This window comes from Burkholderia sp. Bp8992, from assembly GCF_003853705.1.
Taxonomy (GTDB): domain Bacteria; phylum Pseudomonadota; class Gammaproteobacteria; order Burkholderiales; family Burkholderiaceae; genus Burkholderia.
The window spans coordinates 1-111,853 of sequence record NZ_QTQI01000023.1 but is presented as its reverse complement, the minus strand read 5'-3'; the positions used below and the strand labels follow the sequence as shown (position 1 = coordinate 111,853).

The window sequence follows — 111,853 nt, the reverse complement described above, 5'->3', positions numbered from 1 at the left end:
TACGTGACAGGTAAGGAAATCTCGCGAGCCGCGTCCGCGCCCGCGCCGCCGCAACGAAAACGGGCGCCCGAAGGCGCCCGCATCGTCTCGCCGGCCATGCCCGCGCGTGTCAGGTCACCGGCGCCGGATTGAACAGCGTCAGCGCATTCGCGAGCTTCCATTGCTCGGCCCAGGTGCGGCGCTTGCCGCTCGCGACGTCGAGCATCAGCCGGAACAGCGCCCAGCCGGTGTCCTCGATCGTCGCCGCGCCGGTCGCGATCTGCCCCGCGTCGAGATCCATCAGGTCGTGCCAGCGGCGCGCCAGATCGCTGCGCGTCGCGACCTTGATCACCGGCACCTGCGCAAGGCCGTACGGCGTGCCGCGGCCGGTCGTGAAGATGTGCAGGTTCATCCCCGCCGCAAGCTGCAGCGTGCCGCAGATGAAGTCGCTCGCGGGCGTCGCCGCATACAGCAGCCCCTTCTGCCGCGCGCGGTCGCCGGGGCGCACGACGCCGGCGATCGGCGCACTGCCCGACTTCACGATCGACCCCATCGCCTTCTCGACGATGTTCGACAGGCCGCCCTTCTTGTTGCCGGGTGTCGTGTTCGCGCTGCGGTCGACGCGGCCACGCTGCAGGTAGCGGTCGTACCAGTCCATCTCGCGGATGATCTCGCGCGCGACCTGTTCGTTCGCGGCACGGGACGTGAGCTGTGCGACGCCGTCGCGCACTTCGGTCACTTCCGAGAACATGATCGTCGCGCCGGCACGCACCAGCAGGTCGGCCGCGAAACCCACGGCCGGGTTCGCGGTGAGCCCCGAAAACGCGTCGCTGCCGCCGCACTGCACGCCGACGACGAGATCCGATGCCGGGCACGTCTCGCGACGGCGGCGGTTCAGCCGCTCGAGATGCGCTTCGGCCATCTTCATGATCGAGTCGATCATCGAGTTGAAGCCGACGTGCGCGGCGTCCTGCAGGCACACGACGCCGCCGTTGCCGGCCGCGCCGTCGGCGGTCACCGGAATCGCGCCGGGCGGCAGCAGGCGCTCGGGCTGCAGCTTCTCGCAGCCGAGGCTCACGGTCATCACCTCGCCGCCGAAGTTCGGGTTCAGGCTGATGTTGCGCAGCGTACGGATCGGGATGTCGGCGTCCGGCGCGTCGATCGCAACGCCGCAGCCGTACGTGTGCTCGAGCCCGACCACGTCGTCGACGTTCGGATAGCGCGGCAGCAGTTCGTCCTTGATCCGCTTCACCGCATGCTCGACGACGCCCGACACGCACTGCACGGTCGTCGTGATCGCGAGGATGTTGCGCGTGCCGACCGAGCCGTCGGCGTTGCGGAACCCTTCGAAGGTATAGCCTTCGAGCGGCTCGAGCGGCGGCGCGGCGCGCGTCGCGAGCGGCAGGTCGTCGAGCCCCGGCGGCTCGGGCATGCGCATCGTGCGCTCGTTGACCCAGCTGCCGCGCCGCAGGTCGGTCAGCGCGTAGCCGATCACCACGTTGTAGCGGACGACCGGGTCGCCGGCCGCGAGATCGACGAGCGCGACCTTGTGCCCCTGCGGCACGCCTTCGCACAGCGTCAGCCCGTCGGGGAACGTCGCACCTTCGGGCAGGCCGCCGTCGTTGACGACGATCGCGACGTTGTCGTCCGGGTGCACGCGGATGTAGAGAGGGGAAGCGGTCATTGCAATTCCTGAGGGCTGTCGGCCATATTGTTAGTCATCATACGACATTCAACCTCAACCGGCGATGCTGCGTAAACCCTTATCCGGAAAGACCCTACCCTTGACCCACTAGCAAACCGCTTGCGCCACCTTTTCCCTCGTTGTACGATGACATACAACGACATCGCCAATTCGGCTCGTATGCCGTTCCCGACGAACCCAGCACTCGCGCTAGACGGACGACCCCAACCATGACTTCACCGCAAGAACTCAAACAGATCATCTCCCACGGCCTGCTGTCGTTTCCGCTGACGGATTTCGATGCCGACGGCAGCTTCCGCCCGTCCACCTACGCGGAGCGCCTGGAATGGCTGGCGCCGTACGGCGCGAGCGCGCTGTTCGCGGCCGGCGGCACCGGCGAATTCTTCTCGCTCACGCAGCGTGAGTATTCGGACGTGATCCGCGTCGCGACGGAAACCTGCAAGGGCAAGGTGCCGATCCTGGCCGGCGCGGGCGGCGCCACGCGCGTCGCGATCGAATATGCGCAGGAAGCCGAGCGCCTCGGTGCGAGCGGCGTGCTGCTGATGCCGCACTACCTGACCGAAGCGAGCCAGGAAGGGATCGCCGACCACGTCGAGCAGGTGTGCCGCGCGCTGAAGATCGGCGTGGTGGTGTACAACCGCGCGAATTCGAAGCTGAACGCCGACATGCTCGAGCGCCTCGCCGACCGCTGCCCGAACCTGATCGGCTTCAAGGACGGCGTCGGCGAAATCGAGAGCATGGTCACGATCCGCCGCCGCCTCGGCGACCGGTTCGCGTACCTCGGCGGCCTGCCGACGGCGGAAGTCTATGCGGCCGCGTACAAGGCGCTCGGCGTGCCGGTGTACTCGTCGGCCGTGTTCAACTTCATCCCGAAGACGGCGATGGCATTCTACGAAGCGATCGCGAAGGACGACCACGCGACGGTCGGCCGCCTGATCGACGAATTCTTCCTGCCGTACCTGAAGATCCGCAACCGCCGCGCGGGCTATGCGGTCAGCATCGTCAAGGCGGGCGCGAAGCTCGTCGGCCACGACGCGGGCCCGGTGCGTGCGCCGCTCGTCGACCTGACCGACGAAGAAGCGGCCGAGCTCGACGTGCTGATCAAGAAGATGGGCCCGCAGTAAGCGGGCATGGCCGGCGACGCGGGCCCTCATCGGCGCCGCGGCCGGCAGTCCTGCCTCGCGGCCGGCACGCGCCGGCCGCGATCATCTCTGTGTGTTGCCTTGCCATTCTGTTCGGCAATGACGCACGCATCCGCCGCGATGCATGCCGTCGCCGTCACATCTGCGCGATGATCCCGACGATCCGGTAGCGCACGTTCCCCAGCTTCACCCGCGTCGCCTCGATCTGGCCCTGCGCACCCGAGCGGGCGCGCGTATTCGATTCGCCGTCGAGGATCTGCCCGAGCACGTCGCGGTCGACGACCGCATCGAAGAACCGGCCGACCGTGATCGTCGCCGACTGCTTCGCGGTCGCGAGCTGGCTGTTCGCCTGCATCAGCGCTTCGGTGCGCAGGTTCGGGTCGCGTTCGTCGATGCTGCGCCGGTACTGAAGCGCGAACACCAGCGCTTCCATGTCCTGCCGGAAGCGGCGCACGGCCTGCCCGAACACGAGCGAATGCGCGTCGGCGCCCGTGACGAGGCGCCCCTGGTTGATCGTCACGTCGAATTCGCTGCCGCCGAGGTCGTGCTGGAATTCCTGCAGCGCGTTCGCGAGCACGCGTCCTTCGCTGTATTGGCCGACCTGGGTGCGCACGGATTTCGCGACGTCGCCGATTGCTTTCCACAATCCGGCCGCGAACAGGTGATCGCCACGCTTGTTGATGTTCATTGGAAGGTTCCCTCGTTGTCTTTTGTCGGTCTCTCAGGCTCGCCTGCGGGCCGGGCGGCCCGAGGCATCGCTACTGTAGGAGAAAATCGGGAGACAGGAAAGCCGGCCTCGCCTCGCCTCCGCAGAGCATCAACATAAGCACCGTTTGATGCCATAATTGATGCATCGAATTTCTCGGGGGCCGCACATGCGCACCACCTTGTCCCTCGACGACGCGCTGCTCGCCAAAGCGCAGCAATTGACGGGCGTCACCGAAAAATCGGCGCTCGTGAGAGAAGCGCTGCGCGCATTGATCGCCCGCGAAAGCGCGCGGCGACTTGCTCGCCTCGGCGGTACCGAGCCCGACCTTGAATCGGTTCCGCGCCGCCCGTCGGAGCCCGCATGATTCTTGTCGACACGTCAGTCTGGATCGACCACTTGCGGGCCGGCGACGCAGCGCTCACAACATTGCTGGAAGCTGAGCGAGTGTTGATCCATCCGTTCATCGTCGGTGAACTCGCGCTCGGCAGCATGCGCAATCGCCAGACCGTACTGGATGCGCTGCGCGACCTTCCCGCCGCAACCGCAGCGACCGACGACGAAGTCCAGCGCATGATCGACGTTGTACCGCTTCACGGGCTCGACATCGGTTACGTCGATGCACACCTGCTCGCCTCGGCCAGGCTGACCGACGGCACCAAGCTATGGACGCGCGACCGGCGCCTGCTGGCTGCAGCGGAGCGCTTGCAACTCGTCGCCCACTCTGCTCATTGACCCGGCACAACCAGCACAGAGGCCCGCGCTGAAGAAAACAAGGCGGCGGAGCCAGCAGGCACCGCCGCCTTGTTTCAACGTGCCGGAACGCGTCCCTCGCAGGACGCTGCCGTCAACGACTACGCACCTTATTCCGCCTTCCCGTCCCGCAGACGCGGAATCGCCAGCGGATTGCCTTCCTGCAACCCTTCCGGCAGCAGGTCGTCCGGGAAGTCCTGGTAGCACACGGGCCGCAGGAAACGCTCGATCGCCGTCGCGCCGACCGACGTGACGGCCGGGTTCGACGTCGCGGGGAACGGCCCGCCGTGCACCATCGCATCGCACACCTCGACGCCGGTCGGGTAACCGTTGACGAGCAGGCGCCCGGCCTTGCGTTCGAGGACCGGCAGCAGCCGGCGCGCGAGCGGCTTGTCGTCGGCATCCATCTGCAACGTGGCCGTCAACTGGCCTTCGAGCGCGTCGAGCACGCGCGCGACTTCGTCGAGATCGCGGCAACGCACGATCAGCGACGCCGGCCCGAACACCTCGTGACTGAACGCCGGCTCGGCCAGGAACGCCTGCGCGCCGACTTCGTACAGCGCGCCGCCGGCCTGGCAGTCGGTCTGCGCGGCCTCGCCCGCGCCGATTTCGCGCACGCCCGGCAGTTCGGCCAGCTTGCCGCGGCCGTTGCGGTACGCATCGGCAATGCCGGGCGTGAGCATCACCCCGGCCGGCTTCTTCGCGAGCGCCTGTGCGGCGACGGTTTCGAAGCGATCGAGATCGGGGCCGTCGATCGCGAGCACGAGGCCCGGGTTCGTACAGAACTGGCCGACGCCGAGCGTCAGCGAATCGACGAAGCCCGTCGCGATCGCGTCGCCGCGCGCGGCAAGCGCGGCCGGGAACAGCACGACCGGGTTGATGCTGCTCATTTCCGCATAGACGGGAATCGGCTGCGGGCGCGCGTTCGCGATCTGCACGAGCGCCATGCCGCCCTGGCGCGAACCGGTGAAGCCGACGGCCTGGACCGCCGGATGGCCGACCAGCGGCGCGCCGATCACGCGGCCGGGACCGACCAGCAGCGAGAACACGCCGGCCGGCATGCCGGTTTTCGCGACGGCGGCGCGGATCGCGCGGCCGACCAGTTCGGACGTGCCGAGGTGCGCTTCGTGCGCCTTCACGATCACCGGACAGCCGGCCGCGAGTGCCGACGCCGTATCGCCGCCGGCCACCGAGAACGCGAGCGGGAAGTTGCTCGCGCCGAACACGACGACGGGCCCGAGCGCGACTTTCTGCAAACGCAGGTCCGAACGCGGCAGCGGCGTGCGCGCGGGTTGCGCGGGATCGATCGACGCGGCGAGGAAGCGCCCGTCGCGCACGACGCGCGCGAACAGCCGGAGCTGGCCGACGGTGCGGGCGCGCTCGCCCTGCAGCCGTGCGGCGGGCAGGCCCGTTTCGGCGCGCGCACGCTCGATCAGCGCGTCGCCGAGCGCGACGATTTCATCGGCGATCGCTTCGAGAAACGCCGCGCGGGCCGCGAGCGGCTGCGTGCGGTACGCATCGAACGCGTCGCGTGCGAGTTCGCACGCGCGGTCGACGTCGGCCTGCGTCGCGATGCCGAACGCCGGCGCGTCGATCGGCGCACCCTTCGTCGGGTCGAACGCGTGCAAGGTGCCGGCCGAGCCGGCCACCGCTTCGGCGCCGATCAGCATCTCTCCTGTCAGTTGCATGGGGGTTGCTCCGTGGTTCGGGAATGGATTGCTCATTGTAGCTCAACAGATACGATGTCTGCCGACATCATCGTATCACTCTCGCCGCCTGCGAAGGCGCCGACGATACCTCCGAAAGCGTTGCCCGGCCAGAAAATCGCGACGCTCCCACACTGTGACGATGATTTACAAAGGGAAAACCCGAGGTTCCTGAATTCGAGCATCCTCATAAACTCTCGGCCATGTCATACGACGACGTACATTTAAAGTGAACAATCAGACTTCCCCTCGCGATCTTCCGCTCGATCTCGCGCGCACCGCGCGCCGGACCGCCGTGCGCTACTGGATCCTGGCGATGCTGTTCGTCGTCACGACGCTCAACTATGCGGACCGCGCGACGCTGTCGATCACCGGCACGCCGATCCGCAAGGCGTTCGGCATCGACCCGGTGACGATGGGCTACATCTTCTCGGCGTTCAGCTGGGCGTACGTGCTCGCGCAGCTGCCGAGCGGCTGGCTGCTCGACCGCTTCGGCGCGCGGCGCGTGTATGCGGCGAGCATCTTCCTGTGGTCCGCGTTCACGCTGCTGCAGAGCACGATCGGCCTCGGCGGCAGCGCCGCGTTCGCGGTCGCCGCGCTGTTCGCGATGCGCTTCGCGGTCGGCGTCGCCGAGGCGCCCGCGTTCCCCGCCAATGCGAAAGTCGTCGCAAGCTGGTTCCCGACCGCCGAGCGCGGCACCGCGTCGGCGATCTTCAACGCCGCGCAGTATTTCGCGGCCGTCGTGTTCTCGCCGCTGATGGCGTGGCTCACGCATGCGTACGGCTGGCACCAGGTGTACCTGTGGCTCGGCCTGGCCGGCATCGCGCTCGCGTTCCTGTGGCTGCGCGTCATGAAGGACCCGGCCGACCATCCGGCCGTGAACCGCGCGGAACTCGACCATATCGAACAGGGCGGCGGCCTCGTGCGGTCGACGGGCCGGCCGACCGGGTCACGCGGCGCCGACGGCACGCGCGCGGAAGGCAGCCGCGTGGCCGGCTGGTACTACGTGCGCCAGCTGCTGTCGAACCGGATGCTGATCGGCGTGTACCTCGGCCAGTACTGCGTGAACGTGCTCACGTACTTCTTCCTCACGTGGTTTCCGATCTACCTCGTGCAGGCGCGCGGGATGTCGCTGCTGAAGGCCGGTTTCATGACGTCGCTGCCCGCGATCTGCGGGTTCCTCGGCGGCGTGCTCGGCGGGATGCTGTCGGACGCGCTGATCCGTCGCGGCGTGTCGCTGACGCTCGCACGCAAGATTCCGATCGTCGGCGGGATGGCGCTGTCGATGGCGATCATCGGCTGCAACTACGTCGACAGCGAAGCGCTGGTGATCGTGCTGATGGCCGTGTCGTTCTTCGGCAAGGGAATCGGCTCGCTCGGCTGGGCCGTCGTCGCGGACACCGCGCCGAAGGAAGCGATCGGCCTGTCGGGCAGCCTGTTCAACATGTTCGGCAACACGGCCGGCATCGTCGCGCCGATCGCGATCGGCTACCTCGTCGGCGCGAGCGGCTCGTTCAACGGCGCGCTCGTGTTCGTCGGGCTGAACGCGCTCGTTACCGTGTTCAGCTATCTCGTGATCGTGAAGGACATCAAGCGCGTCGAATTGCGTCATCGCGACGCGTGAGGTTCACGCTAAAAAACGGCGGCCGCATAACAGCGGCCGCCGCTTTTGCATCAGCTCGACGCATGCGCGACGCGCAGCATGTCGTGCACGCCGGACGTCATCAGCGCGAGAAACGCGAGCAGGCCGACGTAGCAGAGCGCGTACGTCGTCTTCGTCTCGATCGACGTCGCGTAATACACGCGGTTCTCCGGCGCGTCGGGATCGTAGCGCCACGCGCGCTTCAACTGCGGCAGCGCGAGGATCGCCATCACGATCAGCAGCGGGCTCGGGCGATACACGAACAGCGCGATCAGCACGGGCACGCCCGCGAACCAGATGCGCGGCGACAGCACCGCGGTGATCCGCCCGCCGTCGAACGGCGACAGCGGAATCATGTTGAACAGATTGAGGAAGAAGCCCGTGTACGACAGCGCGAGCAGCAGGTTGCTGTCGTAGTGGCGTGCAGCCGCGTAGCAGGCCAGTGCGCCGAGCGTGCCGACGAACGGCCCGGCGAGCCCGACGTACGCTTCGGTTTCCGCGTCGTGCGGCATCTCCTTCAGCTGGATCCACGCGCCGACGAACGGGATGAAGGTCGGCAGCCCGACGTCGAGCCCGCGCCGCTGCGCGGCCAGGTAGTGGCCGGCTTCGTGCACCAGCAGCAGCGCGACGAAGCCGGCCGCGAAGCGCCAGCCGTAGAACAGCGCGTAGACCGCGATCGACGCGAGCATGGTGCCCGCCGACACGAGCACCTTGCCGAGCTTCAGGCCGCCGAAGATCAGCAGCAACAGCTTCGTCATTCCTTGCGCTCCGTGGCGGCTGCATCGGACGCCTCCGCGACGACCGGCACCGCGGCCGCCTTCGGCTTGCGCCCGAAGAAGCGTTTCAGCGCCGCGCCGCCGGCCAAGAGCGCGACCGCGCCGATCTTGAAGAACTTCACCGCGAACGCGCCGATCAGCGCGAGCAGGCCGAGCTTCTTCGCGCCGACGCCGACGATCAGCGCCGCGAGGCCGTACTCGGCGACGTGGTCGGTCGACTTGTTGAAATCGGCGTAGCGCTTGCCGTCGTTGAAGCTGATGTTCGACAGCAGGTCGTCGGCCGATGCCTTGTATTTCGGCAGGTCGGCGAGCGTCGACGCCATCGTCAGCGACAGGTAGCCGTCGCGGCCCAGCACGAGCGTCCGGTAGTTCACGCCGTCGTTCCCGGCGTTCGGCGCCGCGCCCTTGTCGCGGATGATCGCGGACCACACGAGCCGGTGCGTGGCCGCGTCGTACGCGGGCGCCTTCGCCCAGCCGACCACCTCGGTTTCCGGCAGGCCGCGCTCCTTGCGCGCCGGGTTGTCTTCCTCGGTGCCGGACTGCAGGCTCTTCAGCAGCTCGTCGGGCTTCCAGTCCTTCGCGTCGTCGTCGCGGATATAGCCGCTCGGCTCGAACGACACGACGGAAATCCAGTCGGCGTCGGGATCGTCGGGCAGCACGAGGCCGACCAGCTTCGATTCGTCGATCGAGTTGCCCATCGAGCGCAGGTAGCGGCCGGCTTCGGCGGCTGGCACGAACGACTCGCCGGCCTTCAGCTTCAGCACGGCTTCGTGTTTCACGTCGATGTCGGTCGGCCCCTTCACGACCGCTTCGTTGGCGGCCGCGGCGGCGGCCCTCATTTCCACCTGCGCAGCTTCGGTCTGCGCGTGGCCGCTGGTCGCGGCGAGTGCGAGCGTCGCCACGCAGGCGAGCCGGACGGCAAGTTTTTTCATTGTTGGATTCCCCTGGAATGCCTTGTTGTGAATGTGCGCGGCAACTGGCCCATGCGTTGTCGTCGCGGGTCCGGCACCGCCTCTCAGGTGGCACGGGGGCTATGGTAACGCAGCGGTCGCCCTGCCCCGGGGCGGCGCGCGGCGCTTACCTCGCAGGTAATGCCGAAGCGGCGCGGGATTGCCTATCATCTGCTCCATGAACCCGACCGCTACGTTCCATTCGCCCTCCCCGTCCGCCGGCCGCGCGTCCGGCATCGGCCCGCTGCTGCGCACGTGGCGGCAACGCCGGCGCCTGAGCCAGATGGCGCTCGCGCTCGATGCGGAAGTGTCCGCGCGCCACCTCAGCTTCGTCGAATCGGGCCGCGCGCAGCCGAGCCGCGAGATGGTGCTGCATCTCGCCGAACGCCTCGACGTGCCGCTGCGCGAACGCAATGCGCTGCTCGTCGCGGCCGGCTTCGCGCCGCTGTTTCGCGAACGGCCGTTTTCGGACCCGCAACTGGATGCCGCGCGCCATGCGGTCGAAGCCGTGCTGCGCGGCCACGAGCCGTACCCGGCGCTCGCGGTGGACCGCCACTGGACGCTGCTCGCCGCGAACCGGATGCTCGGCGCGCTGGTCGCGCAGGCCGATCCCGCGCTGCTGCAGCCGCCCGTCAACGTGCTGCGGCTCAGCCTGCATCCCGACGGCCTCGCGTCGCAGATCGTCAACTGGCATGAATGGTGTGCGCACATCCTGCATCGGCTGCAGCGGCAGATCGATGCGAGCGGCGACCGCACGCTGCATGCGCTGCGCGACGAACTCGCCGCCTATCCGGCGCCGGCCGGCCAGCCCGACGACGCGCCGGCGCGCGCCGACTTCGCGGATATCGCGGTGCCGCTGCGGCTACGCACGGCGACCGGCGAGCTGACGTTCTTCAGTACGACGACGGTATTCGGCACACCGGTCGACGTGACGCTGTCGGAACTCGCGATCGAGGCGTTCTTTCCGGCGAACCCGGAGACGGTGGAGGCGATGCGGGCGCTGGCGGAGGCGTTGCCTGTGGAATGAAGCCCGCAGGCGCGCCGGCGCCGCGGCCGCGATCAGCGGCGCTCCAGCGCCAGCTTCACGCCGAGCCCCAGCAGGACCACCCCGCTGACGCGATGCATGCGCGTCAGGATGCGCGGATTGCGGCGGATCGATGCCGACAGCAGGCCCGCGAACAACGCGACCGGCCCCTTGACGAGAAACGTCAGTCCGGCAAACGTCGCGCCCAGCACGAACAGCGACAGCATCGGATGCGCGGCGCCCGCCGGCACGAATTGCGGCAGGAACGCCAGATAGAAAAGCGCGACCTTCGGATTCGACACGTTCGACAGCGCGCCTTGCGCGAACGTGCGAAGCCGCGACACCTGCGCGCCGCTGCTGCTCGCGAGCGTCAGTTCGCCCGACGAGCGCAACAGCGTGATGCCGAGGTACAGCAGGTAAAGCGCGCCGATCACCTTCAGCGCCGTGAACAGCCATTCGGATGCCTGAAGAAGTGCGCCCAGGCCGAGCGTCGCGAGCAGCGTATGCACGAGCAGCCCGACACTGACGCCCGCGGCGGTCACGAGGCCCGCGCGCGTGCCGCCGGACAGCGTGCGCGACATCACGAGGACCATGTCCTGGCCCGGCGTGACGATGATCAGAAGCGACGTTGCGATGAACGGTAGCCAGGACAGATGCGACATGGGGAAGCTCCTGAAGGGGACGGCCGGCGCACGAGAATCGTCCGGCCGGTCGTCAGATTATCGGCGCCCTTCCGTGGAGATTGGATGCGTATTCGGCTACTTCAGGTACACGATTTGGAGATATTCTCTAGTATTCACGTTTCTGGTAGTCAAAAATGTCAACCAAACTGGACGCGATCGACCTGCGTATTCTGCGTGCGTTGCAACGAAATTCGAATCAGACGAATGCCGAACTCGCGCAACAGGCCGGCCTGTCGCCCACGCCGTGCCTGCGCCGCGTGCATCTGCTCGAGGAACAGGGCGTGATCGACGCCTATGTCGCGCTGTTGAATCCCGCCGCCGTCGACCTGCGCTTCACCGCGTTCGTGCGCGTCACGCTGGAGCGCCAGGACAAGACGACGGTCGAACGCTTCGCGCGCGAGATGGAACAGGCGCCCGAAGTGCTCGAGTGCCACCTGATGGCCGGCAGCTACGACTACCTGCTGCGCGTGATCGCGAAAGATCTCGACGACTACCAGCGCTTCCAGATGGAAACGCTCACGCAGATCGAAGGCGTCCGCAACGTCGAGACCGAGATTCCGCTGAAGCGCATCAAGCAGACGGTGCGCCTGCCGATCTAGGTGTCCAGAAACGTCACGGCCTCTCCTGCCGGCTGTCCACTCAGCGCCTCGTCACACACGACGACCTGCCCGCGCACGACCGTATGCACGGGCCAGCCCGTGACCGCGCATCCGTCGTAAGGCGTCCAGCCGCTCACGCTCGCGATCCATTCGTCGCGGATGACCCGCCGCGCGCGCAGGTCGACGATGCTGAAATCGGCGTCGTAGCCCAGCGCGATGCGCCCCTTCCCTTCGATGCCGAAAATGCGCGCCGGCCCGGCGCTGGTCAGGTCGACCAGCCGCTCCAGGCTCAGGCGGCCCGCATGCACGTGGTCGAGCATCAGCGGCAGCAGCGTCTGCACGCCGGTCATCCCGCTCGGCGATTGCGGATAGGGGCGGCGCTTTTCGTCACGCGTATGCGGCGCATGATCGCTGCCGATCACGTCGACCACGCCATCGCGCACGGCCTGCCACAACGCATCCCGGTGATGCCGGTCGCGCACGGGCGGATTCATCTGCGCGAACGTGCCGAGCCGCTGGTAGCAATCGGGCGCATGCAGGCTCAGGTGATGCGGCGTGACCTCGACCGTCACGCGCCGCCGATGCTGCGCAAGAAACGCCATTTCGGCCGCCGTGGACACATGCAGCACGTGCAGCCGGCGGCCCGTCTCGGCAGCCAGCCCGACGATGCGCCGCGTCGCGATCAGCGCACTTTCCTCGTCGCGCCAGCGCGGATGGTCGCGCACGTCGCCGCTCGCTTCCACGATCGCCTTGCGTGCGCGCAGCCGCGCCTCGTCCTCCGCATGCACGGCCATGCGCCGCCGCCCGTTGCGCAGGATCCGCCGCAACACGGTTTCGTCGTCGGCCAGCAGATCGCCGAACGAACTCCCCATGAACACCTTCACGCCCGCGCAGCCGGGCAGGCGCTCGAGCGCCGGCAGCCGTTCGGCATTCACGGCCGAACCGCCGATGTAGAACGCGTAGTCGCACCACGCACGGCCGTGCGCGAGATCCAGCTTCGCCTGCAGATCCTGCCCGCTCAGCGTCAACGGATGCGTATTGGGCATCTCGAAGATCGTCGTGACGCCGCCGAGCACCGCGCCGCGCGTGCCGGCCTCGATCGTTTCCTTGTGCGTCAGCCCCGGCTCGCGGAAATGCACCTGGCTGTCGACCACGCCCGGCAGCACATGCAACCCGCGTGCATCGAGCACGACGTCGGCGCTCCAGGTGCCGTGCAACGCGCCCAGCGCGACCACGCGGCCCTCCGCGCACGCGACGTCGATCCGTTCGGCGCCGTTGGGCGTCATCACCGTGCCGCCCTGCACGAGCAGGTCGACGTGGCGGCGCTTCGGCACGTCGGTGGCTTCACGTCGCAGCCGCTCGCCCATGACTCAGAACTCGTTCTGGATATGCTTGTAGCCGAGCACCAGCGCATTGTTCGTGCGCGCAACGTCCTCGGAGAAATCGCTCGCGTCGGCCGTGACCTGCGGCAACGCGGCGAGGTCGGTTTCCGGCCCGATGCGCTCGGTCGAACGCACGTAGAAGCCCGGCGGCAGGTGACAGCCGTCGACGACCGCGTTGTACCGCACCACGCAACCGTCGTCGATCGTGCAGTTGAACAGCACGCTGTTGAACCCGACGAACACGCCGTCGCCGACCTTGCACGGTCCGTGGACGATCGCGCGATGCGCGATCGACGTATGCCGGCCGATCGTCACGCTCGCGCCCGACTTCGAATGGATCACCACACCGTCCTGGATGTTCGAATGCGCGCCGATCACGATCGGTGCGATCTGGCCGTCGGCATCCGTTTCGTCGGCGCGGATCACCGCGTAAGGGCCGATGAACACGTTCTCCTCGACGATCACGAACCCGCACAGGATGGCGGTCGGGTCGACGAACGCGTTCGGATGAATCCGCGGCAAGTCACCGCGCGGGTTCTTTCTGATCATGAGGATTCCTGCTTGGCAAGGAGGTGGCCGCGCTTGAGCCGCTCGAACAGGCCCGGATCGCGCCACTGCGCGGCGATGGCCGGCGCGAACACGATCGCATCGAGGTCGATGCGGCCCATGCGCGGATTGAAGGCATCGTCGCGAAAGCACTGCGCGTAGCCGGTCTCGGTCTCGTGCACGATGACCGAATGCAGCCGCACGTCGGCTTCGCCGTTCGACATGCGGGTGCACGACAGCGCCGCGTCGACGAGACGAAAGAACACGCGCGAGAACTGTTCGGCGCTCGGCGATACGGGCAGCAGCACCCAGCGCTCGGAATGGCGGCGCATGCTCTCGACGTAGCGTGGATCGTCGTCCGACCACAGCGTCACCGCATGGTCGAACGCGTCGATCAGGTCGCGCACGTCGCCCTTGAGCAACCCGAAGTCGTAGATCATCTGCCCGCGATCCAGCGCATGCGCTTCGAGCAGCAGCTCGATGCGGTACGAATGGCCGTGGATCGAATGCGAGCAGCGCCGCGTGCTGCAACCACGCACGACGTGCGCATTCTCGAACCGGAACAGCTTGCGGATCAGCATGCGTCCGCACCTTCCGGAACCGGCGCGGCCCAGGCCACCGCATCGTGCGGGTGCAGGCTCTCCAAATGGCGCACGTGAATGCGCGGGCTCGCGTGATGACGTTCCAGCGCGGCCTGCACGCGGCGCGCCGCATCCTCGACGAACATCAGGTTTTCGCCGTTCAGCACCGCGAACGCCTGTTCGTCCGCGCGCTTGACAGCCGTCTGCACCGGCGTGCCGAGCGCGTGCTCGACGCGATCGATCAGGTCGATCAGCCCCAGCGCCGCGCCATCGGCGGGCAGCGCCACGCTGGCGACGGCTTCGCTGCGCTGGCTGTGCGGCGTGGCCGCCGTCGCATGCTGCTTCAACCACGCGGCAACCGCCGCCGCCTCCACGCGATCCGCGCGGCCGAACGCCGTCAGGAATGCCTGTTCGACCCAATGTCGCGACAACGCGGCCGAGCACGGACACGTCGACGAATAGGCAACCGTCACCTGCGCGCGCAGCTCGAACGCTTCGCCCGCCAGCCTCGCATCGACCTGAACCGGATAGGCCTTCCACCCGGCCAGCCCCTCGGTCACGAGCGCCGTGCGACGGGCCAGCAGGTCAAAACGCAGCCGCACGCGCGCGCTGCGCGTGTCGCAGTCGCGGTGGCTGTCGACCATCGCGCGCAGCACGCGCCGCAGGCCGGCCGGCGACAGCGCCTCGCCATCCGCGAGCCAGTCGAGCAGCCCGTACAGCCGCGACATGTGGATGCCTTTCACGTGCGGCGCAGGCAGATCGACCTGCACGTCGGCACGCGCGTGCACGTCGCGCCGGCAGCCGGGTTCGGCCACCGTCACGGGCAGGTCGATGCCCTGCATGCCGACCCATTCGAGCGGGCGGCGGCCCGGCGCGACATCGGTCAGGGAAACATCGGGAAGGGCTGCATTCATGCTCGGCATCCGGTGGAGCGCCTTCTCCATCCGGATCGATGCAGGAAGCGCGCGTTCAGGTCAGGACCAGTCGCTAAACGGGTTGTCCCACGTGGTCCAGTGTTCGGGGCCGGTGGCCATCTCGGCGTCGGTCAGCAGGCACGCGTCGAAGCGCGCGCGCAGCGCGGGCTCGTCCATGTCCATGCCGATCAGCACGAGTTCCTGGCGTGCGTCGCCGACGTGCTCGTCCCAGCGCGCGCGGATCTGCGCGACGGCTTCGGCGTCCTGCGGCCAGCGCTCGGGCGGCACGGCCGCCCACCAGTGGCCGGCCGGCCCGTGCCGCGCGACCGCGCCGGCCTGCGACCACGACCCGGCGACGGTCGGATGCGTGGCCAGCCAGAAGAACCCCTTCGAGCGGACGACGCCCGGCCATTCGCTTTCGACGAGCGCGAAGAAGCGCTGAGGATGGAACGGCCGCCGCGCGCGGTAGACGAAGCTGCGGATCCCGTATTCGTCGGTCTCCGGCGTATGCGTGCCGCGCATCTCCTGCAGCCAGCCCGGCGCGCGCGACGCCGCGTCGAAATCGAACAGCCCGGTGTCGAGCACGCGCTCGAGCGGCACCTTGCCGAACTCGGCGATCTCGATCCGCGCACGCGGGTTCAGCCCGCGCAGCAGCGCGACCAGCCGCTCGCGCGCGCCGGCGTCGACCAGGTCGATCTTGTTGATCACGATCACGTCGCAGAACTCGATCTGGTCGATCAGCAGATCGACGACCGTGCGTGCATCCTCGTCGCCCATCGATTCGCCGCGCGACTGCAGGCTGTCGCGCGACGCGTAGTCGCGCAGGAAATTGAATGCGTCGACCACCGTCACCATCGTGTCGAGCCGCGCGACTTCGCCGAGGCTGCGGCCGTCCTCGCCTTCGAACGTGAACGTCTCGGCCACCGGCAGCGGCTCCGAAATACCGGTCGACTCGATCACGAGCTGGTCGAAGCGCCCTTCGCGCGCGAGCCGGTCGACCTCGATCAGCAAATCCTCGCGCAGCGTGCAGCAGATGCAGCCGTTGCTCATCTCGACCAGTTTCTCGTCGGTGCGCGACAAGCCCGCGCCGCCGTCGCGCACGAGCGCCGCATCGATGTTGACCTCGGACATGTCGTTGACGATGACCGCGACGCGCCGGCCCTCGCGATTGTTGAGGATGTGGTTGAGCAGCGTCGTCTTGCCCGCGCCGAGGAAGCCGGACAGGACGGTCACGGGAAGCCGCGTGGGCGGTTGGAGTGCGGTACGCATCGGGCGATTCCGGAAGAGGACGTCGAAGTGGGAATGATATATTGTATCGCAACGATATAACATATCATTTCAGGCGTCCAGCAGGTCGTATGCAGCGAGTTGCGATTCACGATGCCTCCAGCGCTCCGGTTCGACGCGAGCCGAAGGCGGCGGCAGCACCGCGCATGTCATGCCGAATGAAAGGTGTGCTTGATAAGCTCGCCGGCGAGACCGATGGCTACCCACACCCGACCATGAAAAAGAACAACCTTGCCGTGTTGTCACTCTGCGCGATGCTGCCGGGCATCGCGCTCGCGCAATCGATCGCGGCCCCGGCACTGAAGCCGGGCGATACCTGGACCTACATCAATACCGTCGAAATCGGCCCGAACGGCTGGCGCCAGACGCGCGACCAGATTTCCGTGCAGCGCACCACGTCCGACCACATCTATGTCGAAACGCAGCAAAGCGGCACGACGCAGGCGCCGCGCGAAATGATCGTCGACTCGGACTGGAGCCGTTCGCGCAGCGTCAACGGCACCGAAACCGTCGTGAACCGCCCGCTGGCGTTTCCGCTGACGGCCGGCAAGACCTGGGAGATCAGGTACAGCGAAGCGCACCCGAATCCGCAGCATGCGTCGGAAGCGTACGACACGCATTACAAGGTCGTCGGCCCCGACACCGTCACGGTGACGGGCGGCAAGTTCGATGCGATCAAGATCGAGGCCGAAGGCACGTGGAAGGCGCAGGCCGCGCCGGGACAGTCGATCACGTCGGGCGTGTCCCGCAACGCGGGCGGTTCGACGATCGTGATGCAAAGCCGCAACAACGGGACGGCGGAACAGACCGGCAAGACCTACAAGGCGTTCTGGTACGTGCCGGCCGTGGGCCGCTGGGTCAAGTCGGTCGAGGAGTACTACGACGCGAACGGCGTACGGACGGCGCGCTATTCGGACGAACTGGCGTCGTACAAGCGCGCCGGGACGGACGGTGTCACGCCGCTGGCCAGCAGGCCCGCGGTCGCCACCGGCGCACCGGAAGGCCCGCCTCCCGGCGATCAATCACAGTGACGGCGCGCGCGCTCCCTTACGTATAGAGCGACGCCGGCGGCAGTTCACCGGTCAGCGCGAACCGGCCGACATCGCGCAGCCGATAGTCGAGCGGATCGTGCAGCGTATGCGTGCGCGCATTCCGCCAGAAGCGGTCGAGGCCGAGCGACGCAGCCGTCGCGCGCGCACCGCACGCATCGAACAGCGCCTCGCCGTTGTCGAGCGCCGCGCGCTGCGCGACGATCTTCGCTTCCGATACCGCGAGCGCGACTTCCGCGCGTTCGTCGCCCGTCAGCGCATCCTGCCGCACCCACGCGCGCTGCAATGCATCGGCCGCGCGATCGGCCAAGGCCGCCGCGGCAACCGCACGCACGCGCATGTCGCCGAAGCGCTGCAGCGTGTACGGATCGTCCTCGGCCCGCTCGACGTCCGAGTGGATCCACGGGCGGCCATGCTGCCGCACGTAATCGCGCGCCTCGGCCAGCGCGCCTTCCGCCAGCCCGACGAACAGGTTCGTCAGCACGAGCTGCGACACGAGCGTGCGCAGCGTCGCGCGCGGCGTCGGCGGCGCCTCGGAACGGTGCAGCACTTCGTCCGCCGCGAGCGTCACGCCGTCGAAGCGCACGCTGCCGCTGTCGGTCTGGCGCTGGCCGACCGGATCCCAGTCGTCGTTGACCGTGATTCCCGCGCGATCGGTCGGCACGACGCCGAACACGGTGCGGCCGATTGCCGGATCGTGCGCGGACACCGTCATCCGCTGCGACCCGCGCGTGCCCGAACAGAAGCCTTTCACGCCGTCGAGCCGATAGCCGCCGTCGGGCGTGGCCGTCGCCACGAGCCGCGTATCGAGCGGATTCACCGCATTGCCCCACCACCAGCGCTCGTCGACCGTGCCGCGCAGATAGCGTTCACGCTGCGCGGCGCTGCCCCACACGTCGACGCTCACGACCTGCAGGCACTGGAACCCGACGAGATGCGCGAGCGCGCTGTCGACGCGCGCGACCTGCCGGATCGCGTCGTAGATCGCGGGCCACGCGGCTTCCTGCCCGCCGAACGCGCGCGGCACCGCGAGCGTCAGCAGGCCCGCGTCGGCGAGCCACTGCTTCTCCTGCGCCGCGTGGCCGCCCGCGCGGTCGCGCGCGGCGGCCGTCACGCGCAGCGCGTCGATCGCGCGCGCCAGCGCCTCGCGGTCGACGGCCGGTGCATCGGTATCCGGCGCCAGCGTCGCCGGGCCGCGTGGATCGTTCATGCAATGGCTTCCTGTTCAACGGTTGCACCCGACAGCGGCACCAGCGCGCCGAGCGGACGGCCGGTCAGCCGCGACAGGATCTCGCGCCGCCAGTCGTCGTAGATCGCACGATATTCGGCGATATCCGCGCCGAACACCAGCGCGGTATGCGCGTACTCGTCGTGCAGATAGCCATCGAGCCGCGCCTGCATTTCCTCGTCGGCCGCGATCACGCGATCGATCAGCGCGTCGCGCTCGGCGGCCGGCAGCGCTTTCAGCGTGTCGAACCACCACTGGACGATCTGCACGCGATGCCACTCCTCGTCCGGCCGGATCCGGTTCTCGCCGTGCTCGCGCATCGCGCCGTCGCCGATGCGGCCGGTCTTGCGCTGGATCCACAGCTTCGCGAGGATGTGCAGCTCGTAATGCCATTCGAACGCGAGAAAGCCCGCGACGTCGCGCACCGCGATGTCGCCGATACGGGCCCAATGCGCGGCGACGAGCCGGTCGACCTCCGGCAGCGGATCGCGCCCCGTCAGTTCGGTCACGCGTTCGCGGCCGATCACCGCGTGCGCGCCGTCGTCGCCGAGCTGGCGCGACAGGATCAGCTGGAAATGCGGATCGTCGCGGAACAGCGTGTCGATCGCCTTCGCGACGACCTGCACGATGAACAGGTCGTGCGACGCCATCTTCGTGTAGTAGTCGGCGACGGCGGCCAGTTCGTCGTCATTGCGCGGCTCGCGCGGCGGCGTCGCCACCTTGTCGGGGAAGTCCGGACGATGGCGTCGCGCCACGTCGAGAAACAGCGCTTCCTCGAATTGTCCGTTCCATTCGCGCGGCGCGCCGATGGGCAAGGTCATGTTTTTGGTTCTCTCAGAATCGTGAATGAAGCGAGCGGACGCTTGTGGCGTCGCTCAGGTACGCCGGGTCACACGTCGGACCAGGCGGTCGCCCGTGATTTGCACGGCCGAGACGAGCGCGATCAGGATCACGATCACGGTCGCCATGACGGTAGTGTCGAAACGTTGATAGCCGTAGCGGATCGCGAGATCTCCGAGCCCGCCCGCACCGACGGCGCCCGCCATCGCGGTCGAGCCGATCAGCGCGACGACGGTGATCGTGAAGCCGCCGAGCATGCCGGGCAGCGCCTCCGGCAGCAGCACGTGCCACACGATGTGGCGGCGCTTCGCGCCCATCGCGAGCGCGGCCTCGATCAACCCGCGATCGACTTCCCGCAGGCTCACTTCGGCGATCCGCGCGAAGAACGGGATCGCGGCGATCGACAGCGGCACGACGGCCGCCCACACGCCGATCGTCGTGCCGATCAGCACGCGCGTGAACGGCAGCAGCGCGACGAGCAGGATGATGAACGGCGTCGAACGGAACACGTTGACGAGCGCGCCGAGCACCGCGTTCACGCCGCGCCGCGCATAGATGCCGCCCGGTGCGGTCGTCACGAGGATCACCGCGAGCGGGATGCCGAGCAGTGCGGCGATCGCGGCCGACGCGGCGACCATCGACAGCGTGTCGCGGATCGCGTCGAGCAGTTCGGGCCACCAGAGTTCAAACATAGCCGAGCACCTCCGCGTGATTCGCGTGGCGGCGCGCGCGTTCAAGCAGCGCGGCAACTGCGCCGCCACGTTGCGCCGACGGGTCGGCGTCTTCCGCACGCGGCGTCGCGGCGATCACGAGCCGCCCCTGTGCATGACCTTGAATGCGTTCGATCCCGCCGTGCAGGAACCGCACGGATCCGCCGAGCGCTGCCGCGAGCGCGCCGACATCCGGCTCGCCGCCGCTCTCGCCCGTATAGCGGACGTCGAGCACGACCTGCGCGCCGGCGGGCAGCGCGGCCTGCTCGGGCAGCGGCTGCACGCGCGCGGCCAGTTCGGCCGGCAGGTCGTGCTGCAGCGTGCTGAGCAGCGCGCGCGTCGCGCCGTGGCGCGGATCGCCGAACACACGCCACACGGGGCCCGTTTCGACGACCTCACCCTGTTCGATGACCGCGACGGTGTCGCACACCGCGCGGATCACTTCCATCTCGTGCGTGATCAGCACGATCGTCAGCCCGAGGCGGCGGTTGATGTCGGCGAGCAGCGCGAGGATCGATTGCGTCGTCTCGGGATCGAGCGCCGACGTCGCCTCGTCGCACAGCAGCACCTCGGGATCGTGCACCAGCGCGCGGGCGATGCCGACGCGCTGCTTCTGCCCGCCCGACAGGCTCGCCGGATACGCGTCGCGCTTCGCGGCGAGCCCGACGAGGTCGAGCAGCGCCTCGACCTTGCGCACGCGCTCGGCCTTCGGCACGCCGGCGATCTTCAGCGGCAGCGCGACGTTCTCGAACACCGTCTTCGCGGACAGCAGGTTGAAATGCTGGAACACCATGCCGGTGCGGCGGCGCAGCGCGACGAGGCCGTCCTCGTCGAGCGCGCCGACGTCGACGCCCTGCACGCGCACGCGGCCCGAGCTCGGCCGCTCCAGCCCGTTCACGAGCCGCAGCAGCGTCGACTTCCCCGCGCCGCTGCGGCCGATGATCCCGAACACCTCGCCGCGCCGTACGTCGAGCGTCACGTCGCGCAGCGCGGCAGCCTGGCCGCGCGGCGTCGCGAATACCTTGCCGACCTGCTCCAGCGACACGGCGGCGCCGCCGGCGGCCGACGCACCCGCTTCTTCGTGTGCCGTCGCAGCGGCGCCGGCCCGCACGGCAGACGGCTCGATGAAACCCAGCGTATCGAACAATTGCGTCATCGCTTCGCTCCGTCAGGGTCAGGCATGCGCGGGATGCGCGGGTTCGGATACGGCGGCCGGCCGGTGCTGCGCGCCGGTGTGCCACGCAGGCAGGCGCGGGCCGGCGCCGAACAGCTTCTCGCGCAGCGTCGGCGCGGGATCGTAGTCTTCCTTGTAGACGCCGCGGTTCTGCAGCTCGGGCACGACCCAGTCGACGAAATCCTCGAACGACTCGGGCATCACGGTGCGCGTCAGGTTGAAGCCGTCGATGCCGGTCTCGTCGATCCACGACTGCAGCTCGTCCGCGACCTGCGCCGGCGAGCCGACGATCGGCGCATAGCGGCCGCCGAGCGACATCTGTTCGAGCATCCGGCGCACGGTCCACGTGCCGGTCGTGCTCTTGCGCGAGATCGCGTCGACGGCCGACTGGATCGAATCGGTCTTCACGTACGAGATCGGCTCGTCGAGGCCGTACTGCGCGAAATCGATGCCGGTCGAGCTCGCGAAATGCGCGAGGCCGGCTTCGGGGCTCGCATAGCGCCGGTATTCGTCGAACTTTTCGCGTGCGAGCAGTTCGGTCTCGGCCGTCACGACGCTCACGCCGGCAAAGATCTTGATCGATGCCGGGTCGCGTCCCTGCCGCGCGGCAGCCGCGCGGATGTCGAGCGTCGCCGCACGCGCCGCGGCCTTGCTCTGCCCGTTCACGAACACGCACTCTGCATGACGGCCCGCGAACTCGACGCCGCGCGCCGACGAACCGGCCTGGTACAGCACCGGCGTGCGCTGCAGCGACGGCTCGCTCAGGTGGATCGCGTCGATCGAATAGAACGGCCCGTCGTGCTTCACGCGCCGCACCTTGCCGGGTTGCGCGAACACGCGCGCCTGCGCGTCGCGGATCACCGCGTCGTCGTCCCAGCTCTGTTCCCACAGCTTGTAGACGACGTCCATGTAGTCGTCCGCGCGCTCGTAGCGGTCGTCGTGGCCGATCTGCTGCGCGAGGCCCATGCCGCGCGCGGCGCTGTCGAGGTAGCCGGTCACGATGTTCCAGCCCACGCGCCCTTTCGTCAGATGATCGAGCGTCGACATGCGGCGCGCGAACAGGTAAGGCGGCTCGTAGGTCAGGTTCGCGGTCACGCCGAAGCCGAGATGCCGCGTGACCTGCGCCATCGCGGGCACGAGCAGCAGCGGATCGTTGACGGGCACCTGCACCGATTCGCGCAGCGCCGCGTCGGGGCCGCCGCCGAACACGTCGTACACGCCGACGATATCCGCGAGAAAGATCCCGTCGAACTTGCCGCGTTCGAGCGTCCGCGCGAGATCGGCCCAGTAGTCGAGATCGGTGTAGTGCGCGGAGCGGTCGCGCGGATGCGTCCACAGCCCGTGGTTGATGTGCCCGACGCAGTTCATGTTGAACGCGTTGAGCAGGATCTTCTTGCGGTTCGCCGTCGTCATGCCTGCCTCCGTCACCACGCGATCGCGTACAGCGAGCCGAACGCGTTGTCGAGCGCTTTGCGCACAGCCGGCGAGTGCTGGTAGATCGAGATGAACTTGCGGATGCGCGGATCGTTCGCGCTTTCGGGCCGCACGACCCACTGGATCGCGAAGTTCTTGTTCTCGGTGCCGTCGAACAGCAGCGCGCTGTTCGGATCGGTCGTGCCGGCGAGCTTGATGAAGCTCGGGTAGCCCTGCGCGAGATCGACGTCGTCGAGCGACCGCGCGAGCTGCGACGCTTCGAGCGGGATGATCTTCAGGTGCTTCGGATTGGCGACGATGTCGTGCGTGGTCGCGCGGTAGTCGGCGCCCGGCGTCAGCGTGATCAGCCCCGCGCGTTGCAGCAGCAACAGCCCGCGCCCGCCGTTGACGGGATCGTTCGCGATCGCGACGCGCGCGCCGTCCTTCAGCTCGGCGAAGCTTTTCACCTTCTTCGAATAGAGACCGATCTTCATGATCGTGCCGGGCGCGATCGAGATGAAGTTGTAGCCGCCCTGCTTCTTCGCGTTCTCGAGAAACGGGATGTGCTGGAAGTAGTTGACGTCGATGTCCTTGTTCGCGAGCGCGGCGTTCGGCGTATTCCAGTCGGTGAACTCGACGATCTTCACGTCGAGCCCCTGCTCCTTCGCCTCCTTCGCGGCGATCTTCAGCGCTTCGATCTGCGGGCTGGTCGAGATGCCGACCTTCAGCGGCGCGGTGTCGGCGCGCGCGCCGTTCAGCAGCACGGCGCCGAGCAGCGCGGCCATCAGCACGCGGGCCGCACGGCCGGCGGAAAAGCGGGCGGTAAAAACGGGATGCAGCATGGAACCACTCTCCTGTCCAAAGACGGTATCGATGGATGAGCGGCACCGCGGCGAACGCACGGGCGTTCTCCGGACAGTCGTCGTCGCATCGGAAATAGATCAGGCGATGATAGAGAGCGGCGGGAAGGCGGTCTACGAAGCGATTGTGCGAAGAAAATCGCACGCGGCGATATGGCGGGCGGCCAGGCTCGGTCGCGGGCCCGGCCGACCGCCGAACCGGGTGCCCGGCCGACCCTCTGGCCGAAATCTCGGCCTGGGCGCCGGACGAATTCCGAAATCTCGGCCAGCCTGCCGGCCAACCCTTTCGGCAGACGAAACAAATCCCTTATGAATCAAGGCATTGAAAATATTCCGGCCGGCCGGAATTCTGGCACGGGGGTTGCGTAATAGACGGCACACGATGCCGCGAAGCAATGCAGGCATTCCAAACATCAGGAGACACGTCTTGCAGACCTCTATCCATACCCCGTCCCATCCCGAGCCGATTGCCGAAGCCGGCCCCGCCACGCGCGAGCGCTTCTGGCCGGAAGGCTGGTGGAAGCTGATGGAAATCCGCATCGGCATCATTCCGCTGCCGGTCTACGTGATCCTGTTCGCGCTGATCGTCGGCTTCGCGGTGACGGGCAAGGTGCCCGGCGAGATCTCGATGGCGATCGCCGTGCTCGCGTTCTTCGGCTTCACCTGCGCCGAACTCGGCAAGCGCCTGCCGCTCTTGCGCAACATCGGCGCGGCCGCGATCTTCGCGACCTTCGTGCCGTCGGCGCTCACGTACTACCACGTGCTGCCGAAGCCGGTGCTGAACCTGACGGTCGAATTCACGAAGTCGACCAACTTCCTGTACCTGTTCATCGCGTCGATCATCGTCGGCAGCATCCTGAGCATGGATCGCCGCGTGCTGATCCAGGGCTTCGTGAAAATCTTCATCCCGCTCGCGGCCGGCTCGGTCGCCGCAGCGATCGTCGGTACGGCGGTCGGTACCGCGCTCGGCCTCGGCGCACGCCACACGCTGCTGTACATCGTCGTGCCGATCATGGCCGGCGGCGTCGGCGAAGGCGCGATTCCGCTGTCGATCGGCTATTCGGAACTGATGCACCTGCCGCAGGGCGAGATGTTCGCGATGGTGCTGCCGCCGGTGATGCTCGGCAGCCTGACCGCGATCATCCTGTCGGGCGCGCTCGACATGCTCGGCAAGCGCCTGCCGCACCTGACCGGCAACGGCCGCCTGCAGGTCGGCGAGAGCGGCGACATGACGCCGGAGAACGAAGAGATCCGCGGCCACGTCGACGTCACGCACATCGCGGGCGCCGGCATCACCGCGATCACGCTGTACCTGGTCGGCCTGATGGCGCACAAGCTGTTCGGCCTGCCCGCGCCGGTCGCGATGCTGTTCCTCGCGGTGCTGGTGAAGCTCGCACGCGCCGTGTCGCCGCCGCTGCAGGAAGGCGCATTCGTCGTCTACAAGTTCTTCTCGACCGCCGTCACGTATCCGCTGCTGTTCGCGATCGGCGTCGCGATGACGCCGTGGGACAAGCTGACCGCCGCGTTCACGATCGTCAACGTGGTCACGATCGTGTCGACCGTCGCGACGCTGATGGGCACCGGTTTCGTGGTCGGCCGCCTGCTGAAGATGTACCCTATCGACACCGCAATCGTGAACGCCTGCCACAGCGGGCAAGGCGGCACCGGCGACGTCGCGATCCTGACCGCCGCGAACCGGATGCAGCTGATGCCGTTCGCGCAGATCGCCACGCGCATCGGCGGCGCGATCGTCGTCACGGTGACGCTGATCCTGGTCGCGCACTTCGGATGATGCGCGGCCGCGCGCACCGTCGCGCAGGCTGCTTCGCACGCGCCGCCGCCGGCCTTGCCGGCGCGCGGCGCGCGTCGTTCCGGCTCACGGTTGCGGCGGACCGATAGCAGGCATCGACGAGGGTGAACGTGCAGAAAGGCTTCAAGGGAATCCCGTGGTGGGGCTGGGCATCGGCCGCCGTGCTGTATGTCGGCGTGGCCGGCGCGGCCGTCGATTTCGCATGGGAACGCGCGATCGACGCACTCGAGGAAGCCGGCGCGCACCGGCTCGACCTGTATGCGTCGAGCCTGAAAAGCGAGCTCGGCCGCTTCGAGATCCTGCCCGGCCTGGTCGCGCGGCAGGACGGCGTGCGTGCGATGCTGAAAGCCGCGCCGAACGAAGCGCCCGCGCTCGTGCATGCGGTGAACACCTATCTCGAAGCCGTGAACCGCGACGCGGGCAGCGGCGCGGTCGACGTGATCGATCTGCAAGGCGACGTGATCGCCGCCAGCAACTGGAACGAGACGATCAGCTTCGTCGGCACCAACGTGTCGTACCGGCCGTACTTCAAGGACGCGCTCGCGCGCGGCAGCGGCCGCTTCTTCGGGATCGGCACCAACACGGGCGTGCCGGGCGTCTACTTCGCGAGCGCGGTGCGCGACGACGGCGTGCCGATCGGCGTGGCCGCCGTGAAGATCAGCGTCGATCCGCTCGAATCGGCATGGCGCGCGCCGGGCGTCGCCGCGATGGTCGTCGACAGCAACGGCGTGGTCGTGATCTCGACCGAGCCCGCGTGGAAATTCACCTCGCTGCGCCCGATCACCGCGCAGCAGCAGCGCGACATCCAGGCATCGCGCCAATATGCAGGCCGCACCGTCGATGCATTGCAGTACCGCCGCATCGGCGACCGCAGCTCGGCCGCGTGGTTCGGCACCTTCCCCGATCCGCGCCGCACCGGCCGCACCACGCGCTATCTCGTGATGTCGCGCCCTGCGCCGCAGGCCGGCGATTCGCTGATGGTGCTGCTCGACATCGCGGGTGCGCGGCGCCAGCAGCAGACGGCCTTCGTGTTCGTCACCGGCGCGTTCCTGATCGCCGCGCTGCTGGCCGGCTACGCGATCCAGCGGCGCCGGGCGATCGTCGCGCGGCTCAACGCGCAGGACGCGCTGCGCCGTGCGAACGACCGGCTCGAACTGACCGTCGCGCAGCGCACGGCCGCGCTGACGGCAACCAACGAGCGGATGCAGCGCGAGATCGTCGAGCGCGAGCGCACCGAGCAGCGGCTGCGCGCGTCGCAGCAGGAAGTCGTGCATGCGGGCAAGCTCGCGGTGCTCGGGCAGATGGCCGCCGGCCTCACGCACGAGCTGAACCAGCCGCTCGTCGCGATCCGCACGCTGTGCGACAACGCGCGCACGTTCTTCGAGCGCGGCCAGCCGGCGCCGGCGCTCGCGAACCTCGAACGGATCGGCAAGCTGGTCGACGGCATGGCCGTGCTCACCGGCGAGCTGAAGACCTTCGCGCGCAAGCCCGACGTCGAGCGCGTCGCGGTGTCGCTGAACGAGGCTGTCGCGCATGCGCGGCTGATCTACGATGCGCGGATCCGCGACGAAGGCGTGCGGCTCGACGTGAACATCGCGCCCGGCACGACGGTGTCGGCCGAATCGAGCCAGTTGCAGCAAGTGATCGTGAACCTGCTCGGCAATGCGCTCGACGCGGTGCACGACGCGCCGGTGCGCCGCATCGTCATCGAAGCCAGCGGGCCGGACGATGCCGGCCGCGTGCGCTTCACGGTGGCCGACAGCGGCGCCGGCATTGCGCCCGACGTACTGCCGCACCTGTTCGAGCCGTTCGTCACGACCAAGCCGCGCGGCCAGGGCCTCGGGCTCGGCCTGGCGATCACGTCGCGCATCGTCGAGGCGTTCGGCGCGAAGATCGACGCGACGAACCGCGACGAGGGCGGCGCGCAGTTCAGTATCGAATTCGCGGCGGCGACGCCGCAACAGAGGATAGAGCATGGAAGATGAGATTCGCGTGCTGGTCGTCGAGGACGATGAAAACGTCCGGATCGGCGTCGAGCAGGCCGTCGCGCTCGCCGGGTTCCCGGTCGACGCATTCGCGTCCGCTGCCGACGCGCTCGCGCACGTCGCACCCGGCGCGCCGGTGGTGATCGTGTCGGACGTGCGGATGCCGGGCATCGACGGGCTGCAGCTGCTCGATCGCGTGATGGCCATCGATGCGCAGATCCCGGTCGTGCTGATCAGCGGCCACGCGGACATCTCGACGGCCGTCGGCGCGATGCAGGTCGGCGCATACGACTTCATCGAGAAGCCGTTTTCGTCGGACGTGATCGCCGGCCGCGTCGCGCGCGCGGTCGAGAAGCGCCGCCTGACGCTCGAGGTGCAGGGGCTGCGCGCGGCGCTGAACAACTGGCAGGGCATCGAGGCGTTCGTGCTCGGCAAGTCGCCCGCGATGGCCGACGTGCGCAAGAAGATCCTGCGCCTCGCCGATACGTCGGTGTCGGTGCTGATCACCGGTGAAACGGGCACCGGCAAGGAGCTGATCGCGCGCAGCCTGCACGACTTCGGCGGCCGGCGCGACGCGCATTTCGTCGCGCTGAACTGCGGCGGCCTGCCCGAGCAGATCTTCGAGAGCGAACTGTTCGGTCATGAAGCCGGCGCGTTCACCGGCGCGATCAAGAAGCGCATCGGCAAGATCGAATGGGCGGACGGCGGCACGCTGTTCCTCGACGAGATCGAGACGATGCCGGTTGCGCTGCAGATCAAGATGCTGCGCGTGCTGCAGGAGCGCGTGGTCGAGCGGCTCGGCGCGAACGAGCTGATTCCGGTCGACTGCCGCGTGGTCGCCGCGTCGAAGGCCGATCTCGCCGAACTCGCGGCCGACGGGCGCTTTCGTGCGGATCTGCTGTATCGCCTCAACGTCGCGCAGATCGAGCTGCCGCCGCTGCGCGAGCGGCGCGAGGACGTGCCGCTGCTGTTCGAGCACTTCGTGCTCGCGGCCGCGCGGCGCTTCGGGCAACCGGCGCCGGTCGTCACGGCTGCGCAGGTATCCGAACTGATGACGCATGCATGGCCCGGCAACGTGCGCGAGCTGCAGAACGTGGCCGACCGCTTCGTGCTGGGGCTGACCGGCGACAGCCTGCTGTCATCCGGCGAAGCGCCGACCGTCGGCGACACGCTCGCGGAACAGCTCGCGTACTTCGAACGGATGCTGATCGAGGACATGCTGCAGCGTCACAACGGCAACGTTGCGGACGCAAGCGTCGCGCTCGGCATGCCGAAGAAGACGCTCTATCACAAGCTGCGCAACCTGCGGATCCCCGCGCGCGGCGATGCGGCGGCCGACGGCGGCGAATGACGCGAACGAGGATACGCAGAACAGCATGGATCGCATCGAAGTCACCGAACACGGCCGCATCGCCGGCCACCTGATCCGCGGCGTCACCCGCGCGCAGAAGACCTTCCGCCCCAGCGACTGGCCCGAGCGCCTCGCGGGCGTCATCACGCTGTTCGTCGGCGAACGGCGGCCAGGCTATCCGTGCGCACTGTCGCGGCTCGCGATGCCCGTCGTCGACGGCAACGTCAAATGCCTGTTCGTGTCGGACGAATTGCGCACCGTGTGCGCGGATGCATTCGACTTCGCGATGCAGTTCGCCGCCGACAACGATCTCCCCGTCGAGCTTCAGACCGCACCCGCATTGACGGTGCGCTGACGCGCGCCCCCTTTTCCGCTGCAAAGGCGCGTGCGCGCAGGCCGCCGCACGCCCTTTCAGCGGCGAAATGAATCGTCAGACGATTGAAGGCTTCGACACATGTCCACGCTCCGACAAGGGTTTCCGGCGCAGCCATCAAAAAAATTGATCGTCACGATGAAAATTATGCGTTTTCCTTGCAGGTCGCCGTGATGCATAGTTGCGTCGTGTTGACGCACCTTTGAGTCTTTCAGTCATGAACATGCGAATCGAGCCGTCCGTGCTCGCGAACCCCGACCTGCAATTTGCGACGCTTTCGTCAGGCATCAGCCTGCCGTATGTCGAGCGGGGCAGCGGTGCGCCGATGGTGTTCGTGCACGGCTCGCTGTGCGACTACCGCTACTGGGATCCGCAACTCGCTGCGCTGTCGGCCCACTACCGCTGCATCGCGCCGAGCCTGAGCCATTACTGGCCGGCCGTCGAGGCGGGCATCCAGGACGAGTTCAGCTGGCAGAACCACGTCGACGAGCTCGCCGAATTCATCGATGCGCTCGATCTCGGCGCCGTGCACCTGGTCGGCCATTCGCGCGGCGGCAGCGTCGCGTTCAACGTCGCACGCCAGCATCCGCACCTCGTCGAGTCGCTGACGCTCGCCGATCCGGGCGGCCCGCTGCAACAGCCGGGCGTGCGCGAAGCCGCACTGCCGGCCGCCGCACTCGCACTGCGCACGAAGGCCGTGAACCTGATCGATCAAGGCGACGTCGAAGCCGGCCTCGAGATGTTCGTCGATTCCGTGAGCCTGCCGGGCGCGTGGAAGAAGAGCACGTCGCGCTTCCGCACGATGGCGATCGACAATGCAAGCACGCTGCCGAAGCAGCTGCGCGACCCGCTGCCCGCGTACTCCCAGCACACGGCCGGCGACATCGCATGCCGCACGCTGCTGATCGACGGCCAGCGCAGCCCGAAGATGTTCCGCAACAACGTCGATACGCTGTCGCAGTGGATCGGCAACGCGCAACGGCAGACCGTCGCCGGCGCGTCGCACGGGATGAATGCCGCGAGCCCTGCCGTGTTCAACCGCTACGTGCACGAGTTCATCGCCGCGTAACGTCGCGGGCGGCCTGCGCGCCGCCCGTCTTCCTCGCGGTTTTCATACGACTACCGAAACGAAACGACGCGGGTTGCCCGCGTCGGATCGTTTCGCATCCCTTTGCGTCATGCCACCGGCGCCGCCTTGCGCGTCACCGCATCCGGCAACCCGAACACGCTGTCGAACGCCCAGTTGTACGTGAACGTGAAGATCGGGAAGAACACGATCAGCACCGCGTCGTACAGGAACGCCTGCAGCAGCGACACGTCGAGCCACCACGCGATCAGCGGGATCAGGAACGTCACGAGCGCGACCTGAAACCCGATCGCATGCAAGACGCGCCGCCCGACGGTGCGCGTCGTTTCCGCACGCCGTCGCTCCCATGCCTCGAACCCCAGGTTGTACAGAAAATTGACGGTGACGCCCGTCGTCGAGATCATCACGCCGAGCAGCCCGCTCGTCGCCGCGCTCGCGCCGCTGAGCATGCCGAGCACCGACGACGCGACGAGGATGCCGAGCACCTCGAACATCACGACGTAGACTATGCGCCTCTTCCATCCTTGCATGACCGACCACCTTCGTTTCGAACAAGGTGGCGAGACTACAGCGGGCCTGGCGTCCGCAAAAGTCAGGTCCTTTCAATTTTTCTGACAGGAGGCGGCTGACCATGCTGACCAGCGATCACATCGACATGCTGCTGACCGTCATCGACAAAGGCTCGTTCTCGGCTGCCGCGCGTGCGCTCGGCCGTACGCCGTCGGCGGTCAGCATGGCGATCGCGAACCTCGAGGCCGAACTCGACCTCGTGCTGTTCGACCGCGGCACGCGCGAGCCGACGCCGACCGCCGCAATGGCCGCGCTGCTGCCCGACGCACGCTCGATCGCCGAACGGCTGCATGCGCTGCGTGCGCATGCGCAGCACCTGTCGGAAGGTGTCGAGGACACGCTGCGGCTCGGGCTCGCGGCCGAACTCGACGGCGCGCCGGTCGCCCGCGCGCTCACGGCCGTGGCCGCGAAATATCCGGCGCTCGCGATCAGCATCGTCACGGCGCCGCAGGATGCGATCGTCGATGCGCTGCATCGCGGCGCCGTCGACCTTTGCGTCGCGTTCGGCGGGCTCGATCTGCATCCGCAGGAACAGATTCATGCGTTGTGGACCGAGACGCTCGTCGCGGTCGCCGCGCCGAGCCATCCGGCCATCGCCGAATGCGCGCAACCCGAGGCGATCGAGCGACTGTCGGGCTTCCGGCAGATCGTGATCGCCGATCCCGAACGGCCGTTGACCGACGTGCGGCCGTTGATCGGCAACCGCACGTGGAAAGCGACCGACATGGCGACCGCGATCGCACTCGTGAAGGCCGGGCATGGCTGGGCGAACTTGCCAGAGTCGATGATCGGCCCCTACGTCGCCGACGGCGAACTCGCGCCGCTCGTGTTCGCGAACATCCGCAACGGGCTGTCGTTGCCCGTGTTTTTGCGGCGGCTGAAACATGCCGGGATCGGCAAGGCCGCCGGGGAACTCGTGCGGGCGCTCCGCGCTGAAGGCGGCCGGCATTGAGCGGTGCGGCGATGGAATCGCCGCACCGTCCGTCAACGCGCGACGGCTTGACCGTTAGTTGCGGTCACTGCGCCGCCGCGCTCTGGATGGAATCGACCAGCGCTGCGTTGTCGTAACGTCGTCCGGCGATACCCCATCCGCCGTCGACCGCGTGAACGACGTTGACCCAGACCTGCCTGGGCGCGAGTCGTCCACCCGCGCGGCGCAACACGATCTCGGTCGCCCGTTCGACGAATTGCCGCTGCGTGTCGGGCGCGGCGAGCGCGACTGCCGGCAGCTTCAACTCGACGAATGCTGCCGGCTCCGCACGGCCCTGCACGAAGGTCCGGTCGCGCGGCAGCACGTTGAGCGTGCCGATCACGTTCGGCGCCAGGAATGCGTTCCCGGTCAGGCCTTCGACATCCAGCAGCGCATCGGTCAGTTCGGCAAACACCGGCCCTTCGTCTTCCTGCGTGAAAACTCCTTCGGATACTGTCAGCGTAATCGGCATCGCACTTTCTCCAGGTCAGGTCATCAGAAGTCATCGGAATCGTGACGTGATATAAATACCAGTCACTCTCTATACATTAGACACTGATCGCTCTCTATGCAAGTGATAAAGAGCGATCGCTCTGAAGCGAGCCTGTCATGCGTTATTCCGCCGAGCACAAGAACGAAACCCGCACGCGCATCCTCGAAGCCGCGAGCCGCCTGTTCCGCCAGGAGGGCTATGGCGGCTCCGGCATCGGTCCGCTGACGAAAGCGGCGGGCGTCACCAACGGCGCGTTCTACGGACATTTCAAATCCAAGGGCGAAGCATTCCGCCAGATCGTGCTCGACGGCCTCGACCAGCTCCGGCAAGGCGTCGCGGCATTCAAGGCCGAGCATGGCGCGCGCTGGCGGCGCCCGTTCGTGTCGTTCTACCTGGGGCCGCGGCGCACCTGCGCGCTCGGCGAAAGCTGTGCGCTGCCGAGCCTGTCGCCCGAAGTGATGCGCGCCGACGACGATACGCGCGATGCGTATGAACAGGCGTTGCGGCAGATCGTCGACGAAGTGTCGTCCGGGCTCGGCGACACGCCCGACGACGATCGCGCGATCGCATTCCTCGCGCTGCTGTCGGGCGGCGTCACGCTCGCGCGTGCGGTGCGCGATCCCGAACTCGCGCAGCGCATCGCCGATGCGGTCGGGCGTTACGCAGTGGTGATCGCCGAACGCACCGACGTACGGCCCGAGCAGCAGGCGTGACGGACGGCCAATGGAAAGGGGCTTCGGGGATTTTCGGGGACGTCGCTTTCCGACCCGTTGCAGCCGGTCGAGCAGCCTCTGCTCCAAGGGTAGGTATCGGAGTGGAAGGTCGTTCCGTGCCGTCGCCTTGGGGGTAAGCCATCGGCCTCTGCGGACACTTGGACCCGTGAGTTGGTGAGGCGGCTTGGCTGCCCGCGCGGGCAGCTTTTGCGCTCATGCAGCGGCCTCGCGCATGAGTCGTCCGCGCGTCGTCCGCAGATTGCTTGGAGCGAACAGCGTGTGCAATTCTGCGGGTTCTTCATCAAGCCGCGATAGCGCACCTTCAGATGCCACCGTGCGCGGCGATGAACATGGCGACGGCCGACCGGCAATAGGACTCGATTTCGTTGTCGTCAGTTGCCCTCGCCTCATCGAAGCGTGCGATAAGCAGCAGATCGCATCCTTTGAATAGCGCGCCAAACAAGCGGGCGGACCGGCGAGCATCGGGTACGTTCAGAATCGCTTTCGCGTGCAACTGACGCAACACGGCCTCGATTTGGGCGATGACATGGGCAGGCCCGGCTTCGTAATGGAGCTTGCTCAACGACCTTTGATTCGTCTTGTCGGCCAAAACCATGGCTTCGACACTGCGGACGTCCGGGCTCAAAAGCGTGCGAAGCAGGGATGATCCCACCGCCATGAGCTGATCTTCGGCCGAACCGTCGACGCTTTCAGAAAGGGCCTGGGGTGCAAATTGATGGCAGTGGGCCGCCATGGCCGCGCTGAACAGCGCCTCCTTGTTCTCGAAGTGCCGATAGATGCTGAGCTTGGATATCTTCGCCCGCTGCGCGACCTTGTCCATGGTCGTCGCTTGAAAACCCAATTCCACAAAGAGTTCGCAGGCAGCGTCGACGATCGTTTGGCGAAGCGCTTCGTTGGCGGGCCGGCCGCGCCGGCCCTGGCTATTTTCGGTCACGACAATTCCAGTACTTGACAGTATTCAAATTCACGCATTACGATACCATTCAGTATCGCAATCTGCAAGCCAAGGGCAGGTTTCCCCCGAGCCGTCCGGCGATATCGAGCGGCATTGCCGGGCTGGTCAAGACAGCCATGGGCAACTTTCTTGCCAATGTCGAAGCCGTGCTCGCTGACCGTCTCAAACGCGTATCGCCAGACGACGTTGCACACCACGCCCAGCCCAACCTTCCATCCACAACACGAAGCCCATCACCATGAATGACGTCATCATCATCGGCGGCAGCTTTGCCGGCCTCGCCGCCGCGCTGCAGCTCGGCCGCGCCCGCCGCAAGGTCACCGTTCTCGATACCGGCCGGCCGCGTAACCGCTTTGCCAGGCACTCGCATGGCCTGCTCGGCCACGATCACAAGCCGCCGCTGGACATCCTAGTCGAGGCACGGCAGCAACTGGCGCGCTATCCAACGATCAGCCTCGTCGATGCCCGGGCCGAGAGCGTGTCGGGCGCCATCGACGACTTCTGCGTCGTCACTGACGATCACGAAAGCCTGAGGGCGCGCCGCGTGATCCTGAGCTATGGTGTCGTCGACCAGATGCCTGATGTTCCGGGCTTTGCCGAAAGCTGGGGCACGTCCATCGTGCCCTGCCCCTATTGCGACGGCTTTGAGGTCGCCGGCCAGCATTGGGGCCTCGTCTGGTCCAGCCCGCAGTCGCACCAGTCTGCCAGGCTGTTCCGCGATTGGACTGACAAGTTGACTGTCTTCGCCGATGGTCATGACATTGCGCCCGATATCCAGGCCGATCTGGCGCGCCGCAACATACCTGTCGTCGATGGCCGGATCGTCGAGATCGCCCATCACAACGGCCATATCGCCACCGTCAATCTCGATACCGGCAGCAATGTCGCGGTCGACGTCCTGTTCGCCCAGCCGCGCAACAGGCCGTCCGCAAGCCTGCATGAATCGCTGGGCCTCGCCACGGTCGATACGCCCACCGGCATCGTCCTCAAAGTCGACGAGCGCCGCCAAACCAGCATGCCCGGCATCTACGCCGCTGGCGACCTCGCCACGCCCTTCTTGCCCTCGGTCACCCAGGCTTCATCGCAGGGCGCGATGGCGGGTATCTTCGCCCAGCAGTCGATGGTGGTTTGAGCGCACAGATCCCTGCTCTCGTTGCGTCGTCGCCTTCGAAAAGGTTGGCGTAGATCGCCGCGGCGAAAGGCGGATCGTCGAGTCAAGGAGATGACATGGCAAAGCAGAGTGCTGATCAGGTGGGTGACTGGAATGGTCAAAGCGGGGAGCGCTGGGTCGCCAACCAGGCCCGGCTCGACGCTCTGGTGGCGGTGTTCGGCCAGGCCGCGATCGAAGCCGCCGCGCCCGCGACGGGTGAACGCGTGCTGGACATCGGCTGCGGCGCGGGTGCGTCGAGTCTGGCTCTGGCCGCTCGCGTCGGCGCAGGGGGCCAAGTGCTGGGCGTGGACATATCCGAATCGCTGATCGATCGAGCGCGCGCGCTTGCGCGCCACGATACGCCGGCCCTGTTTCAGGTGGCCGACGCCAGCAGCGCAGAGCTGCCCGAAGGCGCGTTCGACATTCTGTTCTCGCGTTTCGGCGTGATGTTTTTCCCCGATCCGACAGCGGCGTTCGCCCATATGCGACACGCGCTCCGGCCGGGCGGCCGGGTCGCTTTCGTCTGCTGGCGCGGTGCGGCCGAGAACGATTGGATGCGACTGCCGGTGGGCGCGCTCAAGGACATCGTCCCGCCGAGCGCGCTACCCGATCCCGAAGCGCCCGGCCCGTTTTCGTTGGGCGACCGGGAGCACGTGGCGCGCATCCTGACGGCGGCCGGTTTCACCGAAATCGTTATCTCGCCCTTCGACGCGGCCGTCCCATTCGGCGAGGGCGAAACGCGGGACGCCGCGATCGACGACGCAGTGAGGATGACGCTCGAGGTCGGCCCGCTGTCGCGTGCGCTCGCTGGTCAGCCCGACGACATCCGCGCCCGTGCCGCAGCCGCAGTTCGTGCCGCCTTCGCGAGCCTCCCCGGCGAGGGGGCGGTGATGATCAACGGCGCGGCGTGGGTCGTCATGGCACGAAATCCGGCAAGCTGACAGGGATTGACAAGGGAGACGCCTCCGCTTGATAGAGCTGGGCGTCGTTGGCCGCTCGGATTGATGTCCCGGCTGGCCGCTGAACGAGCGCTCGTCTTGCAACAACCAGATGGCCGGTTGCGAAGCAGAGCCGACGCCTGAGCGGCCTGCAGGCGGCGCATGTGACCGGCAGTTTGTGGCCGGATGCCGCCCAATGCGTTCGGCTGTCGCCGCCACCCGGCTCGGTCACTTATCGGCACCTTGCTCGAAAAGTCAGCGGATAAGCTGTCCGGAAACCCGAGTCCACACCGCGCGAAGTCGTCGCGCGCGGTCCTCGAAGAGATATGAGGCCGCAAGCGTCAGGAGACCTGAAATTGCCCCCGTCACGATGTGCTCGACATACGGGATACGGTAGTGACTCGTATGTGAATATGCATCGCCCAACGCTGTCAGGACACCAACGACCAGCGCATTGCCGTATCGATGCGCGTAGAGCTTCCCCACAGGTGTGAAAGTCAAAAGTACGGCCAGGAGTCCGGTCAGCAGACCCGTATGAAATGCGATGGTCCAGTGGGCAAGGCTCGCGATATTTCCCCAACTCCCCGGCATGCACGTCATGCACGCACTGGTCGGCTGCCAGAAACGCTGGACAAACAGTCTGACGCGATGCTTCCACTCGGTTGACATGATGTGTTCCCATCAACGCCGTCGTCGCGGATGGGTCCGCTGTGCCCCGTCGAGTCCGGGCAATAACGACATGGGGAGATACTACTCCACGAATGGGCGGCAGCCATGTAGACAGAGACCGGAATTCAACGCTTGCGTCTATCGGCACGGGCCCGTCCGCGACGCGCGTCGAACGAGTCGCCTGCGCGCGATGTCGACGGCCGGCACCCTGCAGAACCACTCGACTTTCCTCCCAGCGAACGTTCGCGCAACAGTGCAACGCACCACGGCCGAATGAGCCGGCTTAGAATCGAATTTTCCATTTCGCTCGAGTATCCGATGCTCACAGCGCGCCCACTTGTCAGCGAATCCGCTAGCGACCGCGCAAACGTCTTGCGTATCTTCACTGAGGCGCCTTCGTACACGGAACTCGTGGCAGGCCGATTGCCGTCCACGAAAGACGTCGACGACTTCTTCTTCGGCAAGCCAGTGGACACGGAAGCAGCACAAAAATCAGTCTTCGGATTCTTTGTCGAACGGGAGATGATCGGCTGCGCAGACGTGATCCGTTCGTATCCAACGGACGACTGCATATGGATTGGCCTGATGCTTCTCACCGAAGCGAATCAGGGTCGAGGCTATGGAAAGGCAGCTTTAAGGCTGTTGATCGAAATGGCAAGCGAGTGCGGCCATCGCGCCATACAACTCGCGGTCGTTTCAACCAATCCTCGTGCATCTGCATTCTGGCAACGCGAAGGCTTCGAGGAGATTCGACGCGCGAGCAGTCCGGAATTTACCGGGGATCTGATCGTCATGCAGCGCCCAATGGGATAGTGAGTTCGATCATCGGCGTCGGACGTCAGGCACGCATACGGCCTCATGACCGACCCGCTCCGATACCACCGTAAATCGGCAAGCGAATTTGATCCACTCACCTAAATGCGCTGCGGAAGCGCTTTGGCAAAAAACTCCGTCACGCGACGCACTCGCGCCGGCACAAATCGACGTCTCGGCCAGACCAGGCTAACGTCCCTGACCTCGTTGATGAATCGATCGAGGATCGTGATCACTTCCGGATCCCGCAGTTCGCAGGCGAGCGACACCTTGGCGAACAAGCCGATTCCAACACCGGCCAGCACCCCGGCCCGAATCGTTTCGACACTGTTGGACGACAGATTTCCGCGGACCGGCACGATGTATGGGCCGTCGGGGCCGACGAAGGGCCAGTTCGCCAACTCGTTCAGGCCGCCATATACAAGGCAGTTGTGATCGATGAGGTCAGCTGGAGTCTCGGGTATTCCGTGTTGCTTGAAGTAGCTTCGCGAACCGACACACACGAGCGGCGTACTCGCCACGCGCTGGACAACCGCATCGGGATCGCTGACGGGCCCCACCCGAATCGCCAGATCGATCCGGTCCTCCACCATATCTCGTATGAAGTCCGAAAGAACAAGATCGACCTGCAGGCCGGGAACGAGTGACAGCAGTTCGGGGATGAGCGGAAGCACGTGCAGGCGTCCGAACGTAGCAGACGCGGCGATCCGGACCAGACCGGCTGTATCGAGCCTGCTGCTCGACATTTCGCAGTCGGCTTCATGGATTTCGTCGATGAGCGGCTTGGTCCGGTCGTAATATCGCTGCCCCTGGTCCGTCAGCGTGACGCTGCGTGTGCTTCGGTTGAACAGCGCCACGCCGAGGCGCTTTTCCAGCGCACCGATGGCCTTGCTGATGGCTGACTGCGATTCGCCGGTTCTACGTGCCGCAGCAGAAAACCCACCCGCTTCCACGACGGCCATGAAGGCGCTCATCTCATGGAACCGATCCATTGCGTTCCTCCCGCTCGACCCATTCTCGACAAGAATAGATCTTATGGGAAATCCGGGAATTATCGTCGGAAGCGATGACAAGTAACCTGCTCCTGTTCATTCACAAACGGAAGAAGGGTTCCATGTCCACGCTCGAAGGCAAAGTCGCCGTCATCAGCGGCGCAACCACAGGTATCGGTCTGGCGATTGCTCGGCGGTTCGTCGCCGAAGGCGCCCACGTTGTCATCTTTGGCCGCCGGCAGGCGCAGCTCGACGAGGCCGCCAGGCTGATCGGACGCAACGTCACCGCCATCCAGGCCGACGCCTCGAACCTCGACGACCTCGACCGGATCACTGCGGCAGTCCGCAAGGAAAAGGGAGTCGTCGACATCATCGTATCGAACGCAGGTTATACGGAGCAGGCTTCGATCGAGACCATCACGCCCGAACACTTCGACAAGGCGTTCAACCTCATGGCTCGCGGCCCCGTCTTTCTCGTGCAGAAACAACTGCCGATGATGACGCGGGGTGGTTCGATCGTCCTGGTTTCTTCAGCCATGCATGTCATGGGCATTCCCGGCCATACGGCCTATGCGGCAACCAAGGCGGCCCTGCGTTCCTATGCCCGCACCTGGACGGCGGAGTTCAAGGATCGCGGCATACGCGTCAACATGCTGAGCCCCGGTGTAACCGACACGCCGATCCTGGACGCCCAGGCGATGGGACGGGACGAACTGGTGAACATGTATCGGAGCATGGTCCCGCTCGGCCGGCTCGCACGCGCGGAGGAGATCGCCAACGCAGCGTTGTTCCTTGCGTCCGACCAGAGTTCCTATGTGACGGGCGCGGATCTGATGGCCGACGGTGGTATCGGCCAGGTTTGAGATCCGAATGTCGTCGACACGACCCGCATACGACGACCGCGCCAGCCGCATCCCGGAGTGTGTTGCATCGCCCGATTGAATCGCCGCCGATCACCGACGCTCCTCCCGGAAAATGCTCGATAACCCATAAAAAACCCCGGCATGCAGACCTGCGCCTGCATGCCGGGGTTTTTCGCTTCATGGCCGGCGAGCGACGAATCGCCCGCCGTTCACGTATCACCGCGCAGCGACCTCCGCCTTGACGGCCGCCACATCGCCGACGGCCGTCGGCGCCGCGCCCCACCCGCCGCCGAGCGCGCGGATCAGGTTGACGGTCGATACCGCCTGCGCACCCGTCAACTGGTTCGCCTGCAATTGCGACTGCAGCACCGAGCGCTCGCTGTCGATCACGTCGAGATAGGCAACTTCGCCTTCCTGGTACTGCGTGCGCGACAGCGTCGCCGCCCGTCGCGATGCGTTGACGGCCGCATCCTGCGCGCGGATCTGGTCGTCGAGCAGGCGCAGGTCGGAGAGATTGTCCTCGACCTCGCGGAACGCGACGAGCACCTGCTGCCGGTAGTTCGCGACCTGCTCGTCGTACTGCGCGCGCGCCTGCTGCACGCCGGCCGCACGGCGCCCGCCGTCGAACAGCGGCAGCGTCAGCGCGGTGCCGGCGAACGGCCCGAGCAGGAACGTGCGGCTCGACCACAGAAACAGGTTGCCGAGCGTCGACGCCTCATACCCGAACGCGCCCGTGATATCGAGCTTCGGGAAGTACGCGGACTTCGCGAGGCCGATCCGCGCGTTCGCGGCCGCCATCGCACGCTCGGCCGCCGACACGTCCGGACGCCGTTCGAGCAGCGCGGACGGCAGGCCCGGCGGGATCTTCACCGCGACCGGCACGATCGGCGTTTCCTTGAACCCGAAATCCGCCGGCGCCTTGCCGAGCAGGATCGCGAGCGCATGCTCGGACGCCGCGCGCCGGCGCGCGACGCCGACCGCGTCGGCCTGCGCGCTGGCCAGCTCGTTCTTCGCGCGCGACACGTCGAGCTCGCTGATGTCGCCTTCGTTGAAGCGGCGCTGCACGAGCTTCAGTGCCTGCTCGCGCAGCTCCACCGTGCGGCGGTACAGGTCCTGGTCCGAATCGAGCTGGCGCAGTTCGAAGTAGTTCTGCGCGACGTCCGCCTGCAGCGCGAGCTGCACCGAACGGAACAGCGCTTCGCTCTGCGCCTGGTCGGCACGCGACGCCTCGACGTTGCGGCCGACGCGGCCGAACAGGTCGGCTTCATACGACACCGTGCCCTGCGCGCGCCACAGCGTCGCGTTGGTCGGGCCCGTGCCCTGCGGCTGGAACTGCGACGCCGACGACAGCCCTTCGCGCGTCGGCCCGAACCCGGCACCGACCTGCGGGAACCACTGCGAACGCGCCGAACGCGTCGCCGCACGCGCTTCCTCGACCCGCGCAGCCGCGGCCTTCAGGTTCTGGTTCGCGGCGAGCGCCTGCGTCTCGAGCGAATCGAGCACCGGGTCGCCGAACACCTTCCACCATTCGCCGCGATGTTCGCCGTCCGCCGGCTCGGCCGTCTTCCACGTGCCGGCCTGTTCGCCGGCGGCGAGCGTCGGCGCTTCCTTGAACGCGGCGGGCGCCGCGGCGTCCGGGCGCTTGTAGTCGGGGCCCACCGCGCACGCGGCGAGCAGCGTCGCGAGCAGGGTGCTCGCAGCGGCTACCTTCGCGAAGCGCACCAGGCCGTTCGTGTTGTGCAAATTGTTCATTTTGTTGTCCTCAAGCATCGGGAGCCGGCACGCCGTAACCTGCCGAATCCTTGCCGGCGACGTGGATCTTGCCGCCTGCGAGCGTGCGCAGCACGACGTAGAACACCGGCGTCAGCATCAGCCCGAACAGCGTCACGCCCAGCATCCCGAAGAACACCGCGACACCCATCGCATGGCGCATTTCCGAACCGGCTCCCGTCGACGTGACGAGCGGCACGACACCCATGATGAAGGCGATCGACGTCATCAGGATCGGGCGCAGCCGCAGCCGGCTCGCCTCGATCGCGGCCTCGAGCGGCGTCCTGCCGTCGTGTTCGAGCTCGCGCGCGAATTCGACGATCAGGATCGCGTTCTTCGCCGACAGCCCCACCAGCACCATCAAGCCGATCTGCGTGAAGATGTTGTTGTCGCCCTGCGTGAGCCACACGCCCGTCAGCGCCGACAGAATGCTCATCGGCACGATCAGGATCACCGCGAGCGGCAGCGTCAGGCTTTCATACAGCGCCGCGAGCACGAGGAACACGAGCAGCACGCTGATCGGGAACACGTACATCGCCGAATCGCCCGCAAGAATCTGCTGGTACGTGAGGTCGGTCCATTCGAACCGCACGCCGCGCGGCAGCGTTTCATGCGCGATGCGATCGATCGCGGCCTGCGCCTGCCCCGACGAGAAGCCCGGCGCCGGGCCGCCGTTGATGTCGGCCGCCGTGTAGCCGTTGTAGCGCACGACCATTTCCGGGCCGAACGTCGGCGTTACCGTGACGAGCGACGACAGCGGCACCATCTCTCCCTTGTCGTTGCGGGTCTTCAGCTGCAGGATGTCGTCCGCGCGCTGGCGGAACGGCGCATCGGCCTGCACGCGCACCTGGTACACGCGCCCGAAGCGGTTGAAGTCGTTCACGTACAGCGAGCCGAGATACACCTGCATCGTGTTGAACACGTCGGTCACCGGCACGCCGAGCTGCTTCGCCTTCACGCGGTCGAGATCGACGTTCAGCTGCGGCACGTTGATCTGGTAGCTCGTGAACAGCGGGCCGAGTTCGGGCGCCTGCTGCGCGCGCTTGATGAAGTCGTTGGTCGCATCCGACAGCTTCGCGTAACCGACCGCGCCGCGATCCTCGATCTGCATCTTGAACCCGCCGAGCGTACCGAGGCCCAGCACCGGCGGCGGCGGGAACACCGCGACGAACGAATCCTTCATCGCGCCGTACTGCTGGTTCAGCGCACCGGCGATCGCGCCCGCCGACAGTGCCTTGCCATGCCGCTCCGAGAACGGCTTCAGCGTGACGAACACGATGCCCGCGCTCGAGCTGTTGGTGAAGCCGTTCACCGACAGCCCCGGGAACGCGACCGCGCTCTCGACGCCCGGCTGCTTCAGCGCGATCGAGCCCATGTCGCGGATCACCTTCTCGGTGCGGTCGAGCGACGCACCGTTCGGCAGCTGCGCGAACGCGATCAGGTATTCCTTGTCCTGCGCGGGCACGAAGCCGCCCGGCACGACCTTCGACACGAGCACGGTCGCGCCCACCAGCACGAGGTACACGCCGAGCATCAGCGTCTTTCGCGACAGCACGCCGCGCACGCCGCGGCCGTAGTTCTCCGCACCGCGATGGAACACCTTGTTGAAGCCGCGGAAGAAGCCGCCGAGCACGCGGTTCATCACGCGCGTGAGCCAGTCTTCCTTGTCGCCGTGCCCCTTCAGCAGGATCGCGGACAGCGCCGGCGACAGCGTCAGCGAGTTGAACGCCGAGATCACCGTCGAGATCGCGATGGTCATCGCGAACTGCTTGTAGAACTGGCCGGTCAGGCCCGACATGAACGCGAGCGGCACGAACACGGCGACGAGCGTCAGCGCGATCGCGATGATCGGCCCGCTCACTTCCTGCATCGCCTTGTAGGTCGCCTGCCGCGCGTTCATCCCGCTCTCGATGTTCCGCTCGACGTTCTCGACCACGACGATCGCATCGTCGACCACGATCCCGATCGCGAGCACCATCCCGAACAGCGACAGTGCATTGATCGAATACCCGAACGCCAGCAGCAGCGAGAACGTGCCGATGATCGACACCGGCACCGCGATCAGCGGAATCAGCGACGCGCGCCAGGTCTGCAGGAACACGATCACCACGATCACGACCAGCGCGATCGCTTCGAGCAGCGTGTGCACGACGGCCTTGATCGACGAGCGCACGAACTGCGTCGGGTCATAGACGATCTTGTAGTCGACGCCCGCCGGCATGTCCTGCTTCAGCTCGGCCATCGTCTTGCGCACTTCGTCCGAGATCTGCAGCGAGTTCGCGCCCGGCGACTGGTTGATCGCCATCGCGACGGCCGGCTTGTTGTCGAGCAGCGAGCGCAGCCCGTATTCGGATGCGTCGAGCTCGATCCGCGCGATGTCGCGCAGGTGCGTGACGCCGCCGTCCGGCGTGGTCTTCACGACGATGTCGCCGAATTCGTCTTCCGTCTGCAGACGGCCGCGCGCGTTCACCGACAGCTGCAGCGGCGTGCCCGGCAGCGACGGCGACGCGCCGATCACGCCGGCCGCGACCTGCACGTTCTGCTCGCGGATCGCCTGCACGACGTCCTCGGCCGACAGCCCGCGCTGCGCGACCTTCTGCGGATCGAGCCACACGCGCATCGCGTAGTCGCCCGAACCCCACAGCTGCACCTGGCCGACGCCCTGGATCCGCGACAGGCGGTCCTTCACGTTGATCAGCGCGTAGTTGCGCAGGTAGGTCATGTCGTAGCGGTTGTCCGGCGAGATCAGGTGGACCACCATCGTCAGCGTCGGCGAGCTCTTCACCGTCGTGATGCCGAGCCGCTGCACGTCTTCCGGCAGGCGCGGCAGCGCCTGGTTCACGCGGTTCTGCACGAGCTGCGTGGCCTTGTCCGGATCGGTGCCGAGCTTGAACGTGACGGTGATCGTCATGTTGCCGTCGCTGTTCGCCTGCGACTGCATGTAGAGCATGTCCTCGACGCCGTTGATCTGCTCTTCAAGCGGCGACGCGACCGTCTCGGCGATCACTTTCGGGTTCGCGCCCGGGTACTGCGCCTTCACGATCACGGAAGGCGGCACGACTTCCGGATATTCCGAAATCGGCAGCAGGAACATCGCGATCACCCCGCCGAGCAGGATGATTACCGATAGGACTCCTGCAAAGATCGGCCGGTCGATAAAGAATTTGGAAATGTTCATGTGTGGCTCTGTCTGGTTGAACGCGGATGCGAAGCGGCGGGCCGCTTACGAATCCGCCTTCGCCGGTGCAGCCGGCTTCGCGTTGTTCGCGAGCGGCGCGGACGGCGCATCGCCGCCCGTCATCGGGACCATGTGCGGCTTCACCTGCTCGCCGGGGCGCACGCGTTGCGTGCCGTTCACGATCACGCGATCGCCGGCCGTCAGCCCGCTCACGATCACGCGGCGGTTGCCGTGCTGCAGCCCCTGCTGCACCTCGCGGTACGACACGCGGCCCTGCTGGTCGACGACGAACACGAACTTCTTGTCCTGGTCGGTGTTGATCGCCGCGTCGTCGACGAGCAGTGCCTCGTGCGGCGCGCTGCCGCCCACCTTCACGCGTGCATACAGGCCCGGGACCAGCGCACCGTCGGCATTGTCGAAGCGGGCGCGCACGCGAATCGTGCCGGACGACGTGTCGAGCCGGTTGTCGACCGAATCGATCTCGCCGCTGCGCGAGTAGCCGGTTTCGTTCGCGAGCCCGAGCTCGACCGGCACCTTGCGGCCGTTGCGCGCACCGTTGATGTATTGCAGGTAGGTCTGTTCGTCCGCGTCGAACGACGCGTAGATCGGCGACACCGAGACCAGCGTCGTCAGCGGCGCGGCCGATGCGCCGGCCGACACGACGTTGCCGAGCGTGATTTCCGCGCGCGACACGCGGCCCGACACGGGCGCGGTGATCCGCGTATAGCCGAGATTGATGCGCGCCGTTTCCAGCGCGGCCTCGGCGGCCTTCAGGTTCGCCGCCGCCTCGCGCGCCGCGTTCTGCTTCTCGTCGTAGTCGCGCTTCGCGATCGCGTTGTCGCCGATCAGCCGCTGCGCGCGCTGCCAGTCGGTCTGCGCATAGCCGTTGCGCGCCTGGGCGGCGGCAAGCTGCGCGGCCGCGCGATCGGTTTCGGCCTGGTACGGGCGCGGGTCGATCACGAACAGCACGTCGCCCTTCTTCACGAGCGCGCCGTCCTTGAAGTTCACGGCGACGATCGTGCCCGATACCTGCGGGCGCACGTCGACTTTCTCGACCGCTTCGAGGCGGCCCGAATAACTTTGCCAGTCGGTCACGGTCTGCGGCACGACGGTCGCGACGTCGACTTCCGGCAGCGGTGCCGCCGCTTTCTCGGGCGCGTTCGCGTTGACGCGCATGGCGCCGAACGTGCCGAGGCCGACGACGGCGAGCGTCACGATCGCCGCGGTGGCGATTCGCGAGCGGGAGGTGCGTAGGATGGCCATGTGGATCTCCAATAAACGTGGATTGGTTTTGGTTATTCGGAACGGTTCGGCTGGCGCGCCTGGAAGCGGCACTGGAAGAAGCGCACGGCTTCCTCGAATGCGGCTTCGTGCGTGGCGAGCGCGGCGTGCGTGATGTCCGGATAGCGGATCACCTGCGTGAGCACGCCCGACGAGATCAGGCAGCTCGCATATTTCTCCGCTTCGACGTGCAGCACGTCGTTCTGCGCGGTGACGACGAGCGTCGGCGGCAGCCCCGCGAGGCGCACCGATTCGAGCGGCGCCGCGTACGGGTGCATGCGCTGCGCCGCCTGCGGCAGATACGCGCGATAGCAGGCCGCGCATTCGCGCGCCGTGATGTCGGACGCGAGGCGCTCGGCGTCGCCGATGCGCGTCATGCTCGGATCGAGCATCGGCCCGAACAACGCCTGCGCGGCGATCGACACTTCGCCGCGGTCACGGGCGATGAAGGCGAGGCAGTTCGCGAGCTGGCCGCCCGCGTCGTGGCCCGCGACCCCGATCTTCTTCGGGTTGCCGCCGAATGCGCGGGCACGCGTCGCGGCCCAGACGGCCGCGCGATACGCATCCTCCGGCGCAGCCGGAAAAGGAAAGGCCGGCGCGAGCGAATATTCGACCGACACTACGAGCGCTGGTAAGCGTTCTGCTAAAAAGCGCGCAGCGAAATCCGCGTCTTCGAGCGAACCGCGGACGAAGCCGCCGCCGTGGAAATAAAGCACTACCGGCAACCCGGTCTTGTCCGGGCGGCGGTAGAGGCGCAGCACGATGTCCTGCGCGTAGCCGGGAATTTCCACTTCGGCGACCGTCAGCGCCGCGCCTGCCAAGGCTTGGGCGGGCAGCGTGGCTTTCAGGAATTTGCTGAATTCAGAAGCGTCCATGACGATGCAGCATCCATTTCGAGATGGAACGAATTCTGGGTCCGGCAGACATTGGGATAAATGCCTATAATCCGGCAACACAATTCAACGCCCCCGAACAATCCGAGGCTGCGTTCACCCACGAGGTAGCGCAGCCTTGTTGTTCCGGCGGCTCATTAGATTGCGGAGGTTGTGATGGACCGGCTTCAGGCCATGCAGGTGTTTACTCGCGTCGTCGATACAAGCAGCTTCACCAAGGCAGCAGAAACGCTCGGCTTGCCGCGGGCGTCCGTCACGACGATCATCCAGAATCTCGAAGCCTTCCTCGGCGTGCGGCTGATGCACCGGACCACGCGCCGGCTGTCGCTCACGCCGGACGGCGCCGCCTACTACGAACGATGCGTGCGGATCCTCGCGGACGTCGAGGAAACCGAAGCGAGCTTCCAGGCCAATAACCGGAAGCCGCACGGAAAGTTGCGTATCGACATGCCCGGTTCGATCGGCCGGCTGCTCGTGATTCCGTCGCTGTGCGAATTTCATACGCGCTATCCGGACATCGACCTGCAGCTCGGCCTGTCCGATCGGCCGGTGGACCTGCTGCAGGAAGGCGTCGACTGCGTGATCCGCGTCGGTGCATTGCAGGACTCGTCGCTCGTCGCACGCCGCGTCGGCCTGTTCGAATGCGTGACGGTCGCGTCGCCCGACTATCTCGAACGCCACGGCGAGCCGCAGACGATCGACGACCTGAGTCAGCACAAGGCCGTCAACTACTTCTCGAGCCGCACCGGCCGCACGATCGACTGGACCTTCCTGATCGAAGGCAAGGAAGTCGAGATGAAGATGGAGGGGATCGTGTCGGTAAACGACGCGGATGCGTACGTGACCTGCGGGATCGAAGGCTTCGGGCTGGTGCAGCCGCCGCTCTTCATGGTGCTGCCGCACCTGCGCGAAGGCCGGCTCAAGGAAGTGCTGCCCGGCGTCAAGCCGCTGCCGATGCCGATCTCGGTCGTCTATCCGCACAGCCGCCATCTGTCGCCGAAGGTGCGCGTGTTTGTCGACTGGGTCGCCGAAGTGTTCGACCGCTGCCCGCTGCTGAGCGGCAAGGGCAGCCTCGACGCAACGTGCAGCAAGCGCACGTTCGAGGAAGCCGAACGCGCGCCGGCGCTGGACACGCCGGTCATCAACGAGTGGGTCGCCTGAACGGCGGGCATCGCCGCGTCACTTCGCCCGCCAGTTCCGCCGGATGAACGCACCGACCTGCACGTGACGCGCGACGCGGCCCGGCCGCACCTCGTGCGCCAGCAGCCGCGCGAACTCGACGCGCTGCGTGTTCACATGCCGCGCGCAATGGCGATCGACCACCGCGATCTGGTGTTTCAGGAAGGCGATCGTCTGCACGATGCCACTACGCACGCTCGCGTGACACAACGTCAGCAGTTGATATTCCGCGATGTGCATGCGCGCCAGTTGACGTCGCCGCTGAACCAGGGCCTGCACGTGCGCCAGTTGCGGATCGGACAGCGGCTCGACGAGGCGCCCGCCCGACGGATGCCGGTCCAGCGCATCGGCGAGCGCCGCCAGAAGGCGCGCCCGCGCCCCTTTTCCGTCGAGTGGTAGCGTCGCCGAATCCGGCAGCCAGTCCCGCGCCTGATGCGGCTTGACGATGGCAAGCGGCAATCGCAGCGCCTGAAGCGCACACGCCACCTCATGCTCGGCCCCGCCGGCCGATTCCAGCACGATGAGCGCGGGCGCCCATGCGGCGATCGCATCAGCCAGCGACTCGATGCCGAACGTCTCGTTCCGGTAGCCGAAAATCACGCTCAGCGACCAAATACACATCTCGAGCGTCTCGTGCGTCACGCCGATACCCACGCACACGGGCTCGGGCCACAGCCCGACGCGATCACGATCGGCCATTGCATCATTCATACGAACTCCCCGTTGCCGACCCACGTCGTGCGCTCGTTGTCGGCACGAAATTGATCTGCTTCACTAAATGTCACAATGAAAATGTAATATGTCCGACATGGAACCGGTACCATTCGTAACAGCGTGCCGCTCCGGATGAGTTCATCGGAGCGGTCGAGCCGGCAAACGGTTTGTGCTGCGGGTTGCACTGCGGATGGCCGGTGTACCACGCAGGCGGACTACCGCGAAGCGGCCGCGTTGTCACGTCGCCCGTATCCATGCACTCATTCGCCGCCCATCACATCGTCAGGAATGCTCAGATTGATTCGAATCACCCGCCGGCGCATCGATCGCGAACCGGCTTCGATCCTGCCCCCGCAACCATGTCGGCTCACGGCCGACGCCTGACCACGTTTGGCCCGTATCCGGATTGACGTATTTCGCGCGACGTTTTCTTGAGGGTGTACCGCCGTCACCGGGAAAAATTTCGTTCGGCGTGAAACCGAACTCCTCGACGCAACGCCGTACCTCGAGCAGCACCGTCGCCGCAATGGCGAGGCGCTCCCGCTCCAGTTGTGTTTCGAGGAGTGCCTTTTTTTCCACATACGACTTGTAAATCAACATGCCCGCTCCCGAATCGTTCGTTCCTGTCGTTGCGCCGACCTGCTGCCGACACGATCAAGCGTAATCGCGTCGTTCGCGCACATTGACAACGTTTGTCAACAAAAACTGGCCTCACTCCCTCCATCCATCCGTCGAAAATTGAGTTATTGCCCCACATTCGCGCATTTCCAACGTTCAAAATCGTTGACAATTTTTCCGGCGCATCGACGCGCATATCGCGGCAAATTACGTGCTGCCGATCATCGCGCGTCGCGTCGGATCGTCCGTTCCCGCCTGGACGCACGATACGGCCCGATCGCTCCGGTCAACATCGAAGGAGACGTATATGAACGTCCTCTATCTCGAGGATGATCCCGCCTATGTCGAATTGATCGCCTCGATATTGGAAATGGCCGGCTATCGCGTGCATGCGGTGAGTAACGGAAACCAGGCCATTCGTCACCTTGAGAGTTCGGTGGTCGATCTGCTGATTCTCGACTGGCAGGTGCCCGGCATGTCCGGATTCGAGGTACTTCAGTGGACGCGCGAACGCATCGGTGGCCGCCTGCCCATCCTTTTTCTGACCAACCGCATGCGCGAGGACGAGATCTTCTCCGCGATGAACGCGGGGGCGGACGACTACATGGTCAAGCCGATCAACCGGTTCGAACTGCTGGCACGGAGCAATGCATTGCTGAGGCGCGCCTATCACGGCGGCAACAGCCGGCATAACGTGCTCAATCTCGGCAGCTACGTGATCGACACGACGACGCGCACCGCGCTGTTGAACGGCGTGCCGGTCAAGCTGACACCGCGCGAGTTCGATCTCGCCGTGCTGCTGTTTCGCAATCCCGGGCGCATCATGCCGCGCGACGCGCTGATTCGGTCACTCTGGGGGCGCGACATGGCAGGCGTGTCGCGCAGCCTCGACACGCATATCTACCGGCTGCGCATGAAGCTCGCGCTGCAGCCGTCGAACGGCGTGCGCCTCAGCGCGGTCTATACGCTGGGCTACCGGCTCGAAGCGATCTGACCCGCCACCCACCAGCGTGCGGCGTAGCTGGCCGCTCCCGTCGGCACGACGCGCGCCGAACGGCACGGCCGCGGCATCGTGCCATCGTGCCATCGTGCGCAAAGGACTGTTGCTGCACTCGCACCGATCGTCGCGGCGCGCTCCGTTCGACCTGCGGTATCCCGCTGTCGGCGCCGCCAGGCAAGGCCGTGCGCATGTCCTCACTGCGTGTGCGGATTCCAATTGTTTCGGTACGGCGACAATTCAATTCGCATCTGCCGCATTTATCGCGACGGAACAGATACCTAGAGTAAACCCTGTCGCGCACCTCGTTGCGCATCGAACAGATCCCGCCTGGCGGGACCGGAGTAAACGCTCAGGCGCCAGCTCCGACATCTCTAGGAGTTAGCCATGAACCGCCGCCATCTTCTCTCCGCCCTCGCTCTCACGCTCGCCGTGTCCGCCCCGGCCTTCGCCGATTCGGGCACGCCGCACGCCGGCGACTACGGCAACACGTCGTGGTACTCGCAACACAACGGCCCGCGTACGCGCGCCGAAGTGAGTGCGGAAGTCGAACAGGCACGCAAGGACGGCACGCTCGCGTACCTGCGCAAGGCGACTTCGTATCCGCAAGGAATCGAGCTCGCGCAAGGCCCGTATCGCCCGACGCCGGAAAGCAACCAGCTCGCCGGCGGGGGCCGGTAAAAGTGCAACGCCGCGCAGCGGGTTGCCCCGCGCGCGGCGTCGCGACACACCTATCGACGACTCGTTGAGTCAGTTAGTTGCAGGAGTACATGATGAACGATCAACTTCCTTCGCCGCTCGATCACTGGGACGACACCACGCCGGTCTGGACGCCGTTCCGTTCCGCGCCGCATTCGCATTGACCCTCGACTGAGATGTCGCGTGGATTTCACCGGCGCGGCACGCCGTCGCGCCATTCGCCCCAGTGCGTGACGATGTCCTGCACGAGCGGATTGCCCGCGCGGTACAGGTTTTCGGTCGCCGGGGCGAAGCCGCCCTGGTCCGCGTAGTTCAGCAGGTTGTCGGCACTCGTCTGCCCCGCATACGGCCGGTCGAAATCGGAACCCGTCCGCAGCACCGCGACGCGCGACAGGTCGACCCGCTTCACGCTCGCCGCACGCTTGAGCGCTTCATACGTCGCGTTGTCTTCCTGCGCGGTCATGCAATAGGTGCCCTTGCCGTCGGTCAGGATCTTCGTCCACTGCCGCGCGCGTTCGCCGATCAGCGTGCCCGAGAACCACGTGTTGCCCGATGACGTGTCGCACTGGATCACCGTCGGCGGCCGGTTCGCCGGCGCATACGTGAACTTCGCGCGCGCGGCCTGTGCCTGCGCGCTGTCGGCGAGCACGACGTTGCGCGACAGCGCGACCGCCGCGTCGGTCAGCTGCGGGTTGAGCTGGAACACTTCGGTGCGATAGTCGAGCGGCGGCTTGTCGTTCGGGCTCTTCGTGTTGATGCCGAGAAAGCCCGTATTCCAGCCGGCCGGAATCTCGCGCGCATCGAGCTCCCACTGCAGGCTGAAATCGACGAGGTACTTCGACCACGCGGCCGAGCCGACCGTGCCTTGCGCGGGGTCGACGCCCGCGATGCCGGAGATCAGGAAATACGTGCGGCGCAGATCGAAGCGCTGCGAGAACGTGAGCGCCATGATCGTCGCCGACGCGTTCGCATAGCCCATGCCGGTCGTCACGACGCACACGTCCTGCTTGTTGCAGTGAACGGCCGGGTAGTCGGGCGACAGGCCCGGCACGGTGATGTCACGCCACGGGCCGAGCCGGTCGAGCCACGCCTGGCCCTCCGGACCGAACATCGTGATGATCATGACCTTGACCGGGCGGCCCTGTGCACCGGTCTCGGCGAATGCGTTGTTGCCCGCATTGTTGCCCTGGTTGTCCTGCGCGATCGACGGCGCAGTGGCACAGGCTGCGAGCGAGAATGCAGCAGCAGAAAGAATGGAGCGAGTCAGCATCGGCGTTCCTTGTTTCGATGATGTTGGGTGAGAACGGCTGTCGGAGACTGCGCGAGGGAGTATAGAACGGGCGTACGCAATGCGGAACCCGACTACGAAACGGCCCGCGGTGTTTCGTGCGAATGGACGCGTGTTGCGTGATGGAATGCACGCGTTCGCCGCCGTATTGCAAACATCAGGAATGCTATCGGGTTGGTCGCCAGGTGCGACGTCAATCGTTTCGTACGGTACTACACGCGCATCAGCCCCGCGACGCCGTAACCGAGCACGACAAGTGCGGCGACCACGTGGCTCGCCGCGAGCCACCGCGGCGATTTCACGAAACGACCGATCGCGCTGCCGCCGAACGCGAACACGAGCTGACCCGCGAGGCTGCCCGCGAACACGCAAGCGGCGCCGAGCAGCCAGTGCCGGTGCGCGCCGGCGGCAGCCGTTGCGTAGCCGTAGAACAGCAGGATGGTCAGCGGGTTAGCGAGCGTGACGAAGAACATCGACATGAACGGGCGATCGCCCGGCGGCGGCGATGCGTCGCCATCGAGCGTGCGGCGCCGGTCACGCAGTGCCTGCCACAGCATCCGCGTGCCCATCGCGAGCAACACACATGCGCCGACGATACGGAACAGCGACAGATGCGACGCGAGCGTACTTGCGAGCAGCGCGCCGATCGTGAACGCGACGACCGCATAGCAGCCGTCCGCGGTGGCCACGCCGATTGCCGCGCGCACGCCGGTCGCCGTGCCGGCGCGCATGCCGTAGTTCGCGATCATCAGCGCGACGGGCCCGACCGACAGCGCGATCATCAGCCCGAACAGGAAGTCGTTCACCGGTCGTCGATGCCTTCGAGGAAAGGCATCGATTCTAGCGACGCCAAAACGATCCGGTGTGTGAATCGAGCGTCAGGCGACGTCGACGCGTGCGGGCCCGTCCACCATCTCGCCGATCACGACCGCGCGGTCGAAACCGTCGGCACGGAAACACGCGAGCACGTCGTCGACCGCGTCCGGCGCGCACGCGACGAGCAGGCCGCCCGACGTCTGCGGATCGGTCAACAGCGCCTGCGCGACAGGCGGCAGGCCGTCGGCGAGCCGCACGTCGGTGCCGTATGCGGCCCAGTTGCGGCCCGACGCGCCGGTGAACACGCCATCGGCGACGAACGTCTCGACGCCGGCGAGCCACGGCAGCGACGCATAGTGCACGCGTGCGGTCAGCTGCGCGCCGCGCGCCAGTTCGAGCGTATGGCCGAGCAGCCCGAAGCCCGTGACGTCGGTCAGCGCATGCACGCCCGGCAATGCGGCCAGCTCCGCGCCCGGCCGGTTCAGCTTGGTGGTCGTCGCGACCATCTGCGCGTACCCGTCGGCGTCGAGCTGGTTCTTCTTCAGTGCGGCCGACAGCACGCCGACGCCGAGCGGCTTGCCGAGCACGAGTACGTCGCCCGCACGCGCGGCCGCATTGCGCTTCACGCGCGACGGATGCACGACGCCGATCGCCGCGAGCCCGTAGATCGGCTCGACCGAATCGATCGAATGGCCGCCCGCGACCGGAATGCCGGCGTCCGCGCACACCGATTCGCCGCCGCGCAGCACGGCCGCGATCGTTTCGTGCGGCAGCACGTTGATCGGCATGCCGACCAGCGCGAGCGCGAGGATCGGCTTGCCGCCCATCGCATACACGTCGGACAGCGCGTTGGTCGCCGCGATGCGGCCGAAGTCGAACGGATCGTCGACGATCGGCATGAAGAAATCGGTGGTCGCGACGATCGCCTGCTCGTCGTTGAGCCGGTAGACGGCCGCGTCGTCGGACGTCTCGGTGCCGACCAGCAGGTCCGGGAACAGCGCGGGCGGCGTCGCGCGCTTCAGCAGCTCGGACAGCACGCCCGGTGCGATCTTGCAGCCGCAGCCGCCCCCGTGCGACAGGCTCGTGAGGCGCGGAACGGCAGGCTGGGCTTGGGTGGCTTCGGTCATCGTCGGCATCCGGTGAATAACAACGTTCTATTATCGACAATTCCGTGCGTGCGCGCCGGATACCCACATAATTGACGGCGCTGCCCCGCTCCCGCCTCCGTCCGCACCTTCGTTCATGGATCACCTGTTCATCGGCCTCGTGCTGTGCTCCGCGCTGCTGCACGCCATCTGGAACGCCTTCCTCCATGTCAGCGAAGACCGGCTCGTCCAGCTCGGCACGATGGCGCTGCCGTATCTCGCGTTCGGCGCCGCCGGCGCCGCGCTGCTGCCCGTGCCGGCACCCGCCGCGTGGCCGTACATCGCCGCCTCGGCCGCGCTCGAGGTCGCGTACTGCTTCACGCTGGCGCGCGCGTACCGCAGCGGCGAGTTCGGGCAGATCTATCCGATCGCGCGCGGCCTCGCGCCGCTGCTCGTATCGGTGCTGGCGCTCGCGCTGCTGCACGAGCGGCCGACGCCGTTCGGCTTCGCGGGCATCGCGCTCGTGTCGTTCGGCATCATGTCGCTCGCGCTGCGGCGCGGCTTCCGGTTCTCCGGAGAAGGCGTGCCGTATGCGCTGCTCACCGGCGTGTTCATCGCCGCGTATTCGATCTGCGACGGGATCGGCTCGCGCATTTCCGGCAGCGCGCTCGGCTACATCGCGTGGGTGTACCTGCTGTGGAGCGTGCCGCAGCTCGTGCTCGTCTGCGCGCTGCGCGGCGGCCCGCGCGCGGTACTCGCGTCGCGCACCGCGCTCGTGCAGGGTGCGATCGCCGGCACGATCTCGCTTGCCGCCTACGGGATCATGATCCTCGCGTACCGGCACCTGCCGGTCGCGACGGTATCGGCGCTACGCGAAACGAGCTCGATCTTCGCGGTCGCGATCGGCTGGTTCGTGATGCGCGAGCGGCCCGGCGCGCAGCGGCTCGCCGCGTGCGCGCTGGTGGTGGCCGGCGCGGCGCTGATCCGGCTTTAAGCGGGCAGCGCGCACCCTGGGCCTGCCGCCGCGTCAGAACTTGTGGCGGATGCCGGTCACCGCGACGATCTGCGTGCGCGTGCTCGACGGGTTGGAGATCCCTTCGATCGCGGCCACCGCGTTCGACGATGCGCGCTGGTAAAACGCATTCACGTAGATATCGGTGCGCTTCGACAGGAAATACTGCGCACCGACGCTCGTCTGCAGGTAGTGCGAACTCGGCTTCGGCCCCTGCGACGCGAGCGCCTGCGTATAGGTTTCGCCGAGCGCGAATTGCAGCGTGGGCGTCATCAGGTAGCGCACGCTGCCCTCGTAGTTGTTGAAGCGCATCGCACCGCCCGTCTGCAGGTTGAACAGCGAGCTCGTGTACAGCAGCCCGAACGTCGCGGCGCCCCACGCATACGCGCCGCCCGCGCCCCAGATCTGCTGGCGCGTCACGCCCTTGATGAACGTGTAGTAGTTGTCGGACGCCGCCGCGCCGGTCGTGTCGATGGCCGGATGATCGACGCGCACGTAGGCCGCGCCGAGTTGCAGCGGCCCGTTTTCGTAGCTCGTGCCGACGCTCCACACGCGGTTCTGCGCGAACGACGTCGAATTCGAGAAGCCGTACAGGCCGACTGCACGCAAGCCGTACCACGTAGGCGTCTGGTACTGCACCGAGTTGTTGGTGCGGAACGTGTTGTTCAGGTCGTCGGTGTCGAACGGATGCAGCGCGTACTGCGTGAGCGCCGTGGTCGCGCCGATCTGCAGCGGCTCGAGCACTTCCTGCGCCGCGTTGTACTGGCGGCCCATCGTCAGCGTGCCCCAGCGGTCGTTTTCCAGCCCCACGTAGGCCCGGCGCCCGAACAGCCGGCCGCCCTGGCTCGCGGCGCCGCTCTCGATGTTGAAGCCGTTCTCGAGCCGGAACACCGCGCGCGTGCCGCCGCCGAGATCTTCCTTGCCGAACAGCCCGAACCGCGTGCCCTGCTCGTTGCCGCCGGTCGCCTGCCATGCGGCGTGGCCATTCTGGTTGTTCGTGTACGTGATCCCCGAATCGACCACGCCGTACAGCGTCACGCTCGACTGTGCATGCACGTGCATCGCACCCGCCGCCGTTGCGATACCCGCCAGCACGACTGCCATCCCTTTTCGTTTCATCTCCGACCCTTTTAACAATTGAATATGGGGAGCGATTTATTTCGCTCGAAACGTGTTTTATTGAATAAAACATCGTCTTATTCATTGTCGAATTCGGTGATTTGAAGCGTCAAGCGATGCCAAAAATCGCGCACGGGAGTCAAATACCCCCGAATCACCAGGCGTTTCGAGGAATGAAACACATCCAATACTGACGGGCATTACAGCCCGATCATGGCGTGCAATCCCGGTATCGCAAAAAGCCCTTGACCGCGATTTTCAGTCGTTGTGAAATATTGATACGCTGTTTTAATGATTAAAACAAACGCCCGAGATACTTCGAGAAACTAGGTAAAGAACCTGATCCCCATGCTGACGTTTAATTGCAACAACGCGACTGCCGATGCATTGCCCGCGTATTTCGTCGTGACACCGACGGTGCCGGCCCTGCCGATCGTCGTCGACTCGCCGCACAGCGGCATCGCGTATCCGCCGGACTTCGCGACCGTCGCGCCCGACGACGCGATCCGCACGACGTGGGACGCCTACGTCGACGAACTGTGGGCCGGCGCGCCCGCACGCGGCGGCACGCTGCTCGCCGCGACGTTCCCGCGCGCGTACATCGATCCGAACCGCGCGAAAACCGACATCGATGAAACGCTGCTCGCCGAGCCGTGGCCCGAGCCGCTTTCGCCGCAGCCGTACACGCAGCGCGGGATGGGGCTGATCCGGCGCGACGCGCTGCCCGGCGTGCCGCTGTACGACCGCAAGCTGTCGCTCGCCGAAGTGCGCCACCGGATCGACGCGTACTACCTGCCGTACCGCCGTGCGCTCGCCGGCATCGCCGAGCCGCTGCATGCCGCGCACGGCGCGCTGTGGCACATCGACTGCCATTCGATGAAGTCGCGCGGCAACGCGATGAACGTCGACGCGGGCGCGCTGCGGCCGGACGTCGTCGTCAGCGACCGGCGCGGGTCGACCGCCAACCCGGCGTTCACCGCGTGGACCGCACAATGGTTCGCCGACGCCGGCTACCGCGTGCGGATCAACGACCCGTATCAGGGCGGCGACCTGCTGACCGCGCTCGCCGATCCGGCGCAGCAGCGCCACGGCATCCAGATCGAATTCAACCGCGCGCTGTACATGGACGAAGCCGCGTTCGCCAGGAACGCAGGCTTCGCCGCACTGAAGCGATCGGTCGACGCGTACCTCGACGCGCTCGCCGATTACGTGCGTACGCGCATCGCGTCGTCGGGAGACCTCGCATGACGACCTACATCGTCGACGCCGTCGACAGCGCGCTGAAGCTGCTGACCTACGTGGCCGAGCACCCGAACCTCGGCGTGACCGAGCTGGCGTCGCAACTCGGCATCAACAAGTCGCGCACGTACCGGATGCTGTGCACGCTCGAACTGCACCGCTTCGTCGTACAGGACGCGCGCACGTCCACCTATGCGCTCGGCCCGCAGGCGTTCGTGATCGGCGTGGCCGCGTCGCAGCAGAACGCGCTCGTGCGCGCCGCGCACCGGCACATGCTCGCGCTCAACCAGGCGATCAACGAAACGATCGTGTTGCGCGTGCGCGAAGGGCTCGAATCGGTGTGCGTCGCACGCTGCGAAACGACGCACGCGGTTCGCTCCGTCGGTGCGGTCGGCAACCGCCGGCCGATCCACTTCGGCGCGTCGGGCAAGGTGCTGCTCGCGTTCGCGCCGGATGCCGTGCGCGACGCATATCTCGTGCAACTGCGCCGCAACGGGCAGGCCGACGATCCGGCGAAGCTGGCCGGCGAACTCGACGCCGTCGCGCGCAAGGGCTATGCGGTGAGCAGCGGCGAGGTAACGCCCGGCGCAGTCGGGATCGCCGTGCCGGTGCGCGACCTGACGGGCGCGACGGTTGCATCGGTCAGCGTGACGGGCCCCGAGGTACGCGTGAGCCACGCCGACATTCCCGACTATCTCGAACGCCTGCAGGCGTGCAGCCACGCGATTTCCGCCGAACTCGGCTACGTCCCGGCGCGCGCCGCGCTGCAACCGGCCTGACGGCCCGCTCCTTCTTCGACGAGGATCCGATGTCCGCCCCTTCCCCGAACCCGGCCGGCGCGCACGGCGCCGCCCCCGCCACGCGCGCGGCCGACGATCCGGCCGCACCCGCCGGCCACGTGCCGCATCCGCACGGCAAGATGCTGCACCCGGTCGTGATGATGCTGTGGGTACTGGCCGTCGCGATCGCGCTCACGTGGATCGTCGACGCCGGCCACTTCGAGCGCAACGGCCGGCTCGTCGTGCCGGGCACCTATCATGTGGTGCCGAAGACGACGACGCTGTCGACGCTCGTCGCGCCGGCCGTCAGCCACAGCACGCCCACGCAGGCGATGCCGGCGAGCCTCGTGTCCGCGTTCGTCGTGGTGCCGCAGGGGCTGTTGAAGAACGCGCCGCTGATCGTGATGGTGATGTTCGTCGGCGGGATGTTCGGCGTGATGCGCCGCACGGGCGTCGTCGATGCGGGCATCGACCGGCTGCTGCAGTTGACCGGCAACAACGCGTACCTGCTGACGCCGATGCTGATGATCCTGATCGGGCTCGGCAGCACGCTGCTCGGCTTCATCTCCGAGTACCTCGTGATCATTCCGATGGTCGTCGTGATCGCGCGGCGCCTGGGGCTCTCCGACCTGTTCGCGGTCGCGCTCGTCGCCCTCGCCGCGAAGATCGGCTATATCGCGTCGGTCACGAACCCGCTCGCGCTCGCCGTCGCGCAGCCGCTCGTCGGCGTGCCGCTGTTCAGCGGCGTCGCGCTGCGCGCCGCCGTGTTCGTCGTATTCCTGACGATCGGCATCCTGTACCTGCTGCGCCATGTGCGCAACACCGGCTATCGCGCCGGGCAAACAGCCGCCGGTCACGCCGCGCACGCGGCCGCGAAGCTGTCGCTGCGCCACAAGGCCACGCTCGTCGTGTTCGCCGCCGCCGTCGCCATGCTGATCTACGGCACGCGCGAACTGAAATGGGGCAACGTCGAACTCGCAGCGTTCTACGCGGCCGTGAGTATCGCGACGGCCGTCATCGGCCGGCTCGATTCGCGCAGCGCGGCCGACGCGTTCGTCGACGGGATGAAGAACATGATCCTCGCCGCGCTGCTGATGGGGCTCGCCGCTTCGGTCGAACTGCTGCTGCAGAACAGCCTCGTGCTCGACACGCTGATCCATTTCTTCACGCGGCTCGCGGACGGACAGTCGCCGGTGTGGGTCGCGAACGGGCTGATGGGCGTGCAGATGGTGCTCGACGTGTTCATTCCGTCGGTGTCGGGCAAGGCCGCGGTCAGCATGCCGATCATCGGGCCGATCGCGCAGCTGTCCGGCGTAAGCGGCCAGACGTCGGTGCTCGCGTTCGTGCTGGGCGGCGGGCTGACGAACCTCGTCACGCCGACGTCCGGCATGCTGCTCGCGTATCTCGCGACGGCACGCGTCGACTTCGGCGCGTGGATCCGCTTCGTGCTGCCGCTGTTCGCGATCCTGCTCGCGCTGTCGTGCGTCGTGCTGACGTTCGCGGTGTGGATCGGGTATTGAGGTTCGGCGGCGCTACGTCACGCGCGGCAGCGACATGCGCCGCTCAGGCCGCCTCGATCACCTTGCCGAACGCCCGCTCGTCGATCGCCTCGGCGAGCGTCGCGAACGCGGTCGCGATCTCGTCCTCCGGCACGCACGCATAGCCGAGCAGCAACCCCGATGCCGCGCGCTCGCGATCCGCGTAGTAGCCGGACAGCGGCCGCACGACGATGTTGCGTTCCAGCGCGGCCTGCGCGACCGCGCGATCGTCGACGCCTTCCGGCAGTTGCGTGACCAGGTGCAGCCCCGCATCGCTGCCGAGCGCTTGCAGCGTGTCGCCGTAACGGCGCGCAACCGCGTCGAGCAGCACTTCGCGGCGTTGCCCGTACAGCGTGCGCATCTTGCGGATATGCGACACGAAGTGCCCTTCCGCGATGAATTCCGCGAGCACGGCCTGCTGCAGCAACTGGCCTTCGCGGTACAGCTCGGCGCTCGCGGTCGCGAAGCTTTCCGCGAGCGGCTCCGGCGCGACGAGATAGCCGACCCGCAGCCCCGGGAACAGCGTCTTGCCGAAACTGCCGACGTAGATCACCTGCCCGGCCGTATCGAGCCCCTGCAGCGACGCGAGCGGCCGGCTGCCGTAGCGGAATTCGCTGTCGTAGTCGTCCTCGATGATCCAGCAGCCGTGCTGGCGCGCGTATTCGAGCAGCATCCGGCGCCGCGCGAGGCTCATCACCATCCCGAGCGGATACTGGTGCGACGGCGTGACGAGCATCAGCTTCGGCGGTTCGGCGAGATCGGCGGCCGACGGCGCGATGCCTTCGTCGTCGACCGGAATCGGCCGCGTGGTCAGCCCCGACACGTTCAGCACGCTGCGCACGCCCCAGTAGCACGGGTCTTCGGTCCAGATCGCGTCGCCCGGATCGGTCAAGAGCCGCACCGCGAGATCGATCGACTGGTGGATGCCGGTCGTGATCACGATCTGCTCGGGCGTGCAGCGCACCGAGCGCGACGTGCGCAGGTAGTCGGCCAGCGACTCGCGCAGCAGCGCGAGCCCGCCGCCCGGCGCATAGGTCAGCAGGTCGGGGCGCAGGCGCCGCCAGTACTTGTTGTGCAGCCGCGTCCACACGCGCGCCGGAAATCGCGACACATCGGGCACGCCCGGCATGAACGCGCCGCCCTGGCGCTTCGACACGCCGGCACCTTCGACGAGCCGCGTGCCGCGCGCGGACAGCCGCCGGGCGGACGGCGTCACGACGGCCGGGCCGGCCGCCGCGTCGGGCGGTGCGCCGACGATTTCGTCCGGCGCGCTGTCGGCGACGAACGTGCCGCGGCCGGTCGCCGAGTTCACGTAGCCTTCGAGTGCAAGCTGTTCGTAAACCTGCGTGACCGTGTTGCGCGCGATCCCGAGTTCGGCAGCCAGCAGCCGCGACGACGGCACGCGCGTGCCGGCCGGCAGTTCGCGCGACAGGATTGCCTGTTGCAGCAGCCGGTGAAGCTGCCGGTAGATCGGCTGTTCGCCGCCGCGCACGAGGCGCTGCGCCAGCCAGTCCGACAGCACGCTCGCGCGCATGATTGGCTCCTGAATATTTATTGAAATGGCTCTGATTGCCAGAGCCAAATGTGATTATAGTCGCCTCCATGGGCTGCCAAGGCGCCCGATTTCTACCCACCGGAAAGAACATCAAGGAGATGACCGTGAAGAATGCCGACCTGCAGGCCCGCAAGAACGCCGCCACCCCGCGCGGCGTCGGCGTGATGTGCGATTTCTACGCAGCCCGCGCCGAGAACGCGGAACTGTGGGATGTCGAAGGCCGCCGCTTCATCGATTTCGCCGCCGGCATCGCGGTGCTGAACACTGGCCACCGCCATCCGAAGATCGTCAAGGCGATCGCGGATCAACTGAACAACTTCACGCACACCGCTTACCAGATCGTCCCGTACGCGTCGTACGTCGAGCTGGCCGAGAAGATCAACGACCGCGCGCCGGGCGACTTCCCGAAGAAGACCGCGTTCTTCACGACCGGCGCCGAAGCCGTCGAGAACGCGATCAAGATCGCGCGTGCGGCGACCGGCCGTCCGGGCGTCATCGCGTTCTCGGGCGGCTTCCACGGCCGCACGATGATGGGCATGGCGCTGACCGGCAAGGTCGCCCCGTACAAGCTGAACTTCGGCCCGTTCCCGGGCGACGTGTTCCACGCCCCGTACCCGAACGCACTGCACGGCGTGACGACGGCCGACTCGATCAAGGCGATCGAGATGCTGTTCAAGGCCGACATCGATCCAAAGCGCGTCGCCGCGATCATCTTCGAACCGGTCCAGGGCGAAGGCGGTTTCTACGCGGCACCGGCCGAATTCGTGCGCGCGCTGCGCAAGATCTGTAACGAACACGGCATCCTGTTGATCGCCGACGAAGTGCAGACGGGCTTCGCGCGTACCGGCAAGCTGTTCGCGATGCAGCACTACGACGTGCTGGCCGACCTGATCACGATGGCGAAGAGCCTCGCGGGCGGCATGCCGCTGTCGGGCGTCGTCGGTCGTGCGGACGTGATGGACGCGGCAGCGCCCGGCGGCCTCGGCGGCACGTACGCGGGCAACCCGCTGGCCGTCGCCTCGGCGCACGCGGTGCTCGAGATCATCGACGAAGAAAAGCTGTGCGACCGCGCGACGCAACTCGGCGACGTGCTGAAGGCGAAGCTGAACGCACTGCAGGCCGACGTGCCGCAGATCGCCGACGTGCGCGGCCCGGGCGCGATGATCGCGGTCGAGTTCCTGAAGCCCGGTTCGGGCGAGCCGGATGCCGAGTTCACGAAGCGCGTGCAGACGCGTGCGCTCGAGCGCGGCCTGCTGCTGCTCGTGTGCGGCGTGTACTCGAACGTCGTGCGCTTCCTGTTCCCGCTGACGATCCCGCAAGCCGTGTTCGACGAAGCGCTCGTGATCCTCGAGGAAGTGCTGAAGGAAACGGTCGGCGTGCCGGCCTGAGTTCCCGCCCACTTCAACTGAATGCGCCGCCGCCGTCGTGAAGACGGCGGCGGCCGTTTTCTTCCGCCCTTATCCGTCCTTTTCAAAGCAGGCGATTCATATGAGCACCGTTCAGGAAACCCTGGCACTGAAAGATCCGTCGCTGTTCCGCCAGCAGGCGTACGTCAACGGCGAATGGCAAGGCGCAACGAACGGCGAGACGTTCGAAGTCCGCAACCCGGCGACGGGCGGCCTGCTCGGCACCGTGCCGGCGATGGGCACGGCCGAGACGCGTCACGCGATCGACGCCGCGAACGCCGCCTGGCCGGCGTGGCGCAAGAAGACCGCGAAGGAACGTGCGGTCATCCTGCGCAAGTGGCACGACCTGATGATGGAAAACGCCGACGACCTCGCGCTGATCCTGACCACCGAGCAAGGCAAGTCGCTGGCCGAGGCGAAGGGCGAGATCGGCTATGCGGCGTCGTTCCTCGAGTGGTTCGCGGAAGAAGGCAAGCGCGTGTACGGCGACACGATCCCGACACCGGCGAGCGACAAGCGCATCGTCGTGACGAAGGAAGCGATCGGCGTGTGCGCGGCGATCACGCCGTGGAACTTCCCGGCGGCGATGATCACGCGCAAGGTCGGCCCGGCGCTCGCCGCAGGCTGCCCGATCGTCGTGAAGCCGGCCGAGGCCACGCCGTTCTCCGCGCTCGCGATGGCCGTGCTCGCCGAGCGCGCGGGCGTGCCGGCCGGCGTGTTCAGCGTCGTCACGGGCGACCCGAAGGCGATCGGCGGCGAGCTGACGTCGAACCCGATCGTGCGCAAGCTGTCGTTCACCGGCTCGACGCCGGTCGGCCGCCTGCTGATGGCGCAATGCGCGGCGACGGTCAAGAAGGTGTCGCTGGAGCTCGGCGGCAACGCGCCGTTCATCGTGTTCGACGACGCCGACCTCGATGCGGCCGTGCAGGGCGCGATTGCGTCGAAGTACCGCAACAGCGGCCAGACGTGCGTGTGCACGAACCGCTTCTACGTGCATGAAGCCGTGTACGACCAGTTCGCGCAGAAGCTCGCGGCAGCCGTCGGCCAGCTGAAGGTCGGCCGCGGCACCGAGCCGGGCGTGACGCAAGGTCCGCTGATCAACGAGGCGGCCGTGCTGAAGGTCGAGGCGCACATCGAGGACGCGCTCGCGAAGGGCGCGACCGTCGTGACGGGCGGCAAGCGCCACGCGCTCGGCCACGGCTTCTTCGAGCCGACCGTGCTGACGGGCGTCACGCCGGCGATGAAGGTCGCGAAGGAAGAGACGTTCGGGCCGCTCGCGCCGCTGTTCAAGTTCAGCAGCGACGAAGAAGTGATCGGCCTCGCGAACGACACCGAGTTCGGTCTCGCCGCCTACTTCTACAGCCGCGACATCGGCCGCGTGTGGAAGGTGGCGGAAGCGCTCGAATACGGGATGGTCGGCGTGAACACGGGCCTGATCTCGAACGAAGTCGCGCCGTTCGGCGGCGTCAAGCAGTCGGGCCTCGGCCGCGAAGGCTCGCACTACGGCATCGACGACTACGTCGTGATCAAGTATCTCTGTCTGGCCGTCTGAAGCAACGATCAAGAGCCTGCCGCTGCGGCGACGGGCCCTTGAGACCGCCCGGCCGGAACCGGGCGGTCCGACGCGGGCCGGTATCCCTCTCCGCCATGCCCGCGTCACCTTGGTACGCACGGTGCCCCCGCTCTGCACACGCAACTTCCGCGCTGTATCCGTCGATACCCCATATCGCGCACGAACTTCGTTCAAATCTCCTTTCCCGTTTCGCTGCGAGTCGCGAGATTGAGCGCTCCGCCTCGATCAGCTTTGCTCACGCATAAATACCTTACCCGACGATCCGCCGTATCCAAGGTCAGAATGGCGTAACCGACGATCGCATCTCCGCCGCGTTCGCGTCATCTCTTTTCGTACTCACCGAAACACGCTCACCGTATCCACGAGCCGCGTCGCCTGCTGCCCCAAGGCATAACCAACGCCGCCGCGCCCTGCTCGATCTCCCTTCGCCACAGCCTCGCCAATCGCTTCATAGCATCAACTTACGGCGTACTTCGAACTAAAAATCGTACTCGTTCTATAGACAGAGAAAATCGTGCCGGCCACTGTTCATGGCTCGTCCATACACAAGATATCCGAGTCCATGGAAGAAAAACACACCGCCGGCTCTAGCTTTCTTCGCGCATCGATCCGGCGGATCGAGAACGCTCTCGGGCCGATGACCGCATATTCGATCCATGGCCCCGAGTCGCGAATGGAGCATTACCAACTTCGATTGAGGACATAGCCATGAGCCGACGAGCGATCAGAAACGGCGACCCAACAACGACAGGCGGAATCGTCATTGCAGGCACTGCAAGCATATTCGTGAACAACAAGCACATTGCCTTGGACGGCGACAAAGCGACATGTGGAAATTGCGAAGGCAAGTTTCCGATAGCAGGAAGCGCCGTATCCGTCGTCGGCAGAGGCCGTGCGGTAGCCGTCGAAGGCGATGCAGTGCTGTGTCCATGCGGGCAAAACCTGTTAGTCGCGGGCAATGACTGCACGTTTTTCATTGGCGGGGGCCCTGGTTCAGCGAACCCTTTCTCCAAATACTCAGCATTCACACCTCCACGATGCGCACCGGCATCGGACATTCACAACGATCAATTCGTGATCCGCGACGTGAAGACGAAGCAGCCGTTAAGCAACGTGCGCTACTGGATCACGGATAGATCAGGGAACGTGCTGGCATCCGGCGTGAGTGATCGGTTCGGCTGTACCGTGCGTGTGCGAACCGAACAAGCGCAAACTTTGAAGCTTGTAATCGAGGACTGAAACGATGGGAAACCAAACTACCGTCGCCGAGACGACGACAAACACCATCGCTGGATCGCAAACATTCGCGGATGTCGACTTGCGGCCAATCTGCGAAAACATGACCAACTCGGAATTCCGTGCCGTGTTCGCGAAGGCACAAGCTAAAGCCGTCGAGAAGCTAGACGCGCGCACCACCGCTTTGCAAAAATGGTCGCAGTCCGAAAAAGATCGTGTGTTCAAGTGGTTCGGCCGCAACGACGAACGAACGCGGATGCGCCTGCTCACCGGCTTAACGAAGGTGCTTGGCGTAGTCCGAGCGTTCAACGAAAGCAATGTCGTTCGAAGCGGCAGCGCTGGCGATTTGGCGACGGGTTGCACGCCTCATCCGCGCGGAACGGCTGACGAAGCCGCGCACGTATGCGCACCGGACACGGCAACACATACCATCGCCATCAGCGCGCGATTCTGCACGATGCGCCCGTGGACCGACAGTGCTGATTCTCACGTATCTACTATCATTCATGAAGCAACTCACTTCCACGACACCATGTCTTCGACGGACGATCAATATACGATCACGCCATTTCTGGCGCCTTGGGGTCGGTCAAATCCTGATTTGGCCATCCACAACGCTGAGAGCATCGCCGGGTATGTTGTCGATGGCGACTAAATTCGTTAGCGCCACCGTGCTCGTATTGAGCTGCGCAAATGCGGCGTTCGCCTGTGACGGCGCGTCGAACATGCCCGCCCATTACATCGATATTGTTTTCGATGCCGATTCGAGCGCGATTTCTCCGAACGAACTGTCGAGGCTGTCGGCATGGTCGAACGACATGCACAAGCGCTTTCCGATCATTGATACGGTATGGCTGATTGGACTGGCCGAACAGATCGAACGCGACGGGCAACAGCTTGCGACGCAACGAGCTGAAAACGTGATGGCGGTCCTGGATCAGCATTCGATCCGTGGCGAGAAAAGCGCCTTGGCGGGGAAAATTTTTAAGCCGGACGAGTTCGATCAATCCGGGCGACGCGTCGAGGTGAACGTCAGTCCGGGATGCCCTAACCACTGTTGCCCGAACCTGAATCCCATGCCCAAGGCGCAATGACGTAGCAGGACATCCCACGCCGGCCCGCGCAATGCGGGCCGACGCCCTCCTGCCGAGCTCCCCGCTCATCACCGAAACACGTTCACCGCATCCACGAGCCGCGTCGCCTGCTGCTTCAGGCTTTCCGACGCCGCCGTGCTCTGCTCGACGAGCGCCGCGTTCTGCTGCGTGATGTTGTCGAGATGCACAACCGCCTGGTCGACCTGCGCGACCCCCGTGCTCTGCTCGGCCGTCGACGAGCTGATTTCCGCGATCAGATCGGACACGCGCTTCACCTGCGTGACGATGTCCTCCATCGTCTTGCCCGCGCCGTCGACGATCCGCGCGCCCGACTCGACACGCTCGACGCTCGCGCCGATCAGCGTCTTGATCTCCTTCGCCGCGTTCGCACTGCGCTGCGCGAGCGCGCGCACCTCGCCGGCGACCACCGCGAAACCGCGCCCCTGCTCGCCCGCACGCGCAGCCTCGACCGCCGCGTTCAGCGCGAGGATGTTGGTCTGGAACGCGATGCCGTCGATCACGCCGATGATGTCCGCGATCCTGCGCGAGCTGTCGGTGATGTCGTTCATCGTCGCGACGACCTCGCTCACCGCCTGCCCGCCACGCTCGGCCGCATCGCTCGCGGAAACCGACAACTGATTCGCCTGCAGCGCCGTCTCCGCGTTGCTCGACACCGTTGCCGTCATCTCGGCCATCGAGGCGGCGGTTTCCTGCACGCTCGACGCGGCCTGCTCGGTACGCGCGCTCAGGTCGCTGTTGCCCTGCGCGATCTCGTTGCTCGCGCGTTGCACGTTGTGCACCTGCTCGCTGACGTCGTCGACGAGCCAGCGGAACATCAGCCCGAGCTGGTTGATCGTGCGCAGCGTCATGCCGATCTCGTCGATGCGGTTCATCCGCACGCCGCGCCGGCTTTCACCGGTTGCGACATTCAGCGCCTGCTCGTGCAGCCGCTTCAACGGTCGCACGATCTGCGCGTCGAGCCACCAGCCGGCCGCGGCCGCCACGCCGACCGTCACGCCGGCAAACGCCGCGAGCCCGCCGCCGGACAACCCGCCTGCCCACCCGGTGCCGACGACCGCCGGCGCCAGCACGCACAGCGCCGAATGCACGCGTGCGCGCACCGACATCGTCTGCGGCAGCGACGCGATGCGCAGCAGCCCGGTGCGAATCACGAGCCCCTTGTGGAACCGGCGCTGGCCGGCCTTGCCTTCGCGAAACGCGCGATACAGCGCGTCGGCGGCTGCGGTCTCGTCGCTCGGCGCCTTCGTGCGCACCGACATGTAGCCCTGCGGCTCGCCGTTGCGCATCACCGGAATCGCGTTCGCACGCACCCAGTAGTGGTCGCCGTTCTTGCGGCGGTTCTTCACGAGCGCGGTCCACGGCTCGCCGCGCTTGAGCGTCGCCCACATGTCGGCGAACGCCTCGCGCGGCATGTCGGGGTGGCGCACGGCATTGTGCGGCTGGCCGACGAGCTCCTCGTTCGAGAAACCGCTCACCTGCGCAAATGTCGTGTTCGCGTAGGTGATCGTGCTGTCGGCATCGGTCGTCGACATCAGCGTGACGTCGTCGGGAAAATCGAATTCCTGTTGGGTAACGGGCTGGTTATTGCGCATGCAAGGCTCCGAAAGGCGGATCTGTCGTCCGCGCCGCGCTGAAAATCACGCTCAGTAGCCGAAAAACGGTTGATCGCTTTACGACACTCTCGTCCTTACTGTCGGCAATTCAGCGAAAAACCTTAATCCTGTCGCGCACAAAATATGCGATCCGGCCATTACCATGATTTCGATCAAGTATTTCGGCGATAATCGCCGCGCGCGTTCATCCGCCTGCCACAACGCGCCGCCCGGCGCGCCAATGCCGGCAACCGTTGCGCGCAGCGAAGCGATTTGGCCTATCCTGCTCCATTCCACCGGAATTCAAATTCGATGAAAAAGGCATTGCACGAACTGAATCGGCTGTCCTGGAATACGGCGACGGTCGCGCATAACAGCCATAAAGGCGATCAGGCCGCGTTTTTCCGCAATGGCGGCTCGACGCTGTATCCGGAAGAACGCGAACTGCTCGGTGAGTTCGCGGGCCTGCGGCTCCTGCATCTGCAATGCAACGCGGGACAGGACACGCTGAGCCTCGTGCGCGACGGCGCGCACGCAACCGGCGTCGACATCTCCGACGAAGCGATCGGCTTCGCGCGGCAACTGTCGGCCGACGCGGGCCTGCCCGCGCGCTTCGAGCGCGCCGACGTGCTCGACTGGATGCCCGAGGCCGCCGCACGCGGCGAGCGCTTCGATCGCGTGTTCACGTCGTACGGCGCGATCTGCTGGCTGTCGGACCTGAACGCATGGGCGCGCGGGATCGCCGCGCTGCTCGCGCCGGGCGGCCGCTTCGCGATGGTGGAGTTCCATCCCTTCGCGCTGTATTTCGACGAACACTGGCAGCCGCGCTACGACTACTTCAAGGGCGACGCGACCGAGGAGCCCGCGGGCGTCAGCGATTACGTCGCGGCGTCCGGCACGGGGCTCGGCGCGCAGCACGACCACCCGGGTGTCGTCGATTTCGCGAATCCGCATCCGAGCTACGAATTCATGTGGGGCATCGGCGACGTAGTGAATGCGCTCGTGTCGGCCGGGCTCGCGATCGACCGCCTGAACGAATATCCGTACTCAAACGGCTGGAAGGGCTTCGACGGCATGCGCGAGCTCGAAGGCCGCCGGATGGTGCCGCCCGACGGCATGCCGCGCCTGCCGCTGATGTACGGGATCGCCGCGCACCGGGTGGCCGCGTGATGCGCCGCACCGCCGCCGAGCGCGACGCGCTGTCCACCCGCCTCCTTGCGCGCGACGACGTGCCGCTCGTGTGGACCATCGACCGGCGCGAGATCATCGAGCACCTGTACGTGCTGCGCGACGGTACGCTGCACCTCGTGCCCGAGTTCTACGACGTTGCCGGCTGGCCCGACGGCGAAGCCGATCACTACACGCCGATCCTGCTCGACTGCCACGATCGCGGCGGCTGGTTCCTCGGCAGGTTCGACGGCGCGAGGCTCGTCGCGGCGGTCGTCGTCGACAGCCGGCCGCTCGGCCCGCAACGCGACATGCTGCAGTTGAAGTTCCTGCACGTGAGCCACGACTGGCGCGGCTGCGGGCTCGGCGAGCAGCTCTATCGCGCGGCCCGCGTGCAGGCACGCGCGATGGGTGCCGAGCGCCTGTACGTGTCGGCCACGCCGTCGCAGCGCACGATCGACTTCTACCTGCGGCTCGGCTTCACGATCAGCACTTCGCCCGACCCCGAGCTTTACGCGCTCGAGCCCGAGGATATTCATCTGGAAGGGCCGGCGGCCTGACGGTCCGGCGCGCGGATGAAGCGTAGAATTTCCCGCGCTGCCGCCACCGCCGTCAGCCATCACGGAGCACGACATTGAAGAACGACCCGCAGCCGCAAGCCACGCCGAAGATTCTCGTCAGCATGTGCGTGGTCGGCCATCCGGTCCGTTACAACGGCTCGGCGAAAACGGCCGCGCACGCCGCGCTCGAACGGTGGCAGCGTGAGGGGCGTCTCGTGCCCGTCTGCCCGGAACTGGCGGGCGGCTTCAGCGTGCCGCGCCCGCCTGCCGAAATCGCCGGCGGCGAATCGGGAGAGCAGGTCCTGTCGGGCAAGGCCCGCATCGTGGACGTGAACGGCACCGACGTGACGGCACCGTTCGTTGCCGGCGCGCACACCGCGCTGGCTGTCGCGCAGGCGCACGATTGCCGCTTCGCGATCCTCGCCGACGGCAGTCCGTCGTGCGGCAGCACGTTCATTTACGACGGGAGTTTCAAGAACCGGCGGCATGCGGGTGCCGGCGTCACCGCGGCGTTGCTGCGCGAGCACGGCATCGAGGTGTTCGCGGACACCGAGATCGATGCGCTCGACGCGCGCCTCAGGCAACTGTCGCAGCGCGGTTAACGACGACGGGCGGCACGAGAATCCTCGTACCGCCCGTCATCACGGAAACAGCGCTGCAGCGAAGCGGCGCGTATCCGGCCGCTTCACCACGTCACATCGATCAGACGCGTTCGATCGCGATCGCGATGCCCTGGCCGACGCCGATGCACATCGTGCACAGCGCGAAGCGGCCGTTCGTGCGATGCAGCTGGTACATCGCGGTCGTCACGAGGCGCGCACCCGAAGCGCCGAGCGGATGGCCCAGCGCGATCGCGCCGCCGTTCGGGTTCACGCGGGGATCGTCGTCGGCGACGCCCAGCATGCGCAGCACCGCGAGGCCCTGCGACGCGAACGCCTCGTTCAACTCGATCACGTCGAACTGGTCGATCGTCATCCCGAGCCGCGCGAGCAGCTTCTGCGTGGCCGGTGCGGGGCCGATGCCCATCACGCGCGGCGCGACGCCGGCCGTTGCGATGCCGAGCACGCGTGCACGCGGCGTCAGGCCGAAGCGCTTCGCGGTTGCTTCGTTCGCAAGCAGCAGCGCGGCGGCGCCGTCGTTGACGCCCGACGCGTTGCCGGCCGTCACCGAGCCGTCCGGGCGCACGACGCCCTTCAGCTTCGCGAGCGTCTCGAGCGAGGTTTCACGCGGATGCTCGTCGCGCGACACGACCACCGGATCGCCCTTCTTCTGGGCAATCGTGACCGACACGATTTCCTCGGCGAGCGTGCCGTCCTGCTGCGCACGCGCGGCCTTCTGCTGGCTGCGCAGCGCGAACAGGTCCTGGTCCGCGCGGCTGATGTTGTAATCGACCGCGACGTTCTCGGCGGTTTCCGGCATCGAATCGACACCGTGCAGCTGTTTCATCAGCGGATTGACGAAGCGCCAGCCGATCGTCGTGTCGTAGATGTCGGCCTGGCGCGCGAACGCGCTGGCGGCCTTGCCCATCACGAACGGCGCGCGCGTCATGCTCTCGACGCCGCCCGCGACCATCAGCGCGGCTTCGCCCGACTTGATCGCGCGTGCGGCCACGCCGACCGCGTCCATCCCGGAACCGCACAGGCGGTTGATCGTCGAACCCGGCACGCCCTGCGGCAGGCCCGCGAGCAGCGCCGACATGCGCGCAACGTTGCGGTTGTCCTCGCCGGCCTGGTTCGCGCAGCCGTAGATCACGTCGTCGATCGCCGTCCAGTCGACGTCGCGGTTGCGCTCGACGAGCGCCTTGAGCGGCACCGCGCCCAGGTCGTCGGCGCGCACGCCGGACAGCGCACCGCCGTAACGCCCGATCGGCGTACGGATCGCATCACACAGAAAAGCTTCGGTCATCAGTGTCTCCGGTCCCATGAAGGCTGGGAAATGAACAGGGCGCGCCCCTTGCATTGCCCGCCGGGATGCGCTTAAATGTTCTATATACGAACATAAGATCGTGTATCGAACGTTCAACGCATCATAGGGAGTGCAGGGACGACCTGTCAAGCACGCGGTCCGCCGCGCGGTTGGCGTGTCAGGCCCCATGCGCTATCTTCTCGGCTGCACGATATTCCAGGCGCTCATGACAACCGAAGACACTCAGACTAAACCCGGCGACTCCTATGTGCAGTCGTTCGCGCGCGGCCTCGCGGTGATCCGCGCATTCGACGCGGCACGCCCCGAGCAGACGCTCACCGAAGTCGCGTCGGCCACCGGGCTCACGCGCGCGGGCGCGCGCCGGATCCTGCTCACCCTGCAGACGCTCGGCTACGTCGAGGCAGACGGCCGGCTGTTCCGGCTCACGCCGAAGATCCTCGAGCTCGGCTTCGCGTACCTGACGTCGATGCCGTTCTGGAATCTCGCCGATCCGGTGATGGAGCAGTTGTCCGCGCAGATCCACGAAAGCTGCTCGGCCGCGGTGCTCGACCGCACCGAGATCGTGTACGTGCTGCGCGTGCCGACCCGCAAGATCATGACGATCAACCTGTCGATCGGCAGCCGGCTGCCCGCGTACTGCACGTCGATGGGCCGCGTGCTGCTGTCCGCGCTCGACGACGCGGCACTCGACGAAACGCTCGCGCAAAGCGCCATCCGCGCGCATACACAGCGCACGATCACGGATCTCGGCGAGCTGAAGGCGACGATCGCGCAAGTACGCCAGCAGGGCTGGGCCGTGGTCGACCAGGAACTCGAGGTGGGCCTGATGTCGCTGTCCGCGCCGATCCGCAACCGGCGCGGGCAGATCATCGCGGCGATGAACATCAGCGGCAATGCGCAGCGGCATACCGCGAAGCAGATGGTGAAGGAGTTTCTCGGGCCGTTGCAGCAGGCCGCGCAGACGGTGTCGGAACTGGTGGCGCGGCGCGGTTGAGTGCCCTGCCGATTGTCGTACCGGCCGCACGACGATTCGCCAATAAAAAAAAGCGGGCAGCCTGGGCCGCCCGCTCAAACTCTGACTTCATTGCAACGTTCGTCTCACGGAACACGGAGCACACTCCGCGCCGCACAATTTAGTGACACGCGGAAAGCCGGTCAATCTGACGAGAACGAAATTGCGCCCGGCTCATAGGACACCGCGCCGCTCACGCGCCGAGCAGCATCCCCGTGCGCACCGGCACCGTGCCCGTCACGCGGCCGAGCGGCGCGCCGGCCGTCACGAAGCGGATGGCGCGGCGCATGTAGAACACGCCGTCGGTCGCGCTCGAGATCGTCGTGATCGCATCCGTCAGCGGATCGACGATGTCGAACAGCGGGTCGCCCGCACGGATCGTCGCGCCGATCGCCGCGCGGTGCACGAGGATGCCGCTCACCGGCGCATAGAACTGCTCGCTGCCCGCGAGCGGCGTGGCCGGTGCGGCCAGCGGCGGCAGCGGCGTGCGTTCGCCCTGCACCGCGCCGCGCCAGACGAGGTAGTCGACGAGCGCGTCGGCATCGCGTTCGGCATATTCATACGTCACGTCGCGCTGGCCGCGGCACTCGACCGTCACGGCCACGGTGCCGGCCGCCATCGGCGTGCCCTCCGGCAAATGCTGCCGCAACTGCGCCCACAGCAGGTGATAGGCATCGTCGAACGCATGCCCGCCCGAATCCTCCGCGAGCAGCGACACCTCCGCACCGAGATAGCGCGCGAGCGGTTCGATCTCGGGCCACGCCGTGTCGCTCGTGTACACGTGCATCACCGCTTCGAGCGAGCAATGCAGGTCGATCACGACCTCCGCGTCATGCGACAGCTTCAGCAGCGCAAGCTGCAGCGCGTCGAATTCGGTGCGCGGCTCGATGGCGTCGAGCGTCGCACCGACGCATTCGCGCACGATCGCGCGATTGCGTTCGCCGTCGGCGCCGAGCCGGTCGCGCGCCCGCGCGGCGATCTCCGCGAGCGGCAGGAAGCCGCGATTGAAGTTGCGGCCGCTCGCCAGGTCGAAGCGGCCGATGAACTGCCCGAGCAGATGATGATTGAGGCCGACCGGGTTCGACACCGGCACGAGCACGATCTCGGCCGCGAGCCGACCTTCGGCGTCGAGCTGCGCGAGGCGCTGCTTCAGCACGAACGCCGCGAGCATCGCGGGCGTCTCGTCCGCGTGCAGCGCGGCCTGCAGGTAGATCTTGCGGCCGGTATCGGCCGGCCCGAAATGAAAGCTCGTCAGCGTGCGCTGCGTGCCGATCGACGGCGACAGGAGCGGCGTGGTACGAATCTGCATCGATGGCCTCGAACGGATGAAATCAGGGAAGCGGGTGAAACGGCGAGGTGGCGCGGCGCTCAGTCGCCATACGGGTTGAAGTCGAAATACTTCTTCGCGATCCGGTCGTACGTGCCGTCCTTCAGCATCGATGCGATCGCGCCGTCGATCGACGCCTTCAGCGCCGTATCGGATTGCCGCATGCCGATGCCGACACCGCGATCGCCCATGTCGAGCGGTGCGCCGACGAACGCGAAGCCCTTGCCGCGCGGCTGGCGCAGGAACCCGTAGTCGGCTTCCACCGTGCCGAGCAGCGCCGCGTCGAGGCGGCCGTTGACGAGATCGGCGAACACGTCGTCCTGGCTCTTGTACGGCACGACGCTCACGCCGGCCGTCGCCCAGTGCGCGAGCGCCCACGATTCGAACTGCGTGCCCGACTGCACACCGACGCGCTTGCCGGCCAGCGACGCCGTCGTGCCGCCGAGCCCGAGGTCGGGCCGCGCGACGAGCCGCGACTTGAAGCGGAACAGTTTCGACGAGAACAGGATCTGCTTCTCGCGCTTCTCCGTGATCGCCATCGACGACAGGATCGCGTCGATCTTGCGCGCCTGCAGCGCCGGGATCATCCCGGAGAACTCGAGCTCGACCCACTGGCAGCGCAACTGCGCGCGGCGGCAGATCTCGTTGCCGAGGTCGACGTCGAAGCCCTTCAGGCTGCCGTCGGGCGCCTTCGCATCCATCGGCGGATAGGTCGGGTCGATGCCGAGCCGCACGACGTGCGTGTCGAGCGCGGACGCGGATGAGGCAGCCAGGCCAAGGCACAGGGAAACGAGCGGGACGAGGAAACGTTTCATGGTCGACGGAGGGCGGGAAGAGACGCAAGCGGCATGAGCCGGACTGCCTGCGATCCTAGGCGTCACGGGCCGCCGCCGGAACCATCGACTGCCTTATCATGATCGGTATTTCCGATCACCGGCCTCGCCGCTCGCCCATGGCGTTCACGCTGTCCCAGCTCCGCATCTTCCAGGCCGTCGTCGAGCACGGCAGCCTGCGCGCCGCCGCACGCGCGCTCGATCTCGCGCAAAGCGGTGTCACGCAGCAGTTGCAGAGCCTCGAGGCGACGCTTGGCGCGACGCTGTTCACGCGCACCAATCGCGGGATCGTGCCGACGGCCGTCGGCCAGCGGCTGCTCGCGCGCTCCGGCTCGATCCTCGGCGAATGCGAGCAGGTCGAGCGGGAGATCCGTCAGTTGAGCGGCGCGTACGAAGGCACCGTCACGCTCGGCCTCGTGGCCGAGCCGCTGATCGACGCGTTCGCGCCCGTGCTGAGCGCGTTCCGCGCGCGCTTCGACAAGGTCGACGTGCACCTGCGCACCGGCACGTCGCGGATGATGATCGGCTGGCTGCGCGAAAGCGCGGTGGATTTCGCGATCGCGCTGGTCGCGAAGCAGACCGACACGACCGATCTCGCGGTCACCCCGCTGCGCGCGTCGGCGCCGGTGGTCGTCTGCCGCCACGGGCATCCGGCGATGCACGCGCAATCGCTCGCCGAGCTGGCCGGTTACGGGTGGGTGTCCACGCGCTCGCCGAACCTCAGCGCCGACCCGGTCGTCAACCGGCTGCTCGCGTACTTCGACGCGCATGGCCAGCCGCCGCCGAAGATTCTCGCCACCGTCGAAGGGATGTTCGAGACGCTGCAGATCGTCACGCAGACCGATTCGCTCGCGCTCGAAACCGAAGCCATCACACGGCATGGGCCGTTCGCCGGCGCGCTCGTGAAGGTGCCCGTGCGCGAGCAGGCGGAGTCACAGGACATTTGCCTGCTGCAGCGTGCGGCCGTGCCACTGACGCCGGCCGCGCAGGAACTCGCGACGATGCTCGCGTCGTACCTGAGGATGGTGCGCGGGCGGTAAGCGCACGAGCGCGCGCCGCCGCCCGCGTCGCGCGTCAGTCCAGCGATTCCTGCGCCGTCTCGCGCAGCATCGCGACCGCGATCAGCGACAGCACCACGCACGCGGCCACGTAGCCGGCTGGCGCGAGCTTGCTGCCGGTCGTCTTCACGAGCCAGGTCGCGATCAGTTGCGCGGTGCCGCCGAAGATCGTCACCGCGAGCGCATAAGCAATTGAGATGCCGGTTGCCCGCACGTGACGCGGCAGCGACTCGCACATCAGCGCCATTTCCGACGCCGAGCCGAGCGAATAGAACAGCAGCATCAGCGCGGTCAGCGGCAGGATCACCGACAGCGTCGGGTGATGATTCATCAGCCAGAATGCCGGGAACAGCAGCAGGACCAGCACGCCGCGGCCGACGAAGATCGGCAGGCGCCGGCTGCCGAGCCTGTCCGACAGCCAGCCGAACAGCGGGCACGTGACCAGCATCACGCAGCCCGACGCGACGCCGACGAACATCGACAGCTTCATCGGCAGCCCGAGCGTGTGGATCGCGTAAGTCGGCATGTAGAACGTCAGGATGTAGGTCGACACCGTGCCGCCCATCACCGTGAGCATCAGCAGCACCACCGTGCGCGTGTGCTTCGAGAACAACTCGTGCAGCACGCCGCGCTCGATCCCGTGATGGCTGTCGCCGGGCGCGTCGTCCGCCAGCCGGCGGCGCAGATACATGCCGACCGGCGCGATCAGCACGCCGACGAGGAACGGCAGCCGCCAGCCCCAGCCTTCCAGCGCGTCCTTCGTCATCGTGTTCGACAACAGCGCCGCGAAACCCGAGCCCATCAGCGCGGCGCCGCCCTGCGTCGCCAGCTGCCAGCTCGCGCGGAACGCGCGGCGCGACGTGCCGCCCTGTTCGAGCAGCGTCGTCGTCGCCGCGCCGAATTCGCCGCCCTGCGAGAAGCCCTGCAGCAGCCGCGCGAACACGACGAGCAGCGGCGCGGCCACGCCGACCTGCGCATAGGTCGGCGCGATCGCGATCAGGCCCGTGCCGAGCGCCATCAGCATGATCGTCAGGTTCAGCGCGGCCTTGCGTCCCTTGCGGTCCGCATAGACGCCGAGCACGACGCTGCCGAGCGGCCGCGTGAAGAAGCCGGCCGCGAACGTCGCGACCGACAACAGCAGCGACGTGGTCGCGTCGCTCGACGGGAAGAACAGCTTGCCGATCAGCACCGCGAAGAAGCCGTACACCGTGAAATCGAAAAATTCCAGCCAGTTGCCGATCACGGCCGCGGCGATCGCGCCGCGCCGCGTGACGGCAGGCGCGGCAGGCGCGCCGGCTGCGGCGGCGCCCGTCGACGCGGGGTGCAGCGCGAGATGGTCTTTCTGCATATTTGTCGTCTCCACTCAATGCGGCCGGAAGCGCCGGCCGCGCGCCGCCGTTGCGATCACCGACCGAGGTAGCGCTCGACGAGGCGCGTCCAGAATGCCGCGCCGATCGGCAGGTTGCGATCGTTGAAGTCGTATTTCGGGTTGTGCACCATGCAGCCGTCCTCGCCTTCGCCGTTGCCGAGCCGCACGAACGAACCCGGCCGCTGCTGCAGCATGAACGCGAAATCCTCGCTGCCCATCAGCAGGTCGGTCTGCTCGACCACATGCGCATCGCCGACGAGTTCACGTGCGACCTGCGCGGCGAAATCCGTTTCGGCATCCGTATTGACGACGACCGGATAGCCTTCGATGTACTCGACGTTGGCGGTCGCGCCGTAGCTCGCGGCCTGCGTCTCGGCCAGCTCGGTGATACGGCGCTTGAGCAGCGCGCGCACTTCCGGGCTGAACGACCGGACGCTGAGTTCGAGGCGCGCGCCGTTCGGAATCACGTTGTTCGCGGTGCCCGCGTGCATCGAGCCGACCGTGACGACCGCCGGCTGCGACGGGTCGACGTTGCGCGCGACGATCGTCTGCAGGGCCATCACGATGCTCGCGGCGACGACGACCGGATCGACCGTCAGGTGCGGCCGCGCCGCGTGGCCGCCGACGCCTTCGATCGTGATGATCGCCTTGTCGCCCGCAGACATGAACGGGCCGCGGCGCGTGAGGAACACGCCGGGCGCCGCGCCCGGATGGTTGTGCATGCCGAACACCGCGTCGCACGGAAAGCGTTCGAACAGGCCGTCGTCGATCATCTTTTTCGCGCCGCTGTCGACGCCGTGCTCTTCCGCCGGCTGGAAATACAGGTGCACGGTGCCGGAGAAGTTGCGCGTCTTCGCGAGATGCTGCGCGGCGCCGAGCAGCATCGTCGTGTGGCCGTCGTGGCCGCACGCGTGCATCTTGCCGTGCGTACCGCTCGCATACGGCAGGCCGGTCGCCTCGACGATCGGCAGTGCGTCCATGTCGGCGCGGATGCCGATGCTGCGCGCGCCGTCGCCCACGCGCAGCGTGCCGACGACGCCCGTCTTGCCGACCCCGCGCGTCACCTGCCAGCCCCATTGCTCGAGCTTGTCCGCGACGAGCGCGGCCGTGTCGTGCTCTTCGTACGCGAGTTCGGGATGGTGATGGATGTGGTGACGGATCTCGCGCAGCCCGCCGGCGGCGGGCATCAGATCCTCGACTTCAGTGAAGCGGGTATCGGTGGTCATCAAAGGGGCTCCTGCCGTTCGTCTGCGCACGCCGGGGAGGCGTGCGGGAAAGCGAGCCACTATATCCAGCCGATATCGGTTCAATAAGATGCTGAATTTTTCACCGCGATAAGAATTTTTAATCAGGGTTAGTACGGAGGTGTCGGCTTGGCGACACGGCTCACAACCGATAAACCCGCAGCGCGGTGCCGGTGAACAGCGCGTCGCGTTCGTCCTCGCCGGCGCCGGCGACGATCGCCGCAAACGCGCGCCAGAGCGCCCGGTAGTCGGCGTGGAGCCGGTCGACCGGGAAATTCGACGCGAACATGCAGCGTGTCGCGCCGAACACGTCGATCGCCTCCAGCACGTACGGACGGAAGCTTTCGACCGTCCAGCGATGGTCGAACATCGCGAGCCCGGAGAGCTTCATCGTCACGTTCGCACGCCGCGCGAGCCCGCGCAGTCCGTCGCGCCATTCGCGCCAGCCGTGCACGCTGGCTCGATCGACGAACATGCCCGTGTGATTGACGATCACGGGCGTGTCCGGATGCGCATCGATCACGGTGAGCGCCGCACCGATCTGGGCCGGGTACAGCTGCAGGTCGAACGACAACCGGAATTCGTCTAGCATGCCGAAATTTTCGCGCCAGCGCGGTTCGGCGAGATAGTCCACGTCGACGTAGTTGTACCAGGGGTCCGGATGCCGGTTCAATACCTGCCGGATGCCGCGCACGTTCGGATGTGCCGCCGCGCCGGCAAGCCGGATGCGCGCGTCCGGCGCGAACAGGTCGACGCCCGCCACGATGCCGTCCGGCATCCCGCCGCTCGCCGGCGCATCCGCAAGCGCCTGCAGCCAGTCGACTTCGCTCGGTGTCGTCCACGCATCGTGGATCGCTTCGACGTGCACGACCTTCAACACGTCGATATCCGCACCGGCGTCGGCGCGCAACTCCGCGGGCCCGTACCGCCGGGGCAAATCCGCGACCGCGCCGGAGAACGCCGGCTGCGCGCGATCGAGCCAGCTGTAGCTGAGCATGTCCGCGTCCCAGAAATGGACGTGTGGATCGACAATCTGCATGACGGCTCCGTCAGTTCATGCGAATCGGTGACGCACCGCGCGCACCATGCCGCACGCCGCGCGTTATTCGTCCAGCGTCGTCCGGCACGATGCGCCGGCGCCGGCCCTCATTCCAGATGAAACATCGGCTCCAGCAATTTCTCGACCGGACGCCCGTCCGGCCCGGTCTCCATCAGGTCGGCCATGTACGCCCACCAGCGACGCATCACGTCCGTTTCGGCGAGTTGCGCGATCCGGTGATCGGCCGGCCGCTTGAGCACGGCGAACAGGTGATGGGTGTCGTCGTCGAGAAAAATCCGGTAGTCCGATATGCCCGCCGCACGAAGCGCGTCGGCCAGCTCCGGCCAGATCGCATCGTGCCGGCGTCGGTATTCGTCCCGCTTGCCGGGGTGCAGGCGCATCCTGAAGGCGATCGTTTCCATGGCCATGCCTCGTTGTTTCACTGCAGGTTCACGTACATGCCGCCGTCGACGAGCAGCGCGGCGCCGTTCACGTAGCGCGCCATGTCGGATGCGAGAAACACGACGCAGTCGGCGACGTCGTCCGGCTCGCCGAGTCGGCCGAGCGGGATCCGGCGCTCGAAGTACTCGGTCTTGCCGGGCGCCGCGAGATCGTCGTCGTTGATCTCGGTCCGGATCGTGCCCGGCAGCACCGAATTGCAGCGGATCCGATGCGGCGCGAGTGCGACCGCGCACGATTGCATCAGCGCATGGACGCCAGCCTTGGTCGGCGTATAGTGCGTCTGCATGCCGCCACCGACCAGCGCGCTGATCGAGCTGGTCGCGACGATCGCGCCGCCGCGCCCTTGCGCGGCCATTTGTCGTGCGGCGGCCTGGGTCATGTAGAACGCACCGTGCAGGTTCACTTCCATCGTCCTTTGCAGCAGATCGGGCGGCAAATCCAGGAACCCGTGGAACGGGCAGATTCCGGCGTTGCTCGCCAGCACGTCGATCCGGCCGAATCGCTCGACCGCCGCCGCGACCAGTGCGCTTGCCGTGTCGGGCTGCGCGACGTCGCCCGGCACGGCAAGCGCGTGGCGCCCCGTCGCGCGGATCGCGTCGACGAGCGCATCGATCGCGTGATCGGCCTGCGCAGGCAGCAGCGGGTTCGTCCAGTAGTTGACGACGACGTCCGCACCATGCCGCGCGCACGCCAGCGCGATCGCGCGGCCGATCCCGCGCGATCCGCCCGTCACGACGACGACCCTGTCTTCGAGCAACTTCGTCATTGCGCCCCCTTCGACTTTGACGATCACGCCTTCGGCAGCAGCCGGCGTCGCGACGCCGGCGCGCGCCTGCGCGCGCTCAGTGTTCATACGGGCGCTGCATGCGCACGTCCGGATTCAGGCGCACGCCGAAGCCGGGCGTGTCGGGCACCTTCATGCGCCCGCCGACGGGCACCGGTTCGTCGAGCAGCAGCGGATCGAACATCGGCACGACACGATCCGCCTGCGGCGCCATCATCAGGAATTCGGCGAACGGGCTGTTGTGCCGCGTCGTGACGAAGTGATAGCTGTAGACCGACGACCCGTGCGGAATCACCAGCACGCCGCGCGCGTCGGCGAGCGCCGAGATGCGCATCAGCTCCGTGAGCCCGCCGCACCAGCCCACGTCCGGCTGGATGATGTCGCAGCACTCCATCTCCAGCAGCATCCGGAAGCCCCAGCGGGTCGCCTCGTGCTCGCCGGTCGTGACGAGCATGCCGCGCGGCACATCGCGGCGCAGCTTCGCATAGCCCCAGTAGTCGTCGGGCGGCAGGCATTCCTCGATCCATTTCAGGCCGAGCGCGTGCGCCCCGTGCGCGAGCCGCGTCGCATACGGCACGTCGAGGCTCATCCAGCAGTCGAGCATCAGCCAGAAATCGTCGCCGACACGCGAGCGCATCTCGGCGAGCGCATCGAGATTGCGGCGCAGGCCGGCGTCCCCCTCGGCGGGGCCGTGATGCAGCGGCAGCTTGCCGCCGATGAAGCCCATCTCCTTTGCAAGATCCGGCCGTGCGCCGGTCGCGTAGAACTCGAGCTCGTCGCGCACCTTGCCGCCGAGCAGCTGGTGCACGGGCTCTTGCCGCACCTTGCCGAGCAGGTCCCACAGCGCGAGATCGACGCCCGAAATCGCATTGAGCACGACACCCTTGCGCCCGTAGTACAGCGTCGCGTAGAACATCTGGTCCCACATCTTTTCGATGTCGGTCACGCGCTGCCCTTCGATGAAGCGGGCGAGATGCCGCTCGACGATGAACGCGCCGATCTCGCCGCCGGTCGTCACGGCGAAACCGACCGTCCCGTCACTGGCCTCGACTTCGATCACGAGCGTGCCGAGCACGTTGATGCCGAACGACTGGCGGCTCTGCCGGTATTCGGGATAGCGCGACATCGGCGTCGCGATGTGGTCGTCGATCCAGTGACCGGCATCCTGGTCGTGGTAGTCGGCACCGCCACCACGCACCGTCAGCGCGCGGACCGCGCGTATCGTCGGCATGCTCATTCTTCGGGTTCCTTGGTTGGGTCGTCGAGTCCGGAAGCCGCCCGTACGCGTCGTGCGCACGGATTGCGGCGCAAATCGCCACCTCGTCCTGCGAGATCGTCGCGTCAGCGTGCCCAGCGCAGCACCAGCGCGTCGAGCCGTCGCGCAATTTCGACCAGGCCCGCACGCGTCGCCGGATGCAGCGGCGCGAGCGGACGGCGCGGCGCGTCCGATGCGATCACGCCGCCCTCCTTCATCAGCGCCTTCGCCGCGAGCAAGCCGGCCTGACGGTTCTCGTAGTTGATCAACGGCAGCCATCGCTCGTACTGGGCAACCGCCTCGTCCCGCCGCCCGGCGAGATAGGCGGCGAGAATCGGTCGCAGCCCGTCCGGATAACCGCCGCCGAGGATGCTGCCAGTCGCGCCCGCGTCGAGATCGGCGAGCAGCGTGATCGCTTCCTCGCCGTCGAACGGCCCTTCGATCGCGTCGCCGCCGAGCGCGATCAGCTCGCGCAGCTTCGACGCCGACTGCGGCACTTCGATCTTGAAATAGCGCAGGTTCGGAATCGTGTGCGCGATGCGGGCCAGGAACGCGGCCGATACCTGCGTGCCGCTCATCGGCGCGTCCTGGTACATGATCGGGATTGCGATCGCATCGGAAAGCGCCGCGTAGAACTGCTCGATCGCGGCCTCGCCACAACGAATCGTCGCGCCGTGGTACGGCGGCATCACCATCACCATCGCCGCACCGGCCGCCTGCGCGGCACGGCTGCGCGCCGCGCAGATCGCCGGATTGAAATGCGTGGTCGTCACGATCACCGGCACGCGTCCCGCCACGTGCTCGAGGATCGCCGCGATGAGCCGCTCGCGTTCGTCGTCGGTCAGCGAAAACTGTTCCGAGTAGTTCGCCAGGATGCAAAGGCCGTCCGCGCCCGCCTCGATGATGAAGTCGACACAGCGCTTCTGGCCCGGCATGTCGATCTCGCCCGCTTCGGTGAAGATCGTCGGCGCGACGGAGAACGCGCCCGTATAGCGGCGGTGAATCGGCGTAGTCTGGGTCATCGCGAATTCCTCTTTATAATAAGAAGTCCAAATCATGGGGCGCATTCGTCATGCGCCGATACGCGCGCTGCCGCGTGCGTCACACGCGGCCGTACCGGCCGCGCAGCCCGTCCGTCACGCCGCAATAGATCGCCTTCAACTTCAGGCGCTTGTTGCGCGCATGCAGCAGCACGAACGCCACGTGCTTGAGCGTGATGAGATTGATCAGCAGCATGGCCGGATAGCGTCGCCAGTAGTCGCGGGCGACCAGGATGCAATTGCGCGCCGCGTAGTAATGGCGCAGCGCGCTCTGATCGAATATCTCGACGCGCGGCCAGTGCTGCTGCGCAGACGGGCTGCCGAGCTCGTGAGGCAGCGACACGTCGGCGTTGACGCGCACCGGCACGCCGTGCGCCTGCGCGCGCATGCAGTATTCGGCGTCGACGTGATCGATGAAGAAATCCTCGCGGAAGCGGCCGAGGGCGCGATACGCGTCGAGCGAAATCGCGGTGCCCGACGAGATGATGACCGAGCACGACAGCAGGCCATGCGCGCCGCCGTGGATCGGCGTGATCTGCGCGGACCAGCGGCGCACCGTGAACAACGGCAGGTCGCGCTGGAAATTGCGGTTGAAGATCCGCGGGCCGACCAGGAAGCGGCTGTCGCCCACCCGCGCGCAGCCGGCCAGCATCCGATCGAAATAGTCGTCCGGAACGTGCGAATCCTGGTCGAAGATGAAGAAGACGTCGCAGCCGCGGCCGATCAGGAATTCGACGCCGGCGTTGAACGCACCGGCGATTCCGCCGCGATTGTGATTCGCGATCACGTCGACGCCGCCTGCCGCCAGACGCGCGTACAGCGCACGATCGGCGGCAGGCGAATTGTCGACCGCGACGACGGCGGGGCTTTTCGCAGGCAAGGTCAGCAAATGCTCGATCTGCGCTGCGGAGGGTTTATACAGCGTGACCAACGTACCGTGTGTCATGACGGCACCTCGTGACGATCAAGTAGCGATGCCCCGCGCCGGTCGATCCGGGCGGCCCGTCCTCCTTTGCACGACTGCTTGTCTCGCCGACCGGCCCGGTCCCGCCCGTTCGCGTGCCGCACGCGGCCGTCGCAGGCGCTGCCGCCGGTCTTTCTCTATTTTGCGTACAGCTTGACGACGCTCGCCTGGACGACGCGCGTGATCTCCTCCATCCGCCAGCGGATATGCGTGTCGGTCAGTGTCGCGCAACGCGCCGCGTCGCGTTCGGCGAGCGCGTCGAGAATCTCGAGATGCTCGGTGAACGCCTCGTTGCGTCGCTGATCGACATCGACCCACCGCACGTAGTGAATCCGGGCGTTGATCCCCTGCAGCACGCGGCCGATCTCGGCATTGCCCGACAACGCGGCGAGCTCCAGATGAAATTGCTCGTCCTTGACGACCAGCTCGGACGACGACATCCGCGCGGCATTCTTCATCACCTGCTTCCAGAAGCGACGCAGCGCCTTGATGTCGTTGTCCGACGCACGTTCGCACGCCAGCGTCACCGCGGTCGTCTCGATCGAGCGACGCAATTCGAACAGATCGAACACATCCTTCCCCTCCAGTTCCCGAATGAAGAAACCGCGGTTCGGCACGAACACCAGCAGGTTTTCGGCAACGAGCCGGTTCAGTGCCTCGCGAATCGGCGTGCGACTCACGTTGAAGCGCTCGGCGAGTTCCAGCTCGTTGAACCGCTCGCCCGGTCGAATCTTGTACAGCACAGCCATCTGTTTCAGCTGCTCGTAAATCTCGTTGACCGTGAGGCCCGTGCGCGTCGGCGCCGCGGTCTCCCGGCCAGCCATAACGGAAGTCGACATCTCGTCTCCTGGTTCCACCTGTTGTCACCGCGCGTCATTATCCATCGGCAATTTGCCAGCGCGCGTCTTTTTACCCGCACGAGCCATGCATCAGCGCATCAGCAGGCTGCCGAAGCCCGGCACGGGATCGTCGATACCGGCGAGCCGCAGCGCGTGCCACGCGAGCGCATGATTGCTCGACAGCACGGGCTTGCCCGCACGCGCTTCGATTTCGGCCAGCGCATCGACGATGCGAAGGCTCGTGCACGACACGAATACGGCATCGACGGCCGGATCGGCGGCGAGCGTCAGCACCGCGTGCTCGATCGACGCGCGCTCGATCCGCGCGACCTCGTTGTCGTCGCGGTGCTCGAACGAGCCTACCCGCACGATATCCACGCCGCGCGCGCGCAAATACGCGGCCATCGCATCGTTGATCGCGCGCTCGTACGGTGTCAGCAGCGCGACCCCGCGCGCGCCGAGCGCCGCGAGCGCGACGCGCGCCGCGGTAATCGGCGTCGTGCACGCGACGCCGGGCCGCGCCTCGCGGATGCGCTCGAATACGCGCTCCTCGCCGAGCACCGTCGACGCCGACGTGCAGCCGAACGCCACGACGTCGAGGCGCTCGCCCGGCCGGATCAATTCGACCGCGGCGCAGATCCCGCCATCCATCCGCGCGAGCGTCTCGGCCGTGATCTCGGCCGAATTCGCGATCCGGCTTTCGTAGAATGCGACGCCATCGATCGCGAGCAGACGCCGCCACTCGTATTCGATCGTATGATCGGTCGCCAGCACGACCAGGCCGATCGCCGCACGCCGTGCGATGCCGGCGTCGAGCGAGAAACCGAATCGGGCGTAGGCGTCGTGCACCGGGCCGGCTCCGACGCCCGGTTCGGACGCCCGAGAGGAAGAGAGTAGTTCGCTCATTGCAGTGTCATTCCGGTGATGTCGATATCGGGCCGCTTGCCGTGGATCAGATCCGCCACGATCTTCGCGGTGCCGCACGACATGGTCCAGCCCATATGGCCGTGGCCGGTGTTGAAGAACAGGTTGCGGTGCCGGGATGCGCCGATGATCGGCGTGCCCTCCGGCGTCATCGGCCGCAGCCCGGCCCAGTACGACGGTGTCGAGTAGTCGGCGCCGTTCGGGAACAGTGCCTGCGCGGTCGCCAGCATGTGCGCGAAATCGGCCGGCGAATGCGTGGTGTCGTAGCCGCTGAACTCGGCTGTCGCGGTCAGCCGCAGCCGGTCGCCGAAGCGGGCCCATGCAACGAGCTGGTTTTCCTCGACGCCGCCGAGCGCGGGCGGCTCGTGCGTGTCGCCGATCGGCAGCGTGACCGAGTACCCCTTGACCGGATAGATCGGCAACCGGTAACCGAGCGAACGCGCGACGACCGGCGAATACGAGCCGAGCGCGAGCACGTATCGATCGCCGGTCACGCGGCCGTGCGACGTCTCGACGTAGTCGATCGCATCGGCGCTCGCGCGCACGCCGTCGATCGACGTGTCGAAGCGAAATTCGACGCCGAGCGCACGGCAGCGCTCGGCGAGCGCGCGCGTGAAGAGATGCGCGTCGCCGCTCTCGTCGGTCGGGCAGTGAATCGCGCCCGCGATCGCACCCGCCGCATGGCGTAGCGCCGGCTCGCGTTCGATGGTGGCCCGCGCGTCCAGGATGTCGAGCGGCAGACCGTTGTCGGTCAGGATCCGCATGTTCGCGACGCCGCGCTCGAACGACACCGGATCGCGGTACAGGTACAACAACCCTCCGCTCGTCCGGTCGTACTCGAGCAGTTCGTCGCGCGTCGCCTGCTGAAGCCGCTGCTGCGCATAACGACACAGCCGTACCTTGATCGACGTGTTGCGTCGCGAGCGCTCGGCCGTGCAGTTCTGCAGGAACAGCCCGCACCATGCCCACATTCGCCAGTCGGGCGTCCATTTGAGCCGCAGCGCCTGGCCGTCGGCAAACAGCGACTTGAAGAGAATCTTCGGCGCGCGCGGCGACGCCCAGGTGTACGAATGCCCGGGGGCGATCAAGCCCGCGTTCGCGAAGCTCGTTTCGAGCGCGACGCCGTCGCGACGTTCGATCACCGTCACCTCGTCGCCCGCCTTCGCGAGAAAGTACGCAGTGGTCACGCCGACGATGCCGCCGCCGAGCACGATCGTCTTCATCGTTCGGTTCTCCCGCGCTAGCTCGCGGCGATCGCCGCGATCTCGACCGTGTACTGCGGAAACGCGAGCTTCGATTCGACGCACGCCCGTGCCGGTGCGTCGCCCTCAGGCACCCACGCGTCCCATACGCCGTTCATCTCGGCGAAGCTGCGATAGTCGGCCAGCCAGATGCTCGCGGACACGATCCGGCGCTTGTCGAGCCCCGCGTCTTCGAGCAGCCGGTCGATCTTGTCGAGGATCTGACGGGTCTGGCCCGCCACGTCGAGCGACGTGTCGTCCGCTACCTGCCCGGAGACGAATACCAGCCCGCCCGCGACCACCAGCTGGCTCATCCGTTCACTCACGCCGTATCGCTTGATCTCCACCATCTGACCGCCCTCCGATGTCGTGTCGAGTTGGGCAAATTTAAGCACCGCAATTCACCTCTGTATACACTTTTTTCAGAAATACCCTCAATTGCTCCATCGTGGCGCGAGTGTGCACCAAGACTATCCACGCTCTTTATCCGCGTGCATAAATGCATGAAAACAGGGCAATTTTTCTATCACCTCCGAGGCCTTCGCCATTCTTCACAGCAGTTCGAAAATTTATATTCAAACGATTTTTGATCTGTGATTCTGTCGACACTTCTGTATATCAAACCACGCCGCCATCCGTGCGGACGACCATGCGACGGGAGAACGAAGATGAAGACAAGTCAGTGGAGTGTCGGTATCTGGATCGCGCTCGGTGCGATTGCGTCAGGCGCCGCGCAGGCCGACGTCAGCGTGGGCGCGGTGCTGCCGCTGACCGGCGCGAGTGCATCCATCGGCGAAGACCAGCGCCGCGGCATCGAGCTTGCCGTCGCGCAGATCAATGCGAAGGGCGGCGTGCTGGGCCAGAAGCTCGCCGTGCGGATCGAGGATTCGGGCGGCTCGGCCAATACCGCACTCGACGCCGCGCGCAAGCTCGCGACCGTCGAGCACGTGCCGGTCGTGCTCGGCGAGTTCTCGTCGTCGGTGACGATTCCCGTCGGACAGTTCCTGGTACGCCAGGGCGACGTGCACATCAACATCGGCTCGTCGAGTCAGCAAGTGCGCAAGATCGGCGCGGGCTCGTTCAGCGTGATCGGGCTGGACGACCTGTCCGCGCGCTTCGCCGCCCAGGACGTGTACGCCCGCAAGCTGCGCCGCATCGCGCTGATTGCGCCGAACAACGGCTATGGCCAGGGTATCGCCGGCGAATTCAAGAAGCGTTTCGAGGCACTCGGCGGCACGGTGGTGTCGACGGTGCTCTACACGGAAGGGCAGTCGACCTATCGCCGCGAACTGGAGCAGGCGTCGCGCGCGCAGCCCGACGCGTATGTCTACAGCGCGTATGGCCAGGAGGCCGCGACGCTGAACCGGCAGGCATTCGAGATGCAGCTCAACCAGCATCCGTGGTACGGCATCTATCTGACGATGTGCACGAGCGACACGCCTTCGCAGATCGCGCAAGGCCAGATCGGCCTCGAAGTCGCCGCGCTCGGCGCGGGCGCGAAAGCGTATGCGAGCGCTTATCAAGCCGCGTACAACGAGGCGCCGCGATCGGCGTTCGGCAGCTATGCGTACGACGCGACGTTGTTGTCTGCCGCGGCGATCGGCCGTGCGCAGTCCACCGACCCGGCCAGGATTCGCACGGCGCTCGCGGCCTTGGGCAAGTCGTATGCCGGCGTGACCGGCGCGATCGCGTTCGATGCCGACGGCCAGCGGGAAGTACAGCCCTACGAGAAGGTGGTCTACCGCCAATCGGTCGTCGCGCAGCAGTGAGCGGCCGCTCGCCTGGATGAACCCGAGGACATCGCCATGCTGTCATTCATTGTCGACGTATTGATCCGCACCGCCGACCTGATGCTGGTGTCGGTCGGTCTGTCGACGCTCTATTCGCTGATCCGCTTTCCCAACATCGCGCATGTCCAGTACGCGATGCTCGGCGCATTCGCGACGCTCTGGCTGGAGCGCGCGGGGCTGCCGTTCGCGCTCGCGACGGCCGTGTCCTGCGTGCTGATCGGCACCGCCGCGACGCTGCTGAACCTGTTCGTGTTCGCGAGGCTCTTGCGTTCGGGCAGCGCGGTGGCGATGATCGGCTCGCTCGCGATCTCGATGCTCGCGGTCGCGCTGGTGCTCGGCATCGCCGGCTCGCGGCCGCAGCAGTATGCGCAGGACGTGCATCCGCCGCTGTCGATCGCCGGCGTCGCGCTGTCCGTGCCGCAACTGGGCTCGATCGCGTGCGGCGCGGGCGCGCTCGCCCTGTTCGCGGCGCTGCTGTACCGCACCGGCCTCGGGCGGGCGATGCGGGCGCTCGCGTCGAATCGCGCGCTGGCGCTCGCGACCGGCATCGACGCGACGCGCGTGACCAACGTGATCACGTTCGCGAGCGGCGTGCTGGCGGCGCTCGGCGGCACGATGCTCGGCGCCACCGAGAGCGTGCATGTGAATCTCGGCTACGGGCTGCTGATTCCGGTGTTCTCCGCGGCGATCCTGGGCGGTCTCGGCAATCCGCTCGGCGCCGCGGCGGGCGCGCTTCTGATCGCCGTCGCCGAAACCGTCGCGTTGAACGTCGATTTCGGTGCGCTCGTCGATCGGCCGATGCAATTCTTTCCGGTCGAGTATGTCGGCGCAGTGTCGTTCGCGATCCTGCTCGTCGCGCTGATCTTCCGGCCCTACGGAATCTTCGATCGGGAGGTGCGGCGTGTCTAGCTTCGTCATCCATCTGCTGACCATCGGCTGCCTGTACGCGACGATGGCGCTCGGGCTGAACCTGCAGGCCGGCTATGCGGGGCTCGTCAATTTCGGCTTCATTGCGTTCGCCGGGCTCGGCGCGTACGCGGCCGGCATCGCGTCGCAGCTCGGCTGGCCGCTGTTTTCGGCGCTGGCGCTCGCGCTGGTCGCGGCGGGCGCGCTGGCGCTCGTCGTCGCGCGGCTGGGACGGCAGCTCTCCACCGACTACTGGGGGATCGCGACGCTCGCGATCGCCGAGATCCTGCGCACGATCGCGCTCAACGAAAGCTGGCTCACCGGCGGCGCGCAAGGCATCGGCGGCATCGCGCCGCTGTTCCCCGGGCTGCGGGCGCCGTGGGACGATCTCGCCTTTCTCGCGGTCACGGCCGGCTGCCTCGCGCTCACCTACGCGACGTACCGGCGCCTGACCGCAAGCCGCTTCGGCCGGGCGCTGAAGGTGATGCGCGAAGAACCCGCGCTTGCGGTCTGCTTCGGCTACGATCCGCTCGCGCTGAAAGCGCGTGCATGCATTGCCGGTGCGCTCCCCGCCGCGCTCGCCGGGGCGCTCGCCACCTGGTACATCGGTTATGTCGGGCCGGACGCGATGATCGCGTCCGAGACCTTCGCGCTCTGGACCGTCGTGATGGTCGGCGGCCTCGGCAGCCACGCGGGCGTGCTGGTGGGCACGCTGATCGTGCAGGCCGTCTACGCGCTGGCGCCGTTTCTCAAGGACTGGCTCGCGGTCGGCAGCGACCTGACCGGCGCGGTGCGGCTCGGCCTGGTTGGCCTGATGCTGCTCGCGTGCGTGCTCTGGCGCCCGCATGGGCTCGTGCCGGAGCGCCTGGAGGTGCGGCCATGAGCGCGCTGCTCGATCTCGACGGCGTGACGATCCGCTACGGCGAGAACGTCGTCCTGTCCGGCGTCACGCTGTCGGTCGACGGCGGCGAGATCGTCGGCCTGCTCGGCCCGAACGGCTCGGGCAAGAGCACCGCGCTCAACGCGATCACCGGCTTCGCGCCGCTCGCGGCGGGCGCCATCCGCTTCGACGGTCAGCGGATCGACGCGCTGTCGCCGCACCGGATCGCCCGGCTGGGCGTGCGCCGCACGTTCCAGTTGCCGTCGATGCCAGCGCGCATGTCGGTGCTCGAACTCGCGATGGCGGCTTCGTCCGCGCGCCACGGAATCGGTGCCGCACTCTGGCGCGGCCGTGCGACGCGCGCGCTCGATGCCGCTACCCGTGCGCGCGCCGTCGCGCTGCTGGACGAGCTGAAGCTGTCCGGCGTCGCGCACCTGGCCGCCGCGTCGATCTCCGGCGGCCAGAAGAAGCTGCTGGGCATTGCGTGCGCGATGATGACCGAGCCCAAGCTGCTGTTGCTCGACGAGCCGACCGCCGGCGTGCACCCGAACCTGCGCGGCGAATTGATCGACGAGCTGCGGCGGATTCGCGAACAGGGCGTCACGCTGGTCGTCATCGAGCACGACATGCATTTCATCCGCGAGCTATGCGACCGCTGCGTCGTACTGGACCGCGGCGTGGCGATCGCGAACTGCCGTCCGACGGAACTGGAACGCAACCGTCGCGTACTCGATGCCTATCTCGGCCGCGCGCATGCCGCCCGTCGTCCACTGGAGGCCTCATGATCGACGTGCGCGAACTCGTCGCCGGCTACACGCCCGAAGTCGACATCCTGCATGGCGTGTCGCTCACGGTCGGCGCCATCGACATCGTGACGATCCTCGGCCCGAACGGCTGCGGAAAATCGACGCTGCTGAAGTCGATCGCGGGCTTCCTCCTGCCTCGTGCGGGCAGCGTGACGATCCAGGGCGCCGACGTGGCGCGCGTGCCGGTCCATCGGAAGATCCGCGAATACGGCATCGGCTTCGTGCCGCAGACCGACAACGTGTTCGCGTCGCTGACCGTGCGGGAAAACCTGATGCTCGGCGGCCAGTCGATGTCCGCATTTCCGCGCGAAGCGCGGATCGACGAGCTGTGCGAGCAGTATCCCGTCCTGCGGCGTCGCTACCGGTCGCCGGCAGGCGCGTTGTCCGGCGGCGAGCGGCAGATCGTGTCGCTCGCGCGTGCGCTGATGCCGCGCCCGGTGTTGTTGCTGCTCGACGAGCCGTCGGCGGGCCTGTCGCCGAAGATGGTCGACGAGGTGTTCGACGCGATTGTCCGGATGCGCGACACCGAGCATATCGGCGTGCTGATGGTCGAGCAGAATGCGATCGAGGCGCTGCGCATCGCAGACCGAGGCATCGTGCTGACGATGGGCCGCGTCGCGCTCGAAGGGCCTGCTGCCGAGTTGCTCGACAGCGACGAGATGCGGCGCCTGTACCTCGGCGGGCGGGCCGCATGAACGGCGGGAGCGCCACGCCGGCCACCGGCGCGTACGCATCCGCGGCCGCGCGCCCCGTGCTCGTGATGGTCGCGCTCGCGTGCGGTTTCGTGATGGCCATGCTCGACGTGACGATCGTCAACGTCGCGCTGAAGGCCATGGAAACCAGCCTGTCGATGTCGCTGACCGCGCTGGTGTGGGTCGTCGATGCCTACACGCTCAGCTTCGCCGCGCTGCTGCTGCTCGGCGGCGCGCTCGCGAACCGCTACGGGTCGAAAGCCGTCTACGTCGCCGGGCTCGCGCTGTTCGTCGGCGCGTCGGTGCTGTGCGCGGCCGCGCAGTCCAGCGGCGCACTCGTCGCGGCGCGCCTCGCACAGGGCGTCGGCGCGGCGCTCTTCATGCCGAGTTCGCTGAGCCTGCTCACGCTCGCGTTCCCGCCGGGGCCGACGCGCACGCGGATGATCGGCATCTGGGGCGCGCTGGTGTCGGCCGCGATGGCGCTCGGCCCCTGCGTCGGCGGCGTGCTGGTCGAGGCGATCGGCTGGCGCGGCATCTTCTGGGTGAACCTGCCGGTCGGTGCCGCCGGCCTGTGGCTCACGTACCGGCATATCGCGCGGGCGCCGCGTCATCCCGGCCCGTTGAACGCGCTCGGTCATCTGTTCGGGGCGCTGGCGCTCGCCGCGCTGAGCTTCACGCTGATCGAAGGGCCCAGCGCCGGCTGGCGCTCGCCGTCCATCATCGCCGGTGTGATCGTGACTTTGGCCGCGACCGCGGCATTCGCATTACGGGAGCGCTACGCGAACTCGCGGATCCTGTCACCGGCGCTGCTCGCGAACCGGCGTTTCGTCGCGGGCAGCACGCTGGGCCTCGCGATCAACTTCGGAATCCTCGCCGAAATCTTTTTGTTGAGCCTCTATTTGCAGAACGTCCGCGGCGCGAGCGCACTCGTCGCCGGATTCGAGCTGTTTCCACTGATGGCGATGTTCGGCATCGGCAATCTCGCGTCCGCGAAGGTCAGCGCCCGACTCGGCACGCGCCGCACGCTGCTCATCGGGCTCGCGCTCGCCGCACTCGGCAGCATGACGCTCGTCGGCGTCGCGGCGATGCCGTATCCGCTGCTGGCCATCGCGGTCGGCGTCGCCAACTTCGGCGCCGGCCAGGCCATTCCGGCGATGAACCTCGTCGTGATGCAGTCGGCCGATGCGGCGGACGCGAACCTCGCCGCCGCGTCGCTGAACGCGAGCAGGCAGATCGGCTCGCTCGTGGGCATCGCGATCGCATCGGTGATCCTGCACGTGATCGACGACCCGGACCGAGCGACGGCTGTCGGCTTCGCAGTGATCGCCGCGCTGTACGCGCTCGGCTTCGCGGTCGTATTTCGTGCGATTCACGCCGGGGGCGCCGAGCAGCCGTAGCCGGGCGCGCACGGATCTCGGCCGCAGCCGGCGCGATCGACGCATTCGTTGCATTCCGAATATCACGCACGCATTTTTCCTCTTGAAGCGAGGGACCTCATGCAAACAGCGATTGGCCGTAAAGGACTGATTCTGGCGGGCGGCTCGGGCACCCGGCTCCATCCGCTCACGCATTCGGTATCGAAGCAGTTGATGCCGGTGTACGACAAACCGATGATCTATTACCCGCTCAGCACGATCATGCTGTCGGGTATCCGCGACGTGCTGATCATCTCGACGCCGCGCGATCTCGACGCCTTCCATCAACTGCTCGGCGACGGCAGCCAGTGGGGCATGAACTTTTCGTATGCGGCGCAGCCAAGCCCCGACGGTCTTGCCCAGGCATTCGTGATCGGCGCGCCGTTCATCGGCCACGACGCGGCGACGCTCGTGCTCGGCGACAACATCTATCACGGGCCCGCGCTGTCGTCGCTGCTGCAACAAGCCGCCGCACGGACCGCCGGCGCGACCGTGTTCGGCTATTACGTGCGCGATCCGGAGCGCTACGGCGTCGTGTCGTTCGACGCGCACGGCCGCGCGATCGACCTCGAGGAGAAGCCGCGCGAGCCGAAGTCGCACTATGCGGTCACCGGCCTCTATTTCTACGACAACGACGTCGTCGAACTGGCAAAGGCCGTGCGACCGTCCGCGCGCGGCGAACTGGAAATCACCGACCTGAACCTCGCGTATCTTGCGCGCGGCGCGCTGAATGTCGAGATACTCGGGCGCGGCTACGCATGGCTCGACACCGGCACGCACGAATCGCTGCTCGACGCGGCCAATTTCATCCAGGTGATGCAGGCGCGGCAGGGCCTGCAAATCGCGTGTCCCGAGGAAATCGCGTACCGGCTCGGCTGGATCGATGCGGAGCAGCTCGAAACGCTCGCTCACAAGCTCGCAAAAAGCGGGTACGGCCGCTATCTGCTCGACCTGCTGAGCAAGGAGGTCGCCGCATGACACGCGTGATCGAAACGCCGCTGCCCGGCGTGCTGATGATCGAGCCCGCCGTGTTCGGCGACGCACGCGGCTTTTTCGTCGAAAGCTTCCGGGAAAGCTGGCTGCGCGACGCGGGTGTCGACGCAAGCTTCGTCCAGGACAACCAGTCGCGCTCGCGTCGCGGCGTGCTGCGCGGGCTGCACTACCAGCGGGTGAATCCGCAAGGCAAGCTGGTCCACGCGGCGCGCGGCGCGGTCTACGACGTCGCCGTCGACATCCGGCGCGGTTCGCCGTCCTTCGGCCGCTGGTTCGGCGCGCAGCTCGACGACGTATCGCACCGGATGCTATGGATTCCGCCCGGCTTCGCACACGGCTTTTGCGTGTTGTCCGACGAGGCCGACTTTGCGTACAAGTGCACGCAGTACTACGATCCCGATTCGGACGCGGGCATGCGCTGGGACGATCCGGCGATCGGCATCGACTGGCCCGATCCCGGCGCGCCGTATCAGTTGTCGGACAAGGATCGGCGGCAGCCTCCGCTCGCCGAACTGGCCGCCGACGCGCCGGCGATGCTGCCGGCATACGGGAGTGCGCGATGACGATCGTCGTGACCGGCGCACTCGGCCAGGTGGGGCGAGAACTCGTGCTGCGCGCGGGCGGGCAGCCGCTCGTCGGGCTGTCGCGTGCGGCGCTGGACATCGCCGATGCCGACGCGGTGCACCGCGCGCTTGACGAACACCGCGCCACGCTCGTGATCAATGCTGCGGGATGGACCGCCGTCGACCGCGCGGAAACCGAGCCCGATGCCGCATGGCAGGCGAACCGCGACGGTCCGGCCGTGCTGGCCGACGCATGCACCGCGACCGGCATTCCGTTGATCCATCTGTCGACCGACTATGTGTTCGACGGCCGCATGCCGGGCGCGTATGCGGAAACCGCCGCCGTCGCGCCGCTCGGCGTATACGGCCAGAGCAAGCTCGCCGGCGAGGAAGCGGTGCGCGCGCGATTGCCCGACCGTCATCTGATCCTGCGCGTCGCATGGGTATTCGGCGCGCACGGCAGCAATTTCGTGCGAACCATGCTGCGGGTCGGGCGCGAGCGCGACGTCGTCGGCGTCGTCGCCGATCAGTACGGCGGCCCGACGCATGCCGGTGCGATCGCCGATGCGCTGCTGACGATCGCGGCGCGATACCGGGCCGGTGAGACGCTGCGCTGGGGCACCTTTCACCTGTGCGGCACGCCGGTGACGACGTGGCACGGCTTCGCGGAGACGATCTTCACCGAGGCGCGGCGCACCGGCCTCATCGATCGCGTACCGTTCGTCCGGCCGATCCGGACCGACGCCTATCCGTTGCCAGCGCCGCGGCCGGCGAATTCCGCGCTCGACTGCAGCCGCCTGCGAGAACACTTCGGCATCGCATCGCCGTCGTGGCTCGCCGGCCTCACCGAAGTGCTTGCCACCTGGAACCGAACCTTATGAGCTATCGACCGAAACACGTGCTGGTGACGGGCGGTGCCGGCTTCATCGGCGCCAATTTCGTTCGTCATCTGCTCGAAAGCGATCCGCAGGTCAGCGTCACCACGCTCGATCTGCTGACCTATGCGGGCAGCCTCGACAATCTCGGCGACGACCTGCCGGGCGCCGATCGTCATCGCTTCGTCCTCGGCGACATCTGCGACCGACCGCTCGTCGAGTCGCTGCTGCGCGACCATGCGATCGACACCGTCGTCCATTTCGCGGCCGAAAGCCACGTCGACCGCTCGATCGACGGCCCCGGCGAATTCGTCCGCACGAACGTGCTCGGCACCTGGACGCTGCTCGATGCGTGCCGCCAGATCTGGTTGAACGATCAAAAACTCGGCACGGCCGACGCCCACGCGCGCCGCCGCTTTCACCATATCGGCACCGACGAGGTGTTCGGCTCGCTGGCCCCCGACGACCCGCCCTTTTCCGAAACGACGCCTTATGCGCCGAATTCTCCGTACTCGGCCACCAAGGCAAGCTCGGACCATCTCGCGCGAGCCTATTTCCATACGTACGGATTGCCCGTCACCACGACGAACTGCTCGAACAATTACGGGCCGCGCCAGCACGGCGAGAAATTCATTCCGACCGTGATCCGTCATTGCATCGACGGCACCGACATCCCCGTGTACGGCGACGGCGCGAACGTGCGCGACTGGCTGTACGTCGACGACCATTGCCGCGCGATCGACGCGGTCATCCGGCGCGGGACGGTCGGCGAGACCTACAACGTCGGCGGCTGCAACGAATGGCGCAATGTCGACATCGTCGCGCTGATCTGTACGCTGCTCGACGAGCGGCGGCCCGAACACGCGCCGCATGCGCGCCTCGTCCGGTTCGTCACCGATCGCCCCGGTCACGACCGACGGTATGCGATCGATGCGGGGAAGCTCGACCGCGAACTGCAATGGCGGCCGGCGGAGAGTTTCGAAACGGGAATCGTGAAGACACTGGACTGGTATGTGTGACGTCCGGCCGGCAGCACGACCGTCATGAAACCGTGGACCGAATCGAGCGCGCGGGCTCGCGGCCCGCTGCGCTCATTCCCGGATGCGGATGCTGCCGGCAACGAACCGCCCGGTTCAGTCGATTCCCTTCAACGCATCCAGCCCGTCCGGCAGCGTCGCATCCGGAAACTGCGTCGACAGCGTGGTGTCCCGCCACCGCGCGGCCTCTTCCGCGCGCTGCCGCTCCGCCTGCTCGCAGACGAACAGCGCATCGCCGCCGAGCAGCAGGCGCAGCGGCACGTCGTCGCGGCGCGACAGGTCGACGATCAGCGCCGCGATTCGCGCGGGATCGCCGATCTCGTGGCCGCCATACATGCCGAGCAGGTCGAGGATCTTCCCGACCGACGGCTGGTAGTCGGGCAGCAGGTCGTCGATCCCGCGCTTCGCCTGCGCGGCCCATTCGGTGCGCATTCCGCCCGGTTCGAGCGTGCACACGCGCACGCCGAACGGCGCGGCTTCCTTCGCGAGCACGTCGCTGAATCCGCCGACCGCCCACTTCGCCGCCTGATACGCGGACAATCCGGGCGTCGAGGTGCGCCCGCCGACCGACGACACCTGGAAGATGTGCCCCGCGCGCTGCGCGCGCATCGCCGGCAGCACCGCGCGCGTCAGGTTGACCACGCCGAACAGATTCGTCTCGATCTGGTCGCGGAAGGCGTCGGCGCTCGTCTGCTCGAACGGCGCCGTGTGGCCGTAACCCGCGTTGTTCACCAGCACGTCGATGCGTCCGAACGCGGCGCGTGCCGCCGCGACGGCCCGCGCCGCCGCCGCTTCGTCGGTGACGTCGAGCTCGACCGGCAGCAACCGGTCGCCGTACCGTTCGGCCAGATCGGCCAGTCGCGCAGGATCGCGCGCCCCGGCCACCAGCCGGTCGCCCGCCGCCAGCACCGCTTCCGAAATCGCTCGCCCCAGGCCGCGTGCGGCCCCTGTTACCAACCAGACTTTCGACATTTTCCACTCCTTGATCGTGGTGAAACGATGAAAATGAATGATTACTCACTCATTAATATGGGCGACGCATCGATCCTTCGTGACCAGCATCGCCCTGCCTGAAACAGCCTGCCTGTCGTTGCGGCACGCACCGCCACGACGCCAGTTCCCGACTCACACCGCGTGCAACACGGCCCACAACGCACGAAACCCCGCTTCTCGGTAGGCATCGGCCCGCGCCGGATCGCGTGCGATCGACTCCATCGCGGTTTCCGCGATCGACGTGAACAACGCCGCGCAGAACGCATGCGCTTCGTCGCGGCTCAACGCGCCCGACGCGGCGACCTGCTCGCGCAGCAGCGTGCCGATCGCGCCGAAGCCCTCCGAGCCGGCGGCCCGATGCGCGTCGTCGATGCGACCGCTCACGCCGAGCTGCTGCAGCGCGCGCCGGCCGTCCGGATTCGCGACGCCCCACGACACATAGCCGTTCCACGCATGCCGCACCGCCTGCTCGGCCGGCGCGTGTTCCGGAAACCCGGTCATCATCGCTTCGCGCATGTCGGCCTTCAGGCTCACGTACAGCGCGTTGAACAACGCATCCTTGGTCTCGAAATAGGTGAACACCGTGCCTTCCGCCACACCGGCAAGCCGCGCGATGCGCGCGGTCGTCGCGGTCGCGCCGTCCTCGGCGAGCGCGCGCGCGGCCGCGGCGAGAATGGCTTCGTGCTTGTCGGGACTGCGCGGTCGGGCCACGTTCGGTTCCTTTAATGAGTGAGCGCTCAATCATAATCAACACATCATCGGGAACGCAAGCCCTGTTACATCCGGGGGAACGCATACGCAATCCATCAAAACGGTGCACTATTAGCGTTTTGCCGTACCGGCGCCGGCCATCCGGCGCCCGATGCCTCGACGTTCGTTTCACGTTCACCGTTTCAAACCGCGAACCTCCCATGACGAATCAGCCTTCCCAGACCGCGGCCGACCGGCCCGTCGACATGATCATTTTCGGCGGCGGCGGCGACCTTGCCGCCCGCAAGCTGTTGCCCGCGCTGTACATGGCGCACCTGCACTGCAATCTTCCGCCCGAGACGCGCATCATCGCCGTCGGCCGCCGCGACTGGGGCATCGACGGCTATCGCAAGTTCATGGACGAGCAGTCGCGCCCGTTCATCGACGAGAAGGCGTTCGACGCCGACGCGTGGAGCCGCTTCCTCGACCTGTTCAAGTACGTGCTGATCGACGTGAACGCACCGGACGACTACCTGCGGCTCGCCGAAGCGGCGCGCGGCGATGCGATCCGCGTGTTCTACCTGTCGACGTCGCCCGAGCTGTTCACGACGATCTGCGACAACCTGTCGGCCGCGCACCTCGTCGACGCACGCTCGCGCGTCGTCCTCGAAAAGCCGCTGGGTCACGATCTCGCGTCCGCGAAGGCGATCAACAATGCGGTCGGCAAGCACTTCGAGGAATCGCAGATCTATCGGATCGACCACTATCTCGGCAAGGAAACCGTGCAGAACCTGATGGTCCTGCGCTTCGGCAACCCGATCTTCGGGCCGCTGTGGCAGGCGCCGAACATCCGCAGCGTGCAGATCACGGTCGCGGAGACGGTCGGCGTCGGCAGCCGCGCGGGTTTCTACGACCATACCGGCGCGCTGCGCGACATGGTGCAGAACCACCTGCTGCAACTGCTGTGCATCGTCGCGATGGAGCCGCCCGTGTCGCTCGACCCGGACGCCGTGCGCGACGAGAAGCTGAAGGTGCTGCGCTCGCTGCGGCCGATGTCGCTGTCGGACGTCGCACGCGACACGGTGCGCGGCCAGTACACGGCCGGCGCGGTCGACGGCCAGCCGGTCAAGGGCTATCTCGAGGAAGACAACGTGCCGGCCGACAGCCGCGCGGAAACCTTCGTCGCGCTGCGCGCGCACATCAACAACTGGCGCTGGGCCAACGTGCCGTTCTTCCTGCGTACGGGCAAGCGGCTGCAGCGCCGCCAGTCGGAAATCGTGATCGAGTTCGCGGACATGCCGTTCTCGATCATCCCGACCGGCCCGCGCAATTACGGCAACCGCCTCGTGATCCAGCTCCAGCCGGAAGAGTCGATCCAGCTGCAGATGCTCGCGAAGGAGCCGGGCAGCGGGATGAACATGGTGCCGGTCAACCTGAACCTCGACCTGCAGCAGGCGATTCCGGAGCGGCGCGCGGAAGCGTACGAACGGCTGCTGATCGACGTGATCCGCGGCCGCCTCACGCACTTCATGCGTCGCGACGAGCTCGAAGCCGCTTGGACGTGGGTCGAGCCGATCCTCGAAGGCTGGAAGCAGCTCGGCGACCGGCCGCGCCTGTACACGGCCGGCACGTTCGGGCCCGCCGCTTCGTCGGCGCTGCTCGCGCGCGACGGGATGTCCTGGGCCGAAGAGGCGTAACCGCAGCACGACGGCGTGCCGCCCGCGCGGCACGCCCGCTCCCGAAGGGCAGCGCCGCCTGCCCGGCGCCGCTACCGCGGCTCCATCCACGCGGCCTTGCGCCGCGCCGGCGCATCGCCGCTGCCGCCGCCCAGCACCTCGATCAGGTAGTCGACGAACGACGCGATCCGCGACGAGATCGCGGTATTGCGGTAGTACACCGCATGGATCGGCTGCTCGACCTCGAGCGTCTGGCGCGCGAGCACCTGCACGAGGCGCCCCGCTTCGCGATCCTGCGCGGTCATGAAATCCGACAGGCAGACGACGCCCACGCCCTCCAGCGCAAGCTGCCGCAGCGTCTCGCCGCTCGACGAGCAGACGTCCGGCTCGATCCGGCACGCTTCGCCGTCGGTGCCGAGGATCGGCCACACGTTCAGCGATTCGGGCTGCGTGAAGCCGAGCAGCGCGTGCTTGTCGAGATCCTCGACCTTGCGCGGCTGGCCGTGCGCTTCGAGATACGCGGGGCTCGCGAGGATGCGCAGCCGGCTGTTGCCGATGCGCCGGCTGTGCAGCGTCGAATCCTTCAGCCGGCCGATCCGGATCGCGACGTCGGTGCGCCGCTCCAGCAGGTCGATGATGCCCTCGTTGCTGTTCAGCTCCAGCTCGACCTTCGGGAAGCGTTCGCGATAGCCGCGCACGAGCGGCACGATCACGTGGAGCATGAACGGCGTCGCGGCGTCGACGCGCAGGCGCCCCGACGGCATCTCGCGCCGCGCGAGCATCTGCTCCTCCGCGTTCTCGACCGATTCGATGATCGCGCGCGCATCCTGCAGGAACGCACGCCCCTCCTCGGTCAATTCGAGCCGGCGCGTGGTCCGGCGCAGCAGCGTGGTCTTCAGCTTCTCCTCGAGCCGCGCGAGCGTGCGGCTGGTTGCCGACACGGTGAGGTCGAGCTGCTGGGCGGCAGCGGTGATCGAACCGGTGTCGACCACGGCCGCAAAGGCCTGGAGTTCGTCGAGCGTGATCTTCATTGTTGATTTGAAATCAAAACAATTTGGTTTATAGCCCAGTTTTTCCGCAAAAGTAAAGGCGGCACACTGCGATCCATCCTTACTGGAACCCGGATCCCACCATGCCACTCGCCCTGCTTGCGCTGACCATCAGCGCCTTTGCCATCGGCACCACCGAATTCGTGATCGTCGGGCTGATCCCGACGATCGGCGCCGATCTCGGCGTCAGCCTGCCGTCGGCCGGCCTGCTCGTCAGCCTCTATGCACTGAGCGTCGCCATCGGCGCGCCGCTGCTCACCGCGCTCACCGGCCGCGTGCCGCGCAAGACGCTGCTCGCCGGCCTGATGGCGCTCTTCACCGTCGGCAATCTCGTCGCCTGGCAGGCGCCGAGCTACGAATCGCTGATCGTCGCGCGCATCCTCACCGGCCTCGCGCACGGCGTGTTCTTCTCGGTCGGCTCGATCATCGCGACGACGCTCGTGCCGAAGGAGAAGGCCGCCAGCGCGATCGCGACGATGTTCAGCGGCATGACCGTCGCATTCGTCGCCGGCATTCCGCTCGGCACCTTCATCGGCCAGCACTTCGGCTGGCGCGCGACGTTCCTGATCGTTGCGCTGTTCGGCCTCGTCGCGTTCCTCGGCGCCGTCGCCTTCGTGCCGCGCGGGCTGCCGCAGACGCCGCCGGCGCCGCTCGCCCGCCAGCTGCGCGTGCTCGCCCAGCCGCGCCTGCTGCTCGTCTTCGCGATGACGGCCGTCGGCTACGGCGGTTCGCTGATCGCGTTCACGTACATGGCGCCGCTGCTCGAACAGATCGCCGGCTTCACGCCGTCGCAGGTCAGCCTCGTGCTCGTCGGCTACGGCGTGTCGGTCGCGTTCGGCAACGTGTGGGGCGGCAAGCTCGCGGATGCTGTAGGCCCCGTGAAGGCGCTCAAGCGGATCTTCCTGCTGCTAGCAATCGTGCTGCTCGCGCTGACCTTCACGATCCACGTGAAATGGCTCGCAGTGCTGACGATGCTCGCCTGGGGTGCGGTCGCGTTCGGCAACGTGCCGGGGCTGCAGGTCTACGTCGTCAAGCAGGCGCGCCACTTCGCGCCGGACGCCACCGACGTCGCATCGGGCTTCAACATCGCCGCCTTCAACCTCGGCGTGGCCGGCGGCTCGTCGCTCGGCGGCCTGATCGTCGCGAACGTCGGCCTCGGCCACACGCCGTGGATCGCCGCCGTCGTCACGCTCGGCGCCTTCGCGCTCACCGCGCTGAGCGGCCGGCTCGACCGCCGCCACGGGCTGCCGGAACGCACGGCCGAACCCGTCGAACTCGCCCATTGAACGTCACTTTTTTGCAGGAGCGCCTCCGCATGAACGCATCGACCCAACGTCCGCCGTTCGCCGGCAAGACTTTCGAAGTCCGTTACGACGGCCTCACCGCGCTCAACGCGTACGACGAGGACGGCCGCCGCATGCGCTACGAGATCACCGAAGGCCCGTACGCGGGCGCGAAGGGTGAAGTCGAATACACGTGGCAGCCGATCGCCGGCGAGACCTACGCGATCTCGTGGCAGGAAGCCGACCGCGCGACGGTCGTGCACATCGACGATTTCGCCGCCGGCACGTCGCGCTCGTTCTTCACCGCGTCGTCGCTCGATTTCCACCGCCTCGAAGGCAGCCTGCGCGCGGTCTGAACGGAGCCCGACATGTCCACTTCACTCGACACACTCGCCGACGGCGGCTTCAGCGTCGGCATCGAACTGCCGCTCGACAACGACTGGTCGCCGGCCGGCGACGCGAAGCGCCAGCACCAGGGCCGCCGCCCCGGCGTGCCCGACCTGGAGATCCATGCGGAGCTCGCGCAACTGGCCGACACGCTCGGCTTCCGCGCGCTCTGGGTGCGCGACGTGCCGCTGTACGACCCGTCGTTCGGCGACGCCGCGCAGGTGTTCGAGACGTTCTCGTATCTCGGCTACCTCGCGGGGATCACGAACGACATCCTGCTCGGCACGGCCGCCGTCGTGCTGCCGCTGCGCGAGCCGCTGCTGACGCTGAAATCGGCCGCGACGATCCAGGAGCTGAGCGGCGGGCGCCTGATGCTCGGCGTCGCGAGCGGCGACCGGCCGGTCGAATATCCGCTGTTCGGCCGCGATTTCGCGTCGCGCGGCGCGAATTTCCGCGACCAGGTCGCGCTGCTGCGCGACGGCGCGCGCGGCCACCTGCCGCCCGGACTGGAAGTGCTGCCGGCCGCCCGTTCGCCGGTGCCGCTGCTCGTCGCGGGTCTCGCGCAGCAGACGCCTGCGTGGATCGGCGAGCACATGGACGGCTGCCTCGCGTATCCGGGCACGCCGGCCGACCATGCGCAGCGCGCCGCGAACTGGCGCGCGGTGGCCGGCGACAAGCCGTACGTGAGCTTCATCCACCTCGACCTCGCGGAAGATCCGCACGAGCCGCTGCAGCGGCACCGCTTCGGCGCGCGCGCGGGGCGCATCGCGCTGACGGAAGAACTCGCGGCGATGCGCGACGCGGGCGTGCGGCACATCGGCCTGCATTTCCGCCGCAACCGCCGCCCGCTCGACGAGACGATGGCCGAGATCGCGTCGGACGTGCTGCCCGCGTTCCATCCGAAGACGAACGCGCAAACGCATGCCGCATAAGGCCGGCAACAGTCTCCTGCAGGCCCGGGGCACGACCTATATTTGACTTCAAATCAAATATTTTTGACCTCTAAAGGCGTTTATCTCATCAGTCTCAAGCACCAGAATGACTCCCATACCGCAACCGTTCCATCCTTCCCAGGAGCACATGATGAGCAAGATTCCCGCATTCGGCCTCGGCACTTTCCGCCTGCAAGGCCAGGTGGTCATCGACTCGGTCCGCAACGGCCTCGAAGTCGGCTACCGCGCGATCGACACCGCGCAGATCTACGGCAACGAAGCCGAAGTCGGCGAGGCGATCGCCGCATCGGGCGTGCGCCGTGAAGACCTGTTCCTGACCACGAAGATCTGGGTCGACAACTACGCACCGGAAAAGCTGGTCGCGAGCCTTGAAGAAAGCCTGCGCAAGCTGCGCACCGACCATGTCGACCTGACGCTGATCCACTGGCCGGCCCCGGACAACGGCGTGTCGATCCAGGCGTTCATGACCGCACTCGCCGACGCGAAGGCGAAGGGCCTGACGCGCCAGATCGGCATCTCGAACTTCAACATCGAACTGACGAAGGAAGCGATCGCGGCCGTCGGCAAGGATGCGATCGCGACGAACCAGATCGAACTGAGCCCGTACCTGCAGAACCGCAAGCTCGTCGAGTTCCTGAACGCCGAAGGCATCCACGTGACGTCGTACATGACGCTCGCGTACGGCAAGGTGCTCGGCGACCCGGTCATCGGCGCGATCGCGCAGCGTCACGACGCGACGCCCGCGCAAGTCGCACTCGCCTGGGCGCTGCAGCTCGGCTACTCCGTGATCCCGTCGTCGACGAAGCGCGAGAACCTCGCGAGCAACCTGCTCGCGCAGACGCTGCGCCTGACCGACGACGACATGGCGCAGATCGCCGCGCTCGAGCGCAACGGCCGCGAAGTCGACCCGGCCGGCCTCGCGCCGAAGTGGGACTAGGGCCTGTTCCCGCTAATAACGGGCTTGCGCTGGCCCCCAGAAGGGCCGAGCGCAAGGATTGCGACGAAGCGAATACTCGACGTATTCGTGAGGAGTATGACGCGGCGATCGGCCCTTCTGGGGGCCAGCCCCACGAATGAATTTTTCCAAACAGGGGAACGTGCCTTGCCGGCCGCATTGCGGCGTCGCGCGTCGCTTGTTTGGCTCGGCCAAACGGCGCTCCTTGCTTCTTGCACTGCAGCCGGCAAGGCACGTTCGCAAGCCCGTTATTAGCGGGAACAGGCCCTAGCACCGCGCCCTCGTTCGACAAGACCCGCCCGCGGCCAGCCGGCCGCGGCACTCACAGGACACCACCATGACCCAGGACCCGCTTTTCCAACCGCTGCGACTCGGCGCACTGACGCTGCCGAACCGCATCGTGATGCCGCCGATGACGCGTTCGCGCGCCAGCCAGCCCGGCGACGAAGCCAACGAACTGATGGCCGCGTATTACGCGCAGCGCGCGAGTGCGGGCCTGATCGTCAGCGAAGGCACCTACATCGCGCCGCTCGGCAAGGGCTACGCGTGGACGCCCGGCATCCACACGCCGTCGCAGGTCGCCGGCTGGCGCAAGGTGACGGACGCCGTGCATGCCGCGCACGGCCGCATCTTCGCGCAGCTGTGGCATGTCGGCCGGTTGAGCCACACGAGCCTGCTCGGCGGCGCGCAGCCCGTATCGTCGTCGCCGCTCCAGGCGAAGGGCGTGAACGTGTTCGTCGCCGGCGAGGACGGCAGCACGCCGGGCTTCGTGCAGGCGTCCGAACCGCGCGCGCTGTCGGTCGACGAGATCCGCGAGATCGTCGGCCAGTACCGCACAGCCGCCCGCCATGCGATCGAGGCCGGCTTCGACGGCGTCGAGCTGCACGGCGCGAACGGCTACCTCGTGAACCAGTTCATCGATTCGAACGCGAACACGCGCACCGACCAATACGGCGGCTCGCTGGAGAACCGGCTGCGCTTCCTGCGCGAAGTCGCGCAAGCGCTGATCGAAGGCACCGGCGACGCATCGCGCGTCGGCATCCGCCTCGCGCCGCTGACCACGCTGAACGGCTGCGTCGACGACGATCCGGAAACGACCTATCTCGCGGCCGCGAAGCTGCTCGGCGAACTCGGCGTCGGCTACCTGCACATCGCGGAAGCCGACTGGGACGATGCGCCGCTGATGCCGGTCGCCTTCAAGCAGCAATTGCGCGCCGCGTTCCCCGGCGTGCTGATCTATGCCGGCGCGTATACCGCCGAGCGCGCCCGTGAAGCGATCGCCGCCGGCTGGGCCGACCTCGTCGCCTTCGGCCGCCCGTTCGTCGCGAACCCCGACCTGCCCGAGCGGCTGCGCACCGGCGCCACGCTCGCGCCGCACGACCGCAACACGCTGTTCGGCGGCGGTGCCCACGGCCTGACCGACTACCCGACGCTCGCGGAAGCCGCGGCGTAACGATCGACAGGAGTCTGGAATGAAAGCAACGCTCGCCCGGCTCGCACTCGCCGCGATCCTGCCGTTCGCGGCCGCGCAGGCGGCCCATGCGACCCCGTCCGCGGCGGCGGCCGACTGGTATCCGTCCGTCTATGGCGCCGATGACGAAATCGGCGCGGCCAACCTGCTGACGCCCGACGTCATCAGGCGCGCGGTCGGCCTCGTGAAGGCCGGCAAGACCTATCCGCTGGCCGTGCCGGTGGACAAGAACCTGCCGGCGTTCCGCCACCGCAGCTTCCGGCTGTACAACGTGCAGGTCGGCCAGCAGGCCGGCAAGAGCCTCGGCCCGAACAAGTTCACGTTCAACGACGAACTCGTCAACGCGTGGACCGGCGTCGGCACGCAGCTCAACGGCATCGGCCACATCGGCATCGACAACGTGTACTACAACGGCAACCGGGCGGCCGATTTCGTGACCGTCGACGGCGTGAAGAAGCTCGGCGTCGAGAAGGTGCCGCCGATCGTCACGCGCGGCGTCGTGCTCGACATGACCGCCTACTACGGCAAGCCGATCGTGCCGGGCGGCACCGAGTTCACGGTCGCCGACATCCAGGCCGTGCTGAAGCGGCAGGGGCTGACGCTGCGCAAGGGCGACGTCGTGCTGTTCAACACCGGCTGGCTGGAGCTGATCGGCAAGGACGACAAGCAGTTCCTCGAAGTCGAGCCCGGCATCGGCATGGAAGCCGCGAAGTGGCTGGCCGACCAGGGGATCGTCGCGTTCGGCGGCGACACGTGGGCGTCGGAGGTCTATCCGAATCCGCACACGCAGGACGAATTCCCGATCAACCAGTACATGCTCGCGAAGCGCGGCATCTACAACCTGGAACTGATCGACAGCCGCGCGCTGGTGCGCGACAAGGCGTGGGAATTCCTGTTCGTGCTCGGCCAGCCGCTGTACGTCGGCTCCACGCAGGTCAACATCAACCCGGTCGCGATCCGCTGATCGCATGTCCGCCCCCCGACAATCGCGGCCGCTATCGCCGCGATTGTCATTTCCGGGTTGCGGCCCACGCAATCGGCGTCTAGTGTTGACAGGATCGACTCCACACGACCGTCACCCGACCTGAAAGGACGCCGCGCCATGCCAAGCCGCTCCCCGACACGCGACATGCTGCTGGCCCTCGCGGCCGGCCTTTCCTGCGCGGCATTCACCGCGCCCGCGCATGCCGACGACGCTGCCGGTCTCGCGCCGCCCGAGCCGGCCACGCCGGTGCTGTCGACCAGCGCGAGCGGCTTGCAGGTCTACACGTGCGAATACGATGCCGAACACCGGCTCGCATGGACATTCCAGCATCCCGAAGCGCTGCTGTTCGATGCCGGCGGCACGCTCGTCGTCCGGCACGGCACGGGACCGTCGTGGGAAGCGCTCGACGGCAGCCGCATTACCGGCAAGAAGCTCGCGGAAACGCCGAGCGCAAGCCCGGCCAGCATTCCGCAACTGCTGCTCGCGGCAACTCCGGCCGCAACAGGCACGCTCGCCGGCGTGCGCTTCGTGCAGCGGCTCGACACGGCGGGCGGCACGCCGCCGGCCGCGGCGTGCACGACCGAGCATGCGGTCGGCCGCTTTCCGTACTTCGCGCGATACGTGTTCCTGAAGTGACACGCGCGGCTTCACACGTACCGCGCATCGTCCCGGTGCCTTCCGTCACGCTTCCATTCAATCAGTTTTCCTATCTTTCATGCATGGAAAAGCGAAACGATCGCCGCCTTCGTTTCGCGCGGCTCAGCGTATCCGCATCGACAACTCGACGTCGCCGCCGAACGGCACCGACAGATAGCCGTTTTCCGGTGCGCGCACGTAAGCGAGGTACTCGGGGCTGTATTCCGCGTTGTCGGCCACCACGAACGCCCCCGCCCCGAGACGCGGCTCGACCAGCGCGAGGATTTCCGGATACAGCGCCTTCGCACCGTCGAGCAGCAACAGGTCGACCGCATCCGGAAGATCGGCGGCCAGCGTGCGCAGCGCATCGCCTTCGCGAATCTCCACGAGATCGGCGAGCCCGGCCGCAGTCAGGTTGGCCTGCGCGCGCGCGACCTTCGACGGCTCGAATTCGCTCGTGATCAGCCGGCCGCCGCCGTTGTCGCGCAACGCAGCCGCGAGATGCAGCGTCGAGATGCCGAACGACGTGCCGAATTCGACGATCGCCCGCACGCCGCTGCTGCGCGCGAGCATGTACAGCAGCGTGCCCGTCTCGCGCGACACGGGAAGCGGAAAGTCCTTCAGGCGCGCATACAGATCGGCGTAGTCCGTCTTGCTGCGCATCAGCCGCGCTTGCTCGTCGCGCGACACGCCGGCGAAGGCCGGGCTCGTCGCGGGCGACGACGCCTCGGCTTCGTCGAACAGGCGCGCGAGCAGCGACGCCAGCGGGTCGTGAATCAGGGTGGTCATGCGGATCTCCGGTGTCAGGTTGAGTGCGTCAGTGCGCCCGACTAGAATATGACGAACTATTCAGGTTTTACTATTCGCATTGGCAAACCACCCATGACCGACCGCCGCAACGCCCCGATCGCCACGCGCAGGCTGCCTCGGCAGGCGCGCTCGGCCCGTCTCGTCGAAGATGTGCTCGAGGCCGCTATTCAGGTTTTGGCCGCCGAAGGCGCGCAGCGTTTCACGATGGCGCGCGTCGCCGAGCGCGCCGGCGTGAGCGTCGGCTCGCTGTACCAGTACTTCCCGAACAAGGCGTCCGTGCTGTTCCGGCTGCAGCACGACGAATGGCGGCAGACGTCCGACATGCTGTGCGCAATACTGCAGGACACGCAGAAGACGCCGCCCGAGCGGCTGCGCGCGGCCGTCCATGCGTTCATCCGTTCGGAATGCGACGAGGCGGGCATGCGCATCGCACTCGACGACGCCGCGCCGCTCTATCGCGACGCCCCCGAGGCGCAGGAAGTGCGGGCCGAGGGCAACCGGGTCTTCAATGCGTTCATGCGCGAAGCGCTGCCCGGCGTGCCCGACGCCACGCATGCGCTCGCCTGCGAGCTGATCAAGACGACGCTCACGTCGGGCGGCAAGACGTTTTCCGAAACCGCGCGCACGCCGGCGGAAATCGATGCCTATTCGACCGCGATGGCCGACATGTTCTGCACGTACCTCGCGCATCTCACCCGCGCTTGACGCGACGAGGGCCGGAACGCACGCGAGCGCAAGCCGCGCGCGGCACCGGTATCATCCGGGTGCCGCGGGCGCACGGCCGCGCATCGCGTCGCACGCCGCCGTTTTCATGCGGGCGCGCAGCCCCAATGAAAGATATTCGCAAGACTCGATGCCGCACCCGCTTCCACCCTGCCCGCCGACCCCGCATTCAAATAGTCGCCTTAACGGATTCGAACTAGGCGTATACACGCGTGTCGTCGCAACAAAGCCCCGTTGCACGCCGATATAAGCGCTGCGACATGCGCTGCATGCTCTTCCCCCGATGGGACGTGATGGGCGGCTCGCCTAACCTTCGCTACGGCAAAGCACACGTGACGGGGTCGACCACACCACGCGTCGTCCGACGCGACACCCTCGCGATCGTTTCGATTCGCACGTAACGACACGCATCACGCGTCACTCGTCCCCACGACGTTGCCGACAAATCCCAACTAGATACGAGACACCCTGACGACGGTTCGCTACGGACCGTTTCAGCATGCTGATAAAGGAGCAAGCTCATGAGTGATACCCCGGTGCAGCCGACGGTCGACGTCGGCTCGGCAGAAACGGACTTTGGCACCCAGGGAGTCATCGACCGGTACTTCGGCATTTCGTCGCGCGGCAGCACGCAGCGCACGGAGATCGTCGCCGGCGTCACCACCTTCCTCGCGATGGTCTATTCCGTGTTCGTCGTGCCCGGCATGTTCGGCAAGGCCGGCTTCGACACGAGCGCCGTGTTCGTCGCGGTCTGCCTCACGACCGCATTCGGCTCGCTGCTGATGGGCCTGTGGGCGAAACTGCCGATCGCGATCGGCTGCGCGATCTCGCTGACCGCGTTCACCGCGTTCGGCCTCGTGCTCGGCAAGGGCCTGCAACCGGCGGTCGCGCTCGGCGCCGTGTTCCTGATGGGCCTCGTGTTCACGGGCATCTCGGTCACCGGCGTGCGTTCGTGGATCCTGCGCAACCTGCCCGCGGGCGTCGCGCACGGCACGGGCATCGGCATCGGCCTGTTCCTGCTGCTGATCGCGTCGAACGACGTCGGCCTCGTGGTCAAGAACCCGGGCGCCGGCCTGCCGGTCTCGCTCGGGCAGATCACCGCGCTCCCGGTCATCATGTCGATCGTCGGCCTCGCCGCGATCTTCGGCCTCGAGAAGCGTCGCGTGCCGGGCGGCATCCTGCTCGTCGTGATCGCGATCTCGATCTTCGGCCTGGTCTTCGATCCGGCCGTGAAGTACCACGGCATCTTCGCGCTGCCGTCGCTGAGCGCACCGGGCCATGCCTCGCTGATCGGCGCGATGGACATCAAGGGCGCGCTCTCGATGGCCGTGCTGCCGAGCGTGCTGGCACTGGTGATGACCGCCGTGTTCGACGCGACCGGGACCATCCGCGCAGTCGCCGGGCAAGCCGGCCAGCTCGACGAGAACGGCCGCATCATCAACGGCGGCCGCGCGCTGACCGCCGATTCGCTCAGCTCGATCTTCTCCGGTTTCCTCGGCGGCGCGCCGGCGGCGGCCTACATCGAGTCGAGCGTCGGCGTGGCCGCCGGCGCGAAGACGGGCCTCGCGGCTGCCGTCGTCGGCCTGCTGTTCCTCGTCGTGATGTTCTTCTCGCCGCTCGCGGGCCTCGTGCCGTCGTACGCCACCGCACCGGCGCTGATGTACGTCGGCCTGCTGATGCTCGGCAGCGTGAGCAAGCTGCACATGGACGACATGGTCGACGCGATGTCGGGCCTCGTGTGCGCGGTGTTCATCGTGCTGACCGCGAACATCGTGACGGGCATCATGCTCGGCTTCTCGACGCTCGTGATCGGCCGCATCGCCAGCGGCGAATTCCGCAAGCTCAACGTCGGCACCGTGCTCATCGCGGCCGTGCTCGTCACCTTCTATCTCGGCGGCTGGGCGATCTGACCGCGACACATGCGCGACGTCGCCTGCAGAAGGGCGGCGCGCATCGGGACGACGACGTCTCCTCCACCATCATCGTTGATGGTCTCCAGGCCTGGGAACGCGAGTTTCCAGGCTTTTTTTAGGTTCATCGCGGATTACCGGGGAACGCGGCACGGATTTTGAGGAAGAAGTATTCCTCGTCGCGGTACCCGTAAGCCCGACGCTTGATGACCTTGATGGTGTTGTTGATGCCCTCGACGACACTGGT

General features: G+C 67.0%; 111 protein-coding genes. 57 read left to right on the top strand and 54 right to left on the bottom strand.

What is annotated here, in order from left to right:
* Positions 1–109: 109 nt before the first annotated feature.
* Positions 110–1,663: a galactarate dehydratase gene (gene garD, locus DIE03_RS28500; RefSeq protein WP_124455588.1), complete on the bottom strand. Its 1,554-nt coding sequence runs from the start codon at positions 1,661–1,663 to the stop codon at positions 110–112.
* Between the two features lie 230 nt (positions 1,664–1,893).
* Between garD and kdgD the strand changes: the two genes are divergently transcribed.
* Positions 1,894–2,808, top strand: coding sequence for a 5-dehydro-4-deoxyglucarate dehydratase (gene kdgD, locus DIE03_RS28495; RefSeq protein ID WP_011546881.1), 915 nt, complete (start codon positions 1,894–1,896; stop codon positions 2,806–2,808).
* Between the two features lie 154 nt (positions 2,809–2,962).
* On the opposite strand, the gene DIE03_RS28490 is transcribed toward kdgD, so the two are convergent.
* Positions 2,963–3,514 (bottom strand): hypothetical protein, encoded by a 552-nt coding sequence (locus DIE03_RS28490; protein WP_124455587.1) that lies wholly within the window; start codon positions 3,512–3,514, stop codon positions 2,963–2,965.
* A 187-nt stretch (positions 3,515–3,701) separates the two neighbouring features.
* Between DIE03_RS28490 and DIE03_RS28485 the strand changes: the two genes are divergently transcribed.
* Both DIE03_RS28485 and DIE03_RS28480 read left to right on the top strand, forming a co-directional pair.
* Positions 3,702–3,899, top strand: coding sequence for a type II toxin-antitoxin system VapB family antitoxin (locus DIE03_RS28485; protein ID WP_006752328.1), 198 nt, complete (start codon positions 3,702–3,704; stop codon positions 3,897–3,899).
* Positions 3,896–4,267, top strand: a complete 372-nt coding sequence (locus tag DIE03_RS28480; RefSeq protein WP_124455586.1) for a type II toxin-antitoxin system VapC family toxin — start codon at positions 3,896–3,898, stop codon at positions 4,265–4,267. The genes DIE03_RS28485 and DIE03_RS28480 overlap by 4 nt, the downstream gene beginning before the upstream one ends.
* A gap of 128 nt (positions 4,268–4,395) precedes the next feature.
* Here the strand turns inward: DIE03_RS28480 and DIE03_RS28475 are convergent, their stop codons facing one another.
* Positions 4,396–5,973, bottom strand: coding sequence for an aldehyde dehydrogenase (NADP(+)) (locus DIE03_RS28475; protein ID WP_124455585.1), 1,578 nt, complete (start codon positions 5,971–5,973; stop codon positions 4,396–4,398).
* A gap of 247 nt (positions 5,974–6,220) precedes the next feature.
* Here DIE03_RS28475 and DIE03_RS28470 point away from each other — a divergent pair, with 247 nt between their 5' ends.
* Positions 6,221–7,615: an MFS transporter gene (locus DIE03_RS28470; RefSeq protein ID WP_124455584.1), complete on the top strand. Its 1,395-nt coding sequence runs from the start codon at positions 6,221–6,223 to the stop codon at positions 7,613–7,615.
* 50 nt (positions 7,616–7,665) lie between these two features.
* Here DIE03_RS28470 and DIE03_RS28465 read toward each other — a convergent pair whose 3' ends face one another.
* Entirely contained in the window at positions 7,666–8,391 is a 726-nt protein-coding gene (locus DIE03_RS28465) for a site-2 protease family protein (protein WP_124455583.1), read from the bottom strand.
* A complete protein-coding gene (locus tag DIE03_RS28460) occupies positions 8,388–9,341 on the bottom strand; it encodes a DUF2167 domain-containing protein (protein ID WP_124455582.1) in 954 nt (317 codons plus the stop codon). Before DIE03_RS28460 ends, DIE03_RS28465 begins: the two co-directional genes overlap by 4 nt.
* A 196-nt stretch (positions 9,342–9,537) precedes the next feature.
* Between DIE03_RS28460 and DIE03_RS28455 the strand changes: the two genes are divergently transcribed.
* Positions 9,538–10,386, top strand: coding sequence for a helix-turn-helix domain-containing protein (locus DIE03_RS28455; protein WP_124455581.1), 849 nt, complete (start codon positions 9,538–9,540; stop codon positions 10,384–10,386).
* Between the two features lie 32 nt (positions 10,387–10,418).
* Here DIE03_RS28455 and DIE03_RS28450 read toward each other — a convergent pair whose 3' ends face one another.
* The gene (locus DIE03_RS28450; protein ID WP_124455580.1) at positions 10,419–11,045 is read right to left on the bottom strand and encodes a LysE family translocator; all 627 of its coding nucleotides are present in this window, start codon (positions 11,043–11,045) and stop codon (positions 10,419–10,421) included.
* A gap of 155 nt (positions 11,046–11,200) precedes the next feature.
* On the opposite strand from DIE03_RS28450, the gene DIE03_RS28445 reads away from it, so the two are divergent.
* Positions 11,201–11,665 (top strand): Lrp/AsnC family transcriptional regulator, encoded by a 465-nt coding sequence (locus tag DIE03_RS28445; RefSeq protein WP_124455579.1) that lies wholly within the window; start codon positions 11,201–11,203, stop codon positions 11,663–11,665.
* On the opposite strand, the gene DIE03_RS28440 is transcribed toward DIE03_RS28445, so the two are convergent.
* Genes DIE03_RS28440 through zigA form a run of 5 tightly spaced genes read right to left on the bottom strand, consistent with a single transcriptional unit; the run spans position 11,662 to position 16,357 of the window.
* On the bottom strand, positions 11,662–13,032 hold the full coding sequence (locus tag DIE03_RS28440) for a dihydroorotase (RefSeq protein WP_124455578.1): 1,371 nt from the start codon (positions 13,030–13,032) through the stop codon (positions 11,662–11,664). The two genes, DIE03_RS28445 and DIE03_RS28440, sit on opposite strands and share 4 nt — an antisense overlap.
* Before the next feature lie 3 nt (positions 13,033–13,035).
* Entirely contained in the window at positions 13,036–13,596 is a 561-nt protein-coding gene (locus DIE03_RS28435; RefSeq protein WP_124455577.1) for a carbonate dehydratase, read from the bottom strand.
* Entirely contained in the window at positions 13,593–14,174 is a 582-nt protein-coding gene (locus tag DIE03_RS28430; protein ID WP_124455576.1) for a 6-carboxytetrahydropterin synthase, read from the bottom strand. The genes DIE03_RS28435 and DIE03_RS28430 overlap by 4 nt, the downstream gene beginning before the upstream one ends.
* Positions 14,168–15,088: a GTP cyclohydrolase FolE2 gene (folE2, locus tag DIE03_RS28425; protein WP_185658239.1), complete on the bottom strand. Its 921-nt coding sequence runs from the start codon at positions 15,086–15,088 to the stop codon at positions 14,168–14,170. Before folE2 ends, DIE03_RS28430 begins: the two co-directional genes overlap by 7 nt.
* Before the next feature lie 60 nt (positions 15,089–15,148).
* Complete coding sequence (gene zigA, locus DIE03_RS28420) at positions 15,149–16,357, bottom strand: zinc metallochaperone GTPase ZigA (protein WP_185658238.1); 1,209 nt, start codon at positions 16,355–16,357, stop codon at positions 15,149–15,151.
* 233 nt (positions 16,358–16,590) lie between these two features.
* Here zigA and DIE03_RS28415 point away from each other — a divergent pair, with 233 nt between their 5' ends.
* Entirely contained in the window at positions 16,591–17,406 is an 816-nt protein-coding gene (locus DIE03_RS28415) for a hypothetical protein (protein ID WP_124455573.1), read from the top strand.
* A 16-nt stretch (positions 17,407–17,422) separates the two neighbouring features.
* Here the strand turns inward: DIE03_RS28415 and DIE03_RS28410 are convergent, their stop codons facing one another.
* Genes DIE03_RS28410 through DIE03_RS28385 form a run of 6 tightly spaced genes read right to left on the bottom strand, consistent with a single transcriptional unit; the run spans position 17,423 to position 23,631 of the window.
* Complete coding sequence (locus DIE03_RS28410) at positions 17,423–18,634, bottom strand: acyl-CoA dehydrogenase family protein (protein WP_185658237.1); 1,212 nt, start codon at positions 18,632–18,634, stop codon at positions 17,423–17,425.
* Positions 18,631–19,473: a hypothetical protein gene (locus DIE03_RS28405; RefSeq protein ID WP_124455572.1), complete on the bottom strand. Its 843-nt coding sequence runs from the start codon at positions 19,471–19,473 to the stop codon at positions 18,631–18,633. The genes DIE03_RS28410 and DIE03_RS28405 overlap by 4 nt, the downstream gene beginning before the upstream one ends.
* A gap of 54 nt (positions 19,474–19,527) precedes the next feature.
* Complete coding sequence (locus DIE03_RS28400; protein ID WP_034187801.1) at positions 19,528–20,184, bottom strand: methionine ABC transporter permease; 657 nt, start codon at positions 20,182–20,184, stop codon at positions 19,528–19,530.
* Positions 20,177–21,358: a methionine ABC transporter ATP-binding protein gene (locus DIE03_RS28395; protein WP_124455571.1), complete on the bottom strand. Its 1,182-nt coding sequence runs from the start codon at positions 21,356–21,358 to the stop codon at positions 20,177–20,179. The genes DIE03_RS28400 and DIE03_RS28395 overlap by 8 nt, the downstream gene beginning before the upstream one ends.
* Before the next feature lie 18 nt (positions 21,359–21,376).
* Positions 21,377–22,789 (bottom strand): LLM class flavin-dependent oxidoreductase, encoded by a 1,413-nt coding sequence (locus DIE03_RS28390; RefSeq protein WP_124455570.1) that lies wholly within the window; start codon positions 22,787–22,789, stop codon positions 21,377–21,379.
* Positions 22,790–22,800: 11 nt separating this feature from the next.
* On the bottom strand, positions 22,801–23,631 hold the full coding sequence (locus tag DIE03_RS28385) for a MetQ/NlpA family ABC transporter substrate-binding protein (protein ID WP_124455569.1): 831 nt from the start codon (positions 23,629–23,631) through the stop codon (positions 22,801–22,803).
* 445 nt (positions 23,632–24,076) lie between these two features.
* Between DIE03_RS28385 and DIE03_RS28380 the strand changes: the two genes are divergently transcribed.
* The 5 genes from DIE03_RS28380 (at position 24,077) to DIE03_RS28360 (ending at position 30,237) form a co-directional block, all read left to right on the top strand.
* Positions 24,077–25,441, top strand: coding sequence for a 2-hydroxycarboxylate transporter family protein (locus DIE03_RS28380; RefSeq protein WP_124455568.1), 1,365 nt, complete (start codon positions 24,077–24,079; stop codon positions 25,439–25,441).
* Positions 25,442–25,569: 128 nt separating this feature from the next.
* On the top strand, positions 25,570–27,444 hold the full coding sequence (locus tag DIE03_RS28375) for an ATP-binding protein (protein ID WP_124455567.1): 1,875 nt from the start codon (positions 25,570–25,572) through the stop codon (positions 27,442–27,444).
* A complete protein-coding gene (locus DIE03_RS28370) occupies positions 27,434–28,795 on the top strand; it encodes a sigma-54 dependent transcriptional regulator (RefSeq protein WP_124455566.1) in 1,362 nt (453 codons plus the stop codon). The genes DIE03_RS28375 and DIE03_RS28370 overlap by 11 nt, the downstream gene beginning before the upstream one ends.
* Before the next feature lie 25 nt (positions 28,796–28,820).
* Positions 28,821–29,150, top strand: a complete 330-nt coding sequence (locus DIE03_RS28365) for a DUF3579 domain-containing protein (protein WP_124455565.1) — start codon at positions 28,821–28,823, stop codon at positions 29,148–29,150.
* Between the two features lie 235 nt (positions 29,151–29,385).
* Positions 29,386–30,237: an alpha/beta fold hydrolase gene (locus DIE03_RS28360; protein WP_124455564.1), complete on the top strand. Its 852-nt coding sequence runs from the start codon at positions 29,386–29,388 to the stop codon at positions 30,235–30,237.
* Between the two features lie 107 nt (positions 30,238–30,344).
* Here the strand turns inward: DIE03_RS28360 and DIE03_RS28355 are convergent, their stop codons facing one another.
* Positions 30,345–30,785, bottom strand: coding sequence for a PACE efflux transporter (locus DIE03_RS28355; protein WP_124455563.1), 441 nt, complete (start codon positions 30,783–30,785; stop codon positions 30,345–30,347).
* Positions 30,786–30,886: 101 nt separating this feature from the next.
* Between DIE03_RS28355 and DIE03_RS28350 the strand changes: the two genes are divergently transcribed.
* The gene (locus tag DIE03_RS28350; RefSeq protein ID WP_124455562.1) at positions 30,887–31,777 is read left to right on the top strand and encodes a LysR family transcriptional regulator; all 891 of its coding nucleotides are present in this window, start codon (positions 30,887–30,889) and stop codon (positions 31,775–31,777) included.
* A 64-nt stretch (positions 31,778–31,841) separates the two neighbouring features.
* On the opposite strand, the gene DIE03_RS28345 is transcribed toward DIE03_RS28350, so the two are convergent.
* Positions 31,842–32,267, bottom strand: a complete 426-nt coding sequence (locus tag DIE03_RS28345) for a Tautomerase enzyme (RefSeq protein WP_124455561.1) — start codon at positions 32,265–32,267, stop codon at positions 31,842–31,844.
* A gap of 137 nt (positions 32,268–32,404) precedes the next feature.
* Here DIE03_RS28345 and DIE03_RS28340 point away from each other — a divergent pair, with 137 nt between their 5' ends.
* Entirely contained in the window at positions 32,405–33,001 is a 597-nt protein-coding gene (locus DIE03_RS28340; RefSeq protein ID WP_124455560.1) for a TetR/AcrR family transcriptional regulator, read from the top strand.
* 322 nt (positions 33,002–33,323) lie between these two features.
* Here the strand turns inward: DIE03_RS28340 and DIE03_RS28335 are convergent, their stop codons facing one another.
* Entirely contained in the window at positions 33,324–33,956 is a 633-nt protein-coding gene (locus DIE03_RS28335) for a TetR/AcrR family transcriptional regulator (protein WP_124455559.1), read from the bottom strand.
* 14 nt (positions 33,957–33,970) lie between these two features.
* On the opposite strand from DIE03_RS28335, the gene DIE03_RS28330 reads away from it, so the two are divergent.
* The 3 genes from DIE03_RS28330 (at position 33,971) to DIE03_RS28320 (ending at position 36,068) form a co-directional block, all read left to right on the top strand.
* On the top strand, positions 33,971–34,219 hold the full coding sequence (locus DIE03_RS28330) for a hypothetical protein (RefSeq protein ID WP_124455558.1): 249 nt from the start codon (positions 33,971–33,973) through the stop codon (positions 34,217–34,219).
* Positions 34,216–35,109 carry an NAD(P)/FAD-dependent oxidoreductase gene (locus tag DIE03_RS28325; protein ID WP_124455557.1) on the top strand — a complete coding sequence of 298 codons (894 nt, stop codon included), beginning with the start codon at positions 34,216–34,218 and terminating at the stop codon, positions 35,107–35,109. The genes DIE03_RS28330 and DIE03_RS28325 overlap by 4 nt, the downstream gene beginning before the upstream one ends.
* Positions 35,110–35,204: 95 nt before the next feature.
* Positions 35,205–36,068, top strand: coding sequence for a class I SAM-dependent methyltransferase (locus DIE03_RS28320; RefSeq protein ID WP_124455556.1), 864 nt, complete (start codon positions 35,205–35,207; stop codon positions 36,066–36,068).
* Positions 36,069–36,320: 252 nt separating this feature from the next.
* Here the strand turns inward: DIE03_RS28320 and DIE03_RS28315 are convergent, their stop codons facing one another.
* Positions 36,321–36,734 carry a hypothetical protein gene (locus DIE03_RS28315; protein ID WP_124455555.1) on the bottom strand — a complete coding sequence of 138 codons (414 nt, stop codon included), beginning with the start codon at positions 36,732–36,734 and terminating at the stop codon, positions 36,321–36,323.
* Between the two features lie 318 nt (positions 36,735–37,052).
* On the opposite strand from DIE03_RS28315, the gene DIE03_RS28310 reads away from it, so the two are divergent.
* Complete coding sequence (locus tag DIE03_RS28310) at positions 37,053–37,547, top strand: GNAT family N-acetyltransferase (RefSeq protein WP_185658236.1); 495 nt, start codon at positions 37,053–37,055, stop codon at positions 37,545–37,547.
* Positions 37,548–37,648: 101 nt separating this feature from the next.
* On the opposite strand, the gene DIE03_RS28305 is transcribed toward DIE03_RS28310, so the two are convergent.
* The gene (locus tag DIE03_RS28305; RefSeq protein WP_124455553.1) at positions 37,649–38,539 is read right to left on the bottom strand and encodes a LysR family transcriptional regulator; all 891 of its coding nucleotides are present in this window, start codon (positions 38,537–38,539) and stop codon (positions 37,649–37,651) included.
* A 122-nt stretch (positions 38,540–38,661) separates the two neighbouring features.
* Between DIE03_RS28305 and DIE03_RS28300 the strand changes: the two genes are divergently transcribed.
* Positions 38,662–39,402 (top strand): SDR family NAD(P)-dependent oxidoreductase, encoded by a 741-nt coding sequence (locus DIE03_RS28300; RefSeq protein WP_124455552.1) that lies wholly within the window; start codon positions 38,662–38,664, stop codon positions 39,400–39,402.
* 216 nt (positions 39,403–39,618) lie between these two features.
* On the opposite strand, the gene opcM is transcribed toward DIE03_RS28300, so the two are convergent.
* The 4 genes from opcM to DIE03_RS28280 are packed head-to-tail and all read right to left on the bottom strand — an operon-like array spanning position 39,619 to position 46,506.
* Positions 39,619–41,154: a multidrug efflux transporter outer membrane subunit OpcM gene (opcM, locus tag DIE03_RS28295; protein WP_124455551.1), complete on the bottom strand. Its 1,536-nt coding sequence runs from the start codon at positions 41,152–41,154 to the stop codon at positions 39,619–39,621.
* Between the two features lie 10 nt (positions 41,155–41,164).
* Positions 41,165–44,350: a multidrug efflux RND transporter permease subunit CeoB gene (gene ceoB, locus DIE03_RS28290; RefSeq protein ID WP_124455550.1), complete on the bottom strand. Its 3,186-nt coding sequence runs from the start codon at positions 44,348–44,350 to the stop codon at positions 41,165–41,167.
* 45 nt (positions 44,351–44,395) lie between these two features.
* Positions 44,396–45,613, bottom strand: coding sequence for a multidrug efflux RND transporter periplasmic adaptor subunit CeoA (ceoA, locus tag DIE03_RS28285; RefSeq protein WP_124455549.1), 1,218 nt, complete (start codon positions 45,611–45,613; stop codon positions 44,396–44,398).
* 32 nt (positions 45,614–45,645) lie between these two features.
* Positions 45,646–46,506, bottom strand: coding sequence for an alpha/beta hydrolase (locus tag DIE03_RS28280; protein ID WP_124455548.1), 861 nt, complete (start codon positions 46,504–46,506; stop codon positions 45,646–45,648).
* A gap of 174 nt (positions 46,507–46,680) precedes the next feature.
* Between DIE03_RS28280 and ceoR the strand changes: the two genes are divergently transcribed.
* The gene (gene ceoR / locus DIE03_RS28275) at positions 46,681–47,685 is read left to right on the top strand and encodes a putative multidrug efflux transcriptional regulator CeoR (RefSeq protein ID WP_124455547.1); all 1,005 of its coding nucleotides are present in this window, start codon (positions 46,681–46,683) and stop codon (positions 47,683–47,685) included.
* Between the two features lie 18 nt (positions 47,686–47,703).
* Here ceoR and DIE03_RS28270 read toward each other — a convergent pair whose 3' ends face one another.
* A complete protein-coding gene (locus DIE03_RS28270; protein ID WP_124455546.1) occupies positions 47,704–48,402 on the bottom strand; it encodes a hypothetical protein in 699 nt (232 codons plus the stop codon).
* A gap of 297 nt (positions 48,403–48,699) precedes the next feature.
* Complete coding sequence (locus DIE03_RS28265; RefSeq protein ID WP_124455545.1) at positions 48,700–49,017, bottom strand: H-NS family nucleoid-associated regulatory protein; 318 nt, start codon at positions 49,015–49,017, stop codon at positions 48,700–48,702.
* A 229-nt stretch (positions 49,018–49,246) separates the two neighbouring features.
* Between DIE03_RS28265 and DIE03_RS28260 the strand changes: the two genes are divergently transcribed.
* Positions 49,247–50,029 carry a response regulator transcription factor gene (locus DIE03_RS28260; RefSeq protein WP_260434965.1) on the top strand — a complete coding sequence of 261 codons (783 nt, stop codon included), beginning with the start codon at positions 49,247–49,249 and terminating at the stop codon, positions 50,027–50,029.
* A 390-nt stretch (positions 50,030–50,419) separates the two neighbouring features.
* Complete coding sequence (locus DIE03_RS28255; RefSeq protein ID WP_124455544.1) at positions 50,420–50,713, top strand: DUF4148 domain-containing protein; 294 nt, start codon at positions 50,420–50,422, stop codon at positions 50,711–50,713.
* A gap of 208 nt (positions 50,714–50,921) precedes the next feature.
* On the opposite strand, the gene DIE03_RS28250 is transcribed toward DIE03_RS28255, so the two are convergent.
* The 3 genes from DIE03_RS28250 to selD all read right to left on the bottom strand — a co-directional run bounded on the left by DIE03_RS28250 (position 50,922) and on the right by selD (position 53,962).
* Positions 50,922–52,001 (bottom strand): purine nucleoside permease, encoded by a 1,080-nt coding sequence (locus DIE03_RS28250; protein ID WP_124455543.1) that lies wholly within the window; start codon positions 51,999–52,001, stop codon positions 50,922–50,924.
* Between the two features lie 230 nt (positions 52,002–52,231).
* Entirely contained in the window at positions 52,232–52,825 is a 594-nt protein-coding gene (locus DIE03_RS28245; RefSeq protein WP_124455542.1) for a LysE family translocator, read from the bottom strand.
* A gap of 72 nt (positions 52,826–52,897) precedes the next feature.
* Positions 52,898–53,962, bottom strand: a complete 1,065-nt coding sequence (gene selD / locus DIE03_RS28240; RefSeq protein ID WP_124455541.1) for a selenide, water dikinase SelD — start codon at positions 53,960–53,962, stop codon at positions 52,898–52,900.
* A 115-nt stretch (positions 53,963–54,077) separates the two neighbouring features.
* Here selD and DIE03_RS28235 point away from each other — a divergent pair, with 115 nt between their 5' ends.
* Complete coding sequence (locus tag DIE03_RS28235; RefSeq protein ID WP_124455540.1) at positions 54,078–54,914, top strand: DMT family transporter; 837 nt, start codon at positions 54,078–54,080, stop codon at positions 54,912–54,914.
* Positions 54,915–54,947: 33 nt separating this feature from the next.
* Here the strand turns inward: DIE03_RS28235 and DIE03_RS28230 are convergent, their stop codons facing one another.
* The gene (locus DIE03_RS28230; protein ID WP_185658235.1) at positions 54,948–56,051 is read right to left on the bottom strand and encodes a porin; all 1,104 of its coding nucleotides are present in this window, start codon (positions 56,049–56,051) and stop codon (positions 54,948–54,950) included.
* 348 nt (positions 56,052–56,399) lie between these two features.
* On the opposite strand from DIE03_RS28230, the gene DIE03_RS28225 reads away from it, so the two are divergent.
* The 3 genes from DIE03_RS28225 to DIE03_RS28215 are packed head-to-tail and all read left to right on the top strand — an operon-like array spanning position 56,400 to position 59,589.
* Complete coding sequence (locus DIE03_RS28225) at positions 56,400–57,299, top strand: N-formylglutamate amidohydrolase (RefSeq protein WP_124455538.1); 900 nt, start codon at positions 56,400–56,402, stop codon at positions 57,297–57,299.
* Entirely contained in the window at positions 57,296–58,069 is a 774-nt protein-coding gene (locus DIE03_RS28220) for an IclR family transcriptional regulator (protein WP_124455537.1), read from the top strand. The genes DIE03_RS28225 and DIE03_RS28220 overlap by 4 nt, the downstream gene beginning before the upstream one ends.
* A 29-nt stretch (positions 58,070–58,098) precedes the next feature.
* The gene (locus tag DIE03_RS28215; RefSeq protein ID WP_124455536.1) at positions 58,099–59,589 is read left to right on the top strand and encodes a YfcC family protein; all 1,491 of its coding nucleotides are present in this window, start codon (positions 58,099–58,101) and stop codon (positions 59,587–59,589) included.
* Between the two features lie 43 nt (positions 59,590–59,632).
* Here DIE03_RS28215 and DIE03_RS28210 read toward each other — a convergent pair whose 3' ends face one another.
* Complete coding sequence (locus DIE03_RS28210; protein ID WP_124455535.1) at positions 59,633–61,141, bottom strand: PLP-dependent aminotransferase family protein; 1,509 nt, start codon at positions 61,139–61,141, stop codon at positions 59,633–59,635.
* 119 nt (positions 61,142–61,260) lie between these two features.
* On the opposite strand from DIE03_RS28210, the gene DIE03_RS28205 reads away from it, so the two are divergent.
* The 5 genes from DIE03_RS28205 (at position 61,261) to DIE03_RS28185 (ending at position 66,471) form a co-directional block, all read left to right on the top strand.
* Positions 61,261–62,550, top strand: coding sequence for a 4-aminobutyrate--2-oxoglutarate transaminase (locus tag DIE03_RS28205; protein ID WP_185658234.1), 1,290 nt, complete (start codon positions 61,261–61,263; stop codon positions 62,548–62,550).
* Positions 62,551–62,650: 100 nt separating this feature from the next.
* Positions 62,651–64,120, top strand: coding sequence for an NADP-dependent succinate-semialdehyde dehydrogenase (gabD, locus tag DIE03_RS28200; RefSeq protein ID WP_124455533.1), 1,470 nt, complete (start codon positions 62,651–62,653; stop codon positions 64,118–64,120).
* A 729-nt stretch (positions 64,121–64,849) separates the two neighbouring features.
* The gene (locus DIE03_RS28195; protein ID WP_124455532.1) at positions 64,850–65,380 is read left to right on the top strand and encodes a PAAR domain-containing protein; all 531 of its coding nucleotides are present in this window, start codon (positions 64,850–64,852) and stop codon (positions 65,378–65,380) included.
* A gap of 4 nt (positions 65,381–65,384) precedes the next feature.
* On the top strand, positions 65,385–66,032 hold the full coding sequence (locus tag DIE03_RS28190; protein WP_124455531.1) for a M35 family metallo-endopeptidase: 648 nt from the start codon (positions 65,385–65,387) through the stop codon (positions 66,030–66,032).
* Positions 66,022–66,471 carry a hypothetical protein gene (locus DIE03_RS28185; protein ID WP_124455530.1) on the top strand — a complete coding sequence of 150 codons (450 nt, stop codon included), beginning with the start codon at positions 66,022–66,024 and terminating at the stop codon, positions 66,469–66,471. The genes DIE03_RS28190 and DIE03_RS28185 overlap by 11 nt, the downstream gene beginning before the upstream one ends.
* 68 nt (positions 66,472–66,539) lie before the next feature.
* Here DIE03_RS28185 and DIE03_RS28180 read toward each other — a convergent pair whose 3' ends face one another.
* Positions 66,540–68,084 (bottom strand): PAS domain-containing methyl-accepting chemotaxis protein, encoded by a 1,545-nt coding sequence (locus DIE03_RS28180; RefSeq protein ID WP_124455529.1) that lies wholly within the window; start codon positions 68,082–68,084, stop codon positions 66,540–66,542.
* 163 nt (positions 68,085–68,247) lie between these two features.
* Between DIE03_RS28180 and DIE03_RS38415 the strand changes: the two genes are divergently transcribed.
* The 4 genes from DIE03_RS38415 (at position 68,248) to DIE03_RS28165 (ending at position 70,413) form a co-directional block, all read left to right on the top strand.
* Positions 68,248–68,400 (top strand): hypothetical protein, encoded by a 153-nt coding sequence (locus DIE03_RS38415; RefSeq protein WP_185658233.1) that lies wholly within the window; start codon positions 68,248–68,250, stop codon positions 68,398–68,400.
* Complete coding sequence (locus DIE03_RS28175; protein WP_124455528.1) at positions 68,397–69,254, top strand: class I SAM-dependent methyltransferase; 858 nt, start codon at positions 68,397–68,399, stop codon at positions 69,252–69,254. The genes DIE03_RS38415 and DIE03_RS28175 overlap by 4 nt, the downstream gene beginning before the upstream one ends.
* On the top strand, positions 69,251–69,811 hold the full coding sequence (locus DIE03_RS28170; RefSeq protein ID WP_124455527.1) for a GNAT family N-acetyltransferase: 561 nt from the start codon (positions 69,251–69,253) through the stop codon (positions 69,809–69,811). The genes DIE03_RS28175 and DIE03_RS28170 overlap by 4 nt, the downstream gene beginning before the upstream one ends.
* Before the next feature lie 122 nt (positions 69,812–69,933).
* On the top strand, positions 69,934–70,413 hold the full coding sequence (locus DIE03_RS28165) for a DUF523 domain-containing protein (protein ID WP_409364436.1): 480 nt from the start codon (positions 69,934–69,936) through the stop codon (positions 70,411–70,413).
* Between the two features lie 100 nt (positions 70,414–70,513).
* Here DIE03_RS28165 and pcaF read toward each other — a convergent pair whose 3' ends face one another.
* Positions 70,514–71,716 (bottom strand): 3-oxoadipyl-CoA thiolase, encoded by a 1,203-nt coding sequence (gene pcaF, locus DIE03_RS28160; RefSeq protein ID WP_124455525.1) that lies wholly within the window; start codon positions 71,714–71,716, stop codon positions 70,514–70,516.
* Positions 71,717–71,942: 226 nt separating this feature from the next.
* Between pcaF and DIE03_RS28155 the strand changes: the two genes are divergently transcribed.
* On the top strand, positions 71,943–72,731 hold the full coding sequence (locus DIE03_RS28155) for an IclR family transcriptional regulator (RefSeq protein WP_124455524.1): 789 nt from the start codon (positions 71,943–71,945) through the stop codon (positions 72,729–72,731).
* Positions 72,732–72,942: 211 nt separating this feature from the next.
* Here the strand turns inward: DIE03_RS28155 and DIE03_RS28150 are convergent, their stop codons facing one another.
* Positions 72,943–74,058 (bottom strand): succinylglutamate desuccinylase/aspartoacylase family protein, encoded by a 1,116-nt coding sequence (locus tag DIE03_RS28150; protein ID WP_124455523.1) that lies wholly within the window; start codon positions 74,056–74,058, stop codon positions 72,943–72,945.
* A gap of 59 nt (positions 74,059–74,117) precedes the next feature.
* Entirely contained in the window at positions 74,118–74,891 is a 774-nt protein-coding gene (locus DIE03_RS28145; protein WP_124455522.1) for a transporter substrate-binding domain-containing protein, read from the bottom strand.
* Positions 74,892–75,028: 137 nt separating this feature from the next.
* Between DIE03_RS28145 and DIE03_RS28140 the strand changes: the two genes are divergently transcribed.
* Positions 75,029–75,949: a LysR family transcriptional regulator gene (locus tag DIE03_RS28140; RefSeq protein WP_124455608.1), complete on the top strand. Its 921-nt coding sequence runs from the start codon at positions 75,029–75,031 to the stop codon at positions 75,947–75,949.
* A gap of 34 nt (positions 75,950–75,983) precedes the next feature.
* On the opposite strand, the gene DIE03_RS28135 is transcribed toward DIE03_RS28140, so the two are convergent.
* The 12 genes from DIE03_RS28135 to DIE03_RS28080 all read right to left on the bottom strand — a co-directional run bounded on the left by DIE03_RS28135 (position 75,984) and on the right by DIE03_RS28080 (position 87,478).
* Positions 75,984–77,315, bottom strand: coding sequence for an MFS transporter (locus tag DIE03_RS28135; RefSeq protein WP_124455521.1), 1,332 nt, complete (start codon positions 77,313–77,315; stop codon positions 75,984–75,986).
* Positions 77,316–77,371: 56 nt separating this feature from the next.
* A complete protein-coding gene (locus DIE03_RS28130; RefSeq protein WP_124455520.1) occupies positions 77,372–78,562 on the bottom strand; it encodes a M20 aminoacylase family protein in 1,191 nt (396 codons plus the stop codon).
* Between the two features lie 160 nt (positions 78,563–78,722).
* Positions 78,723–79,619: an amidohydrolase gene (locus DIE03_RS28125; protein ID WP_124455519.1), complete on the bottom strand. Its 897-nt coding sequence runs from the start codon at positions 79,617–79,619 to the stop codon at positions 78,723–78,725.
* Positions 79,620–79,726: 107 nt separating this feature from the next.
* A complete protein-coding gene (rhaM, locus tag DIE03_RS28120) occupies positions 79,727–80,041 on the bottom strand; it encodes an L-rhamnose mutarotase (RefSeq protein WP_124455518.1) in 315 nt (104 codons plus the stop codon).
* Between the two features lie 17 nt (positions 80,042–80,058).
* A complete protein-coding gene (locus DIE03_RS28115) occupies positions 80,059–80,847 on the bottom strand; it encodes an SDR family NAD(P)-dependent oxidoreductase (protein ID WP_124455607.1) in 789 nt (262 codons plus the stop codon).
* Positions 80,848–80,923: 76 nt separating this feature from the next.
* The gene (gene rhmD / locus DIE03_RS28110; RefSeq protein WP_124455517.1) at positions 80,924–82,102 is read right to left on the bottom strand and encodes an L-rhamnonate dehydratase; all 1,179 of its coding nucleotides are present in this window, start codon (positions 82,100–82,102) and stop codon (positions 80,924–80,926) included.
* Positions 82,103–82,206: 104 nt separating this feature from the next.
* Positions 82,207–83,142, bottom strand: coding sequence for a dihydrodipicolinate synthase family protein (locus tag DIE03_RS28105; RefSeq protein ID WP_124455516.1), 936 nt, complete (start codon positions 83,140–83,142; stop codon positions 82,207–82,209).
* A gap of 79 nt (positions 83,143–83,221) precedes the next feature.
* Positions 83,222–84,106, bottom strand: a complete 885-nt coding sequence (locus DIE03_RS28100) for a glycosyltransferase family 2 protein (RefSeq protein ID WP_124455515.1) — start codon at positions 84,104–84,106, stop codon at positions 83,222–83,224.
* A 155-nt stretch (positions 84,107–84,261) separates the two neighbouring features.
* Positions 84,262–84,963, bottom strand: a complete 702-nt coding sequence (locus DIE03_RS28095) for a GntR family transcriptional regulator (protein ID WP_124455514.1) — start codon at positions 84,961–84,963, stop codon at positions 84,262–84,264.
* 90 nt (positions 84,964–85,053) lie between these two features.
* The gene (locus DIE03_RS28090) at positions 85,054–85,869 is read right to left on the bottom strand and encodes an aspartate/glutamate racemase family protein (RefSeq protein WP_124455513.1); all 816 of its coding nucleotides are present in this window, start codon (positions 85,867–85,869) and stop codon (positions 85,054–85,056) included.
* Complete coding sequence (locus DIE03_RS28085) at positions 85,866–87,110, bottom strand: D-amino acid dehydrogenase (protein ID WP_124455512.1); 1,245 nt, start codon at positions 87,108–87,110, stop codon at positions 85,866–85,868. The genes DIE03_RS28090 and DIE03_RS28085 overlap by 4 nt, the downstream gene beginning before the upstream one ends.
* A gap of 17 nt (positions 87,111–87,127) precedes the next feature.
* Positions 87,128–87,478 (bottom strand): RidA family protein, encoded by a 351-nt coding sequence (locus tag DIE03_RS28080; protein WP_185658242.1) that lies wholly within the window; start codon positions 87,476–87,478, stop codon positions 87,128–87,130.
* Between the two features lie 318 nt (positions 87,479–87,796).
* Here DIE03_RS28080 and DIE03_RS28075 point away from each other — a divergent pair, with 318 nt between their 5' ends.
* The 10 genes from DIE03_RS28075 to rfbB all read left to right on the top strand — a co-directional run bounded on the left by DIE03_RS28075 (position 87,797) and on the right by rfbB (position 97,067).
* Positions 87,797–88,897: an ABC transporter substrate-binding protein gene (locus tag DIE03_RS28075; RefSeq protein ID WP_124455511.1), complete on the top strand. Its 1,101-nt coding sequence runs from the start codon at positions 87,797–87,799 to the stop codon at positions 88,895–88,897.
* Positions 88,898–88,933: 36 nt separating this feature from the next.
* On the top strand, positions 88,934–89,827 hold the full coding sequence (locus DIE03_RS28070; RefSeq protein ID WP_124455510.1) for a branched-chain amino acid ABC transporter permease: 894 nt from the start codon (positions 88,934–88,936) through the stop codon (positions 89,825–89,827).
* On the top strand, positions 89,820–90,707 hold the full coding sequence (locus DIE03_RS28065) for a branched-chain amino acid ABC transporter permease (RefSeq protein WP_124455509.1): 888 nt from the start codon (positions 89,820–89,822) through the stop codon (positions 90,705–90,707). Before DIE03_RS28070 ends, DIE03_RS28065 begins: the two co-directional genes overlap by 8 nt.
* Positions 90,704–91,489: an ABC transporter ATP-binding protein gene (locus DIE03_RS28060; RefSeq protein WP_124455508.1), complete on the top strand. Its 786-nt coding sequence runs from the start codon at positions 90,704–90,706 to the stop codon at positions 91,487–91,489. Before DIE03_RS28065 ends, DIE03_RS28060 begins: the two co-directional genes overlap by 4 nt.
* Positions 91,486–92,205 (top strand): ABC transporter ATP-binding protein, encoded by a 720-nt coding sequence (locus DIE03_RS28055; RefSeq protein WP_124455507.1) that lies wholly within the window; start codon positions 91,486–91,488, stop codon positions 92,203–92,205. The genes DIE03_RS28060 and DIE03_RS28055 overlap by 4 nt, the downstream gene beginning before the upstream one ends.
* Positions 92,202–93,599 carry an MFS transporter gene (locus tag DIE03_RS28050; RefSeq protein ID WP_124455506.1) on the top strand — a complete coding sequence of 466 codons (1,398 nt, stop codon included), beginning with the start codon at positions 92,202–92,204 and terminating at the stop codon, positions 93,597–93,599. Before DIE03_RS28055 ends, DIE03_RS28050 begins: the two co-directional genes overlap by 4 nt.
* Before the next feature lie 99 nt (positions 93,600–93,698).
* Entirely contained in the window at positions 93,699–94,595 is an 897-nt protein-coding gene (gene rfbA, locus DIE03_RS28045; protein WP_124455505.1) for a glucose-1-phosphate thymidylyltransferase RfbA, read from the top strand.
* A complete protein-coding gene (gene rfbC / locus DIE03_RS28040) occupies positions 94,592–95,173 on the top strand; it encodes a dTDP-4-dehydrorhamnose 3,5-epimerase (RefSeq protein ID WP_124455504.1) in 582 nt (193 codons plus the stop codon). Before rfbA ends, rfbC begins: the two co-directional genes overlap by 4 nt.
* Positions 95,170–96,054: a dTDP-4-dehydrorhamnose reductase gene (gene rfbD, locus DIE03_RS28035; protein WP_124455503.1), complete on the top strand. Its 885-nt coding sequence runs from the start codon at positions 95,170–95,172 to the stop codon at positions 96,052–96,054. Before rfbC ends, rfbD begins: the two co-directional genes overlap by 4 nt.
* Positions 96,051–97,067, top strand: coding sequence for a dTDP-glucose 4,6-dehydratase (gene rfbB, locus DIE03_RS28030; protein WP_124455502.1), 1,017 nt, complete (start codon positions 96,051–96,053; stop codon positions 97,065–97,067). The genes rfbD and rfbB overlap by 4 nt, the downstream gene beginning before the upstream one ends.
* 114 nt (positions 97,068–97,181) lie before the next feature.
* On the opposite strand, the gene DIE03_RS28025 is transcribed toward rfbB, so the two are convergent.
* Positions 97,182–98,057, bottom strand: a complete 876-nt coding sequence (locus DIE03_RS28025) for an SDR family NAD(P)-dependent oxidoreductase (protein ID WP_124455501.1) — start codon at positions 98,055–98,057, stop codon at positions 97,182–97,184.
* Between the two features lie 153 nt (positions 98,058–98,210).
* Positions 98,211–98,789: a TetR/AcrR family transcriptional regulator gene (locus tag DIE03_RS28020; protein WP_124455500.1), complete on the bottom strand. Its 579-nt coding sequence runs from the start codon at positions 98,787–98,789 to the stop codon at positions 98,211–98,213.
* 200 nt (positions 98,790–98,989) lie between these two features.
* On the opposite strand from DIE03_RS28020, the gene zwf reads away from it, so the two are divergent.
* Entirely contained in the window at positions 98,990–100,465 is a 1,476-nt protein-coding gene (gene zwf / locus DIE03_RS28015) for a glucose-6-phosphate dehydrogenase (protein WP_124455499.1), read from the top strand.
* Between the two features lie 71 nt (positions 100,466–100,536).
* On the opposite strand, the gene DIE03_RS28010 is transcribed toward zwf, so the two are convergent.
* Positions 100,537–101,475 (bottom strand): LysR family transcriptional regulator, encoded by a 939-nt coding sequence (locus tag DIE03_RS28010; RefSeq protein ID WP_124455498.1) that lies wholly within the window; start codon positions 101,473–101,475, stop codon positions 100,537–100,539.
* A gap of 101 nt (positions 101,476–101,576) precedes the next feature.
* On the opposite strand from DIE03_RS28010, the gene DIE03_RS28005 reads away from it, so the two are divergent.
* From DIE03_RS28005 to DIE03_RS27975, 7 genes are all read left to right on the top strand, one after another.
* A complete protein-coding gene (locus DIE03_RS28005) occupies positions 101,577–102,779 on the top strand; it encodes an MFS transporter (RefSeq protein ID WP_124455497.1) in 1,203 nt (400 codons plus the stop codon).
* A 29-nt stretch (positions 102,780–102,808) separates the two neighbouring features.
* Entirely contained in the window at positions 102,809–103,132 is a 324-nt protein-coding gene (locus DIE03_RS28000; protein WP_124455496.1) for a MoaF-related domain-containing protein, read from the top strand.
* Positions 103,133–103,144: 12 nt separating this feature from the next.
* A complete protein-coding gene (locus DIE03_RS27995; protein WP_124455495.1) occupies positions 103,145–104,095 on the top strand; it encodes an LLM class oxidoreductase in 951 nt (316 codons plus the stop codon).
* Positions 104,096–104,246: 151 nt separating this feature from the next.
* Positions 104,247–105,053 (top strand): 2,5-didehydrogluconate reductase DkgB, encoded by an 807-nt coding sequence (gene dkgB, locus DIE03_RS27990; RefSeq protein ID WP_124455494.1) that lies wholly within the window; start codon positions 104,247–104,249, stop codon positions 105,051–105,053.
* Positions 105,054–105,408: 355 nt separating this feature from the next.
* Positions 105,409–106,524, top strand: coding sequence for an alkene reductase (locus DIE03_RS27985; RefSeq protein WP_124455493.1), 1,116 nt, complete (start codon positions 105,409–105,411; stop codon positions 106,522–106,524).
* 19 nt (positions 106,525–106,543) lie between these two features.
* Positions 106,544–107,506: a cyclase family protein gene (locus DIE03_RS27980; RefSeq protein WP_124455492.1), complete on the top strand. Its 963-nt coding sequence runs from the start codon at positions 106,544–106,546 to the stop codon at positions 107,504–107,506.
* Positions 107,507–107,644: 138 nt separating this feature from the next.
* Positions 107,645–108,163: a DUF3455 domain-containing protein gene (locus DIE03_RS27975; protein ID WP_124455491.1), complete on the top strand. Its 519-nt coding sequence runs from the start codon at positions 107,645–107,647 to the stop codon at positions 108,161–108,163.
* A 123-nt stretch (positions 108,164–108,286) separates the two neighbouring features.
* On the opposite strand, the gene DIE03_RS27970 is transcribed toward DIE03_RS27975, so the two are convergent.
* On the bottom strand, positions 108,287–108,952 hold the full coding sequence (locus tag DIE03_RS27970; protein WP_124455490.1) for an O-methyltransferase: 666 nt from the start codon (positions 108,950–108,952) through the stop codon (positions 108,287–108,289).
* Between the two features lie 48 nt (positions 108,953–109,000).
* On the opposite strand from DIE03_RS27970, the gene DIE03_RS27965 reads away from it, so the two are divergent.
* Both DIE03_RS27965 and DIE03_RS27960 read left to right on the top strand, forming a co-directional pair.
* Complete coding sequence (locus DIE03_RS27965; protein WP_124455489.1) at positions 109,001–109,678, top strand: TetR family transcriptional regulator; 678 nt, start codon at positions 109,001–109,003, stop codon at positions 109,676–109,678.
* A gap of 539 nt (positions 109,679–110,217) precedes the next feature.
* The gene (locus DIE03_RS27960) at positions 110,218–111,606 is read left to right on the top strand and encodes an NCS2 family permease (protein ID WP_124455488.1); all 1,389 of its coding nucleotides are present in this window, start codon (positions 110,218–110,220) and stop codon (positions 111,604–111,606) included.
* A 124-nt stretch (positions 111,607–111,730) separates the two neighbouring features.
* On the opposite strand, the gene DIE03_RS27955 is transcribed toward DIE03_RS27960, so the two are convergent.
* A partial coding sequence (locus DIE03_RS27955; RefSeq protein WP_143329487.1) for a transposase occupies positions 111,731–111,853 on the bottom strand: 123 nt, incomplete at its 5' end.

Bases quoted from the DNA above. Each gene is read 5' to 3' on its own strand.
- garD (WP_124455588.1), bottom strand. From the start codon at position 1,663: ATGACCGCTTCCCCTCTCTACATCCGCGTGCACCCGGACGACAACGTC.
- kdgD (WP_011546881.1), top strand. From the start codon at position 1,894: ATGACTTCACCGCAAGAACTCAAACAGATCATCTCCCACGGCCTGCTG.
- DIE03_RS28490 (WP_124455587.1), bottom strand. From the start codon at position 3,514: ATGAACATCAACAAGCGTGGCGATCACCTGTTCGCGGCCGGATTGTGG.
- DIE03_RS28485 (WP_006752328.1), top strand. From the start codon at position 3,702: ATGCGCACCACCTTGTCCCTCGACGACGCGCTGCTCGCCAAAGCGCAG.
- DIE03_RS28480 (WP_124455586.1), top strand. From the start codon at position 3,896: ATGATTCTTGTCGACACGTCAGTCTGGATCGACCACTTGCGGGCCGGC.
- DIE03_RS28475 (WP_124455585.1), bottom strand. From the start codon at position 5,973: ATGCAACTGACAGGAGAGATGCTGATCGGCGCCGAAGCGGTGGCCGGC.
- DIE03_RS28465 (WP_124455583.1), bottom strand. From the start codon at position 8,391: ATGACGAAGCTGTTGCTGCTGATCTTCGGCGGCCTGAAGCTCGGCAAG.
- DIE03_RS28460 (WP_124455582.1), bottom strand. From the start codon at position 9,341: ATGAAAAAACTTGCCGTCCGGCTCGCCTGCGTGGCGACGCTCGCACTC.
- DIE03_RS28455 (WP_124455581.1), top strand. From the start codon at position 9,538: ATGAACCCGACCGCTACGTTCCATTCGCCCTCCCCGTCCGCCGGCCGC.
- DIE03_RS28450 (WP_124455580.1), bottom strand. From the start codon at position 11,045: ATGTCGCATCTGTCCTGGCTACCGTTCATCGCAACGTCGCTTCTGATC.
- DIE03_RS28445 (WP_124455579.1), top strand. From the start codon at position 11,201: ATGTCAACCAAACTGGACGCGATCGACCTGCGTATTCTGCGTGCGTTG.
- DIE03_RS28440 (WP_124455578.1), bottom strand. From the start codon at position 13,032: ATGGGCGAGCGGCTGCGACGTGAAGCCACCGACGTGCCGAAGCGCCGC.
- DIE03_RS28435 (WP_124455577.1), bottom strand. From the start codon at position 13,596: ATGATCAGAAAGAACCCGCGCGGTGACTTGCCGCGGATTCATCCGAAC.
- DIE03_RS28430 (WP_124455576.1), bottom strand. From the start codon at position 14,174: ATGCTGATCCGCAAGCTGTTCCGGTTCGAGAATGCGCACGTCGTGCGT.
- folE2 (WP_185658239.1), bottom strand. From the start codon at position 15,088: ATGAATGCAGCCCTTCCCGATGTTTCCCTGACCGATGTCGCGCCGGGC.
- zigA (WP_185658238.1), bottom strand. From the start codon at position 16,357: ATGCGTACCGCACTCCAACCGCCCACGCGGCTTCCCGTGACCGTCCTG.
- DIE03_RS28415 (WP_124455573.1), top strand. From the start codon at position 16,591: ATGAAAAAGAACAACCTTGCCGTGTTGTCACTCTGCGCGATGCTGCCG.
- DIE03_RS28410 (WP_185658237.1), bottom strand. From the start codon at position 18,634: ATGAACGATCCACGCGGCCCGGCGACGCTGGCGCCGGATACCGATGCA.
- DIE03_RS28405 (WP_124455572.1), bottom strand. From the start codon at position 19,473: ATGACCTTGCCCATCGGCGCGCCGCGCGAATGGAACGGACAATTCGAG.
- DIE03_RS28400 (WP_034187801.1), bottom strand. From the start codon at position 20,184: ATGTTTGAACTCTGGTGGCCCGAACTGCTCGACGCGATCCGCGACACG.
- DIE03_RS28395 (WP_124455571.1), bottom strand. From the start codon at position 21,358: ATGACGCAATTGTTCGATACGCTGGGTTTCATCGAGCCGTCTGCCGTG.
- DIE03_RS28390 (WP_124455570.1), bottom strand. From the start codon at position 22,789: ATGACGACGGCGAACCGCAAGAAGATCCTGCTCAACGCGTTCAACATG.
- DIE03_RS28385 (WP_124455569.1), bottom strand. From the start codon at position 23,631: ATGCTGCATCCCGTTTTTACCGCCCGCTTTTCCGCCGGCCGTGCGGCC.
- DIE03_RS28370 (WP_124455566.1), top strand. From the start codon at position 27,434: ATGGAAGATGAGATTCGCGTGCTGGTCGTCGAGGACGATGAAAACGTC.
- DIE03_RS28365 (WP_124455565.1), top strand. From the start codon at position 28,821: ATGGATCGCATCGAAGTCACCGAACACGGCCGCATCGCCGGCCACCTG.
- DIE03_RS28360 (WP_124455564.1), top strand. From the start codon at position 29,386: ATGAACATGCGAATCGAGCCGTCCGTGCTCGCGAACCCCGACCTGCAA.
- DIE03_RS28355 (WP_124455563.1), bottom strand. From the start codon at position 30,785: ATGCAAGGATGGAAGAGGCGCATAGTCTACGTCGTGATGTTCGAGGTG.
- DIE03_RS28350 (WP_124455562.1), top strand. From the start codon at position 30,887: ATGCTGACCAGCGATCACATCGACATGCTGCTGACCGTCATCGACAAA.
- DIE03_RS28345 (WP_124455561.1), bottom strand. From the start codon at position 32,267: ATGCCGATTACGCTGACAGTATCCGAAGGAGTTTTCACGCAGGAAGAC.
- DIE03_RS28340 (WP_124455560.1), top strand. From the start codon at position 32,405: ATGCGTTATTCCGCCGAGCACAAGAACGAAACCCGCACGCGCATCCTC.
- DIE03_RS28325 (WP_124455557.1), top strand. From the start codon at position 34,216: ATGAATGACGTCATCATCATCGGCGGCAGCTTTGCCGGCCTCGCCGCC.
- DIE03_RS28320 (WP_124455556.1), top strand. From the start codon at position 35,205: ATGGCAAAGCAGAGTGCTGATCAGGTGGGTGACTGGAATGGTCAAAGC.
- DIE03_RS28315 (WP_124455555.1), bottom strand. From the start codon at position 36,734: ATGTCAACCGAGTGGAAGCATCGCGTCAGACTGTTTGTCCAGCGTTTC.
- DIE03_RS28310 (WP_185658236.1), top strand. From the start codon at position 37,053: ATGCTCACAGCGCGCCCACTTGTCAGCGAATCCGCTAGCGACCGCGCA.
- DIE03_RS28305 (WP_124455553.1), bottom strand. From the start codon at position 38,539: ATGGATCGGTTCCATGAGATGAGCGCCTTCATGGCCGTCGTGGAAGCG.
- DIE03_RS28300 (WP_124455552.1), top strand. From the start codon at position 38,662: ATGTCCACGCTCGAAGGCAAAGTCGCCGTCATCAGCGGCGCAACCACA.
- opcM (WP_124455551.1), bottom strand. From the start codon at position 41,154: ATGAACAATTTGCACAACACGAACGGCCTGGTGCGCTTCGCGAAGGTA.
- ceoB (WP_124455550.1), bottom strand. From the start codon at position 44,350: ATGAACATTTCCAAATTCTTTATCGACCGGCCGATCTTTGCAGGAGTC.
- ceoA (WP_124455549.1), bottom strand. From the start codon at position 45,613: ATGGCCATCCTACGCACCTCCCGCTCGCGAATCGCCACCGCGGCGATC.
- DIE03_RS28280 (WP_124455548.1), bottom strand. From the start codon at position 46,506: ATGGACGCTTCTGAATTCAGCAAATTCCTGAAAGCCACGCTGCCCGCC.
- ceoR (WP_124455547.1), top strand. From the start codon at position 46,681: ATGGACCGGCTTCAGGCCATGCAGGTGTTTACTCGCGTCGTCGATACA.
- DIE03_RS28270 (WP_124455546.1), bottom strand. From the start codon at position 48,402: ATGGCCGATCGTGATCGCGTCGGGCTGTGGCCCGAGCCCGTGTGCGTG.
- DIE03_RS28265 (WP_124455545.1), bottom strand. From the start codon at position 49,017: ATGTTGATTTACAAGTCGTATGTGGAAAAAAAGGCACTCCTCGAAACA.
- DIE03_RS28255 (WP_124455544.1), top strand. From the start codon at position 50,420: ATGAACCGCCGCCATCTTCTCTCCGCCCTCGCTCTCACGCTCGCCGTG.
- DIE03_RS28250 (WP_124455543.1), bottom strand. From the start codon at position 52,001: ATGCTGACTCGCTCCATTCTTTCTGCTGCTGCATTCTCGCTCGCAGCC.
- selD (WP_124455541.1), bottom strand. From the start codon at position 53,962: ATGACCGAAGCCACCCAAGCCCAGCCTGCCGTTCCGCGCCTCACGAGC.
- DIE03_RS28235 (WP_124455540.1), top strand. From the start codon at position 54,078: ATGGATCACCTGTTCATCGGCCTCGTGCTGTGCTCCGCGCTGCTGCAC.
- DIE03_RS28230 (WP_185658235.1), bottom strand. From the start codon at position 56,051: ATGAAACGAAAAGGGATGGCAGTCGTGCTGGCGGGTATCGCAACGGCG.
- DIE03_RS28225 (WP_124455538.1), top strand. From the start codon at position 56,400: ATGCTGACGTTTAATTGCAACAACGCGACTGCCGATGCATTGCCCGCG.
- DIE03_RS28220 (WP_124455537.1), top strand. From the start codon at position 57,296: ATGACGACCTACATCGTCGACGCCGTCGACAGCGCGCTGAAGCTGCTG.
- DIE03_RS28215 (WP_124455536.1), top strand. From the start codon at position 58,099: ATGTCCGCCCCTTCCCCGAACCCGGCCGGCGCGCACGGCGCCGCCCCC.
- DIE03_RS28210 (WP_124455535.1), bottom strand. From the start codon at position 61,141: ATGCGCGCGAGCGTGCTGTCGGACTGGCTGGCGCAGCGCCTCGTGCGC.
- DIE03_RS28205 (WP_185658234.1), top strand. From the start codon at position 61,261: ATGACCGTGAAGAATGCCGACCTGCAGGCCCGCAAGAACGCCGCCACC.
- gabD (WP_124455533.1), top strand. From the start codon at position 62,651: ATGAGCACCGTTCAGGAAACCCTGGCACTGAAAGATCCGTCGCTGTTC.
- DIE03_RS28195 (WP_124455532.1), top strand. From the start codon at position 64,850: ATGAGCCGACGAGCGATCAGAAACGGCGACCCAACAACGACAGGCGGA.
- DIE03_RS28190 (WP_124455531.1), top strand. From the start codon at position 65,385: ATGGGAAACCAAACTACCGTCGCCGAGACGACGACAAACACCATCGCT.
- DIE03_RS28185 (WP_124455530.1), top strand. From the start codon at position 66,022: ATGGCGACTAAATTCGTTAGCGCCACCGTGCTCGTATTGAGCTGCGCA.
- DIE03_RS28180 (WP_124455529.1), bottom strand. From the start codon at position 68,084: ATGCGCAATAACCAGCCCGTTACCCAACAGGAATTCGATTTTCCCGAC.
- DIE03_RS38415 (WP_185658233.1), top strand. From the start codon at position 68,248: ATGATTTCGATCAAGTATTTCGGCGATAATCGCCGCGCGCGTTCATCC.
- DIE03_RS28175 (WP_124455528.1), top strand. From the start codon at position 68,397: ATGAAAAAGGCATTGCACGAACTGAATCGGCTGTCCTGGAATACGGCG.
- DIE03_RS28165 (WP_409364436.1), top strand. From the start codon at position 69,934: ATGTGCGTGGTCGGCCATCCGGTCCGTTACAACGGCTCGGCGAAAACG.
- pcaF (WP_124455525.1), bottom strand. From the start codon at position 71,716: ATGACCGAAGCTTTTCTGTGTGATGCGATCCGTACGCCGATCGGGCGT.
- DIE03_RS28155 (WP_124455524.1), top strand. From the start codon at position 71,943: ATGACAACCGAAGACACTCAGACTAAACCCGGCGACTCCTATGTGCAG.
- DIE03_RS28150 (WP_124455523.1), bottom strand. From the start codon at position 74,058: ATGCAGATTCGTACCACGCCGCTCCTGTCGCCGTCGATCGGCACGCAG.
- DIE03_RS28145 (WP_124455522.1), bottom strand. From the start codon at position 74,891: ATGAAACGTTTCCTCGTCCCGCTCGTTTCCCTGTGCCTTGGCCTGGCT.
- DIE03_RS28140 (WP_124455608.1), top strand. From the start codon at position 75,029: ATGGCGTTCACGCTGTCCCAGCTCCGCATCTTCCAGGCCGTCGTCGAG.
- DIE03_RS28135 (WP_124455521.1), bottom strand. From the start codon at position 77,315: ATGCAGAAAGACCATCTCGCGCTGCACCCCGCGTCGACGGGCGCCGCC.
- DIE03_RS28130 (WP_124455520.1), bottom strand. From the start codon at position 78,562: ATGACCACCGATACCCGCTTCACTGAAGTCGAGGATCTGATGCCCGCC.
- DIE03_RS28125 (WP_124455519.1), bottom strand. From the start codon at position 79,619: ATGCAGATTGTCGATCCACACGTCCATTTCTGGGACGCGGACATGCTC.
- rhaM (WP_124455518.1), bottom strand. From the start codon at position 80,041: ATGGAAACGATCGCCTTCAGGATGCGCCTGCACCCCGGCAAGCGGGAC.
- DIE03_RS28115 (WP_124455607.1), bottom strand. From the start codon at position 80,847: ATGACGAAGTTGCTCGAAGACAGGGTCGTCGTCGTGACGGGCGGATCG.
- rhmD (WP_124455517.1), bottom strand. From the start codon at position 82,102: ATGAGCATGCCGACGATACGCGCGGTCCGCGCGCTGACGGTGCGTGGT.
- DIE03_RS28105 (WP_124455516.1), bottom strand. From the start codon at position 83,142: ATGACCCAGACTACGCCGATTCACCGCCGCTATACGGGCGCGTTCTCC.
- DIE03_RS28100 (WP_124455515.1), bottom strand. From the start codon at position 84,106: ATGACACACGGTACGTTGGTCACGCTGTATAAACCCTCCGCAGCGCAG.
- DIE03_RS28095 (WP_124455514.1), bottom strand. From the start codon at position 84,963: ATGTCGACTTCCGTTATGGCTGGCCGGGAGACCGCGGCGCCGACGCGC.
- DIE03_RS28090 (WP_124455513.1), bottom strand. From the start codon at position 85,869: ATGAGCGAACTACTCTCTTCCTCTCGGGCGTCCGAACCGGGCGTCGGA.
- DIE03_RS28085 (WP_124455512.1), bottom strand. From the start codon at position 87,110: ATGAAGACGATCGTGCTCGGCGGCGGCATCGTCGGCGTGACCACTGCG.
- DIE03_RS28080 (WP_185658242.1), bottom strand. From the start codon at position 87,478: ATGGTGGAGATCAAGCGATACGGCGTGAGTGAACGGATGAGCCAGCTG.
- DIE03_RS28075 (WP_124455511.1), top strand. From the start codon at position 87,797: ATGAAGACAAGTCAGTGGAGTGTCGGTATCTGGATCGCGCTCGGTGCG.
- DIE03_RS28070 (WP_124455510.1), top strand. From the start codon at position 88,934: ATGCTGTCATTCATTGTCGACGTATTGATCCGCACCGCCGACCTGATG.
- DIE03_RS28060 (WP_124455508.1), top strand. From the start codon at position 90,704: ATGAGCGCGCTGCTCGATCTCGACGGCGTGACGATCCGCTACGGCGAG.
- DIE03_RS28055 (WP_124455507.1), top strand. From the start codon at position 91,486: ATGATCGACGTGCGCGAACTCGTCGCCGGCTACACGCCCGAAGTCGAC.
- DIE03_RS28050 (WP_124455506.1), top strand. From the start codon at position 92,202: ATGAACGGCGGGAGCGCCACGCCGGCCACCGGCGCGTACGCATCCGCG.
- rfbA (WP_124455505.1), top strand. From the start codon at position 93,699: ATGCAAACAGCGATTGGCCGTAAAGGACTGATTCTGGCGGGCGGCTCG.
- rfbC (WP_124455504.1), top strand. From the start codon at position 94,592: ATGACACGCGTGATCGAAACGCCGCTGCCCGGCGTGCTGATGATCGAG.
- rfbD (WP_124455503.1), top strand. From the start codon at position 95,170: ATGACGATCGTCGTGACCGGCGCACTCGGCCAGGTGGGGCGAGAACTC.
- rfbB (WP_124455502.1), top strand. From the start codon at position 96,051: ATGAGCTATCGACCGAAACACGTGCTGGTGACGGGCGGTGCCGGCTTC.
- DIE03_RS28025 (WP_124455501.1), bottom strand. From the start codon at position 98,057: ATGTCGAAAGTCTGGTTGGTAACAGGGGCCGCACGCGGCCTGGGGCGA.
- zwf (WP_124455499.1), top strand. From the start codon at position 98,990: ATGACGAATCAGCCTTCCCAGACCGCGGCCGACCGGCCCGTCGACATG.
- DIE03_RS28010 (WP_124455498.1), bottom strand. From the start codon at position 101,475: ATGAAGATCACGCTCGACGAACTCCAGGCCTTTGCGGCCGTGGTCGAC.
- DIE03_RS28005 (WP_124455497.1), top strand. From the start codon at position 101,577: ATGCCACTCGCCCTGCTTGCGCTGACCATCAGCGCCTTTGCCATCGGC.
- DIE03_RS28000 (WP_124455496.1), top strand. From the start codon at position 102,809: ATGAACGCATCGACCCAACGTCCGCCGTTCGCCGGCAAGACTTTCGAA.
- DIE03_RS27995 (WP_124455495.1), top strand. From the start codon at position 103,145: ATGTCCACTTCACTCGACACACTCGCCGACGGCGGCTTCAGCGTCGGC.
- dkgB (WP_124455494.1), top strand. From the start codon at position 104,247: ATGAGCAAGATTCCCGCATTCGGCCTCGGCACTTTCCGCCTGCAAGGC.
- DIE03_RS27985 (WP_124455493.1), top strand. From the start codon at position 105,409: ATGACCCAGGACCCGCTTTTCCAACCGCTGCGACTCGGCGCACTGACG.
- DIE03_RS27980 (WP_124455492.1), top strand. From the start codon at position 106,544: ATGAAAGCAACGCTCGCCCGGCTCGCACTCGCCGCGATCCTGCCGTTC.
- DIE03_RS27975 (WP_124455491.1), top strand. From the start codon at position 107,645: ATGCCAAGCCGCTCCCCGACACGCGACATGCTGCTGGCCCTCGCGGCC.
- DIE03_RS27970 (WP_124455490.1), bottom strand. From the start codon at position 108,952: ATGACCACCCTGATTCACGACCCGCTGGCGTCGCTGCTCGCGCGCCTG.
- DIE03_RS27965 (WP_124455489.1), top strand. From the start codon at position 109,001: ATGACGAACTATTCAGGTTTTACTATTCGCATTGGCAAACCACCCATG.
- DIE03_RS27960 (WP_124455488.1), top strand. From the start codon at position 110,218: ATGAGTGATACCCCGGTGCAGCCGACGGTCGACGTCGGCTCGGCAGAA.